Raw genomic sequence first — 111,977 nt, forward strand, 5'->3', positions numbered from 1 at the left:
AAAATTTACCGATGCCGATTTCGCTCCACTTCTGCCCGGCGAAGCCGAACAGCGGCGCACGCTCTACGCCGAAGGGGCGGTACGTCAGGTGTGGAACCGAGGCGACATCCCGGGCAGCGGCATGATGCTCGAGGCTGCTGATGATGCTGAGGTTCGCGGCCACCTCGCCACCTTGCCGTTGGTCAAGGCCGGCATGATGGACATTGCCGCAATCGTGCCCCTCAAGCCCTACCCCGGCTTCGGCCCGAAGCACTGACAGGGCACATCCGGGGGTGACGAAGGCGTCACCCCCGGATTGACACGGGGGATCGACAGACTGTGATCGGCTGTCAAGAAACCGTCACACGAAACCGGCTTCGCGCGTGCTAGGAATCAGTATCAGGCAGCCGCCGTGCGGCGCCATCTTCGGAACATGCATCTGGCACCGCCCATGGACATCACTCTCGCCCCGGAAGGCACCGATCTGTCGCCCTACCTGCCCGACGAGCACGGACTGTTCTTCATCTATCACTTCACCGCTGAGGGCGTGCGAACCAGGGACGCCGCCGCCGCGCACTGGACATGGCGCAGCTACCAGCTTTCCGACATGCGGGCCCGTCACGAAATCGGCGCCGATCGGGCTTTGCCGGCACCGGCGCGTGAAGCTTTCCTATCCGCCAGCCATGGCTGCCACATCGACCTTGAGGACGACTGGCTCTATGGCGATCTGCCGGACCTGCGCCATGACTATTCGGCGGAAGCGGGCGGGCTTGGCCATTTCCGCTTCGCGCTCAATGACACGATGCTGGTCGGCGCCCGCAAGCAACCGCTGCAATCGGTCGACAACATCCGCAAGGCGATCGAGAATGGATCGCGCAAGTTCCGCTCGCCAGCCGAGTTGATCGAGGCTGTCGTCGGCCAGTCGTTCGATGGCATGGTGGCGGAACTTGCGGCACTCGGCGACAGTCTCGACGGCATCGAAGACCGTATCGTCTGCGACGCATGGCACAATGAACGGCAATCCCTGGTCGACGCGCGCCGGCATCTGGTGGTGATCCACAGGCAGATGGCGACGCTGACCAATCTGTTCCGTCACCTTGATCATTCGCACCGCAACGACCTGCCAGACAGCATCAACGACATGGCCGCGCGCCTTTCACACCGGGCGCAGACGCTGCACTATGACGGCGAGCAGTTGCAGGCGCGCGCCCGGCTATTGCAGGACGAGCTTATGGCAAAGCTGACGACGCAGTCGAACCGGCTGCTGTACGTCCTGTCGGTAATGACGGCGGTGCTGTTGCCGATGACCATCATCTCAGGCCTGTTCGGCATGAACGTTGGGGGCCTGCCGCTGGTCGACACGCCAATGGGCTTTTGGGTGGTGACGGCTGTGTCGATGGTGATCGCGGGCGCGACCTATCTCTTTGTCAGGCGGCTCGGACAGATGTAGCACCCGCCGGCAGCTTTCACGCAGTGGCGCGAAGATCCTCGATGATGGTGCCGGCGGCGGCCACTTCCGCTTCGTGATCGGGCTCGCGCCAGGTCTCGGCAAGCCCAGCCGCATGCCATTCGCGCATCGCCGGCAGAGCAAGCAACTGCGCCGGATACGCTGCAGCCGCACCCTCGAAGGAGAGCCCATAAGACTGTGCGCGGAACGCCACCGGGGCAAAGAAAGCATCTACTGCGGTGAAATGAGCGCCCGCCAGAAATGGCCCGCCGAAACGAGCAAGACCATCATTCCAGAGGTCGTCGAGGCGAAAGAGGTCCTGCTTCAGCGCATCGGACATCGGAAACGGCTCTACCCGCACGCCGCAACTCATCGGACAGGCGCTGCGCAATGCGGTGAAGCTCGAATGCATCTCGGCGGCGGCCGAGCGCGCCCAGGCGCGCGCCTTGGCTTCGACGGGCCACACGCCATGGTGGCGTTCGGCCAGATATTCGACGATGGCCAGCGAATCCCAGACCGCCCAGCCGTCGTCGACCAGGCACGGCACGCGGCCGCTCGGTGAGAAGGAACGGTACAGATCCCAGCTCGATCCGGTCGGGAATGGCGTCAGCCGTTCCTCGAATGGGATATCCAGCGCGCGCATCAGCACCCAGGGCCGCAGCGACCATGAGGAATAATTTTTGTTGGCGATATGCAGCAGGTACATCGAACCCCCTTACCGTGCGGGCTGCGGCGCGGCGCGTCGCGCTGTCGTCAACATCGACCAGGAATAGACTGCCAAAGCCGCCCAGATCAGCGCAAAGGCGATGGCCTGGATGGTGCCGAAAGGCTCGTCGAAGATCAGAACGGCGATCAGGAACACCATGGTCGGCGCGATATATTGCATGATGCCGATGGTTGACAGCCGCAGCAGCTTGGCGCCGAAGGCGAACAGCAACAACGGCACCGATGTGACTGGACCGCAGCCGATCAGCAACGCCGTATCCGTGCCACTGCTGGATACGATGTGGTCCTGTCCGGTCGCGATGAGATAGACGATGTAGCCAAGTGCCGGCACCGACAGCAGAAGGACTTCGAGCAAAAATCCCTGGCTCGGGCCGATCGGCAGCGTCTTGCGGAAGAAGCCGTAGGCGGCGAAGGAAAACGCCAGTGCCAACGACACCCAGGGCAGCTTGCCGCCTTCGATGGTCAGCACGGCGACGGCGACGGCCGCCAGCACCACCGCCGCGATCTGCAGCCGGTCGAGCCGCTCGCCGAGCAGCAGCGCGCCGACAACGACGCTGACCAGGGGATTGATGTAGTAGCCGAGCGCGGTTTCGACGGTGCGGTCGACCGCGATCGCCCAGACATAGATGCCCCAGTTGACCGAGATCAGCGCCGCCGTCAGCGCGGCCATGGCGATGGTGCGCGGCGAACGAAGCGCCGCCTTGAAATCCGCCGTGCGGCCGGCCCAGATCAGAACGGCGGCGGCGATCGGCACCGACCAGACGATGCGATGGGCAATGACTTCCGCGAGCGGCAGATGAGCGACCGCCTTCATGTAGAAGGGCAGCAGCCCCCATAGCAGATAGGCGCCGAGCGCCAGCAGAAAGCCGCGCCGGGCCTTGGACTCTGCATCCAGGGTAATTGCTTCAGTGGCCATGGACCAACGCTATGGCCCAGTCACCTTGGCAAGACCATCGCAAAGTTCTGATGGATCAATGGACTTTCGCTGATGGTTCAACCCTATTCGGCGGCCACCAGTCCGGCCATCTCGCGGTTCTTCATCAGCTTGTAGACGATGGAATCCATCAGCGCCTGGAACGAGGCGTCTATGATGTTCTCGGAAACTCCCACCGTCCACCAGCGTGCGCCGGTGCCGTCATGCGATTCGATCAGAACGCGGGTGATCGCCTCGGTACCGCCATTGAGGATACGCACCTTGAAGTCGGCCAGCTCCATGTCGGCGATCTCGCCCTGGAATTTGCCGAGGTCCTTGCGCAGCGCGATGTCGAGCGCGTTGACCGGGCCATGCCCTTCGGCCACCGACATCTTCTCCTCGCCATCGACCACCACCTTGACGATCGCTTCGGAGACCGTCTTCAACTGGCCGTTGGCGTCGAAGCGGCGCTCGACCATGCAGCGGAACGAGGTGACGTTGAAGAATTCCGGCAGGCCGTGCAGCATCTTGCGGGCGAGGAGTTCGAAGCTGGCATCGGCGCCTTCATAGGCATAGCCCTCGGCCTCGCGCTCCTTGACCACGGATATCAGCGCGTCGAGCCGGTGATCGTCCTTCGGCACCTCGATGCCGCGTCGCCTCAGCTCGGCGAGGAAATTGGCCTTGCCGCCCTGGTCCGAGACCATGACACGGCGGCGGTTGCCGACGGTTTCGGGGGGGACGTGCTCATAGGTCGCCGGCTCCTTGGCCAGTGCGGATGCGTGGATACCCGCCTTGGTGGCGAAGGCGGAAGCGCCGACATAGGGCGCTTGCGCCTCTGGCGCTCGGTTCAGGAGTTCGTCAAATGCGCGCGACAACCTGGAAATGCCTGTCAACGCCTCAGCCGAAATGCCAGTTTCGAAACGATCGGCGAAGGCCGGCTTTAACGCCAGCGTCGGCACGATCGAGATCAAATTGGCGTTGCCGCAGCGCTCCCCGATGCCGTTGAGCGTGCCCTGGATCTGGCGCACGCCAGCCTCGACAGCGGCGAGGGAATTCGCCACGGCCTGGCCGGTGTCGTCATGGGCATGGATGCCGAGATGATCGCCTGAAATACCCGACGAAATAACCTTCTCGACGATGGCGCGGACTTCCGATGGCTGCGTGCCGCCATTGGTGTCGCACAGCACCACCCAGCGCGCCCCGGCATCATAGGCGGTCCTGGCGCAGGCCAGCGCGTAGTCGGGATTGGCCTTGATGCCATCGAAGAAATGCTCGCAGTCGACCAATGCCTCCTTGCCGGCGGCGATCGCCGCCTCGACGGAGGCCTTGATGGCATCGAGGTTCTCCTCATTGGTGCAGCCGAGCGCGACACGGACATGATAGTCCCAGCTCTTGGCGACGAAGCAGATGGCATCCGACTTCGATTGCACAAGTGACGCAAGGCCGGGATCGTTGGACGCCGACACCCCTGCCCGCTTGGTCATGCCGAAGGCGACGAATTTGGCGCGCTCCGTGCGCTTCTCCTGGAAGAAGGCGGTGTCGGTCGGGTTGGCGCCGGGATAGCCGCCTTCGACATAGTCGAGGCCAAAAGCGTCAAGCAGTTTTGCGATGGCGATCTTGTCCTCGACGGAAAAGTCGATGCCCGGCGTCTGCTGGCCATCGCGCAATGTGGTGTCGAAGAGATAGAGGCGCTCGCGGGTCATGGTCATTTGCCTGCAAACTTGTCCGTCGCGCGGATCAGCCGGTCGAGGATACCCGGCTCCGAATAAGCATGACCGGCGCCCTCGATCAGATGGAAATCCGCCTTTGGCCAGGCCTTGTGCAGCGCCCAGGCATAGCGCGCCGGGCATGGCATGTCGTAGCGGCCATGGACGATGGTGCCGGGGATGTCACTCAGCCTGTGCGCGTCGCGCAGCAATTGTCCCTCGTCCAGCCAGCCGGCATGGACGAAATAGTGGTTCTCGATGCGGGCGAACGCGACGGCATAGTCGTCCTGCCCAAACGGACCGCTTGTCTCCGGCTCGGGCAACAGCGTGATCGTTTCGCCTTCCCACAGGCTCCAGGCGCGGGCCGCCTCGATCTGCGCCTTGCGATCCGTGCCGACCAGCCGCTTGCGATAGGCGGCCATCATGTCGCCGCGCTCGGCCTCCGGGATCGGCGCCAGGAAGCGCTCCCATTTGTCCGGGAACATTTCCGAGACGCCGAACTGATAGTACCATTCCAGTTCCGCACGCGTCAGCGTGTAGATGCCGCGCACCACCAGTTCGCTGACGCGTTCTGGATGGGTCTCGGCGTAGGCGAGCGCAAGCGTCGACCCCCAGGAGCCGCCGAACACCAGCCATTTGTCGAAGCCGGCCATTTCGCGCAGCCGTTCGATGTCGGCGACCAGGTGCCATGTCGTGTTGGCTTCGAGCGAGGCGTTGGGCGTCGATTTTCCGCAGCCACGCTGGTCGAACAGGATGACATCGTAGAGCTTCGGGTCGAACAGCCGCCGGTGTTTTGGCGAAATGGTGCCGCCCGGCCCGCCATGCAGGAACACCGCCGGCTTGGCGCCTTTGGTGCCGGAACGCTCCCAGTAGACCTGGTGGCCGTCGCCGACATCGAGCATGCCGGAATCGAACGCCTCGATCTCGGGATAAAGCGTACGCAATTGACTGCTCATAGTTGTAAACCTTTGGTCGGCCAGTCCGGCGTTTCATGGTCTGGGTGCTGGAAGGAGATGATGGATTCCTGCCTGTTGTAATAATCAGGATCCTGGTGGACGGGCTGATCGAAGATCGTCTCCACCCAGGGCAACCGCGCGGCATAGTTGACCTGGATCTGCGGTGCCAGGTCCGAACGGTCGTCGAAGGCACCGATCGCGATTTCCAGCCCGCCGGGCTGCCGATATGTCAGCGGCGTGCCGCAGCGGGCGCAGAAACCACGATCGATGTTGACCGACGACTGGAAGTAACTCGGCTCTTCATGGGTCCATTCGACGCCATCTCTGGGCACCGTGACCAGCGCGCCGAAGAACGAGCCGAACTGCTTCTGGCACATGCGGCAATGGCAGATGGACGGACGGCCGAGCGCTCCATGAACGCGGAAGCGCACGGCGCCACACTGGCAGCCGCCGGTTCTTACCTGATCGGTCATGATCTTTCCTTTGGCGGCCATTGTTCGGTGTCGTGGTCGGGGTGCTGGTAGGAAACGAGATCGGCCAGATAGGAGGCCGACGACATGTCGGCCATGGTGTCCTCGCCCGGCAGTTGCGGGATCGAGTCGACATAGGGCAGCTTTGCCTCGATCCCCCATTGAATCAGCGGCACGATCTCCGCTGGATTGTCGAACGCACCGATGGCGAGGCCAACCCCGTCCGGCGCGGTGAAGGTCAGCGGCGTGCCGCAATCGGCGCAAAAACCGCGATCGACATGGTTGGACGAACGGAAGTATTTCGGCTCGCCGCGCGTCCAGTCGAGCCTGGCGCCACGCACCGAAACCAGCGGCGCGTAGAACGCGCCGAACGCCTTCTGGCACATGCGGCAATGGCAGACCGAAGCGTCGCCCAAAGCGCCTTCAACGCGAAAGCGCACCGCGCCGCACTGGCAGCCGCCGGTGTAGATCGGTCGGTTGTCGAGGCTCATCGCTGATCACTCCGGCGCATGGCAGACGGCCTCGACGTTGTTGCCGTCGGGATCGAGGACGAAGGCGCCATAGTAGTCCGGGTGATAGTGCGGGCGCAGGCCCGGCCCGCCATTGTCCTTGCCGCCGGCGGCAAGCGCCGCAGCATAGAAGGCTTCGACCTCGGCGCGGCTGCGCGCGGTGAAGGCGACGTGCTGATGGGCCTTCTGACCATCCTTGCCTTCCTGCAGCCAGAATACCGGCCGATCGCGACCGTAGCCACCGACCTTTTTACCGCCGGTGTACTCCAGCGGCACCATATACAACAGCGCGGCACCAAGCGGCGCCATCGCCTTGTCATAGAAAGCCTTCGAAGCGTCGAAATCGGCAACGTTGATGCCGAGATGATCGATCATCTTTTTACCTCCCAGGTGGTGATGCGTTCGCCTGTGACCGGATCCTTGCCGTCCTTCAACTGTATCCCTTGGGCCAGCAGGTCGTCGCGGATGCGGTCGGCTTCGGCCCAGTTCTTGGCGGCGATGAACGCGAGACGCTTGGCGATGGCCTTGCCGACGTGGCCTTCATCAACCTTCGCCGACGCGACGTCGAAGCCGAGGAACAGCAGCGACGCCTTCAGCGATGCAGCGGCATCGTTGCCGTCCACTGCCTCGCCGGCCAACTGGGTCAGGACCTGGAAGGCGGCATAGGTGGCGAGATCGTCCGACAAGGCGTCGATGATCTCCACGGGCACCTGTCCCGCCGCCGTCGGCGCGAGGTCGGCTCCCCGCTTCCATTTTCGCAGGGTGTTCTCGGCCTCTTCCAGCTTGCGCACGGAAAAGTCGATCGGCTCGCGATAATGCGTCATCAGCATCGCCAGCCGCAGCACCTCGCCCGGCCATTTGCGGCCGCCGAAGGTCTCGGTCTCCAGGAGTTCGTTGATCGAGTAGAAGTTGCCGAGGCTCTTCGACATTTTCTGCCCTTCGACCTGCAGGAAGCCGTTGTGCATCCAGATGTTGGCCATCATTTCGGTGCCATGGGCGCAACGCGACTGGGCGATCTCGTTTTCATGGTGCGGGAAGATCAGGTCGAGGCCGCCGCCATGAATATCGAAGACCTCGCCGAGATAGGCGGCCGACATCGCCGAGCACTCGATGTGCCAGCCCGGCCGACCCCTGCCCCATGGCGAATTCCAGCCCGGCTCCTCCGGTGACGACAACTTCCAGAGGACAAAATCGCCGGGATTTTTCTTATGCGCGTCGACGGCGACGCGAGCACCGGCCTGCTGCTCGTCGAGATTGCGCTTCGACAGCTGGCCGTAGTCGGGCATCGACGCCGTGTCGAACAGGACTTCGCCCGCAGCAACATAGGCATGGCCGCGTTCGATCAGGCTTTGAATCAAGGTGATCATGTCGACCTTGCCGTCGGCACGGGGCTCGACGAATTCGGTGGCGCGCGGCTCGACCGTCGGCGCCAGGCAGCCGAGAACCGCCACGTCGCTGTGGAACTGGCCGGCGGTCTTTTCGGTGACCCGCCTGATCGCCTCATTCAACGACAGCGTGCCGGAAGCGATCTCGCCGCCGAAATCGCGCAAAGCGCGCGCATTGATCTTGTCGTCTACGTCGGTGATGTTGCGCACATAGGTGACGTGCGTCTGCCCATAGAGATGGCGCAGCAAGCGGAACAGCACGTCGAAGACGATCACCGGCCTGGCATTGCCGATATGAGCAAAGTCGTAGACGGTCGGGCCGCAGACATACATGCGCACGTTCAGCGGATCGATCGGGACGAAATCCTCTTTCGTCCGCGTCAGCGTGTTGTAGAGGCGCAGGCCCTGCGATGCGTCGGACATTCGTGCCTTCCCGGTTCAGAACTCAATTCGACGAAGCCAGCCCTGCGCGAACGCAAATCAGGCTCCAGCCTGCTGGCCGGGGCGTTTGTCCAATCTGGGGAGAGATGAGGCGAAAACGTCCGGACCAGCGCGAGGCTAGCCAATAATGCAAATGCCACAAATGGCGAAAGACGTTTTCATGGGCGGCTTTATCGCCTTGGCTTGTGTTGCCGTCAAGTCGCAAGTTTCGGCAAAACCGTCGCTGGGTCACAGGTAATGATGCACTGAAACATTTTATTAAACATGTCGGCACAGTCATGAAACATTCGCCGGCTAGATCAGCAGGCGTCACGATTTGGTCAGAATCGGCCATCAAACGCAGACACGAAAATGTTACCAGGGAAGAGAGACATGCCCCGAACCAAGCAGGAAGCCAACCGCGCCAAGCAGCCGGCGCTGGCCAACCACTATCGCGCAATCGGCCCGGCCGCGATCGTCGCCGCCCTTCTCCATACCGCCAAGAAGAAAAAGCCGGCGCAGAAGATCGTTTCGCCCCGCGCTGCCTGAAGGGATGGGCGGCCGGCGCCAATGGCGCCAGAAATGAAGGCGCCGACGCGCGCGCCCTCTGCTAGAACAACGTCATCTGACTGTCGTCCGCGCCGGACTTCTGGCGCTTGACCTTCTCGGGCTCCGGCCCGATCTCGCCCCGCTCCTGAATCTCCGGTCCGGTGTTGGCGACCTTGTTGACGAGGTCGGAGACCGGAATTGCCTCGAAGAAATCGAGCTGTGCCGGTCGCAACAGATCGGCGACATCGCGCGGTTCGAGCGTGCGGCAATCCAGCCAGCGGGCGAAATCCCTGGGGTCGATCACCACCGGCATGCGGTCGTGGATATGCGCTATGTCGGCATTGGCGTTGATGGTCAGGATGGCGCCGGTGTCCATTTCCGAACCGCCCGGCTCGGCATAGGTCTCGATCAGCCCGGCGAAGGCAACCAACCCGCCATGCCTGGGGCGTATCCAGTAAGGCTGTCCCTTCTTGCCACCGGTTTGCCGCCATTCATAAAAGCCGGACGCCGGCACCAAAGCGCGGCGATGGCGCATGGCGGCCTTGAACGACGCCTTTTCGGCAGCCCCTTCGGAGCGCGCGTTGAACAGCAGCGGAAACTCGCGTGTATCCTTCACCCAGGTCGGGATCAGCCCCCAGCGCACCAGCATTGGCTGCCGGTCCGGCAGATTGGAGCCCGGCGCCTGCGGAGGGCCGGCGACCGCCATCAGGATCGGCTGCGTCGGGGCGATGTTGTAGCGCGCCGGGAAATCCTCAAGCCCCGCCACGTCCAGAAAGGCAGCGGTCTGATCCGGCGTCGCGGTCAAGGCGAAACGTCCGCACATGGTCGATTGATGCCCTTCGAAAGCTTCGGTTTCTGAAAGTGGCGATGGAACCGGCGTTGCGCAACCGCTAAAACTTGTCCACGCTGGCCGGTCCACAACTGACCGGCCTTCAGTCTGATTGGGAATCCATGAACGAAGCGCGCAAAATACTTCCGGCAGTCTCGGTCGCCGTCGTGCGGGCAGACACCGTGCTTCTGGTCAAGCGAGCCCGGCAACCGTCGCAAGGGCTCTATGCCTTTCCGGGCGGCAAGGTCGAACCTGGTGAGACGCTGGAGGCAGCGGCAGAGCGCGAACTTCAGGAAGAAACCGGTTTGCGTGCCACAAATTATCGCCCGCTGCGGGAAATCCGCATCGACGGCCGGGATGACAGCCACCCGGTCGATTATCTCCTCACAGTCTTCGGCGCCGCCTATGCCGGCGGCGAGGCCGTGGCCAGCGACGATGCGGAGACGGCGGCCTTTTATACGCTCAGCGAGATGGCGGCGCTGCCGCTGGCAGGCTCGGTATTCGCGGTCGCCGAAGACTTGTTGGCCCCCGGCGGAAACGCCGGACTGCTGTCCTGAAATCAACTTGCGGGCGACAAATTGTTTCGCCACAAAGACTTATGCTGTTTAGCAGAGCCACGCAGCTGGTAGAGAAGGCTTATGAATCGTCCATCCATGCTCGTCGCCCTGTGTCTTGCGGTCGGCGCGACCGTTTCGATACGGCCCGCGCTCAGCGCCGAGTCGCCGTTCGAGCCCGGGTTGATGCGGCTGGCGGAGGTTCTGGGCTCGCTGCATTTCCTGCGCAATCTGTGCGGCGAGAAGGGCGACCAGTGGCGTGTCGAGATGACAAAACTGCTCGATTCGGAAAATCCGGACGCCGAGCGGCGCGCCCGCTTCATTGCCAGCTTCAATCGCGGCTACCGCTCCTTCGGCGGCACCTATACGAGGTGCACGCCCTCGGCGACCGAAGCCATCAGCCGCTACATGAAGGAAGGCGAGACGCTGTCTCGCGATATCGCCTCGCGTTACGGCAACTAATGCATGTCGCCCAAAAGTGGCTGCGGTTTTGGGAGAACGACACATAAAAACGAAAACCTAAAGCGCCTCGCCTGAATCCGTTCAAACGCGGCGCGCTTTAGGCACTCGCTCATCGACAACTATCCGAACCATTGCTGGGTACAGCCGATATATCGGCTTGTGCCAGGCGATATCTTGGTGCAATCCTCATGTTGCGCTTCTGCAACAGTATTAACGAAACCTTACCGCGCGAAAGCGGAATTAACTCAAACTGAAGGTTTTCGCCCCGCAGGCCGCCCCAATCGGCTAAGTTTGACTCGAACTGAACGCAGCTTCGCACAAGGCAATCGGGCTTTGTAAAAGACGATCAGAAAAATGTCGTATTTACAAATACTTAATTGTCCCTGCGTGTGAAATGAACAGATCAGGCCTGATCCACATCAATGGATCGCAGCTTGAAAGGGTGGACATTCGCTTATGGAACATGGTGTCAACGACATCGACGCGCTGGTCAGGGAAGAAAAACGCTTGACCGCCGTGGAAAGCCACAGCGAGGCCTGGGCGGAAGGTCTCTCCGCCGGGATAGAGCCCGAGATCATTGCCGAAGCAGCGCTCGAAACAGCCTTCGGCGAGATGTTGCGTGCCAATGGCGAGACCTCGGCCCTTGCCCTGCTCGACCGTATGCGTGAAAAGGTGATTGCTGGCGCCTTCGAACCTGAACGGCTGCGGCACTGAACCGACGTCCGGTTCTTTGACGGCAATATGCCGCTCGGGCGTCATGCCCGTAAGCAGGGAGAAACGGGCAGTGAGTTTTTCGATGTCAGGCAAGCCGCGTGGCTTGGTCCTTCGCATCTCTTTCGCCGCTTGCTGTGCCGCGATTCCCCTGGTTGTGTGTCTCGCGAGCAGCCCCGCCTATGCGCTGAGCGAAATCAAGCGCGAAGAGCTCCCCCCGACGGTCACGCCGCCGGCCGACGACATGTCGCCCCCCGGAAGCACCGTGCCAATGCCCAACCCGGTCGGGACGCCGCCGCCGTCTAGCCAGCCGACTGCTCCTGCCGAAGCCGAGCCGGACAGTCCGGCGGATGGCGGCGTGACCAGGCCACGCGTCGATCCGGACACGCCGGTGCCCGAGGTCATCTACGATCTCGGCAAGCTGCCGGAACCAGTGCGGCGCATGCATGATTTGATCGTCGAAGCCTGCAAGGGCGGCGATATCGAAAAGTTGCGGCCGTTGATCGGCACGGGCGACAACACAACGCAATTGTCCCTAACCGACATTGATGGCGATGCCGTCGCTTTCCTCAAGGGCCTCTCGGGCGACCCGGACGGCCAGGAAATCCTGGCCATCATGGAGGAGGTGCTTGATGCCGGCTACGTCCACCTCGATGCCGGCACGCCACAAGAGCTCTACGTGTGGCCGTATTTCTTCGCCCTACCGCTGGACAAGCTGGACGCCAAGCAGCGGGTCGAACTGTTCAAGATCGTCACCGCTGGCGATTTCGACGACATGAAGCAGTTCGGCGCCTATATTTTCTATCGCGTCGGTATCACCCCTAGCGGACAATGGTCGTTCTTCGTCGCCGGGGATTGAGAGCGGCTCTTCCCACCCACGGGGGTAGGGAGCCTAGCGGGGCAATGCCTCAGAAAACTCCACCGCCCTACCCTGGCTTGGCGTGGCGATCTCGCCTTCCCACATCACGCGGCGGCCGCGAATGACGGTGCCGACCGGCCAGCCGACCACTTCTCTCCCGTCATAAGGCGTCCAGCCGGCTTTCGAGCCGGCCTGCGCATTGGTGATGGTCTGGCGCCGCTTCATATCGACGATGGTGAAGTCGGCCTCGTAGCCGGCAGCGATGCGGCCCTTTCTCGCCATGCCGAAGATCCGCTGCGGGCCGTGGCTAGACAGGTCGACAAAGCGCTGCAAGGTCAGCCGGCCGGCATTGACGTGGTCGAGCATGATCGGCACCAGCGTCTGCACGCCGGTCATCCCCGACGGTGAGGCCGGATAGGGCTTTGCCTTCTCGGCCAGCGTGTGCGGCGCGTGGTCGGAGCCGAGCACATCGACGATGCCTTGCGCAATGCCATGCCAGACGCCATCGCGATGGCGCGCGGCACGCACCGGCGGGTTCATCTGGATCAGCGTGCCAAGCCTGAGATAGTCGTCGGCGCTCAGCGTCAAATGATGTGGCGTCGCCTCGCAGGTCGCGACATCCTTGTGTTGTTCGAGGAACACAATCTCCTCGGCGGTCGAGATGTGTAGAACATGGATGCGGGCACGGGCGTTTCGCGCAATGCGTACCAGCCGTTCGGTACAGCGCAAGGCGGCGATCTCGTCGCGCCAGACAGGGTGCGATGCCGGGTCGCCTTCGATGCGTTCGCCAAGGCGCTCGCGCAGCCGGAATTCGTCTTCCGAATGAAAGGCGGCGCGCCGGCGCGTGTTTCTCAGGATCGACGCCACGCCCTCGTCATCCTCGACCAGCAGGTCGCCAGTGGACGAGCCCATGAAAACCTTGATCCCGGCCGCACCCGGCAGCCGCTCAAGCTCGCCGACATCCCCGGCATTCTCGCGGGTGCCGCCGACCCAGAAGGCGAAATCGCAATGCATGCGCCCCGTGCCGCGCCGGACCTTGTCGGCAAGCGCTGCCTCGCTGGTGGTCAGCGGATTGGTGTTGGGCATCTCGAACACGGCGGTGACGCCGCCAAGCACGGCAGCGCGCGAACCCGTTTCCAAATCTTCCTTGTGCTCCAGTCCCGGCTCGCGAAAATGCACCTGGCTGTCGACGACACCCGGCAGGATATGCAGGCCGCGGCAGTCGATCGTCTCGCCGGCCGAGGCCTGGCGGAGATCGCCGATGGCAGCGATGCGCCCGTCCCTCACGCCGATGTCGCGAGCCCCTTCGCCGTCATGGTTGACCACTGTGCCGCCTGTCAGGATGAGGTCGTAGATCATGGCCATGCTCTCTTGCGGGGGGAGTGCCAGCGGCTTACGTAAAGGCCGACCATTTTGCAAGATCAGGTTGCTTTTCCGCCCATGCCCTGTGCCCAGCTCAAAGACCGCGCCCTCATTTCCGTATCAGGTCCGGATGCCGAGCATTTTTTGCAGAACATCCTGACCACCGATCTCGACATCCTGGCTCCCGGCGAAGCCAAACCCGGTGCGCTGCTGACGCCGCAAGGCAAGATCCTGTTCGATTTCCTGATCTCCCGCACCGGCGAGAATGCATTCCGGCTCGAATGCCGTGCCGACATATCGGACGATTTCGTACGCCGGCTGACGCTCTACAAACTGCGCGCCAAGGTCGAGATTGCCAAATCCGATCAGGCGTTTGTCACCGTCGCGTGGGGACATGAATCAACACCCTCACAATCTGATTCAACGGCGGCCGCCGACACACGCTTTCCGAAGGGTGCCGTCACGCGTTCCTATGGCGAAACGGATGAGCCCGGCGATCTTGCCGCGTGGCAAGCCTTCCGCATTGTCGGCGGCATTGCCGAAAGCGGCAGCGACTACCAACTCGGAGACGCCTTCCCCCACGATGTGCTGCTGGACGAAACCGGCGGCATCGGCTTCAAGAAGGGCTGCTATGTCGGCCAGGAGGTCGTCTCGCGCATGCAGCATCGCGGCACGGCCAGGCGGCGCGTGCTGATTGCATCGGCCGACAGGCCCCTGCCCGCGCCCGGCACCGAGCTGACCGTCGCAGGCAGGCCGGTTGGCACGCTCGGCTCGACCGTAGACACGACCGGTCTGGCCATTGTGCGCATCGACCGGGTCAAGGCGGCGCTCGATGCCGGCCAGCCGATCATGGCCGGGGACGTTCCGGTAACGCCGGCCATTCCCGGTTGGGCAAAATTCGCCTTCCCGCAGGGAGCCGTCAGCGCGGAGGAGGCCTGATGGCGGCCGACCGCATCGGCGCGCCGGCACGCGCCTGGCAGCGCATGCTGTCGGGCCGCCGGCTCGATTTGCTCGACCCCTCGCCGCTCGACATCGAGATTTCGGACATTGCGCACGGGCTCGCCCGCGTTGCCCGCTGGAACGGCCAGACCAGCGGCGAGCATGCGTTTTCGGTGGCCCAGCACTCGCTGCTGGTCGAAGCGCTGTTCTGCGACCTGGTGCCCGAGGCTTCGGCCGACGCCCGGCTGGCGGCCCTGCTGCACGACGCCCCCGAATATGTCATCGGCGACATGATCTCGCCGTTCAAATCGGTGATGGGCGGCAGCTACAAGGATTGTGAGTTACGGCTGCAGCGCGCCATCCATCTGCGCTTCTCGCTGCCTCCGGAACCAAGTGCTGCGCTGCGCAAGGAGATCAAGCGCGCCGACCAGATCGCCGCCTATTTCGAGGCAACGCTGCTCGCCGGCTTTTCGACCGCCGAGGCGACCGAGTTCTTCGGCCGTCCGCGCGGCTTCAATGCCGACCGCTTCGATTTCACGCCACGTTCGGTGACCTGGGCGCAGAACGCGTTTCTGAAACGGTTTTCGGCGATCGAGACGTCGCGGCATCAGGTTTCGGCGACCGCAATCGGCTAAAGCGCGTCGCGCTGAAACGGATTCACGCGACGCGCTTTAGGTCTTTGTCTTTATGCATGTCATTCCCCCAAAACCGAGGTCACTTTTGGGCGACATGCATTAAAACGCTAAATTAACCAGCGGCGACCACAGTAGCTTGTTCGATCACGGTCCGCAGGCGCGCTCATGCCCGTCGCTGATGCCAAGGATGGTTCGGCCGTCCCGAAACGGGAGGCCGAAGGCATGGACCGCTCCCGCCACATGGAAGACGAACTGCGGGAGCAGAACCAACGCTTTTCGGCTGCGGTCGAGAACATGTCGCACGGCCTGTGCATGTTCGACGCCGACGAGCGGATGATCATCTGCAACGGCAACTACCTACACATCTTTTGCCTCGACGCCAGGGTGATAAGGCCCGGCATCCGGTTCCTCGACATTCTGCGCCACAGCGTCGATATCGGCGTCGCCTCGCAAACCGCCGACGAACTCTACGCCATCCGCAAGCCCTATATCGATCAGGCGAAGCCCTCGACCTACGAAGAAACACTGTCGGACGGCCGCATCGTCAGCATCTCGCACCGCCCTCTGGCTCTGGGCGGCTGGGTTTCGATCTATGAAGACATCACCGAGCAGCGCCGCGCGCAAGAGGATCTCAAGGAGCAGCACCGCCGCTTCGACGCAGCGCTCGCCAACATGTCGCAAGGCTTGCTGATGTATGACGCCGACGGCAAGATGATCGTGCGCAACCGGCGTTTTCTGGAGCTCTACAAGGTCACCCCGGCGGACTTTCCGCTTGGAACGACGCACCGCGACGCGCTCGAACGGTTGCTGGAACTCGGCATCTATACGAAGATCGATGTCGACAGCGAAGTCGCCAAGACCGAAGCCTGTCTGGCGGCGGCAAAAATGCATTCGGCCTATCGGCATCTTACCGACGGCAGGACGGTTTTGGTCACACGTCGGCCGATGGATGGCGGCGGCTGGGTGGTGACCTTCGACGACGTCACCGAACGTCGCCGCACCGAAGAGCGCATGACCCATCTTGCGCATCACGACACGCTGACGGGATTGCCCAACCGCTCGATGTTTCGCGAACGGCTCGACCTTGCGCTGGAGGACACGGCGGCCACGCCGCTGGCGATCTTCTCGCTCGATCTCGATCGCTTCAAGGCAGTCAACGACACCTGGGGACATCCGGCCGGCGACTGGCTGCTGAAGAGCGTGGCCGAGCGGCTGCAGCGCTGCCTGCATAATGAAAACGACGTCGTTGCCCGCTTCGGCGGCGACGAATTCGTCATGATCCAGTTCAATTTCAAGGGCATTGCCAATGCTGAAAAACTCGCGAAGCGCATCGTCGAGACAATCGGAAAACCGTTCCGCGACAAGAGCCGCGAGATGCATATCGGCATCAGCCTGGGCATCGCGGTTTTCCCCAACGACGGCGGAGACGCCGACACGCTGCTGAGGAACGCGGATACAGCGCTTTACCGGGCGAAGAGCGAAGGCCGCAATCTGTATCGGTTCTTCGAACCCGGAATGGACGCAATGGTACAGGCACGGCGTGCGCTGGAGGTCGACCTCGGGACCGCACTGTCGCGCCAGGAATTCGACCTCGATTTCCAACCCATCATGAACATCGCCTCCGGCGAGATCGTCGGCGCGGAAGCCTTGATGCGCTGGCATTCCCCAGAACGTGGCATGGTGGCGCCGGACAGCTTCATTCCGGTCGCCGAAGAAACCGGATTGATCGTGCCGCTTGGAGAATGGGCGCTGAGGAAAGCCTGCACGGCGGCGGCACGCTGGCCCGCCGGCCTGCGCGTCGCGGTCAATGTCTCGGCCGTGCAACTTAAAAGCGGCAGCTTCGCCCGCAGCGTCATCTCGGCGCTGGCTTTCTCCGGCGTGCCAGCCGGTCGGTTGGAACTGGAGATCACCGAAACCGTGCTGATGGACGAAAGCGAGGTGGTGCTAAGGACGCTGCGGCAGTTGCGCGAACTCGGCATCCGCATCGCGCTGGACGATTTCGGCACCGGCTATTCGTCGCTCGGCTACCTCAGGCGTTTTCCTGTCGACAAGATCAAGATCGACCGTTCGTTCATCCACGACCTCGGCAATCGCGACACCGCGGCGATCGTTCGCACCGTCATCGGGCTGGGTGCCGAGCTTGGCATCACTGTCACCGCCGAGGGGGTCGAGACCGAGGTGCAACTCGACATCCTGCGCAGCAATGGCTGCACCGAGGCGCAGGGCTTTCTGATCGGCGCGCCGTCAAAGGCGGCCGAGATCCAGCGCCTGTTGAGATCCCGGGGGCCGCACAGCCAGACCGGCTAGGCCGGCCATCGTCAATGCAGCGTCTCGATGTACTTTTCGTGGAAGCTGACATAGCCGGGCTCGACCACCTTGAGATGCCGCTCGATCAGCGCATGGAACCGCGGCAGTTGATGAAACGGCACGCCGGGATAGGCATGATGCTCGGCATGGAACGGCATGTTCCACGCCAGCTTGCGGACCAGCCAGTTGGTCAATGTGGTCCTGGTGTTCTCCAGCATGTTGGCGACGAACGGACAACGACCGTGCTCGGCCAAGAGATAGAGGCGCAGAAACGGCTGCCCCAACAGAGCGGGCAAAATCCAGACATAGACAAGCACCGAGAGCCGGAAATAGACGGCCAGCAGAAGGAGCACGGCATAAAAGGCAATCATGGCGCGTGCCTCGATGCGCACCTTGTCATAGCCCTTTGGCGGAACGTAGCTTTCGCGACCACGATCCGCGGCGTTGGCATAAAGCGTCTTGATGTGGCCCCACCATAACGGGATGCCGGATATGTGGACGAGGTATTGCCGCCATGTCTCCGGCTTGGGAAACGCCAGTTCCGGGTCATTGTCGGGATCTTGCGTGTATCGATGGTGGGCAAAGTGGAAGTAGCGGAACCAGTCCGCCGGCAGCGCGATCGCCAGGCTGCACACCCGCGCCACGACATCGTTCAGCCGCTGCGCCTCAAAGGCCGTGCGATGAACCGTCTCGTGCAGCAGCGTGAACAGAAACACGATGAGGAGACCTTGCGGCAGCATCAGCAGCGGCCAGAACGGCACTTTGGCGGCGATCAGCGATCCGAGGATCACGATCGCACCCCAATGAGCGGCAAGCTGAACGAGGCCCGCGGCATCAGACTTGGCGGTCAGCCGGTTGCGCTCCTCCTGCGTCAACGATGAAATTACGTCGCGATGATCCACGGGCTTCGATCCAGGCTGGGATTTGATAGAATCCACTGTAGCGCATGAAAAACCTTTCCAAAAATGACGATTTCTGCGATTTAGATAAGCTGAACTTATCTATTCGGTGATCATGGCCGTACTTCCCTCTCTCAAAGGACTTCAGGCTTTCGAGGCTGCGGCCCGTACAGGCAGCTTTGCGGGGGCGGCGGAAGAGCTTTCTGTATCCGCCGCCGCCGTCAGCCAGCTCATCCGCACCGTCGAGGAGCAGATGGACCGCAAGCTGTTCCATCGCGTCAACCGGCGCGCCGTCCTCACCGAGGCCGGCGTCGAGATGCTGCCCAGGCTGACCATGGCCTTCCAGGAGATCGGCAGCGTCGCGCGCCAGCTGGGCGGCGATGCGTTCCGCCCGCGCCTCGTGGTGTCGGTGCCGCCATCCATGGCCATGGGTTGGCTTTCGCAGCGCCTCACTGGTTTTGTCTCAAGCCATGGCGCCGTCGACATATCGCTCAGAGGCGAGGATGACCCGGTGCCGTTCGACCGTGAGTTGATCGACATCAGGCTCACTTATGGCCCGCACTATCGCGAGCACCCGACCGAGGACATCGTCCAGGACGCAGTCTATCCCGTGTGTGCACCCGGGCTGGCCGACACGATCAAACCCGAAGGCCTCGCCAGCCTGCCGCTTATCCATACCGGCTGGGGACCGACTGGTGCGTCCTTTCCGTCCTGGCACAACTGGTTCGAGGCGGCCGGCATCGAACCCGGCCGGGCAGCGCAGCGCGGCCTCTCGGCCAACTCGTCGCGCGCGGCACTCGACCTTGCCATTTCGGGATTGGGCGTGGCGCTGGCGCAAGGGATCTACTGTGCCGAGGCGCTGGAGGACGGCCGACTTGTCAGGCCCCTCGCCCAAATGGTCGAGCTGCGCCAGCCCTATTGCCTGACGATCCCGGAGCGCAGCGCCAGGCGCGATGTCGTGGACGCGTTTCGCCAATGGCTGATCGACGAGTGCCGGCGCGCAGTCGGCTCGCCGGCACTGCGTTGACGTGACACGCGGCAATGGTCAGAGGTGCCCGCTCAATGCCTCAGCCATGTCCTTGTTTGTCGCCACGGGGATGATCTCGAATTCCACCAGATCCGCCCATTCGATGACCCAGCGCTGCAGCAGCGTGACGTCATCGGCCTCCACCAGCAGGAAGCAGCGGCTCATGTCCGCCGCGATCCAGCTGTGGTGCACGAGCAGCTCGTCCGGTTTCAGGCGGCCGCGGTCGCGAAAGCGGCGATAGATCTCCTTGCGATCACAGCCGGTGAAGTCCTCGATCACGATAAACTGCATGTTCTACCCCCGATCAAATTACCGCCCCGGCCGGTCCAACCGCTCCAGGAACCACTGCGTCAGCCGCACCCAGACCTCGTCCTTCTCACCGGAATCCTCCCAGCCATGATCGAGGTTGGGATTGTCATTCACCTCGATGACGAAGACGCCGTCCTTGGTCTCCTTGAGGTCGACGCCATAGAGCCCGTCGCCGATGCAGCGCGCCGCCTTCACTGCCGTCTCGACGACATGCGCCGGCGTTTCCTTCAGCGTGAAGGTCTTGATGCCGCCCTGGTCGGGCTTGCCGTTGGCCTTGTGGTTTACGATCTGCCAGTGCTTCTTGGCCATCAGATAGTGCACGGCAAACAGCGGCTGGCCGCCGAGCACGCCGACACGCCAATCATATTCGGTCGGAATGAATTTCTGCGCGATCAGAAGGTCGGAATCCTCCAGCCATTCGGTAGCGAGCGTCTTCAGTTCCTCGAAATTGGCGCATTTCTTGACGCCGCGCGAGAACGACGAATCCGGGATCTTCAGCACCAGCGGAAAGCCCAGCGTCTGCGCCGCCAGTTCGAGATCCGAGGTGCCGGCGATCATCACCGTCGGCGGCACCGGCACCTTGTTGTAGGCCATCAGCTCGTTGAGATAGACCTTGTTGGTGCAGCGGATCATCGACAGTGGATCGTCGATCACCGGCATGCCTTCCTGCTGGGCGCGGCGGGCGAAACGATAGGTGTGGTTGGAGATCGAGGTGGTCTCGCGGATGAACAGCGCGTCGTAATTGGCGAGCTTGGCCAGGTCCCGCTTGGTGATCGGCTCGATTTCGACGCCCATCTTCTCGGCGATCTTGGCCCAATAGCGCAGCGACGAGATCTCCGAGGGCGGCAATTCCTCATGCGGGTCGACCAGCGTGGCGAAGGTATAGCGCGCCGGCGTGCGGCCCTTGGTGTCGCGCCACTCCCGGTTGGTGTAGGTTTCCAGGCACTGGATGAAGCTTTTTTCCTCGTCCTCGGTCATCCGCGCCAATGGATGAAAGCCGATCTTGCGGATCGAGGCCCATTCGGCGCTGTCCTTGATGTGGACTTCGAGCGCCGGTGCGCGGAACCAATCGAACAACAGCTTGGCGAAACGGTCCCAGATTTTCGACGGCCCGATGCCGAAGAAGATGCAGACCTTTTGCGGAAAGGCGCCACCAAGATCCTTGCGGCATTTGTTGAGCGCCAGTTCCAGTTCCGGCAGCGCGTGCTCATAGAGCTTGCGTTCCGACAGGTCGATCATCGTCTCGACGGTCGGGATCACCTTGTGGCCGCGCGAGCTTGCCAGCAGCGAGGCATAGTAGCCGCGGCTCTGGTAGGCGTAATTGTTCGACAGGTTGATGACCTTCGGCCGCTGGCCGCGAAACAATGACGGATGCGCGAGATAGTCGCGATTGGTGATGATCTTGTGCGGTGTCGCCACCTGGTCGAGATCGCTCTGCCTGCCGGTAAGGATGACCCAGGTCATTATCTGTCACGCTTTCCCAGAGTGATGGCGGCACGCAGTCCATCGCGACCGAACTGCGCCATGTTCATGAAGATGCCGTAAGGCACGGGAATGTTGGCTGCATCAAGGATGGTCTCCTGCCTTTCATCCTCGACCCAAGGGTCGTGGATCAGGATATGGTCGCCGTCATCGCCGATCGCCAGCACCCAGTGCGGCACCTTCTTGCCGAACATCAGGAAGCCGCTGATCAGCACCAGCACCAGCTTTCCCCCAGCGATCGCAGCGCGGATATCGTCGATTGTGAATGCACGGTAATTCACCGGGATGCCGTAAAGTTCCGCGCGTCGGCGAAAGTCGACCTGCGCCAGTTCCATTACCCTGCGCTTGTCCTCGCTGCGCACCGATTGCAGGAACAGCGCGCCATAGAAGGAGACGTAGATCTCCACCGCGAGCCCGCTCTCGTAGCCCGAGACAGCGAGGCCGAACGGCTCGCAACCGCCGGGACCCGACATCATGAAGACGGTCGTCGCTTCACGCCACAGGCGGATTTCCATGACCGGATCCGGCACGAAGCCGCGATCGAAATTGGCCATCGCCATCATCAGGCAGCACGGACCGCAGGTGAATTCGCAGGTCTGCGGGTAGAACGGCACCTTGGTGGCGATCGGAATGTCGCCACGCAAGGTTTTTTCGTAGCGAAGTGCCGTTTCGCCATCCTCATAGTAGCCGGGCTCACGCCCGATCTTGCGATAACCGGCCCGTTCGTAGATGCGGATCGCGCGGCTGTTGTCTTCGCGAACTTCGAGACGCAGCATCATGCGGTCGTGCTCGAAGGCGGCATCTTCGGCGGATCCGAGCAGGATGCGGCCGACACCCAGCCCGCCGAAAAACGGACTGGTCGCAATCGAGTAGAGGCGCGCCACGCCGCTGCCTTTGCGAAACAGCACGATCGCATAACCGGCCACGCGGCCGTCGACTTCGGCGACCAGCGTCTCGGCGGTTTCACGCTCGATGAACAGTCGGAAGGAGCGGCGGGAAATACGGTCGCTTGAGAAAACAGCTTTCTCGATGGCGGCGAGATCATCGACGTCAGACGCGCGGGCCGTGCGGATCTCGGCAGGCATGCGGCTTCAGAAAACCTCGATTGGTGGTGGAAATGGCCTACTCGAACACGTCCTTGACGCCAACCAGGGCGTTGGGAAAACCGGCGTCCACCTGGGCGCACGAAGTCCGCTCCACCACCTTGAATCTTCGCCTCGTTTTTCCAAAAACCGTTTCCGATTTTCGGGGCGATGCGACGGCATTCATCAAGCGCTATCGCACCTCGATTAGGGCCGAATTGTGACAAATCCGACGCCGATCCGACGGGCGCAAAAGGTCCTTCGGCCGGATCGGCATTCGCGGATCGACGGCACCGGCAAAAGCGGTGCCATTCAGCTTGCCAGCCCGTTTACAAGTTGCGTGTAGGCGTTCCTGGCGACCTCGTTCAGCCGCTCGCGCGGCAAGGAGCCGACGACGGCGCAGCCATAGCCCTTGTCCAGCCAGTAGACGGCCTCGGGTCCGTCTTGCGTGGCGGCGTAGGTGCCCTTGGCATTCTCCGCCGATTCCGTGGTGACGAACAGCGATATACGCTGCCCATTGCCGTCCTCGTAAAGCAGCATGGCGGCCTTGCTCTCGCCTGCCGGAAGCAACCGGCCGCCGACCAACTGGAAACCGTTCGCGGTCAAGTCGGGTGCCACCAGCTTCAACCCTACCCGGTTGGACAGCCAGGTCTGCAGATGGTCCTTGTCGCTGGCCGGAACCTCGACGGCATGCCGCTTTTCGGCGGCATAGATGACATGGGCCGCGATTGCCTGCTCGGCCAGCCGATCTTCCGCCGGGTCCTCCTGGCCGATGCCGTCGACGCCGGCAAGGTAGCCACCAAGCCCGCCGGCGACCAAAAGCACGGCGGCAGCAGCGGCAAGCCACCAGCGCGAGCGTGGCACAGCTGCCTTGACCGGCGCCTCGCCAAGCACGACCTTGCGCAACCGCGCAGGCACGGCTTCGTCCAGCACCCCGGCGAAGGCGGCACGCAGCGCCGCCCGGTCGGCGGTGAAACGGGCGCTCCTGGCTTTCATCTCGGGATTGGCGTCGAGCCAGGCGTCGTAAGCGGCGCGCTCGTCTGCAGGCAGCTCGCCATCGAGCGCCATGTGGATGTCCCGTTCGGAAAAGTCGCGGCGGATCATTTCTCGACGATCCTTATCGCGCGGCGACGCGCCGTATCGTCCAGCAACCCACGCAATTCCTCACGCCCGCGCGCAATGCGCGACATCAGCGTGCCAGCGGGGACGCCCAGAATGTTGGCGGCTTCGGCATAGGAAAAACCTTCGATGGCAACCATGACAAGAGCTGCGCGTCGATCGGGGCTGATCGCTTGCAACGCGTCGATGATCTCGCGCGAGGCGATACTCTCCACCTGCTCTGCCGGCTGGGCAACGGCCTCGCCCGCCTCCAGCGGCAACATCGCCGCCTCGCCGCGGCGGTTCACCTTGCGCATCTGGTCGATGAACAAATGATGCATGATCGTAAACAGCCACCTCCGGGGGCTTTCTCCTGTCTGCCAGTTGTCGAGCCGCACAAGCGCCCGCTCGAGGCAATCCTGGACAAGGTCGTCGGCAGCGTCGCGGTCGCGCAAAAGCGAGCATGCGTAACGGCGCAGGCGCGGTATTTCGCCAAGGATTGCTGCCTTCTTTTCGTCCATGACCGCTGGTTTCGAGGTCGCCCTTGTTGATCTGGATTGAACGCGCCTTCCGGGCGCGGCGCAAGCGGCCAGCGCGAAGCGGTCTCCCGCCCCGGTCACCCAAGCAATGAGATAACGCTGGCGAGTGCCGATTTATTCCCCAATTGCAAGGCAGGGGCAAATCGGCTGCCCGAACACGTAAATATGTACAATATGTAAAATACGTATTAGGATCACTCGATGAAACAATTCACCTTTTCGGATATGAATCGGGCCTCCGGCGAAATTCTCGAAACGGCAATGATCGAGCCTGTCGCTCTCACGAAACGCGGCAAAGAGAAGCTGATCATCCTATCAGCGGCCCAATACCGGCAGCTCGTCAGTTCGCCTCATGCCGTAGCCTATACGCTTGAGGACGCGCCGGACGAGGTTCACGATGAACTCATGTCCGGATTGGAGGCCATCACAACCGGCGACAAGCCGGATGCTTAGGCCCGGTAATTTGCTTCGATACTATTATTTATGGGCGCGACAGGCTGACGCTGGCGAGGAATCCGGCCGCAAGGCGCGGCCGGTCTGCATCGTGGTCAGAACGCCGGCAACGCCTGCCGCACTGTTCTTGTTCCCACTCACCTCGCAAAAACCCGACCATTCCCGCACGTATGTTGCCGTTAGCGAAATCGAGTGTCGCAGGGGTGGGCTCGATTGCCCGTCATGGCTGATCCTGGACGAGTACAACCGCGACGAAGCCAATCGGCTCCTTCAGCCCGGCGTTTGTTCGCAAGATCGCGGGCCTCATCAAAGAGGCAATCGCACAACGACGCGTGCGTGGCGTCGTCCGAAAATAGCGAACAAACCGGCACATGACGGGTAAGAGCTATTCACGGAAGCAAGCGCATCATCCCTCCTTCGCCGCCCGTGTCAAAAGCCGCTGATAGAACAGGCCGATACCGATCAGAACCGCGCCGAGGCCGATGAAGGATAGCGCCCGGAGTACGCCTTCCAACTCCGACATGTCGAATATGAAGACCTTCAGCACGGCGATCGCGATCAGCGCGGCGGAGGCAATGCGCAGCACCTGCGATTTAAGCCAGACGCCAGCTGAGAGCAGCGCAACGCCAATTACCAGCCAGAGCGCCGAATAGGTGTAGGTTTCCAACTGGCCGAGGCCGCTCCACAGGCCGATGAATTCGCCCTTGAACAGGCGCCTCACCGACAGCGTGGCATAGGCGAAGGCAAGCGCGGCAGCCACCACGGCCAGCATCTGCGCATACCATTTTGGCCGCTTGTCCCTGGCGTAGAGCGCCAGTCCCCCGGCGGCGACCGCCGGCAGGAGATAGGCGAGGAACAACAGGTTGAACACCGGGATACGGCCGGTCGATTCGTCTGTGAAAAGCGGGTTCAGCACCACGAAGTGCCGGATGACGATGAAGCCGACGGAGATTACGCCGACGGCCATCGAACCATAGCGCAGCACCGAGCTTGGCGAGCGCATGTCGATAGCGACCAGGATTGCGCCGGCACCGATGGCGATCAGGGTGTAGATCGACTGTTCGGCGAGCGTCATGGCACCCGTGTCGATGACGCCACCGTGCATGGCGTGGCGCACCAGTATGGCGAGCGTGAGCAGCGCAAACAGTGCCGCTGCCGCCTCCATGGCAAGGCGCGGCCGGCCATTCGTTGTGCGCGCAAGCTGCCAGGCGGCAAAGCCGAAGGCCAGCGCCGGCACGCCGTAGCCGGGCAACAGCCAGTTGAACACCGGCGTCGTCGACAGGAACCCGGCGCCGACAATGGTCGGGTCGAAGGCGACACGGCCAAGCACCGCGATCACCGCGCCGACCGAAATCCAGCCGAGCACCGGATAGACGCGCCAGCGCGTGGCCAGCGCCGGCACGATGGCCGCCGCACCGAGCAGGATGGTGGTCCAGCCGGAATCGAAAGCCATATGCATCAGCAGCAGCCCGGCGATGGCCGCGCCGCCCAGGGCAAACGACACGGCGATGCCGCCCTTGAGCGGCGGCTCCTCGGCCCGCGCGATCCACTCGCCGCCGGCGGCGAAAATGACGACCAGCAGTGCCGCTGCGGCGGCGTAGACAGGGTCACGGTCGAGATTGCCGAAAGTGAACCAGAGCGCCAGCAGGACGACCAGCGGGACGATGACGCCCCACGCCGCCCATGAGGCTGCACGTATCTGTGTCCCGGCGGCGAACCGGCGCGCGGCCCCGAAGCCGGCGCCGATGAAGACCAGGCCGAGTGCGATGCCGATGCGCAATGTCAGCGCATTGGACGTGGCTAGTGGCAGGCCATCGACGCCCAGGGCGCCGCCGGAAAAATCGGAAGCGATCGAGGTTGGCGGAATGATGCCTAGATAGATCAGCACCGTGACCAGTCCCGCGGCATAGAGGAGCGGCAGCGCCAGCGGACGATAAAGCGTGACCGCCACCATCACGGCGATCACCACCGCGCCCGGCAAGGCATAGCCGGCGGCAGCAAAGGCCGGGTCTACCGACAGGCCCAGTGCCGAGAATGCGACGAACAGGCCAGGCACGATGGACGGCCAGTCGAAAGCCCTGTCTGGCGTGGTTTCGTCGCCACGGCGAGCGAGCCAGACAAGGGCGAGCACGGCCAGCGTGACGGCGTCGATGAACAGGATGGCAGAGAGGTTCGCCCCCGGCGCATCGGTCATATAGAGAATGGTCCAGACACCGGTGCCGAAAAAGGCAGCCGCCATCAGCAACTTCCAGTCGCGCATGCGGGCGATGACGCCGGTGGCGGCAAGCACGATGGCGAGATAGCCGAACAGCGCCCAGGGACTGGGTGCCTGCGAGGCGACCAGCACCGGCGTCACCATGGCGCCGACAAGGCCGATGCCGGCCAGCGCCTGGCCATGGACAAGGGCTGCCGCGATCGTCGCCACGCCGATGACGCCGAGCAGCGTGAAGGCGAGTGCCGGGCCGATGAAGCCGTAGATGCCATGCGCGGCATAGACGGTGCCGAACAGGATGAAGGCACCGGCCGCTGTCAGGATCGCCGGAATATAGGCGCCCGCGGCGCCTTGTACGGGCATCTTGAAGCCGGTGCGGCGGATGAACTCGCCGCCGGCGACCAGCACAAGGCCGAGCGCGCCGGCCATGGTCAGCCGTACGCCGGGGCCGAAAATGCCGGCTTCGATGGTGTAGCGGATCAGGAACAGACCGCCCAGCGCCAGGGCGATGCCGCCGACCCAGACCGCCCAGCGGGTGCCGAGCGCGGTTTCGACATCGGATTGGCGGGCGGCTTTCGTCGCTCCGGGAAGCTCCGCGGGTTCCACCGTCTTCGGCGCCGGTTCTGGAGCGGTCCACGGCCCGGACACGATCTCGCCGGTCGAGTCTTCCGTTTCCGTGGCTGGCGCCGGTGCGGCGACCGGCTCGCTTGTCGCTGGAGAGGGAATGTCGGCCGCTGCCGCAACGGCTGGAATCACATCGGCGGGTGCGTTGTCGGCCACCGCCTGTTCGGACGGCTTGGCCGCCGGCGGCACGGCTCCCGAGAGCACAAGGCTGCGCAGCGCGCCAAGCTCACGCTCGACAAGGCCGATGCGGCTCTGCTGGCGCGAAATGATGACGAACAAGGCGATGATGGCGACAAGGCCGATCAGGCTCTCAAACATGGCGGTTCCCCCAAACCAGGCCAGTTTTCACTGACGTTTCGTCTCACTGACATGCAAATGCGGCGGCCAAACGGCCAGAAAACTCAGCGCGCCGCCAGATTGGCGGCCGGAAAGATCGAGCATGTTTCGGTGCCGAAAGCCAGCAGCTTGCCGCCGCCATCCTTCAGCGTCGCTTCCGACACCGCCAACGTGCGGCCCTTGTGAACAACCCTGCCCTCGCAGACCACTTCGCCGGTCTTCGGCGTGATGGGACGCGTCAAATTCACCTTGAACTCCGCCGTCGTATAGGCCTCGCCCTTTTCGAGCAGCGTCTGCACGGCACAGGCCAGTGCCGAATCGAGCAGCGTCGCCGCCCAGCCGCCATGCACGCTGCCCAGCGGGTTGAGATGGCGCTCGCTCGGCATGCCACGAAAGACAGCGCGCCCCTCCGAGACTTCGGTGAGAGTGAAATTCAGCTGGAAGGAAATCGGCGGCGCCGGATACTTGCCGTCGACGATGCGCTGCAGCAATTCCAAACCGGTGTATTTCAGGATGTCGGCGTGCGGAATGGTGCCGAGGCCGAGCGGTGAGACCCGGCCAGGATAAAGTTCGACTTCGCTCATGTGAGGATTTCTCTGGCTGCGTCCTCGCCAGCTATGGCCTTGCCGCGCGCGTGATGTTTGCGCAAGGCGGCGAGGAAGCCGGTACGAGCGTCCGGCGGCTCGATGCCGCGCGGCTCATAGACGTGCCGGGTGAAAAAGAAGCCGGTGAGCCGGAAGGCGTCCTCGACATCAGCCGCATCGGCGCGCAGGCCAGAGCCGCGCTGCAGGAAGGCCGGCAGAGCCAGCATCTTGTCGCGCCATGGCAAACCGGCTTCGCGCGATACCGCGCGTCCCGACTTCGGCGAGACATAGGCCAGGTCCTGCCGCGTGCCGGTGGCGGCGCATTGGCTGAGATCGAGGCCGAAGCCGAGTTCGTCCAGCACCAGAAGCTCGAAGCGCGCCACCAGTTCGCCGGCAACGTCGGCGTCGTCGAGATGGACGATCATCACGGCAAGCGTTTCGTAGAGACCTTCATGCGCGTCGCGCTCGGGCAGCAGGCGCAGATGCGCGGCCATGGTCTGCAAGCCGTAGACGGCGACGGCGCTGTCCATCAACCGGGCAGCATTCATCTCGATCGCTTCGGCCTGGAACGTGCCGAGATGTTCATCAAGGCGCGCACGCCACAACAGGTCGACGCGATTGCCGGGCTGGAGGACGGGCTGCTGTTTGCGCGAACGGCCGCCGCGAACAAGGCCGAGATGACGGCCATGCGCTCGCGTCAGCACCTCCAGAATGGCGCTGGTTTCGCCATGCTTGCGGGTGCCGAGAATGATTCCCTCGTCGCGCCATTCCATTTCAGGAGCTTTTCACCGATCGGGTGGCGAAATCAAGGTATGGGCTTGGCTCCTGGGTAACTCTCACACCAATGCATAAAAAACCGCCCGCAGCGATGTGCTGCGGGCGGGCTGGTGAGGTCAGTCGATCTGCTAGAAATTGCGCTGGAAGCGGACGATGCCGCCGACGCTGCTCTTCTTGTCGGCCTTGGTCCAGTTGTTGAAGTCGAAGTCGTCGAATTTTCCTGCATTGAGGTAATCGACTTCAGTCGTGACCGTAAAGCCGGGCACAATGGTATAGGCAACGTTGGCAGCGACGCCGAGGTTCTTCCAGTCGTCATAGGAAATCTGGGCGTTGAACGAGGTCTTCTCGTTGAACTTGTAGGTGCCGCCACCCCAGACTGCCCAGTTACCGCCCCACGGCTTGTATTGGGTACGGCCTGTGCCGAAGTCGTTGATGTTGTCGTTGGTGCCGTAGCCGCCCATGACGAACAGCGTCAGTTCCTTGCTGACGTTGACGTCCAAACGGACCTTGCCGGCCACTTCCTCATAGTTGCTGTCATAGGCCACGACGCCAGTGATCGCACCCCAGTCGCCCTTGTACTTCAAGCCGCCGACGACATGCGGAACATAGCTGTCGATGGTGTTGACGGCGGTGCCTTCCTCAAGCGAGACCACGCCCGTGAAGCCGCTGCCAGCGTCGAAGTAATAGCTGATGAGATTGGTATCCTTGACACCATACGGGATGAGCGTGTCCTGGATGACATTGCCGGCATAACCGATGAACTGGTCGTATACCGTTTCATCCTTACCGACGCGCAGACCACCGAGCTGGATCCAGGCGAAATTGAGGGTGGTGGTCTTGTTGCCGGCCTGCCAGCCGGTGCCGTCGCCTGTATAGTCGCCGGAAGAGTTGCCGAACTGGAAGCGAGTTTCGGTAAAGGTCTTCAACGTGCCGAGTTCGGTTTCCTGGCCGGTATAAGTCCTCAGCGTGAAGCGCATGTTCTTGTAATAGGTGTCGTGCCTATCGCCGTCCATGTGATCGGCAACGTTGTTGGCGCCATCGAGCGAGCCGGAATCGCCGACGCCCATGTCGTAGCGGAGATAACCGCCGATGCGCAGGCAGGTCTCGGTGCCCGGAATATAGAAGTAGCCGGCGCCGTAGACGTCGCAAATCTTGACGTATTCGGCCGGTTCCGGTTCGGCGACGACGACAGCGTCGGCGGCGCGCGCGCCGCTGACCGCGATCAGGGCCGCGGCTGAGCCGAGAAGGAGGCTCTTGATGTTCATTTTCTGACCTCTCCAGTCATAGTTATAAATGGCTTCGGATTTGTGGCTGGCGGCAATGTTTTCCCGCCTCACCCCCACAACGAAAAAGGCTCACACCGCTCGCCCTTTTCAGCGGCGAACATACCCATCGATCATCTGCCTTCAATGACGATTTCCGAAATAATGCCAATTCCGTGAACAGATTAATGCTGTGTTGCACAAATAACACTTTGCGTTGCGGCGAATGGCACAAGTGGCACAACGTCACATATTGAATATATATACGGGATACTTTCGCGGCTAAATATAATTCAACGTTTTATATTTCTAAAAATACCGCACAATGTGGAATATCTACCTGGTTTTCGCCGACATCGACCTGAATCTTGCCGACCCCTCTATCGCCAGGTGACGCCCATTCGCCAACCTCACTCTGATGCCGAGGCGAAAAGCGGGATGACGCTTCCAAGCCTGTCTGCTTCTTCCAAGACGATCGAAACCCTGGAGCGCTGTGGCGTCCCCGATTGTGACAGCAGCCAATCGTTCAAAAACGATTCCTCCGTGACGCCTCTCAGTCGACCTTGGCGACACGGGCGACGTGGTCGTCCGCCTCGATCAGGCGGATTGGCACTCCCGGGAAGCATGCGTCGGTCGGAATGTCCCTGGTCGCGCCATGCGACGGCGGATGTTTGGCGACGGGACTGGGTTTTGGTTGGCTAGAGCGGCTTATCGTTCGGCGCTTCACGCTCGCGCGCGCGGTCGGCAAGGACTTCATCGATTACGTGACAGGATTTCTCAACCTCAACAGGGTTGGCGTCGATCTGTCCAGCGACCGTGATCAGCGCCTTCCAAAGCGTCCAGCCACGACCGCGCGCCCACATCGCCCCGTCGGCCGGAAGGCCGGCACGAAACGCCTCCCGGCTTTTGCCTTCAAACAGCGTCCACGCAATCGCCAGATCGCAGGCGGGATCGCCGACGCCGGAGGTTCCGAAGTCGATCACCGCGCTCAATCGGCCTTGCCTGACCAACAGGTTTCCCCAACTGACGTCACCGTGGAACCAGACCGGCGCACCGTGCCATTGTGCGGCAAGTGCTGCCTCCCACACCGCACTGGCTGCGGCCGTGTCGATCTTGCCTTCGAGGGCGGCAATCGCTTGCCGGGCCTCGCCATCGTAGACGCTGAGTGCTCCGCCGCGAAAGAAATTGTGCTGTCCCGGCGCCGGTCCACCGGTGGCATCGATACGCTGAAGGGCGACCAGGAACGCGGCCAGGTCGGTCGCAAATTGCGGCAGGCTGGCAATCCGCTCGCGCTCTGCCGTCTCGCCTTCGATCCAGCGGTAGACGGACCAGTGCCAGGGATAGCTTTCGGCCGGAACTCCCATCGCCAGCGGCACCGGGATCGGCAGCGGCAGCAGAGGTGCGAGCCTCGGCAGCCAGCGATGCTCCTTTTCCACCTGCAGGGAATAGGCCGCGGCGCTTGGCAGTCGCACGGTCATCTCGCCGCCCAGATGAAAGGTCCTGTTGTCCCATCCGCCTGATGCAACCGGCCTGACCGGAAGATCCTTCCACTTGGGAAATTGCGTGGCGATCAATCGGCTGACAAGCGTTATGTCGATGTTCGGCTTGCTGACCATTGAGCCTAGCGCGGAAACTCGAGCCCCATTTCGCGGTAGCGCTCGGGGTCGTCGCCCCAGTTCTCGCGCACCTTGACGAACAGGAACAGGTGCACCTTCTGTTCGAGGATGCCTGCTATCTCCATGCGCGCCGCCTGGCCGATGGCGCGGATGGTCTCGCCCTTGTGGCCGAGAACGATCTTCTTCTGGCTGTCGCGCTCGACATAGATGGTCTGGTCGATGCGCACCGAGCCGTCCGGCTTCTCTTCCCATTTCTCGGTCTCGATATGCGAGGAATAGGGCAATTCCTGATGCAGCCTGAGATAAAGCTTCTCGCGCGTGATCTCGGCCGCGAGCTGGCGCATCGGCAGGTCCGAGATCTGGTCTTCCGGATAGTACCAGGGACCGACCGGCAGAGACTCGGCCAGATAATCGAGCACGTCCTTGCAGCCGGAACCGGTCAGCGCCGACACCATGAAGGTGCGCTTGAACGGCACCCTTTCGTTCGCTGCCGCCGACAGAGCCAGCAGCGCTTCGTGCTTGACGCGGTCGACCTTGTTGAGGATCAGCACCATCGGCTGGCGCACATCCTTCAGCCGTTCGAGGATGGCGTCGGCGTCGCCCCTGATGCCGCGCTCGGCGTCGATCAGAAGCAGTACGATATCGGCGTCCTTGGCCCCACCCCAGGCGGTGGTCACCATCGCCGTGTCGAGCCTCCGCTTCGGCTTGAAGATGCCGGGCGTATCGACGAAAACGATTTGCGCATTGTCATGCGTGGCGATGCCGCGCACGATGGCGCGGGTCGTCTGCACCTTGTGGGTGACAATCGACACCTTGGCGCCGACCAATTGGTTGACCAAGGTCGACTTGCCCGCATTGGGCGCGCCGATCAGCGCGACAAAGCCGGAATGCGTGGCGGCGGCTGTGGTCGCCGGCTCTTCGGTAGCGGTCATGCCGCGCTCCCTTCACTGGAGGGCCGCGAGCCCCCCGATTTTTGGGCCGATGCGGCGGCCCAAACGCCTTCGCGCACAAGAAATGCCGAAGCCGCCGCTTCTTCGGCCGCCCTGCGCGAGCCGCCGGTGCCGCTTATCGGCGCAAAGCCGCGGACCTGCAAGGATACAGTGAAGACCGGCTGATGGTCGGGTCCCTCGCGCTTGTCGATCACATACTCGGGTCTGATATCGCTGGTCTTGGCAATCCATTCCTGCAGATCGGATTTCGGATTGAGCGGCTTTGCGATCACCGTATGCGAGCGCGGTTCCCAATAGCGCAGGACGAACCGCCGCGCGGCCTCGATGCCACCGTCGACGTAAACCGCCGCAATCAGCGCTTCGACCGCATCCGCCAGATAGTTTCCGCCCGAGCCGCGCGACCGCATCTTCAAGGCAGAATCGGCGCGGACCAGATCCTCCAGCTGCATTTCGATGCCGATTTCGGAGCAGGTCCGCGCATCGACCAGCGCATTGAAGCGCGGCGCGATTTCACCTTCCGGCGCATCGGGAAATTTTTCGAAAAGCATATCGGCGACGACAAGCCCGAGCACGCGGTCGCCAAGAAATTCAAGACGCTGGTTGTTGGTGGCCGCCTTGACCGCACTGGAATGCGTCAAGGCGGTCTCAAGCAAACGGATATCCTTGAAGACGTAACCGGTCTTGGCCTTCACCAAACCGGCCAGTGTTTCGCCTGTCGGGCGCTTCAAAGCCATCAATTGACGAAGTGGAACAGGCGCGAAGCGCGCATCAGCGACGGCCATTTCCAGATTTCGAGAGGGCTCGCCTTGCCGGCGATCGAGAAGAAGACAAGATTGGCGCGGCCAACCAGATTTTCCGCGGGAACGTAGCCGACGGTGAAACGGCTGTCGGCGGAATTGTCCCGGTTGTCGCCCATCATGAAATAGTGGCCGGGCGGCACGTCGAATTCGCGGGTGTTGTCGCCGATCGAGTTCGAATTCAGGTCAAGCGTGTCGTAGCTGACGCCGTTGGGCAGGGTTTCGCGATAGACATCGATCGGGCGCGATTCCTCGGTGATGTCGGGATTGTCGATTTGGCCTGTTTTCACGCGCGGCACGCCGACACCGTTGATGAAAAGCTGGCCGTCCTTGACCTGGATCTTGTCACCCGGCAGGCCGACAACGCGCTTGATGTAGTCGACGGACGGATCAGGCGGGAATTTGAAAACCGCCACGTCGCCGCGCTTCGGCTCGGAGCCCCAGATGCGGCCCGAAAAAATATCGGGTCCGAAAGGCAGCGAATAGCGCGAATAGCCATAGGACCATTTGGTGACGAACAGATAGTCGCCTTCCAAAAGCGTCGGCCGCATCGATCCCGACGGGATCGAAAAAGGCTGGAACAGCAGCGTGCGGATGACCAGGGCGAGCAAAAGCGCCTGGACGATGACGCTGACGGTCTCGCCAAGCCCGCCGGATTTCTTCTCGGATTTTTCAGCCACGCTCATGTCGTCCTCGATTGTGCGTTGGATGGTATAGAGTCTCGGCGCGCGCTGGGCAACGTCAATGCCGGTCGTCAGAGGCAATCAATGTGGCGCTTCTTCGACGGGCAGCGCCTCGATGATCACAAAGGCTTGAGCGAGCGGGAAATCATCCGTGATGGTGAGGTGGATTGCCGCCCGATAGCCCTTTGGCAGGATTTTGGCCAGCCTGGCCTGCGCTCCTCCCGTCAACGCCATGGTCGGCGCGCCACTGGGCAGGTTGACGACACCCATGTCGCGCCAGAACACGCCCTGCGCCAGTCCGGTGCCCAGCGCCTTGGCGCAGGCCTCCTTGGCGGCGAAACGCTTGGCATAGGAGGCCGCGCGGGCGCGTCGATTGTCCGAACGCGCCTGTTCGATGTCGGTGTAGATTCTCTGGACGAAGCGCTGGCCGTGACGCTCCAGCGATTTCTCGATGCGTCTGATGTCGATCAGGTCGCTGCCGATGCCGATGATCATCGCGCAGTGGAACCGATGCTTGCGCCGGGATGGGACGATTGCGCATGCCGGCTTGCGCGCTCGGCCAGGCGTTTGCGCCGCTGTTCGCGGAAAGCGTTCATGCCCCAGCGCGTGATAGCGTAGAACAGCAGCCCGAAGATCAAGCCGAGCGGAACCGCACCGATCAGCATCGGTTCAAGGACCGGTTTCCACAATTGCGCGAAGGAGAGGTTGTGCAACATCTCGCCCAGATGCGCCGGCGGCCCATGTGTCGGCAACCGGTCATGCAGGATGAGCTTGCCCGTTTCCCACGACGCGCCCCATAGCAACGGGAAGGTCAGCGGGTTGCCGAAAAAAACCGCGCCAAGCGCCGCCGCCACCAGATTGCCGGCTATCACCCAGCACAGGATGGCAGCGATGATGAAATGGAAACCGACGGGGAAGAATGAAGCGAAGACACCGGCCGCAACGCCGGCCGCCACCGCATGCGGTGTGGCCTTCAGCCGCAGGATGCGCTTGGAAAAATACTGAAGCGAGCGCGAAAACGAGCGGCGCGGCCAAAGATAGGTACGCACCCGCTCATAAAGGCCATCAGGCTTGCGGCGTCGAAATAGCACTCTGTTCCCGTTCCACAGCGCCCGCAACGGCACCTTCAGCCGGGCGTGGCAGCCACATCTTGCGCTTGACGATCACCCTATGGCAATCGCCAGCTTATATAACAACGCGCTGGCGCAAGAACAACCAAACACCTTTTGTGCGCCGCGCTTGTCGCCGCCCTTCGGGGCGGCAGGTCTTGCTTCGAACATTGGACAATCGCGGCAAATTTAAGGAACGGCAGTCGCATCGCCGAAAGGCACAGCGCCGCCAGCGGCTACGGCAGGTATTCGCTGACCTCGACCAGATTGCCGTCCGGGTCGCGGAAATAGACCGACATCATTGGACCTCGGGCCCCGACACGTTCAACCGGGCCGAGTTCCACCACCACACCATTGGCCGCGAGCCGCGCACGGACCTCATCCAGTGGCCGCTCGGTGATCAGGCAGAAATCACCTGATCCTGATGTCGGCGACTTCGCCTTTGGCTCGAAAGTCCGGCCGACCTCATGCACATTGATCTTATGGCTACCGAAAGCCAGCGCCGTCGGTCGATCCGCCGCGTCGATGCGCTCAAAACCCAGCACGCGCTGGTAAAACTCACAGGTCACTTCCAGCGAAGCGACCGTCAGCACGAAATGATCGATGCCGGCGATCATTTCCAATTCGTCTTCACGCATGTCGGCATGCCCCGTCAGATGTTGCGGCTGCCGGGCTTGATCGCCGGGATGGCGGCAAGCTCCGGCGGCAGCCGGTCGGCCGGATAGGCCGGGACCTCATACTCGGCAAGCGCGATGAGCGGCACGCCGACATCAGTCTTGCCGGCCGAACGGTCGATGATGCAGGCCGCGGCAACCACCTCGGCGCCAAGCTCGCGCAGGCACTCGATGGTCTCTCGGATCGACAGGCCGGTGGTGACGATGTCCTCGACGATGACGACACGCGACCCCCTGGCGATCTCGAAGCGGCGCAAGCGGAACTCGCCCCCCTCCCGCTCGACCCAGATCGCCGGCACGCCGAGATGACGTGAGGTCTCATAGGCCGGGATCAGCCCGCCGATCGCCGGGCCGACGACATAGTCGATCTTGCCGGGCACGCCTGCGCGGATCTTCTCCGCCAGCGCCTTGCACAGAAGCTCGGTCTTGTCGGCATGCATGAACACGCGCGCCTTCTGCAGGAAGACCGGACTGCGCAGGCCCGAGGTCAAAATGAAATGCCCTTCCAGAACAGCACCCGCCTCGCGGAAAATGCCCAGCACTTCATCGGTGTTCATGTCTGCCTCTTTTTGATTGACCATGATGTTGTCCGAAACCGGAGCATGGTCTAGCCATTGACGCGTCTTGCGTCGCTGACGCTCGAATTGTCCTTGAGCTGCGATAGCAGCCGGTTGAGGTGCTTGAGATCCCAGACTTCGAGATCGATCAGCATTTCGGTGAAGTCGGGCGCAGTGCGCACCATCGACAGCGTATGGATGTTGGCGTCGTTCGAGGCAACCACCTGCGCTATATCGGCGAGTGACCCCGGCGCGTTGATGGCGGTGACCGATACGCGCGCCGGAAAGCGTTCCTTGGTGCGCTCATCGATGTCCCAGCGCACGTCGATCCAGCGCTCGGGCTGGTCATCGAACGCCTGCAGCGCTGGCGACTGGATCGGATAGATAGTGATGCCGGTGCCCGGCTGGACGATGCCGACGATGCGATCGCCAGGGACTGCCCCTTCCGGCGCGAAGCGCACCGGCAGATCGCCGCGCACGCCGCGGATCGGCACGGCTCCATCGCGCGGCTGGTCCTTGTCCTTGCGCGCGGCACGACCCGGAATCTGGAACAGCATGCCGGCGGCATTGCGGATCTTCGACCAGCCCTCCTCTCGCGGCTTGGGGACGGCCGTGGTGACGCGCTCATCCTTGTAGTCGGGGAATACCGCCTTCATGACATCAGTGGAGGCGAGCTCGCCACGCCCGACAGAGGCCAGCACATCCTCGATGTCCTTGCGCGCCAACCTGTGCAGCACCTGCTTCAGGCTCTCCTTGGTGAAGGTCTTGCCGGCACGCTCGAAGGCGCGTTCCAGGATGCGGATGCCAAGACCCGAATATTGCTTGCGGATGGCGTTCTTGGTGGCACGGCGGATGGCCGAGCGCGCCTTGCCGGTGACGACGACCGATTCCCACGCCGCCGGCGGCACCTGCGCCTTGGAGCGGATGATCTCGACCTCGTCGCCGTTCTTCAGTTCCGTCATCAGCGGCATGATGCGGCCGTTGACCTTGGCACCGACGCAGGTGTCGCCGACATCGGTGTGCACCGCATAGGCGAAGTCGATCGGTGTCGCGCCGCGCGGCAGCGCAATCAACATGCCTTTCGGGGTGAAGCAGAACACCTGGTCCTGGAACAGTTCCAGCTTGGTATTTTCGAGGAAATCCTCAGGGTTGTCGCCTTCGGCAAGCTGCTCGATGGTGCGGCGCAGCCAGGCGTAGGCGTTGGTTTCCTTTGAAATCGCGTGGGCGGCGCCATTCGTCTTGCCGCCGGTATCCTTGTAGATCGAATGGGCGGCGACGCCGTATTCGGCGATCTTGTTCATCTCTCGGGTACGGATCTGCAGCTCGACACGCTGGCGCGACGGGCCGACAATGGTGGTGTGGATCGAGCGGTAGTCGTTCTGTTTCGGCGTCGAGATGTAGTCCTTGAAGCGACCCGGCACCATCGACCACGCGGTGTGGATGGCGCCAAGCGCCCGGTAGCAGTCCTCGACCGTGTCGACGACGACGCGAAAGCCGAAGATGTCAGAGAGCTGCTCGAAGGACAGCGCCTTGGCCTCCATCTTGCGGAACACCGACCACGGCTTCTTCTGCCGGCTCTTTACGCTGGCGTTGATCGCATGCTTCTCGAACAACGTGGACAGTGCCTTTTCGATGTCCGTCAGCACGCCCTTGTTGCGTTCGAAGATTTCGGCAAGCCGTGCGGTGACGGCGCGATAGGCTTCAGGATTAATGAAGCGGAAGGCGATCTCCTCCAGCTCTTCACGCATGCCTTGCATGCCCATGCGCCCGGCCAGCGGTGCGTAGATATCCATCGTCTCCTCGGCGATGCGCAGGCGCTTGGCCTCCGGCATGTGGTCGAGGGTGCGCATATTGTGCAAACGATCGGCGAGCTTGACCAGCAGCACGCGGACATCTTCCGAAATCGCCAGCAGAAGCTTTCTCAGGTTTTCCGCCTGCTCGGCCTTCTTCGAGACCAGATCGAGCTTCTTCAACTTGGTCAGGCCCTCGACCAGCTTGCCCATTTCGGGGCCGAACAGATCGTCGATCTCGGCCCGCGTGGCGGTCGTGTCCTCGATGGTGTCGTGCAGCAGGGCGACCGCGATCGTCGCCTCGTCCATATGCATTTCGGTGAGGATGGCGGCGACTTCGAGCGGATGCGAGAAATACGGATCGCCGGAAGCGCGCTTCTGGTGGCCATGCTTCTGCATGGCATAGACATAGGCCTTGTTGAGCAACGCCTCGTTGACGTCAGGCTTGTAGCGCTGGACGCGCTCGACAAGCTCATACTGACGCATCATGGGCGGAATCTCGCGGTGCTGAAATGATTGATGCGCCGCACTAGCGTACGGCGCATCCCATAGATAGCCACGAAACTGACTGGACGGAAGTGCCGGAAACGTATTCCAGGCAGGTCCAGAACGCTGGCTTAGTAGTCGTCGCTCTTTTCCGGCGGCACCAGGCCCTCGATGCCGGCCAGGAGGTCTTCCTCGGTCATCCGGTCGAAGGTGATGTTCTCCTCGGCGTCGTCGGCGTCGGTGGCGGCAACGGCGGTGCCGGTCTGATCGGCAATCGCCTCGCCATCGGCCTCGGGCTCGTCGACCTCGACATGCTTCTGCAGCGAATGGATCAGATCTTCCTTGAGGTCGTCGGGCGACAGCGTCTCATCGGCGATCTCGCGCAGCGCCACAACCGGATTCTTGTCGTTGTCACGCGGCACTGTGATCGGCGCGCCCTGGCTGATCTGCCGGGCACGATGGCCGGCAAGGAGCACCAGCTCGAAGCGGTTGTCGACCTTGTCGATGCAATCTTCAACGGTTACGCGGGCCATGGATTGCCCCTTTCATGCGATGGATTTGATGGAAAACAGGCTCGGTCCATAACCCGAACGCCGCCAAAATACAAGCATCATGGCAATGGCTGGGTTGCATGGCGCCCAAACCTTGGTTCAAACACCCGATTTGGCAAAACCAGTCTGTGCTATGTGTTCGGTGTCCCGATCACAATTGCTTGCAGTGCCGCACGCGCCCTTGGATTGCCGCGAAACTGGCGCTATCTCGGATGGCATAGAGGTCAGCCGGTTTATTATGAGCCTGACCGAACGCTATCGCATTTGGTTTAGACGGGTGTTTATTTCGAGAAGGAATATTTTCCATGTTCGACCCTCGTGAAAAAATCGCCCTATTCATCGACGGCGCCAATCTCTACGCGACGTCGCGCGCGCTCGGCTTCGACATCGACTACCGCAAGCTTCTGTCGAGCTTCCAGAAGCGCGGCTATCTGCTGCGCGCCTATTATTACACGGCGCTGGTCGAGGATCAGGAATACTCCTCGATCCGTCCGCTGATCGACTGGCTCGACTATAATGGCTTCAAGGTGGTCACCAAGCCGGCCAAGGAATTCACCGACTCGACCGGCCGCCGCAAGATCAAGGGCAATATGGACATCGAGCTCACCGTCGATGCGCTGGAACTCGCCGATGTCGTCGACCACTACGTCATCTTTTCCGGCGACGGCGATTTCCGCACATTGGTCGAGGCATTGCAGCGGCGTGGCCGCAAGGTATCGATCGTCTCGACCATGGCCTCGCAGCCGCCGATGATCTCCGACGATCTGCGCCGCCAGGCCGACCATTTCATCGACCTGACGACGCTGAAGAACGAGGTTGGCCGTGACCCGTCCGAGCGCCCGGTGCGCAGGCCCGAGCCGGCCGAAGTCGACGAGGACGATTATTGAGGCCGGTCGCCTTGACCGTGCTTTCCGCCTCCGAACCCGGCCGCGATTGCCCGCTCTGCCCAAGGCTGCATGACTTCATCGCCGAGTGGCGGCAGCGCGAGCCGTCCTGGTTCAATGCGCCGGTGCCGACTTTTTTACCACCCGAGGGTGACGCGGCGGTTCAGTTGCTGATCGTCGGGCTGGCGCCTGGCCTGCGCGGTGCCAATCGAACGGGCCGCCCGTTCACCGGCGACTATGCCGGCGACATGCTCTACTCGACGATGATTTCGCACGGTTTTGCGCGCGGAGAGTTCAAGGCGCGGCCAGATGACGGATTGGAGCTGGTCGGCACCGCGATCACCAACGCGGTGCGCTGCGTGCCGCCGGAGAACAAGCCGGTGGGCGCTGAGATTGCCACCTGCCGGACATTCCTGGTGCCGACGATCGCCAGGTTCCCGAACCTGCGCGCCGTGCTGGCACTGGGATCGATCGCGCACCAGTCGACGGTGCGGGCATTGGGCGGGCGTGTCGCCGCCTATCCGTTCAAGCATGGCGGGCAGCTGCCGGCCGGCAGCATCACGCTGTTTTCGAGCTATCATTGCTCGCGCTACAACACCAACACCGGTGTGCTGACCGAAGCGATGTTCGTTAGCGTTTTCAGCCAGATAGCGGCGTTCCTGCAGAAATAGAGTCGGGCGCCAGCGGATCAGCTTGATGGCGCAAACAGTGCAGCCAGCACCGCCGGCCCACCCTTCAGCACATTCATATCGACATCGCCATTGATGCCGTCGACGCGACCCCTGTTGTGGTACTGCCAGTAGACCCAGTCGTCGCGGTCCGGCTCCAGGAGCAACGAGCGGAGCCAGAGCGGACGGGCAGCAATGCGCCCTGCATAGGTCTGCGCTGCCTCATCGGTCAGATAGACGATCGCAGGCTTGCCGAACGTCGCCTCGACTGGAGCGAGGAACGCGGCCAGTTCGGCGTTCAATTGTTCGGGCGTCGGCCGCTGCGGGCAGTTGCCGCCGAATTCGATGTCGACGACCGGCGGCAGCAGCGGCTGGTCGTGCGGCACAACCGAGATGAAATTCTTCGCCTGGTCGGCGCCAGGTCGGCAAAAGGTGAAAAAGTGATAGGCGCCGACGGCGAGACCGGCGGCGCGGGCCTCTTCCAGATTCTTCGCGAAGGCATCGTCGACATGATCGCCGCCTTCGGTCGCCTTGATGACTGCGAAGGCGACATCGTCGGCGGCGACACGCGGCCAGTCGATCCGGCCCTGATGATGGGAAACGTCGATGCCCCTGAGCGGATATTTGTCGCGGTCCGGCGAGAATGCCTTGAAATAGATGTAGCCGCCTGCTGCGACGAAACATACCAAGACCAGACTGGCCAGACCAAAGAGAACAATTCGGTTCTTCAAGCGAATGGCCCCAGCCTACCCACGCTCTTTTAACAGCCGGCCCTTCTCGCGCGACCAATCGCGCTGCTTCTCGCTCTCGCGCTTGTCGTGCAGTTTCTTGCCGCGGCCGACAGCGAGCAGCAGCTTGGCGCGGCCCTGGTCGTTGAAATAGATTTTCAGCGGCACAAGCGTCATGCCTTCGCGGTCGACGCTTTGCGACAGTTTCGCCATTTCGCGCTTGTTGAGCAGCAGCTTGCGGCGCCGCCTGGGCTCGTGGTTGAAGCGGTTGGCCTGCAGATATTCCGGCAGATAGGAATTGATCAGCCAGATCTCGCCGCCTTCGACCGAGGCGTAGCTGTCCTGGATGTTGGCCTGGCCCTGGCGCAGCGACTTGACCTCGGTGCCGGTCAGCACCAGACCGGCCTCGACCGTGTCGAGCACCTCATAGGAAAACCGCGCCTTGCGGTTTTCCGAAACGGTCTTGTTGTTGGGATCGGCTTTTCTGACTTGATTCATGATGCGGAGAGGTGGCGCCTCATCCCTAATTAATCAAGCCGGCGTGCTTCATAGCCGCATCGATCTTGTCGGCAGTCGACTGTTCGATCGTCACCAACGGCGAGCGCAGCACGTTTTCGACCTTGCCTAGCTTCGACAGCGCGTATTTGGCGCCGGAAACGCCAGGCTCGATGAAGATCGCCTTGTGCAGCGGCAGCAGGCGATCCTGCAGATCCAGCGCCTTGGCGCTGTCGCCGGCAAGCGTTGCCTCCTGGAATTCGGCGCACAGCCGCGGCGCGACGTTCGACGTCACCGAAATACAGCCGACGCCGCCATGCGCGTTGAATCCAAGCGCCGAAGCATCTTCGCCCGAAAGCTGGATGAAATCCTTGCCGCACGTGGCACGCTGCTCGGAAACCCGTTCGACCTTGCCGGTGGCATCCTTGACACCGACGATGTTCTTGAAGTCGTGCACGAGCCGGCCCATCGTGTCCGGCATCATGTCGATGACCGAGCGCGGCGGGATGTTGTAGATGATGATCGGCAGCTTGGTCGCCCTGGCGACCGCCGCGAAGTGCTCATACAGGCCGCGCTGCGTCGGCCTGTTATAATAAGGCGTGACGACCAGGGCGGCATCGGCGCCGGCCTTCTCGGCATACTGCACGAGCCCGACGGCTTCCTCGGTGTTGTTGGAACCAGCGCCGGCGACGACCGGAACTCGTCCCTTGGCCACCTCGATGCATACCTTGACGACCTGGCGGTGCTCGTCATGCGACAGTGTCGGCGACTCGCCGGTGGTGCCGACCGGCACCAGGCCCGTCGTGCCCTCCGCGAGTTGCCATTCGACGAATGCGCGAAAGGCTTTCTCGTCGAAACGCCCGCTCTTTTCGAACGGTGTCACGAGCGCAGTAAGCGAGCCTCTCAGCATATCGTCCAACTCCTTGGCACTTCTGGTGTTTTGTGTCGGTGTTTGTGGTCGCGCCTTCTAACCGAAAGCGAAGCGGCGCACCATAGTCTCGACATGGTTGCGCGGCAAGCATTGCCATGGTGCCAGCAAGCGCAATTCGAACGGCCTCGCTAACTCTTTGTTTACGGGCTCTTCACGACCTAAGTTTAGGCTTCGAGGCATCTTCGCCAGCTTGTGGAATGCCAGGACAAGGAAAGATTTAGGGATCATGCCGGGCGGTCGGCCTCACCTTCTCGCGCTGCTTGGCGCCGCGCTCGCGCTGATGCCGGGCATGGCGATCAGCGGCAGCGTGGACGCACGGGTCACCTCAGCCATTCCGATTCCAGGCGCGGCAATTGCGCTGCCAGACCTGCAGGACAGAACGCGACAGGCGCCCTTGCCCGACGTCGCCCCTCTGAAAAGCGGACTGGATGCGTTGGCGCGGGGTGATAGTCTCCGCGCTCGTGGCGTGCGCGATGCCCTTCCGGCGCAGTCGCTCGACCAGCATATCCTTGCCTGGGCGATCGCGCTTTATGGCGGCGACAAGGTTCCGAGCGACGATATCACTGCTGCGGCCAAGATGCTGCCCAACTGGCCGGGGACCGTAGCCCTGCGCAAGAACAGCGAGCGCGCGCTCTATCGAGAGAACCCTGCCCCCGACATCGTCATCAGGGCGTTCGATGGCAGCCAGCCGCAGACATTCGAAGGCGTGATGGTTCTCGCCCGCGCCTATGTGGCGTCCAGCAATACCAAGGCGGCGCGTTCCGTGCTGTCGCCCTTCTGGCGCACCGCGATCCTGGAGGCCAAGGACGAGGCGGCGCTGATCAAGGAATTCGGCAGCCTGATCCCGGCCGCGGACCACCGCTTTCGCATGGAGCGCATGTTCTATGCCGACCGCGCGAATTCCGCGCTGCGCGTCGCCGGCCTCGCCGGCGCCCAGCAGCTCGCCGATGCATGGGCGGCGGCCGACAAAGGCGACAAGAACGCGCCCAAGCTGCTGAAGGCCGTGCCGGCAATGCAACGTTCGGCCGGCTACTTCTTCGCGCAGGCCGAATATTTGCGCAAGCAGGAGGATTTTGCCGGCGCTGCAGCCATTGTGATGCAGGCACCGACCGATCGCGAAGCTCTGGTCGATCCGGATGCCTGGTGGGTCGAGCGCCGGGTGCTGTCGCGTGAACTGGTCGACCAGGGCGACATGAAGGCCGCGTACAAGATCGTCGCTACACACGCTGCCGAAAGTGCCACCAATGCGGCCGACGCCGAATTCCATGCCGGCTGGTACGCGTTGCGCGGCCTGAACGACCCCAAGCTTGCCGCAACGCATTTCGCTCGCATCGCCGACCTTGCCCAAGGGCCGATGACGCTGTCGCGCGCGTATTACTGGCTCGGCCGTGCCGCCGAAGTCGGCGGCCCGGGCAACGCCAAGGATTATTTTGCGCGCGCCGCTGCCTACGGCACGACATTCTACGGCCAGCTTGCCGCCGAACGTGTCGGCCGGCAGGCGCTCAACATCGTCTATCCCTCGCCAAGCGCAGCCGACCGGCAGAACTTTGCCGGCCGCGAGGCCGTCAGCGCCATCAAGCGGCTGCAGGAGGCGGGCTACGACCGCTATGCCGAGACGCTCTATCGCGACCTTGCCGGGCAGTTGACCAGTCCAGGCGAACTGGCGCTGCTCGCTGTCCTTGCCGAAAAGCAAGGGAACCATTTCATGGCGCTGAAAATCGGCAAGATCGCCGGGGCGCGCGGCATTGATGTCGGCGCATTGTCGCATCCGCTCGGCGTCATTCCCGATTCGGCCGACATTTCCGGCTCAGGCAAGGCGCTGGCCTATGCGATCGCCCGCCAGGAAAGCGAATTCAACATCGGCGCCGTGTCGAGCGCCGGCGCGCGCGGGCTGCTGCAGCTGATGCCGGGAACCGCAAGGCAATTGGCGAAGAAGGCCGGGCTGCAGTTTTCGCAAACACGGCTGACCACCGATGCCGGCTACAACGCGACGCTTGGTTCGGCCTTCCTCGGCGAACAGCTCGACCGCTTCAACGGCTCCTACGTGCTGACCTTCGCCGGCTACAATGCCGGCCCCAACCGGGCCAGGCAGTGGGTGGGCAGATATGGCGACCCGCGCGGCAAGGACATCGACGCGGTCGTCGACTGGATCGAGCGGATTCCCTACACGGAAACAAGAAGTTACGTTCAGCGAGTGATGGAGAATTACGAGGTCTACAAGATGCGTATTTCCGGCGAATACGACATTGTCGGGGATCTGGTGAACGGGCGGAGTTGAGCCTTTCTGTCCTTCTCCACTTGTGGGAGAAGGCAAGAGCGCCTTTTATTGACCATCCCTGCCCTCGCCTGTAGCTGTCCAGATTGATACAGCGAGGTCGCACATTCCGATGGCAAGCGAGCAGCTTTTTTCCGACTTCTTCTACAGCGCACCGGACGGGTTAAAACTCCATGCGCGCGTCTATGGCGAGGCCAATTCCGGACCCTGGCCGGTTGTCTGCCTGCCTGGCCTGACCCGCAATGCCAGGGATTTTCACGAGCTGGCGCTCTATCTGTCGACGCATGCGGCAACTCCACGAAAGGTCATCGCCTTCGACTACCGCGGGCGCGGGCAGTCAGCTTATGATCCCGACGTCAAAAATTACAATGTCGGCGTGGAGGCCGGCGACATTCTCGCCGGGCTGGCGGCGCTGAACATCGGAGAAGCGGCCTTCATCGGCACCTCGCGCGGGGGATTGATCATCCATGTGCTCGGGACGATGCGGCCATCCGTCCTGAAAGCCATTGTTTTCAACGACATCGGACCGATGATCGAGACGGCCGGACTTGCCCATATCCAGTCTTATCTCGAGCGCGACCCGGCACCGAAAACCCGCACACAGGCGGCGGCCGCCCAGCGCAGCGTGCATGGCGAAGACTTCTCCGCTCTTGCCGGCGCCGATTGGGATCGGATGGTATGGGCTCTCTACCGCGAAACGGATGGTGGGCTGGTGCCGGATTTCGATCCGAAGCTGGTGGATACCGTTGCCAGTCTCGATCTGACGCAGAAGCTGCCTGACCTATGGCCGCAATTCGAGGCGTTGGCCGCGATTCCTCTGCTCACCATACGGGGCGTTAATTCGAGATTGCTGTCCACAGACACGCTCAAGCAGATGAGAGAGCGCCATTCCATGATGGAGACGATCACCGTCGAGGGTCAGGGCCATGCGCCGTTCCTCGAGACCGGCAGCCTACCGGGCGACATAGGCGCTTTTCTCGATCAGGCCGAGCGGAAGAATATCCTGAAGTAAATCCCATGACCGAACAAGGTCACGGGATAGCTATGATAGTATAGGCAAGTTTCTTCAGCCTACTTGGCTTTTGAACTTTTCCGAGTCGCTTTCGGCGACTCCTTAGCGGCGGCGGCTGCCCCGTCCCTCTTTTTCCGCTCTGCCGTCGGCGACGAAGGCGTCGTCACGGGCGAAGAAAACATGGGGCCTTCAGCGCAATTGCCGCCCGGCTGAGTCGATCGAGGCGTTTCCAGCACGATGACACAGCCATCGAGATCGTTGGTGGCCAGATGCGCGTAGCGCATCGTCATCGACAGCGTTTGGTGGCCGAGCCACATCTGCACGCGCCTGATGTCGATGCCGCCCTGGACAAGACGCGAGGCGCAGGTATGGCGCAATATGTGCGGCACCACCTGATCGTCGGCGCCGAGGCCGACTTCGGCCTTCGCGTCGTTCCAGATGGCACGGAACTGTGCCTGGCTGAGCTTGGTGAACGGTCCTTTGGGCCGACGACCCTCGGTGGGAGGCAGCTTGATGACCTCCTTGACCCGCTCGGTCATCGGAATGGTGCGGCTGCGGCCGGATTTGGTGATCCAGAAGGAGACGCGATGCTCCTGGATATCGTTCCAGATCAGCCCAAGCGCCTCGCCGAGACGGCATCCGGTGTCGACCAGGAAAACGGAAAGCCTGTAGGCATCCTCGCTGCGGCTCTTGATGGCGGCGAACAGGCGCGCCTCTTCGTCCCTTTCGAGGAAGCGAATCCGACCCGCCCGCTCCTTCTGGCGGCGGAACTCGGGCAGGCTGTGGATATCTCCCATCTTGTGAGCCTTGCGCAGCAGTTTGCTGAGGGCAGCCATCTTTCGATTGATGGTTGCGTTGCTGTTGCCGCGCTGGCGCAGGGTGCCGATAAGGTTGTCCAGGGTACTTTGGTCAAAGGCGCTGAAACGCTCACCAAGGAGAATCTCGTCTATTTCGCCGATGAACGAGCTGACATTATACTTATGCCGCCCATCATCCCATAATATGTCCCGATATGCTGAAAAAAGATCTCCGACCCGATGCGATTTTACTTCTCTAATCTTGTTGTAGGTGTATCGAATCTTCGGACTTTGAGAAGAAAACATCGAAAAATGATCAGAGGACTCGCCCTCTTGAATCGCTTCGTTCGTCATCATTTGCCACACCCCCGAGTGGGATAGGTCAGCCCTACCCGCTTGGAAGCGTCCTTTCAAGAGATTTTAATCACGCAGTTGTGATTTCATCCGCCCATCAGCGGATCCCACGAAACCACCCCACGGATTTATTCAGCTACCGTTACCCCCATCCTTCCGTTTGCCTTGATCCAGTCACGAAACAAAAACAGCCCGGGCGTTTGCGCGCCCGGGCTGGATTTCACCTGTAAGGAACCAGCCCTTAGAACGAGCGCTGGAAGCGGAGGATACCGCCGATGTTGCTCTTCTTGTCGGCATGGGTCCAGTTGGACACGGTGTCGTTGCCGACATTAAGGTAATCGACTTCGGCCGTAACCGTGAAGCCAGGAACCACGTCGTAGGCGATGTTCGCCGCGATGCCGAGGTTCTTGCCCTCGTCATATGACACCTGAGCGTTGAACGAGGTCTTCTCGTTGAACTTGTAGGTGCCACCGCCCCACAGTGCCCAATTGCCGCTCCACTGCTTGTACATGCCGCGACCACCAGCAGGGAAATTCAAGCTTGCGTCGGTGTAGTTGTCGTCGGTGCCGTAACCGCCCATGATGAACAGCGTCAGCTCGTTCGTCGCGTTCACGTCCAAGCGAACCTTGGTGGCGACTTCTTCGTAGTTGCTGTCATACGAAACAACGCCGGTGATTGCACCCCAGCCCTGCGTCCACTTCACACCGCCGACGACATGCGGAACATAGCTGTCGATCGTGTAGGCGCCATAGCCTTCTTCGAGTGAAACCACAGCCGAGAAGCCGTTGCCAGCATCGAAGTAATACTGGATGACGTTGGTGTCGAAGCCGCCATAGGGAACCAGCGTATCCTGGATGACGTTGCCGGCGTAGCCGACGAACGTATCGAAGGCCGATTCGTCCTTACCGACGCGCAGGCCACCGAGCTGGATCCAGGCGAAGTTCAGCGAAACAGGCTCGTTGCCAGCAGCATTGATGAACGGGCTCGTATCGCGTTGGGTGTTGCTGAAATTGAAGCGGGTCTCGGTGTAGGTCTTCAAGGTGCCGAGTTCGGTTTCCTGACCGGTCCAGGTCTTCAGCGTGAAGCGGGCTCTCTTGCGCCAGGTGTCGTTGCTCTCACCGATGTCCTGATGATCTGCGCTTCTTGCACCATCGAACGAGCCGACGTCGCCGCCACCGATGTCATAACGGATATAGCCGCCGATGCGCAGGCAGGTCTCGGTGCCGGGGATGTAGAAGTAGCCAGCGCCGTAGACGTCGCAAATCTTGACGTATTCAGCGGGTTCCGGCTCGGCGACGACGACGGCGTCGGCGGCGCGCGCACCGGAAACTGCGATCAGGGCCGCAGCGGAGCCGAGGAGAAGGCTCTTAATGTTCATTTTCTGACCTCCAGTCAAAAGTTAAAAAACGGGTCTGGGTATTCTTTGCTGAAGGACAGCGTTCCCTGCCCCATCCCCACTACCGAAAAAGATGCGCACCGCGCCGCTCCTTCGAAATCGACATTACCCATGAGGCGGCGAGGTTCAACCACGATCGTACCGGTGAAAGGGCTGCCTGGCTGCTATCCCCCGGCGTTGTTGCACAAATGACACGATTTGGCCTCACTCAGAAAGCTCTCGTTAACCATCAGGCCGCCGCACTCCCTTGTTTGCCGGCGAATCCGGCGATGGGCCGACGGAATCATGGCGAATTCCCGAGTCGCTAGCCAGGAAACAACCGCAGAACCGCCACATCCATGGGGGTCGCGGTTCGGCGCCTTCTTATTTTTGCATATAATGATGCGGGCTTGTTGATTGTGCCGGCGCTTTTCTTTATCCAGCGGCGCAACGGAGAGGTGGCCGAGTGGTCGAAGGCGCTCCCCTGCTAAGGGAGTAGAGGTCAAAAGCTTCTCGTGGGTTCGAATCCCATCCTCTCCGCCACCCTACGCCCTGCGGGCTTCGGGTGGCAGGCCACCCGGAACCGCATCGGCGTGGGAGTGTCGCCCGAAGCTACGAAGTAGCGTACGGGGACCATGTGGTACGTGTATTTCCTGCAGCTTCATAATGGCGATGTCTATGTCGGGTCGACAAACGACCTTCGACGCCGGTTCGAATCGCATCAATCAGGCTATGTGACTTCGACCAGAGCCTATCTGCCTGTAGCCCTGAAGACCTATATCGCGGTCGAAACCGAGACCAACGCACGGCAGTTCGAGCGATATTTCAAGACCGGATCGGGCAAGGCTTTCGCCAGTAAACGGCTTTGGCGGACAGAGCCCCGCTGAAGGCCTTTTTATCTATCCATCTGAAATATAAAGAAAAAAATACATGAGAGCTGGGTTTTACCGACCTCCGTTCTCGATTCTGACTGGAGGTCAGAAAATGAACATTAAGAGCCTTCTCCTCGGCTCCGCTGCGGCCCTGATCGCAGTTTCCGGTGCGCGCGCCGCCGACGCCGTCGTCGTCGCCGAGCCGGAACCCGCTGAATACGTCAAGATTTGCGACGTCTACGGCGCTGGCTACTTCTACATCCCCGGCACCGAGACCTGCCTGCGCGTCGGCGGCTATGTCCGTTATGACATCGGCGGTGGCGACCTCGGTTCGTTCGATGGTGCAAAAGCCGCGGATCACCAGGATGGTGATGACCACAATACCTGGCTGAAGAATACCCGCTTCACGCTGAAGACCTGGACAGGCCAGGAAACCGAACTCGGCACCTTGAAGACCTACACCGAGACCCGCTTCAACTTCGGCGACGACAACGCCTTCGAGGACGTCAACGCCGCCCACAACCGGGACGTCTCGCTGAACTTCGCCTGGATCCAGCTCGGCGGCCTGCGCGTCGGTAAGGACGAATCGGCCTTCGATACGTTCGTCGGCTACGCCGGCAACGTCATCAACGACACGCTCGTTCCCTACGGCGATTTCGACACCAACGTCGTCCAGTACTACTTCGACGCCGGCAACGGCTTCTCGGCAGTGGTCTCGCTGGAAGAAGGTAACGCCAATGACACGATCGACAGCTATGTTCCGCATGTCGTCGGCGGCGTGAAGTACACGCAGGGCTGGGGCGCCATCACCGGTGTCGTCGCCTATGACAGCAATTACGAAGAAGTGGCCGGCAAGGTTCGCCTGGATGTGAACGTCTCCAACGAACTCTCGCTGTTCATCATGGGCGGCTACGGTTCGGACGACAATCTCAACGATAACCTCAGCAATCATGTCGACGCCAACGGTCGCGGCTTCTACAAGATGTGGGGTGGCAATTGGGCAGTGTGGGGCGGTGGCACCTACAAGTTCAACGAAAAAACCTCGTTCAACGCTCAGGTGTCTGCTGACGATTGGAAGAACGTCGGCGTTGCCGCGAACATCGCTTACGACGTTGTGCCGGGCTTCACGGTCACGGCCGAAGTCGACTACCTCCATGCAGGCCGATTTGGCGATGTCAACTATGTTAACCCATCGTTCACACCGGCCGACAAGAAGAACAGCATCGGCGGCCTCCTCCGCTTCCAGCGCTCGTTCTAATATATTTCGACTTGTCGAAATCGAAAACCCGGCGGGCAACCGCCGGGTTTTTTACGCCGGGTTCCGAGAGACTCGTCAAATGCAGTTGAGCCGCCCCGAGACCGAGCCCCTGCACTTCTTGAAGGTTTGCGAGCGACAATAGCCAGCCGACGAAGCCGAGCCCCGGCAGCTCCGGCAGTCCGGCAGTGCGTGAGTTTTCGCGCCAAGCACTTCGAGCGTGTCGACCAGCAGAATCAATTGACCAACCGAGCGATTGTGTTGGGATCATCGGGTGCGGAATCACGCGCATCCGTAAGCTTCTTCAGCTCTATTTCTCAGCAGTGCCAACCAAATCGAGGAGACGTGCGCGCATGAGCGGAACGCAGGACTGGTCTGAGTTACGTGTCCGCCAAGTCGCCCAAAGCATCGATGAGTGGCTGGATCTCGCCTTCATAATTCTTCCAGCGCTTGACCGACGATTTGTAGATCGGTTGGCGAACCTGCCAGCGACTGGGTGTGTTGACCGAACCATCCCTGTCGAAAAAGCGCAGGCAGGCGTCATCCCAGGGCAGCCCAAGGTAATCGATGAGGCGGCGTGACTGCGCTTCCTGATCGTCGACCAGCGTCTCGTACTGATTTTCGAAGATCAGGTTCGGGAAAACCTCGTTCCAATGCTGCATCAGGCGGTCATATTCTCGATAGTACAGGCCGAGTGTCTTCAGGTCGGTGTTGTAGCTGTGCCCCTCGCCGAATTTCTGGACAAAACAAGAGACGCAATTGTCGATGGCGTCACGACGGCAATGAATGATTCGCGCGTTGGGAAAGAGAACGGCGATAAGACCGATCAGCTCAAAATTATGAGGCATCTTATCCACGATCCGAAGCGCGGCAGGCGCTCGCTCCCTCAGATAGGTCAGGTGCTCTTCGGCCAGTGTTCCGGACAGGTGTTCTGTGATCGACGCCATCGCATGGTTTAGCCTCCCGGCCGATGACTTTCTGAGGTCGATCGCATTCGCGACTCTTCTGAGTTTGCTTAGTTCCCCTGCGCCATGGACATCGGGATGACTTGCGCAAATTTGTTCCGTGAGTGTCGTTCCCGAGCGCGGCATGCCGACCACGAACACAGGAACTTCCGAAGGATTTCCGTAACCCGACCTGGCAGCCAGCATCTCAGGCGTGAAGGTCTCAATCAGTGAATCTACCCACCGACGGTATTGGTCGATATCGAAGTAGCGGCCCGAGGCCTGTTTGGCCTTGTTGAAATGGCCGAATGCATCCTTATAGCGCTTGAGGTCGTTCAGCACCTTGCCGGCCGCCAGATGGAGCTTCTCTACGCCGTCCAGATCAAGCTTGGGATTGCCGAGTTCACCAACGATGGATTGTAGTTCCTTTGGCTCTTCGGTGAACTTTTGCGTCTGTACAAGGTCGTTGTAGGCAGTCGGCATTGCGATGCGACGTTCGATTGCTTCTTTAAGAAAGGCGGCGGCCTCGTCCATGCGCCCCAGGCTGCTGAGCGCGCTGGCCAGTCCTATCCGCACTTTGGGATGATCGCGGTTGATCTTCAGCGCCTTCTCATAGAGCGGCAAAGCCATGTCGGGTTTATCAAACTGGATATAAGCGTCCCCCAATGCACAAAGCGCTTCGATGAGACCTGGCTGCAACTCCAAGGCATACTGCATATGCTCGATTGCCGGTGAATATTCACTGACCTTCACATAGGCCGAAGCCAAACCAAGGTGGTAGTAGGGGTTTTTTGGTTCCTCGCCGATCGCTCGTGCGAAATATCGCAAGGCCGCCTCATCGTCGTAGCCCAGGCACACGGTCCCCAAAATATACAGGGCGAGCGGATGGTTAGGCGTGCGCGCCAGCACCCGAAGGCATAGGTCCTGAGCCTCGTTAAGCCGCTTGGCCTGCTGAAACTGATACGCCTGCTCCAGCAACGCATCGTCTGCCTGCGCAGGCGAAAGCGAATTTGCGTTGCGCAGATTTGGCTGCGGGAATTTGGGTTTCGGCCCGGTTTGGACCTTGAGGTGCTTTGACCAGGCAGGCGGCAGACGGTTGTTCATCACGTCTCGCTAGCAAAAGCGGCCGAAAGAATCCAGCGTTACGGATCTGCCCAGCGGCAACTTGCACCGACCCATCCGGCGCGCTAGCAAGAAGGCCCTTTCAAGCGAGCTTCCACCATGCATCAGCGCCCTCCCCTCATGCCGCTCATCGCAGCGCTTCCCTCGACGGTGCCGTTTGTCGGCCCCGAAGCGCAGGAGCGCGAGCGTGGCCGCGCTTTTCGCGCCCGCATCGGCGCCAATGAGAGCAGCTTTGGTCCCTCGCCGCGCGTCATCGCCCGCATGGCCGAGATCGCCGGCGACATGTGGATGTATTGCGATCCCGACAATCACGATCTGAAGGTGGCGGTAGCCGCGCATCACGGCGTAAAAGCAGAGAACGTCGTTGTCGGCGAAGGCATAGATGGCCTGCTCGCCCTGGTGGCACGCATGTATGTGGCGCCCGGCGATGCTGTGGTCACCTCGCTCGGCGCTTATCCGACCTTCAACTTCCACATCGCCGGTGTCGGCGGACGACTGGTGACGGTCCCTTACGAGAACGACCGGGAAAGCCTGGATGGCCTGCTGGCGGCGGTGCACAGGGACAAGGCCCCGCTGGTCTATCTCTCCAACCCCGACAATCCGATGGGCAGTTGGTGGGAGGCGAGCGAGATCATCCGCTTCATCGAGGCGCTGCCGGAAACCACCATGCTGGTGCTCGACGAGGCCTATGGCGAACTCGGGCCGGCCTCGGCGCTGCCGCCGATCGATATCTCCAGGCCAAACGTCATCCGCATGCGCACCTTCTCGAAGGCGTACGGGCTGGCGGGCATACGCTGCGGCTATGCGATCGCTGAGGCCCAGGTGATCCGCGACTTCGAGAAGATCCGCAACCATTACGGCGTCAGCCGCATGGCGCAGATCGCCGGCGTCGAGGCGCTCGCCGATCAGCACTATCTGCAAAGCGTGGTGGCGCGGGTCGCGGCCGGCCGCCGACGCATCGCCGGCATTGCCGAGGCGAACGGGCTGAAGCCACTGGCGTCGGCGACCAATTTCGTCACCATCGATTGCTGCGGCGATGGCGCCTTCGCGCTGAAAGTTCTGCAAGCCCTGCTGTCACGCGACGTCTTCATCCGCAAGCCGATGGTGCCACGGCTCGACCGCTGCATCCGCGTCAGCGTCGGCCTCGATCACGAGCTCGACATTTTTGCCGAGGAACTTCCCGGTGCTTTGGCGGCAGCGCGGGGTAATTAGGATACCGCTGGCGCGCAACCGGCAGCAAAAGCCGCCTACAAATCCATTTCCCAGGTCTGGCCGGTCAGATCCTTGCCGAAGCTGCGGTGGTGCTCCTGCGAGACCAGCCTGAAGCCGGCACGTTCGTAGATCGCGCGCGCCGCAACGAGGATGTCGTTGGTCCACAGAACTAGCTTGGCGTAGCCGCAAGCCCGGGCCTGGTTCACGCATTCCGCCACCAGTCGTTTGCCGATGCCGAAGCCGCGCGCCGACGCCTCGACATGCAGCATTCTCAGCTTGGCCACCTTATCATCCTGATGAACCAGGAACACCGCGCCGACCGGCTGACCACCGCGCTCGGCGATCCAGCAGAAATCGCGGCCGGGCACGAAATTGCGAATGAAATCGGCGCCGATCTCGGCGAGCATGGCCTCGAACTCGATCGTCCAGCCATATTCCTCGGCATAAAGTTGGGCCTGGCGCTGCACGACCCAGCCGACATCGCCGACGCGGTGCGGCCGCAACGTCACCTCGCCGCTTTCACGGGTGGGATCACCCAGCAATTCCCCCGCCTTGCGCAAGGCGCTGCGCAGTTCATGCAACCTGTCGTCGGGTACGCTTTCGATCAGCCGCGCCGTATCCCGATCGGCCGCCGCCTGCAGCCTGGCAAGCGCTGCCTCGCCCCTTGCGGTCAGCGAGAGGACCCTTCGGCGCCGGTCAGCCGGGTCCGTTCTGGCCTCGGTCAGCCCCTGGCCCGCGAACTTGCGCAGGATCCGCGTCAGATAGGCGGCATCGACACGCAATTGTCTCGATATTTCGGAGGCCGCCGGGCCATTCTCGAGCCGAAAAGCCCCAACCAGGAAACCTCGCTCGCCGGCGATTTCGGCGGAAGCCGGGTTGCTGCGGTGACCCAGTTCGAACAGCACGCGCGCCTCGGTCAAAGTGAATGCACTTTGTGTCAGCGTCTCGTCGAGAAGGCCGACAGTGCGCGTGTAGAAGCGATTGAAGCGCCGGACATCGGCCACCAATGCGTTGCGTTCGTCCAACATTTGCGGCCAGCTCCTAATAAAGCAGTTCCATTTTCCTAAATTAGTGGACTGAGTCAATTAAATTCAAGGCCAGAAGGCCAGCTAAAGCCGGAAGGCCCAGCTATTGCGTCCGCGCGCAGGTTGCATTCCTCAGGCCGTGCGCCAGATTCAAAACGAGACAGGCTTGGAGAGATTCATGGCTGGTCATCGCAGGAAAGTGCACGCACGCGTCTACGGTAACGTGCAAGGCGTCGGCTTCAGAGCCTGGGCCCGGGATGAGGCCACGGGCCTTGGTCTTGCGGGCTGGGTTTGCAATGAAGCGGACGGGTCCGTAACGGCCGAGATCGCAGGCCTCGATGAGGAGGTCTCGACAATGATCGAGCGCCTCTGGAAAGGGCCGGCCGGGGCTTTGGTTTCCAAGGTCGACGTCGAGGAGTTGGAGGCAGACAACGCCTCTGTTGGGTTCAGAATCGTGGCATGAAGGCGGATTTGGATTGAGCGCCTTGAATTAATTAAACGTTCGTTTTATTATTGCTCCGCGGAGGAGCTGACATGGCACGCACCGCCGGGTCTGATGGCGAAAAGACCGAAGCGACCATTCGTGAGGCGGCGGTCAATCTGATCGCGCGTTTTGGCTACGAGGCGATGTCGATGCGACAGCTCGCCGCCGAGGTCGGCGTACAGGCGGCCGCACTCTACCGCTACTTTCCGACCAAGGAAGAGCTTCTGTTCACGCTGATGCGCGAGCACATGGAAGGTTTGACCGAAGCGTGGGAAACAGCTCGCCCGGTTAATGCGGATCCCGTGCAGCGGCTTTCGGCCTATGTCGAAAACCACATCACTTTCCACATCGAGCGACGGCACGCCACGCATGTGTCGAACATGGAATTGCGCAGCCTGTCGCCGGAAAGGCTGACGCAGATCCTGCGCATGCGCACTGCCTACGAGAAGGAGCTGCGCACCATCCTGCGCGACGGCGCCGAGACGGGCACCTTCAGCATCGACGACACCGGGCTGACCGCCATGGCGCTGATCCAGATGATGACCGGCGTCATCGTCTGGTTTCGGCCGGGCGAACGGCTGTCGATCGCTGAAGTGACCACAACATATCTTTCAATGACAATGCGGCTCGTCGGCGCGAAGATCGACGCCTACGGCGCCGCGCGTCCCTTCGGACGCGCAAAGGACGCTGCAGCATTTTGATTCGCGCATGATCCCTTTCCGAAATCAAAGTCGATTTTCGAGGTCATGCGCAGGGAGGAGAAAAATGTACACCAACACGCTCAGCTTCGGGCATGACGAAGAGATCGAGGCGCTGCGCGACATGGTGCGGCGCTTTGCCCAGGACCGGATCGCGCCGATCGCCGCCGACATCGATCGCTCGAACGAATTCCCGGCGCATCTGTGGGGCGAATTCGGTGCGCTCGGCCTGCTCGGCATCACCGCCGACCCCGATTTCGGCGGCAGCGGCATGGGCTATCTCGCCCATGTGATCGCCGTCGAGGAGATTTCGCGCGCTTCGGCCTCGGTCGGCCTCTCCTACGGTGCCCATTCCAACCTCTGCGTCAACCAGATCAACCGCTGGGCGACGCAGGCGCAGAAGGAAAAATACCTGCCGCCGCTGTGCTCGGGCGAGCGAGTCGGCGCGCTGGCGATGTCGGAATCCGGCGCCGGCTCGGACGTCGTCTCGCTGAAGCTGCGCGCCGAAAAGCGCAATGACCGCTACGTGCTCAACGGCACCAAGATGTGGATCACCAACGGGCCGGACGCCGAGACGCTGGTGGTCTATGCCAAGACGGATCCGGACCAGAAATCGCGCGGCATCACCGCCTTCATCGTCGAGAAGGCTTTTGCCGGATTTTCCGTGGCGCAAAAGCTCGACAAGCTCGGCATGCGCGGCTCCAACACCGGCGAGCTGGTGTTTAGGGATGTCGAGGTGCCCTTCGACAACGTGCTGCATGAGGAAGGGCGCGGCGTCGAAGTGCTGATGTCTGGCCTAGACTATGAGCGCACGGTGCTTGCCGGCGGCCCGATCGGCCTGATGGCGGCGTGCCTCGACGTGGCAATCCCCTATGTGCATGAGCGCAAGCAGTTCGGACAGGCGATCGGCGAGTTCCAACTGGTGCAGGGCAAGCTGGCCGACATGTACACGACGCTGAATGCCGCGCGCGCCTATGTCTATGCCGTCGCCGCCGCCTGCGATCGTGGCCAGACGACGCGCAAGGATGCCGCCGGCTGCGTGCTGTTTGCCGCCGAGAAGGCGACGCTGATGGCGCTCGACGCCATCCAGCTGCTTGGCGGCAACGGCTACATCAACGACTATCCAACCGGCCGCCTGTTGCGCGATGCCAAGCTCTACGAGATCGGCGCCGGCACCAGCGAAATCCGCCGCTGGCTGATCGGCCGCGAGATCATGGCGGAGGGGGTGTAGGTATGGCCACGTTGCAAACCCAGATCTCCCCCTCCTCCGAAACCTTCCGTGCCAACGCCGAGCGCATGCGGGCGCTGGTCGCCGACATTGCGGAAAAGGCCGCCACCGTCGAGCTCGGCGGTTCGGAGGAAGCGCGTGAGCGCCATGTCTCGCGCGGCAAGCTTCTGCCGCGCGAGCGCCTTGCGCAATTGCTGGATGTCGGCTCACCCTTCCTCGAGATCGGCCAGTTCGCGGCATGGTCGATGTATGGCGAGGAGATCTCTTCGGCCGGCATGATCGCCGGCATCGGCCGCGTCGAAGGCACCGAGGTGATGGTCGTCGTCAACGACGCCACCGTGAAGGGCGGCACCTATTATCCGCTGACCGTGAAGAAGCATTTGCGGGCGCAGGAGATCGCACTGCAGAACAATCTTCCCTGCATCTACCTCGTCGACAGCGGCGGCGCCAATCTGCCCAACCAGGAGGAGGTGTTTCCCGACCGCGAGCATTTCGGCCGCATCTTCTACAACCAGGCCAACATGTCGGCATCAGGCATTCCGCAGATCGCCTGCGTCATGGGTTCGTGCACGGCGGGCGGCGCCTATGTGCCGGCAATGTCCGACGAGACGATCATGGTGCGCAATCAGGCAACCATCTTCCTCGGCGGCCCGCCGCTGGTGAAGGCGGCGACGGGCGAGGATGTCAGTGCCGAGGATCTCGGCGGTGCGGATGTGCACACCAGGCTTTCCGGTGTTGCCGACCACTATGCGCTGGACGACGACCATGCCCTCGCCATCTGCCGGCGCATCGTCAAGAACCTGAATCGGAACAAGACTGTAAGCCTGAACTCTAGGAGAGCGATTCCGCCGCTTCATCCGGCGGATGAACTTTATGGCATCGTGCCGACCGACCTGCGCCAGCCCTATGACGCGCGCGAGGTCATCGCGCGCGTCGTCGACGGTTCCGAATTCGACGAGTTCAAGCAGAATTACGGCACCACGCTGATCACCGGCTTTGCCCATCTCCATGGCGTGCCGGTCGGCATCATCGCCAACAACGGCGTGCTGTTTTCCGAAAGCGCGCTGAAGGGCGCGCACTTCATCGAACTGTGCTGCCAGCGCAAAATTCCATTGGTCTTCCTGCAGAACATCACCGGCTTCATGGTCGGTCGAAAATATGAAGCAGGCGGCATCGCCAAGGATGGCGCCAAGCTGGTGATGGCGGTTGCCACCGCCAGGGTGCCGAAGGTGACTGTCATCATCGGCGGTTCGTTCGGCGCCGGCAATTACGGCATGTGCGGCCGCGCCTATTCACCGCGCTTCCTGTGGATGTGGCCGAACGCCCGCATCTCGGTGATGGGCGGCGAACAGGCGGCAACGGTGCTTGCCATGGTCAAACGCGAAGGCATCGAGCGCAAGGGCGGAGAATGGAGCGCCGAGGAAGAGGCGAAATTCAAGAAGCCTATCCTGATGAAATACGAGCATGAGGGCCATCCGCTCTATTCGTCCGCACGCCTCTGGGACGACGGTATCATCGATCCTGCAAAGACGCGCGACGTGCTGGCGCTCAGCCTGTCGGCCGCGCTCAACGCCGAAATCGAGGACACGCGCTTTGGCGTGTTTCGGATGTGAGAATGGACGGTCAACTTCGACAGCCAAACGGCGGAACTATACCGGCAGGCCGTTGCTGCCGTGTGAAAAGGCTGAACTGTATGGACCAAGCGATTGGTCAGTATAGGCGGCTTCGAATCTCAAACAGTGAACTGGCGGGGGGACAAAATATTCGCTACTGTTTATCCAGCATGGGGCAATGGGGACGGGCTGGAAATGAAACTGAAATATTGCCAGGGAACGGCTGCTTCGATACTTTCCGCATTTCTAATATTAACGGCGACCGGCATCAGCTCGGCGGAATCGCTCGCAGGACGCAAGGGAGACGTGCGTTTTCCGCCGACCTTGGGTTCGGGCGAATGCAACGTTGCCTACAAGGGTTACGTCGCGGCGAGCGGCCATTCGGCCTACGCCACAACCTTTTATTCGCGCGTTGTCGACCTCTACATCATCTGCGGGACGAAGCTCAACGCGCCGTCCCAGAAGGCGGCGGAAGAGACGGCGCTGCGCAATTGCCAGGCCGGGTTGACACGGTGGAAGCTCAAGACCGCGAGTGGCGGCTGCGCAATCTCGTCATCGAAATAAGCAACCGGCCGAGACTTTTTTGCGAATGGGGGAAGCAGAATGAAATCCGGGACCTGCAAACGAGCAGCCACCCCCATAGTGGCAGGCTTGCTGATGGTGGCGGCCTCCACCGCTGCCATGGCCGGATCGCTGGCAGGCAGCAAGGGCGACGTGCGCTACCCGGTGACCATTCCTATAGGAACCACCGGGGGCTGCGGGAAGGCCTATGCAGCGTATCTCGCAGCCGCAGGCCATTCGGCTTTCGCGGCGACGCCAATCGTTCCGGCGACCGAGTACTTCGTTTGCGGCGTGAAGCTGAATGCATCGTCACAAAAGGCGGCGGCGGAACTGGCACTGAAATCCTGTCAGGCCAGCAAAAGCAAATACAAGGTTACCGTCGCCGGCGCCTGCAGCATCGCCGCGTCCAAATAGACCGGAAAGCGCCCGGTTTTTCTCCTTGGGGAAGACAAAATGAAATCCACGAATTCCAAGCGAACAGCCATGGCGATATTGGCTGTATTGCTGGTGTTCGCAGCATCCGGAGCGGGCATGGCCGGCTCACTGGCGGGAAGCGAGGGAGACAAGCGTTTCCCGCCGTACCTGCCGCGAAATCCCAAGGATCCCTGCACCAAGGCCTACAAGGCCTATGTCGCGGCCGGTGGCCATTCAGCGTACGCAACCACTCCCTACGCACGGATAATGTCGTCGTACATAGTTTGCGGCGGCCACCTCAACGCACCATCTCAAAAGACGGCCGAAGAGTTGGCGATGAAATCCTGTCAGTCCACCCGCGGCCACTACAAAGTCACGACCGGCGGCAGTTGCGAGATCGCGGCCTCGAAGTAGGTACAGCCGACCGCAAGGTAGAGCACTTCCCTGGTAAGGGAGAGGTTTACTCCGAGGGCTTAAAAGGCTCGCGAGACAGCACCCCCCTCTGTCCTGCCGGTCAGAGGGGGGTGTTCAAGCGCCATGCTTCCCATGGACTTCGAACCTTACATGCGGAGGCTCCATGTTCGCCAAGATCCTGATCGCCAACCGCGGCGAGATCGCTTGCCGTGTCATCCGTACGGCTCGGAAGCTGGGCGTGCGTACCGTCGCCATCTATTCGGATGCCGACGCAAAATCCCTGCATGTCGAGATGGCCGACGAGGCGGTGCATATCGGCGCCTCGCCCGTCGGCGAAAGCTATCTGCGCGGCGACAAGATCATCGCGGCGGCCCTGGCAACGGGTGCGCAAGCCATTCATCCCGGCTACGGCTTCCTGTCGGAAAATCCCGATTTCGTCGACCAGGTGACAGCGGCGGGGCTTATTTTCATCGGCCCATCCGCGGCCTCTATCCGTGCCATGGGGCTGAAGGACGCCGCCAAGCGGCTGATGGAAAAGGCCGGCGTGCCGGTCGTGCCGGGCTATCATGGCGAGGCGCAGGAGATCGTGCTGCTTGCCTCCAAGGCGCGCGAGATCGGCTATCCAGTGCTGATCAAGGCGCGCGCCGGCGGCGGCGGCAAGGGCATGCGCCGGGTCGAGCATTCCGATGAGTTTTCCGAGGCGTTGTCCAGCGCACGGCGCGAGGCGAAAGCCGCGTTCGGCGACGACCGTGTGCTGGTCGAAAAATATGTCGACAAGCCGCGCCATGTCGAAGTGCAGGTCTTCGGCGACAATTTGGGCAATGTCGTGCATCTCTACGAGCGCGATTGCTCGGCGCAGCGCCGCCACCAGAAGGTGATCGAGGAATCGCCGGCGCCCGGCATGACGCCCGCTTTGCGCAAGGCGATGACGGAGGCGGCAGTGAAGGCCGCCAAGGCGATCAATTATTCAGGCGCCGGCACCATCGAGTTCATCGTCGATGCCTCGCAGGGCCTGAAGGCCGACCGCTTCTGGTTCATGGAGATGAACACCCGTCTGCAGGTCGAGCACCCGGTCACCGAAATGGTCACCGGCACCGACCTGGTCGAGTGGCAGTTGCGGGTCGCGTCAGGCGAAAAGCTGCCCAAGACGCAAAGCGAGATCGCGCTCGTCGGCCATGCCTTCGAGGCGCGCATCTATGCCGAGGACGCGGCAAAAGGGTTCCTGCCGGCGACCGGTACGCTGCATCATCTGAAATTTCCGGATGCGGCCCCGCAAGGCGCCACGATTCGCATCGAGACTGGCGTGCGAGCGGGTGACGCCATCTCGCCCTATTACGACCCGATGATTGCCAAGCTGGTCGTCCACGCAACGGACAGGCAGGCGGCTCTGGAGGCGCTTGGCGCGGCGCTATCCCGGACCGAGATCGCCGGCTCGACCGTCAACACCGCCTTTCTTGCCGCTCTCGCCGCCGATCCGGATTTCGCCGCAGGCGATGTTGACACCAGCCTGATCGCCAGGCACCAGACGGCGCTGACCGAGGTCGCGCCGCCGACCGGCGAAACCATCGCTGCCGCGGCCGTTGCGGCCTCCGGCGCCGGAGCATCGCCGTCACCCAACGATCCGTGGTCGTCGCTTGCCGGTTATGCGCATTTCCACAGCGTGGCGCGACGCACACGTTTGAAGTTTGGCGAAGACGAAATCGTGGCGAAAGTTTCGGTGCGGCATGACGGGCGGTTCCAGGTGACGCTGGACAAGCCCTATGACGACACCAATTCGCATGATTTTCGCTCAACACCACGCCTCGCCCGCTGGCCAGGCCACATCACCCTGTTCGAAGGCGCCGTCGGCTACACCTTTACGGTGCCGGACCCGCTCGCACGAGCCGACGAGGCAGCGGCGGGTTCAGGCAGCCTGCGCGCGCCGATGCCGGGACTGGTCAAGCTGGTGCGCGTGGGAAAGGGCGATGCCGTGATCAAGGGTCAACCGCTGCTGATCCTGGAGGCGATGAAGATGGAACACACCATCGCCGCGCCGCATGACGGCGTGATCGCCGAGATCGCCACCGAGGGCGTGCAGGTGACCGACGGGACGGTGCTGGTACGGTTCGTCGAGGAACAAGCCGCTTCGGCCGCTGTAGCCAGCTGACGGTTCGAAAGGCAGACTACAGGGCAAACAAGAAAATGGCCGGGGACGACCCCGGCCATTTCCCTATGCTATTCAGTCGCCGGGCCGGCGATTACTGCGCGATCGGCGCATATTTTCCGTCATGCCACTGGTTGATGTCGTAGCTGGCATTCTTGAGATCGCCCTTCTCGTCGAAGGTGACATTACCGACGACGGTGCTGATCGGCGTGCCGTTCTTCAGCGCCTCGGCAACCTTGGCCGGATCGTCGCTGCCGGCACGCTTGATGCCTTCGGCGAATGCCTGGATGGTGGCGTATGAGAACAGCGTGAAGCCCTCCGGCACGAAACCGCCGGCCTTGATCTTCTCGACGGCTGCCTTGGCTTCCGGCTTTGCCTGCGGATCCGACGGGAAGACGAACATGGTGCCCTCGCCGGCCGGGCCAGCGACCTGCCAGAATTCCGGCGAGGCGATGGAGTCCGGCATGATCAGCTGGAACTTCAGGTTCTGTTCCGCCGACTGACGCAGGATCAGGCCAGCTTCAGGATGGTAGCCGCCGAAATAGACGACGTCGGCTTTCAAGTCCTTGAGCTTGGTAACGAGAGCCGAATAGTCCTTCTCGCCAGCGTTGATGCCGTCATAGTAGACCTCCTTGAGGCCGCCGGCATTCATCGTTGCCCTGACGGCGTCAGCCACGCCCTGTCCGTAGGCGCTCTTGTCGTGCAGGACGACGACATTCTTGCCGGCGAACTTCTTGGCGATCCATGGGCCGATGAAGGCGCCCTGCGCATCGTCACGCGTATAAAGGCGCATGATCGTCGGCCAGCCGGCCTTGGCGGCCGCGTCGGTCAGCACCGGGTTGGAAGAAGCCGGGCTCATCATCAGCGCGCCGGCTTCGGCATAGACGGCCGAGGCCGGAATGCTCGAACCCGAGCAGGCATGGCCGTCGATGAACTTGACGCCATCGGCGACGACGCGGTTGGCAACCGACACCGCCTGCTTGGGATCGCACTGGTCGTCTTCGATATCAAGCTTGATCATCGACCCGTTGACGCCGCCAGCGGCGTTGATCGCATCGGCAGCGGCCTGTGCGCCCTGCTTGAACTGATCGCCGATGGTGGCGAGCTGTCCGGTCATCGGGCCGATCACCGCAAAGGTGATATCGTCGGCGAATGCGACCGGCGTGCTCATCATCAGGCCGAATATGGCCGCGTTCAAAATACTCAATTTTTTCATGATGGTAGAACTCCTCCACTCACGCGCGGCCGCCCCGGCCACGCTTCTTCCAGAGAGGCGGGACAATTTCATCCTTCATTCGGCCTGTCTAGGCGCATTGGCGCCGCTCGATTGGGCCTGCAAGACGTCATCCACGCAAAAACCCACGCCAGCCTTGTTCCGGCTGGTCGTGGCTTTTTTGCCCGTCGAGCAATCTCCAGGCGCCCCGCCCCTAAAAATCCCGCTCAGCTTCCCTGTGTCGCGCACGACTGGGCCTTGCGGCCTGCCGCGTTCTTTCTCTTGCCCTCGTGACCGTCTTGCGCGGCCTTCAATTTCGCCGGGTCCGGCCGTCTGTGCGGCCTTGATCCCGGAGCTTCCCTGTCTTCGATAGGCCTGTCTGCGATTGGCAGATTTCAGTGCATGGTCATCCATTCGCGGGCTTCGCGAAGCGCCGTGGCGATCTCGACCTTCGACATGGCCGCCGACAGTTCCGAGCGCAGTTCCGCGGCGCGGGCCGAGCCCTTGATGGCGGCGATGTTGAACCATTTGTGGGCGGCAACGACATCGGTCTCGCAATCGCGGCCGGTCGCATACATCATGCCCAGTTCGAAAAGGATGTCGGCCTGGGCAGTTGCCCCCATGGCGCCGAAACCTGCTTCAAGCATTTCAAAACGTGCCATTTCAATCCCCTGTTTCCGGCCCCTGTCAGGCTCCCGAGAGCTGCCTTCTTTCGTCCTTGGCGGCTGCTCTTCCGATGCTTTCGAGAATGCCGTGCAGGCTTGAATCCGTCGTTAAATGGCGTGCTTAATTTGAGGAAAACAAAGCTAAAACAAGAGGTAAACGCGGAAATTCGTTAAGGATACAAAGCCAGCAATTCAGCCTGCTTGCGTCAAATTTGACGAAAATTTCCCGATGCCAATTCAAGACTTCGCTAACCACAGGAGACAAAGGCGATGCGCCGATCGTTTCATTTCCTTGGCCAGGAGGCGCATTCGGGGCCCTTCAAAATCCGAAAGTCTTCCGTTGCGGCACCGCTTTTGTTTTGCCGGGAGCTGGATTAGCTTACGTTTGCGTAAGCGGCAGACCGAGGCGGAGCATCCGGCCGGACATCTAAAGGGAGGAAGACATGTTTCGAAGAGTGAGCCTGGCCCTTGCGGCCACATTGATCATGGCCGGTGCGGCCTGGGCCGATCCGATCGAGGGCAATTGGAAGACGCAGGCCGGCGACACCGCAGCCATCGCTGGCGGCGGCTCGTTTTCCATCACGCTCAAGTCCGGCAAATATGCCGGCAAGACCATCGGCTCGCTCAAGGCGACGGGCGACAACAAATATGCCGGCAACATCACCGATCCGGCAAACGACAAGACCTATTCGGGCAAGGCGACATTGTCGGGCACCTCTCTCAAGATGAGCGGCTGCGTGCTCGGCGGGCTGATCTGCAAGAGCCAGACCTGGCACAAGCTCTGATCGAGCGCATCTTTCCGACCTGATGACGGGGCCCCGACGGGCCCCGTTTTCGTTTTGTCGACACATCCTGCGCCGGTGATGCTCGATGGAGGCCGGCGGCTATCCAACCGACGCCGGCGCCGTCGAAACCCCGTCAATCATCTTGAACCGCAGATGAACGCCGCCATCAGAGCCGGTTCAGTTGCATCAGGGCATTCTCCGGCGTGTTGAAGGAGACCGACCCAATGCTTGCTCGCCGCTTCACCATCGTCTGCCTGCTGGTGAGCCTGTTTGGAATGTTCTTCGCCATCCTCGTCGCTGAAGCGGGCCGTCCGGCCCGCGCCTGGGACGAAGCCAGTTCCAGAACCTGCCGCCTCGCCTGCCCCACCCATCTTCGCAACTGAACAAAGAAACCAAGACCTCGAAAAGAAAAGCTGAACGCCATGAACCGCATCGCCGCCAACGTTCTCAAGACCCTTCGGCTTCTGCCGCGGGCGGCGCTTATCCTGACGGTTCTGGCCGCTCCGGTCCTGGCCGTGCCGATGATGCGCGCTGACGCCGGCTCGACGATCGACGCACCGGCCCTGAAGAAGTCCGGCGTCGGCTTTGTGCTTCTGGTCAGCCTGCAGCGCGGTTGAAGAAAAACGGCGCTTTGGCCGCCTTCGGTCGCGACACCCCTCCCAAGTGCCGATCCAAGTCTCTATATTGAGCCATGGAAAAGCGAATCTACCCACAAGCCATCGAATCTGTCGTCATGCCGGAGCCTTTTGGCCGGCAAAGCTTTGATAGCGCTGAAAAGGCCGTCAAGGCACTGCAGGCGCTTTACGATCGCAACACCAGGTTCCTGCGCGACTCCTTCGCAGAATTGGCGGCAGCAGGCGGTGATAATGGCAAGCGCTACCGGGCCTTCTATCCGGAGATCGGCGTCACCACCAACTCATTCACCCAGATCGACTCGCGCCAGGCCTATGGGCATATGCCGACGCCTGGGCATTTTTCCACCACCATCACCCAGCCGGGCCTGTTCGAAAGCTACCTCGTCGAGCAGTTGCGCCTGATCATGCGCAATCATGGGGTTGCGGTCACGGTGTCGGAATCGACCACACCCATCCCGCTGCATTTCGCCTTCCTTGAAGGCACCCATGTCGACGGCGCGACGGCAGAGCGCATCAAGCGGCCGATCCGCGACCTGTTCGACGTGCCCGATCTCGACGGCACCGACGACCAGATCGCCAACGGCACCTTCGAAGTCGCCTTCGGCGAGCCGAGGCCTCTGGCGCCCTTCACGGCGCAGCGCATCGACTATTCGCTGCACCGGCTGTCGCACTATACGGCAACCACGCCGCAGCATTTCCAGAACTTCGTGCTGTTCACCAACTATCAGTTCTACATCGACGAATTCGTCGCCCGCGCCCGCGACCTGATGGCCAATGGCGGCGGCGGATACACGGAGTTCGTCGAGCCGGGAAATGTCATCACCAAGGGCGGGCAGAGCGCGCCCAGCGAAGGCGTTGCACCGCCGCGCCTGCCGCAGATGCCGGCCTATCACCTGAAGAAATCGGGACATGGCGGCATCACCATGGTCAATATCGGCGTCGGGCCTTCCAACGCCAAGACCATCACCGACCATATTGCGGTGCTGAGGCCGCATGCCTGGGTGATGCTCGGTCACTGCGCCGGCCTGCGCAACACCCAGGCGCTTGGCGACTATGTGCTGGCGCATGCCTATGTGCGCGAGGACCACGTGCTGGACGACGATCTTCCGGTCTGGGTGCCGATCCCGCCGCTGGCCGAGATCCAGGTGGCGTTGCAGGAAGCCGTCGCCGAAGTCACCGGCCTTTCCGGCTACGACCTGAAGCGCATCATGCGCACCGGCACCGTTGCCACCATCGACAATCGCAACTGGGAACTGCGCGACCAGCGTGGGCCGGTACAGCGTCTGTCGCAATCTCGCGCCATCGCACTCGACATGGAATCGGCGACCATCGCCGCCAATGGCTTCCGCTTCCGTGTTCCCTACGGCACGCTGCTGTGCGTTTCGGACAAACCGCTGCATGGCGAGTTGAAGCTGCCCGGCATGGCGACCGAATTCTACAAGCGCCAGGTGGCGCAGCACCTGACCATCGGCATCAGGGCTATGGAGAAGCTCGCGGAAATGCCGATGGAGCGGTTGCATTCGCGCAAGCTCAGAAGTTTTTCGGAAACGGCGTTCCAGTAGGCCGGTTCCACGCATCGCATGGGCATTTCGTCATCTTGATTGAGCCGCATTACTGCCGATAAGCAGGCGGCATGGAGAGAGCGGGCTTCGGGACATTGCTGATTTCGGTTGCATTCCTGGCAATGCTGGCCTGTTCGATCGCGCTGGTGGCCGGGTTTTTCGGAACGCTGCATCCCGCCTTGGATTCCTTCTCGCATTTCCGCGTCCATCTTGCCGTGCTGATGGCGCTTTGCGCGTTGCCGCTGCTGGCCACGACATTTCGACTGCAAGCGGCCGTGGCACTGCTTTTTGCCGTGGCGGCCTTCGCCACCACTTCCGGCTCGCTGTCCTTCTCCCGCTTGTGGCCGGTTCAGGCCGCCTATGAAGCCAAGAACGAAGACCGCGCGATCTACAAGCTGCTGCAGATGAACCTGCGCTACGACAATCCAACCCCGAAGAAGGTGCTGTCGCTGATCGGCCGGACCAATCCCGACGTGATCACCCTGGACGAGGTGTCGGCGATGTGGGCGACCGAGCTTGGCTATATCAGCAGCGCATATCCATACCGGATCCTCTGTCCTTACCCTAACAAGATATTCGGCGTCGCGCTGCTCTCGCGGCGGCCCTTTGCCGCCGGCACCGAGGCGCGTTGCGAAAGGCGTGGTGCCATGGCGACAGCGACCGTCGACTTCGGCGGCATCGACGTCGATGTCGCCGCGATCCATCTCAGCTGGCCCTGGCCACGCGAGCAGTACTGGCAGATCGGCGAGTTGACGGAGCCGCTTTCCGCGCTCGGCGAGACGGCCATCATGGCGGGCGACTGCAATGCCGCCCCATGGAGTGCCGCCGTGCGGCGGGTCGCGGCGCTTGGCGGGCTGACCGTCATGCCTTCCGCCGGCCCGACCTGGATCCACATCAGGCTGCCGGATTTCCTGCGGCGCTTCGCCGGCCTGCCGATCGACCAGGTTTTCAGCAAGGGCGGCGTGACTATCCATTCGGCGACACGGCTGGAAGACACCGGCTCGGATCACCTCCCGGTCATGGTGGAGTTCTCGCTCAGGCTGAACCAGCAAAAGCCGCTCGACGAACATGAAACCGCGACCGCGGCCATTGTCCAGGCCGGCAAGACGCCAGGCTGAAGGATCAGGGCCTGACCAAAGCGATGACGAGATGCTGGACATGGCCGCCGTCGCGATGCTCGCGCGCATCGAAAGCGAGCTGCTTGGCCTCATATGCGGCATTGGTGGCCTTGATGCGTCGCTGTGCCTCGCGACGTGTCTTGTAGCAGGACCGGTCGTCGGCAATCCTGAGGCCGGAGATGGATCGTTCCGTGGCCCGCATCATCTCCCTGGCGATGCGGCCATGGGTTTCCTCATGGGCGCGGACGCCGGCGAAGAACCGCGTCCAGCGCTTCCGGAGCGTCGGGGTGGTGGCCGAGGCGACACGCGGAAATGTGTAGAAGAGATTGAGCGTGCCGTTGGCACGCCGCAAGCGGCAGACGCCATTGTCCTGGCTGGTGTCGAGGTCCCAATCCACAGCGTAGCCGGTCAGCGCGATGGCATGCGTCATGAAGCCGTGCTTCGGCCCCTTGCGGTCCATAGCTTGGACTAGCGCCAGCCCCGTGTTCCCGGTGATGTCGTAGGTCCGCGTCTTGACCACCACCCTGGTGCCGGCCGAGGCCGCCGAAGCCAGACCGAACAGCGCACCGATCGCCACTAGGCATGCCAGAACCGTCAGGCGCATGGCCATCTCCTTATCGTCAAGGAATGGAACCATAAGCGCGCGGCAGTTTCAACAGTTCTAATGTTCCACATGCCACGGGAGACCCCGAGCCATCGTCGGGACCTTTGCACGCTGCGGCCGGCGCGGGCCTACATGCCCTGATAGACCGGGCCTTCTCCGCCTTGCGGCGGCACCCAGTTGATGTTCTGGTTCGGGTCCTTGATGTCGCATGTCTTGCAGTGGACGCAGTTCTGCGCGTTGATGACGAAGCGCACATCCTTGGCCGTGGGATCGGCGGCGGCGTTGCCGTCCTTATCGACCCACTCGTAAACGCCGGCCGGACAATAGCGCGTCGAGGGGCCCGCAAAGACATCGTGCTCGGAACGCTTCTGCAGCTCCATGTCGCCGACAAGCAGGTGGACCGGCTCGTTTTCCTCGTGATTGGTGTTGGACAGGAACACCGAGGACAGCCTGTCGAAGGTCAGCACGCCATCGGGCTTCGGATAGGCGATCTTCTTGTGCCGGGCGGCAGGCTCGAGCGTTGCGTAGTCGGCCTTGCCATGCTTCAGCGTGCCGAAGGGCGAGACACCGAACAGCGTGTTCAGCCACATGTCGAGGCCGCCAAGGCCGACACCGACGATGGTGCCGAAGCGCGACCACAGCGGCTTGACGTTGCGCACCTTCTTCAGATCCTTGCCGATGTCGGTCGCGCGCCAGGCTTCCTCGTAGGACGCGAGTTCGTCGTTGGCGCGCCCGGCGCCGATCGCCTCGGCGACATGCTCGGCCGCCAGCATGCCGGACAGCACGGCATTGTGCGAACCCTTGATGCGCGGCACGTTGACGAAGCCCGCGGCACAGCCCATCAGCGCACCGCCGGGGAAGGACAATTTCGGCACCGACTGCCAGCCGCCCTCGGTGATGGCGCGCGCGCCATAGCCCAGCCGCTTGCCGCCTTCGAACGTAGCCGCGATCGCCGGATGGGTCTTGAAGCGCTGGAATTCCTCGAACGGCGACAGCCAGGGATTCTTGTAATTGAGGTGGAGGACGAAGCCGACCGCCACCTGGTTGTCCTCGAGATGGTAGAGGAACGAGCCGCCGCCGGTCTTCAAGTCAAGCGGCCAGCCGAAGGAATGCTGGACCAGCCCCGGCCGGTGGTTCTCCGGCTTGACCTGCCAGAGTTCCTTCAGGCCGATGCCGTATTTGCCCGGTTCGCGGCCATCGGAAAGCTTGTATCTGGCGATCAGTTGCTTGGCGAGCGAGCCGCGAGCGCCCTCCCCGATCAGCACATATTTGCCCATCAGCGCCATGCCGGGTGCGAAACCCGGGCCGTGCGTTCCGTCCTTCTCGACGCCCATGTCGCCGGTAACGACACCGGTGACGGCGCCTTGCTCATTGTAGAGCAGGCCGGCAGCGGCAAAGCCCGGATAGATCTCGACGCCGAGCGCTTCGGCCTTGGTCGCCAGCCAGCGGCAGACATTGCCCAGCGAAACGATGTAGTTGCCGTGATTGTTCATCAGCGGCGGCATGAAAATGTTGGGCAGACGGAACGAGCCGGCAGGACCAAGGACCAGGAAATGATCCGCGGTGACCGGCGTCTTGAAGGGATGGCCGTCCTCGTCGCGCCAGCCCGGCAAGAGCCGGTCGATGCCGATCGGATCGACGACGGCGCCGGAGAGAATATGGGCGCCGACCTCACCGCCCTTCTCCAGGACGACGACCGAAAGCTCGGGATTGACCTGCTTGAGGCGGATGGCGGCGGCGAGGCCCGCCGGACCGGCACCGACGATAACCACGTCGAATTCCATGCTTTCGCGTTCGATGTCGCTCATCAACCCCTCCGCACTGGCTTATCCCATTCGGGTATCTTGCTGGCTCCCGCGCTGCATAGCGCATCAATTGACGACAGGAAACCGGCGCATACGTGACAATGCCGTTTTGGCCAAAAAGTCGCGCATTGCGAGGCTGGAAGACTGCTTTTCGCCTGGCATTGCCTGCGGGGCGCGCGTTTTTAATTGTTCGACGGCTTGCTTATCGGCCATACTTCACGCCATGCGCTTTCCTGGGCCAGCCGGCTTTTCATCGACGCGCTTTCTTTTCCCGCCCGGCCGGATCCGCCGGGCGCTCCTTTTGGCCCTTCTGATGCTGGCGCCGCATCACGCTGCCGCCGACGAAGTGAAGGTCTGGGCGGCGGGCGCCTACTCCTTCTCCGACGAGCTTGGCGGCTTCCACATCACCGGCGCCTCGGGCATCGGCACGAAGGACGATCCGTTCGTCATCACCGAAGAGCTGACTTCGTCAACGCCGGTGACGCTGACGATCCGCACGACAAAGCCGATCCAGGCCTTCGGCAAGGCCGGCGAATTCGCCAACGGCATGATGTATATGCGCATCGAGGTGCTCAACAATAGCGGCCAGGCCTGGGTCGAATTCCAGTTCGAATTGCAGGAGATCCTGAACCAGCCGAGCGTGTTCGGCGACGGGCTTTCCTTCGACCAGCGCAACAAGACGCCGGACAACATCCGGTCGAGCAATTTCGCCGATTTCGATCGCGATTTCGAACCCTATGACCGGCTGCTGTTCAGGAATGGCAAGGTCGACCCGCTGAAAACCGCCAGCTTCGAATTCCTGATGACCGACTACACGCCCAGATGGACCTTCTACCTGGTGCAGGATCCGCGCATACCAACGGGCTGACACGATAGGAATTTTTTCTTGACTCGGTGAGCTCAGCTATGGTACATTTTTGCCTATGGTGCTGAGTTGCGCCAGTGACCCGCCGCACAGGCGGGTTTTTCGTTTGATGCTCCGTCAGCCAACGCGCCGGCGAGAGGCTCCGAAGGAACCCAAGCTGCCAGCCTTGCAAATTGCCGCCACGCGGACGAATGTGGAATCGATGACTGCCGCTTCCCCAACCAACAGACCTGATATCGCCGACCTGCTGGCGTTTTACGCCAGCGTGGGCGTCGACGAGGCGCTCGAAGAGCAGCCGGTGAACCGGTTCGCCGAGGTTGCGCCAAAGCCGATGGAGCGCGCGCCGATCGCAGCGCCTTCGGGTGGCACCGCCGCACCGCTGCGCTCGACGACCGTGTCCCGCGGCGAAGCCGGGGACAGAGCAAATGCACCACCCGTCGCGCGGTCGCCGTCTGCGACGACTGCGGTTCCCGACGAAGCGCAGGCGGCACTTGCCCGCCAATTGGCGACCACAGCAACGACGCTGGACGAGCTTCGCCAGCATATGGCGGCGTTCGAGGGCTGCAATCTCAAGGCCACCGCCAAGAACCTGGTGTTTGCCGACGGCAACCCGGAAGCCGCCGTCATGCTGGTCGGCGAGGCGCCCGGCCGCGACGAGGACATCGAGGGCCTGCCCTTCGTCGGCCGCTCGGGCCGGCTGCTCGACCGCATGCTGGCCGCGATCGGGCTCGACCGCACTTCAGCCTATATCGCCAATGTCATTCCCTGGCGGCCGCCGGGCAATCGCACGCCGACGCCGCACGAAACCGAGATCTGCCGGCCGTTCATCGAACGGCAGATCGAGCTGGTCAATCCCAAGGTGCTGATCAACCTTGGCGGCCCGTCGGCCAAGACCTTGCTCAACACCTCGGAAGGCATATTGCGGCTGCGCGGCAATTGGCGCGTTCACACGACGGCATCCGGCATCGCCATCCCGGCCATGCCGACGCTGCATCCGGCCTATCTCCTGCGAACCCCGTCGCACAAGAAGCTGGCGTGGCGGGATTTCCTCGAAGTGAAGGCAAAGCTGCGAGCGCTCACCTAGCGATAACCTCGCAGGTAATTGAAATGCCGTCCTCACCAGCCTAACCATTCACTCATGACAACAGCCCAAACCTCCGCCGGCAGCCTTATTCGCGAATGGCGCACGCGCCGGCGCATGTCGCAGCTCGACCTCGCCATGGAGGCCGAAATCTCGCAGCGGCATCTGAGCTTCGTCGAAAGCGGCCGCGCCGCGCCCTCGCGCGACATGGTGCTGCATCTGGCCGAGCAATTGTCGATCCCGCTGAGGCAACGCAACCAGTTGCTGCTCGCCGCCGGCTTTGCCCCCAGTTTCGGCGAACGCTCGCTGACCGACACGACAATGGCGCCGGCGATGGCGGCGGTCGAAATCGTGCTCAAAGGCCACGAGCCGTTCCCGGCACTCGCTGTCGACCGCCACTGGAACCTGGTTTCGGCCAACGCCGCCATCGCTCCCTTCCTTGCCGATGTCAGCGAGGCTTCGCTGCTGACGCCGCCGGTCAACGTGCTTCGCCTCAGCCTGCATCCCGGCGGCATCGCGCCACGCATCGTCAACCTCCAGGAATGGCGCACGCATCTGCTCGAGCGCCTGAAACACCAGAATGACGCGAGCGGCGACGCGGTGCTGATCGAACTCGAGCGTGAGCTGAGGACTTATCCGTCAGGCTTGAGAGGCAGCCGGCCGTCGCCGGTCGAGGCGAACGCCATCGTGCATCCGCTCAGGCTGGCGCATGGCGATCAGGTGCTGTCGTTCATCAGCACCATCACCGTGTTCGGCACGCCGCTCGACGTGACGCTTTCGGAACTGGCGATCGAATCGTTTTTCCCCGCCGATGAACAGACGAGGACGGTGCTGGTTCGGTTGGCGAAGGAACGGGCCGAACGTTCGTAATCACCCTTCAGGCAAAGATGCCTTGCGCGTGCGGGTGCGCTCCAGGCCGAGCTGGCGTTCGCGCCAGATGATGAAGATGCCGGCGGCGACGACGATCAGGCCGCCGACAAGCATATGGAGCGTGGCGACGTCGCCGAAGACGAGATAGCCGACGACGAGGCCTAGGATCATCGAGGTGTATTCGAACGGCGCCACGACCGAGGCTTCGGCATGGCGATAGGCCGCCGTCATCAGGATCTGGCCAAGGCCGCCGCAGAAGCCGGCGGCAACAAGAAGGGCCGCCTGGAGCGGCGTCAGCGCCTGCCAGCCGAATGGCAGCGAGAGCAGCGACATGACGCTCGCCGTCACCGAAAACCACAGCACGATGGTCGCCGTACGCTCGCTTTGCACGAGATTGCGCACCAAGAGCATGGCGACGGCCGAGATCGCCGCCGCGACAAGAGCGGCCATGACGCCAAGCACTTCCTGGTCGTCGAGCGCCTGGTCGGAACTCAGCAGCGTCAGTTCCGGCCAGGAGATGATCAGCACGCCGACCAGGCCGACCGCGACCGCACTCCAGCGATACACGCGGATAGCCTCGCCGAGGAAGATGGAGCTGAACACCACCACCAGCAGCGGCTGCGCGTAGTTCAGCGTGATCGCTTCCGGCAGCGGCAGCCGGGTCAACGCGAAAAAGCCGAGCCCCATGGCGCAGACGCCGACCAGGCCGCGGGCGATGTGGTTGAACGGACGCTTGGTGGTGAAGGCAGTGCCGAGCTCTTTCCTGAAGGCCAGGAAGGCGATGATCGGGAAGATGGCGAAGAAAGAGCGGAAGAAGACAATCTGGCCGGCCGGAACCGTGCCTGCGGCTTTGATGCAGGTCTGCATGCCGACGAAGACCGCCACCGACACGATCTTGAGCATGATGCCGGTAAGCGTGTCGTGCCCGCCGGCATCATCGCTGGCTGTGGCCGAGGGGCTGCCGGGGCCCGCTGTCACGCTCCCGACGCTTCTCGGATCGTCGCCCAGATACGCGCCGGCGTTGCCGGCATGTCGATGTGCTTGACGCCATAAGCGCGCCAGAGCGCGTCGGTCACCGCATTGAGTGCCGCCGGGGTCGAACCGATGGTGCCGGCCTCGCCCGCGCCCTTGATGCCGAGTGCATTGGTCGTCGACGGCACGTTGCGGGTCTCGAAATGGAAGAACGGGAAATTGTCGGCGCGCGGCATGGCGTAATCCATGAAGCTCGCCGTCAAAAGCTGTCCGTCCTCGCCGTAGATAGTGTCCTCGGTCAGTGCCTGGCCGATGCCTTGCACGACGCCGCCATGCACCTGGCCGGCGAGCAGGATCGGGTTCACGGTCACGCCGAAATCGTCGACGATGGTGTAGCGGACAATCTCGGTCGCGCCGGTGTCGGGATCGATCTCGACCTCGCAGATATGAGTGCCGTTGGGATAGGTGCATTCGTCCTGCACGAACTCGCCAAAGCCCTTGAGATCGTCAGGCGTCTTGGCGGCCTTGGCGATGCTGGAAAAATCGAGCGAGCGATCGGTGCCGACGATGCGGGCAACACCATCGGACAACTCGATGTCGCCGGCAGAAGCCTCCAGCTCGTCGGCGGCGATGCGCTTGATCTTGTTGGCCAGATCCTCGCCCGCGCGGGAAGCCGACACACCCCCCAGCGGAATGGAGCGCGAGCCGCCGGTGCCGCCGCCGGCCTTCAATTCATCGGTATCGCCCTGGCGGACATGGATTTTGTCGATGTCGAGATTGAGCTTTTCCGACAGGAACTGCGCATAGGCGGTGGCGTGTCCCTGTCCGTTGGTCTGGGTGCCGATCTTCAGCGTCACCGTGCCGTCGCCATTGAGTTCGACGAAGGCCGGCTCCGAGCCCGGAAAGGCACAGGCCTCGATATAGGTCGCCATGCCGAGACCGCGGATTTTTCCGCCGGCCTTCGACTGCGCCAGCCGCTCCGGAAACGCTTTCCATTCGGATTGCTCAATGGCGCGCTCCATATGGCCTTCGAATTCACCGGTGTCGTAGAGGCGGCCGGTTTGCGTCCGGTAGGGAAATTGCTCCGGCCGGATGAAATTGCGGCGGCGGATCTCCTCGACGGGCAGGCCGAGATCGTGGGCGCAGGCATCGACCAGTTTTTCCAGCAGGAAGGCTGCTTCCGGCCGGCCGGCACCGCGATAGGCATCGACCGGGCAGGTGTTGGTGTAGAGGCCGGTCACCGAGACGTCGAGCGCCTGGATATCGTAGACACCGGTCGACATGGTGACGCCGATATAGGGGATGAACGGACCATATTGCGAGATATAGGCGCCGATGTTGGCGAGCAGGTCCACCTTCATGCCGAGAAAGCGGCGGTCCTTGTCCAGTGCCATCTCGGCCGTGACGAAATTGTCGCGGCCTTGCGCGTCGGTCAGAAAGTGTTCCGTGCGGTCGCCGGCCCACTTCACCGGGCGGCCAAGCCGCTTCGCCGCTTCCAGCACCAGCGGATATTCGCGGTAGACGAAGCTCTTGGGCCCGAAACCACCGCCGACATCAGGTGTGATGACGCGCAACTGGCCCTTCTTGATCTTGAACACGCTGGCCAGGATGTACTGCATGGAGTGCACGCCTTGCGACCCGGTGGTCAGCACGAAGCGCTTCTCCTCGACGTTCCATTCGCCGATCGCGGAGCGCGGCTCCATGTAGTTGCAGACCAGCCGGTTGTTGACGAACTCGATGCGGGTGACGTGTGCGGCCTTGGCGAAAGCCGCTTCGGTCTTTTTCCTGTCGCCCATGTGGTAGCTGAAGGCGCGGTTGGAACCGAGCTCCGGCCAGACCAGCGGCGTGCCTTCGGCAAGTGCATTTGCGGTCCCGGAAGCCGCGTCTTCGCCGTCATAGTCGACATCGATCAATTCAGCGGCATCCTGCGCCAAGGCACGGCTGTCGGCGACGACGAAGGCAACGGCATCGCCGACATAGTTGACGCGGTCGCGGCACAGGATCGGGATGTCGCGCGTCGGCGCCTTGGTGCCGTCCGGCTGTTCCTGCATGACGCCGGATTTCAGATCGCCGAGATGGGCAAGGTCCTTGCCGGTCAGTACCAGATGGACGCCAGGTGCGGCCTTCGCCGCCTCGGTCGAACCGATGGTGAAGCTGGCCTTGGCGACCGGCGAACGCAGGAGATAGCCATGCAGGACGCCAGCCGGCTGGATGTCGTCGGTATAACGGCCCTGGCCCTGGATGAAGGCGGCATCCTCGCGCCGCAGCACGGATGCGCCCATGCCGAATTTCGGTGTGACGACGGTCATGGATGCCTCGTGATGATGACAGGAGAACGAACGCCTGAAATAGGCATTGCCTCAGTTTTGTCGAGGGGCCGTTTCGTGTAAAGAGCGCGGACTTCAAATTTCTTGGACCAGCGGACACAATCCGCCGCCAACGCAATCGACAGGAAAACCCACGGAATGCGCACGGACACCGGCCAGGTCTTCAAGCTCGAAGACTATCGCCCCAACGACTACCTCATTCCGCAAACCGACCTCACCTTCCGCCTTTCGCCAGACGCAACGCGTGTCACCGCCGTGCTCACGATAGAGCGCCGTGACGGCGTCTCCGCATCGGCTCCGTTGGTGCTCGACGGCGACGGGCTTACGCTCAAGCACATCGAGATCGACGGCAAGAAGGTAAAACCGGCGGATCTGCTGGCGACGCCCGACCAGTTGACCATCCTCAAGCCACCGGTGGCGCGGCGCTTCCAGTTGCTCATCGAGACCGAGGTGGCGCCGGCGGGCAACGAAGCCCTGATGGGCCTCTACCGCTCGAGCCACGTCTACTGCACGCAATGCGAAGCCGAGGGCTTTCGCCGCATCACCTATTTCCTCGACCGTCCCGATATCCTGTCCGTCTACACGGTGCGCATGGAGGCAATGCGCGACGAGGCGCCGCTGCTCCTGTCCAACGGCAACCCGCTCGAAAAGGGCGACCTCGGCGACGGCTGGCATTATGCAGTGTGGCACGACCCTTTCCCCAAGCCGTCCTATCTGTTCGCATTGGTGGCCGGCAATCTCGGCCGGCTCGCGGACAGTTTCGTCACCCTGTCCGGCCGCACGGTCGAGCTCGGCATCTATGTCGAGCCCGGCAAGGAGACGCTGGCCGGCTATGCGATGGACGCCCTGAAGCGGTCGATGAAATGGGACGAGGAGGCGTTCGGCCGCGAATACGATCTCGACGTCTTCAACATCGTCGCCGTGTCGGACTTCAACATGGGCGCGATGGAGAACAAGGGCCTCAACATCTTCAACGACAAATATGTGCTGGCCGACCGGGAGACCGCGACGGACGCCGATTTCGCCAATATCGAGGCGATCATAGCGCATGAGTATTTCCACAATTGGACAGGCAACAGAATCACTTGCCGCGACTGGTTCCAGCTCTGCCTGAAGGAAGGCCTGACGGTTTTCCGCGACCACGAATTCTCCGCCGACCAGCGCTCGCGCGCGGTCAAGCGTATTGCCGAGGTGCGGACCTTGCGCGCCCACCAGTTTCCAGAGGACCAGGGCCCACTGGCGCATCCGGTGCGGCCGCGCCGCTACCGCGAGATCAACAATTTCTACACCGCGACGGTCTACGAGAAGGGCTCCGAAGTGGTGCGCATGATCCGCACAATTCTCGGTGCCGACGTGTTTCGCGCCGGCATGGACCTCTATTTCGAGCGGCACGACGGTGACGCGGCGACGATCGAGGATTTCATCAAGGTGTTCGAGGATGCGTCCGGCCGCGACCTGTCGCAGTTCGCGCTCTGGTATCATCAGGCGGGAACGCCGAACCTGACGATCAGTTCGACGCACAATCCGGCCGCGCAGGAGTTCACGCTCGAAATCGAGCAGTCGGTGCCGCCGACACCCTCCGAAAGCCGCAAGCGGCTGATGCACATCCCGCTCGCTTTCGGGCTGATCGGCGCCGGCGGCAAGCCTGTGCCGTATAGTAGCGTCGAGGGCGCCAGCGTCGAGGACGGCGTCATCCATATCCGCAAGCGTCGCCACATGGTGCGGTTTTCAGGCGTCACCGAGCGCCCGGCCGTGTCGCTCAACCGCGGCTTTTCGGCGCCGGTGACATTGTCCGTCGAGCAGAAAGCCGACGACCAGTTCTTCCTCGCCCGCCACGACGGCGACGCCTTCTCGCGCTGGCAGGCTTTCAACACATTGTTGACCGATGCGCTGATATCAGCGTTCCGCGAGATCCTCGGCGGCAAGCAGCCGGCCTTTGCGCCGCGGCTGATCGAACTCGCCGGCAGCATTGCCGGCGACGAGACGCTGGAGCCGGCCTATCGGGCATTGGCGCTGGCCCTGCCCGGCGAAGCCGACATTGCCCGCGACATCGGCAGGAACATCGACCCCGATGCCATCTATGCGGCTCGCGAGGCACTGGCGCTGGCGATCGGCACTGCGAACCGGGACGTTTTTTCGGGCCTCTACCTCAGCCTTGCCGACAGAGAAGCGTTCAGCCCCGACGCGGCAAGCGCCGGGCGACGCGCCTTGCGCAACACCCTGCTGGATTATCTGTCGCTGCAGCCGGGCGGAGCGGAACTCGCTGCCGGGCATTTCCAGTCCGCGACCAACATGACCGACCGCGCGGCAGCACTTGCCGTGCTCGCGCATCGTCACCACGGTTCGCCCGAGGCGGTCGAGGCGCTGGCGGCTTTCGAGACGACCTACGGGTCCGACCCGCTGATCATGGACAAATGGTTCCAGATCCAGGCCAGCGTACCGGGGCCGCAAACCGTCGACACCGTGAAGGCCTTGACCAACCACCCGGCCTTCTCGATGGGCAATCCGAACCGGGTGCGCTCGCTGATCGGCACCTTCTCCAGCGCCAATCAGACCGGCTTCCACCGGGCCGACGGCGAAGGCTACTGGTTCTTTGCTCAAACCGTCCTCGAGGTTGAAAAGCGCAACCCGCAAGTGGCGGCAAGGCTGGCGACGGCGCTCAGATCCTGGCGTTCGCTCGAACCCTTGCGGCAGGCGAAGGCCAGGGAAGCGCTGCTCTCGATCGCCGGCGCCGAAAACCTGTCGGCGGATCTGCGGGATATTGTCGAGCGCACGCTGGCTTAGCCGCTCTCTTCCTTCTCCCCTTGTGGCAGAAGGGAGATCCGTGCACGCCGCCAAGCTGGTGAATTTCAACCAGGACCTGCCAGCAGCGGCTTCCGTTAGGCGCTGCGCCAGCGAAAGCCCATTATTTTAGTCGATTTTTAATCTTTTTTCGCCGGACCACTGGACAAGGCGAATCACCTTTGATTCTTTACTGACGATTCGGAAGTGCGGCGTTTGCCGGATCACCAAGCAGCATAGGCAAATTCGGGGAGTGCCATTTATGGCGAAGGCGGACGCGTGGGGCGCGCCCGGAGGGACGGTTTTTGCGCATCGTGAGACGCGCGGCGACGGTCTTGCCGGGAATACGCGACTCATCGCCGAACCGGCCTACCGGCGGCTTCTGGCCGCCGAGCCGCTGCTGCGCCGATCAATACCCGTCCTCATCATCACCTTCCTGATCGTCATCGCGGCGCTGCGCGTGCTGTCGCTGATGAACGAGCGCGACGATGTCGAGCGCAATGCCAAGGCGATCCTGACGCTGGCGGCGGGCCAGCTGGCCAGTTCGCTCGCCACCACCTCGGAAACGGTGCCCGGCGCCATACAGGATCTGCTGGAGACCACCAGCCGTCAGGGCGCGATGGGCCGCAGCCATGTGCTTGTCATCACCGACAGCGCTTTCAAGATCGTCGCGGTGACGCCACGCTCGATGCCATGGCAGGGCCATTCTCTGGACGGCCTCGTCGAGGGCGGCCAGCCCTTGTTCATGTTCGGCGATCGTGCGGGCGTCATGGACGTCAACATCGACGGACGGGATTGGTACGCCGCGGTCAGCCTGGCGAATGGCGGAAAGGGTGCATCGGCGGCCCTGGTGCCACAGGACGCGGTTTTCGATGCCTGGCGCAAGACCGTTTCGCTGAACGTCACCCTGTTCGTGCTGACGGCCGGTGTGCTGATCGTCATCCTCTATGCCTATTTCGGCCAGGCGGCACGTGCGCAGGCGGCCGACCGCATCTACCTCGAAGCGCATCAGCGCATCGACATGGCGCTGGTTCGCGGCCGCTGCGGCCTGTGGGACTGGGACATGGTGCGCGGCAAGATGTACTGGTCGCGCTCGATGTACGACATGCTCGGCTACAAGCCTTGCGAAACGATGCTGTCCTTCGGCGAGGTCGATCAGATCATCCATCCCGAGGACGGCGACCTGTTCGAGCTCGCCAACAGAATCGTCGCTCGCGAGATCGATCACATCGATCAGGTGTTCCGCATGCGCCATGCCGATGGCCAATGGGTCTGGATGCGCGCGCGGGCACAGGTCATCGATCCGGAAGCGCCGGAGATCCAGCTGATCGGCATCGCCGTCGACGTCACCGAACAGCGTCATCTGGCGCTGCGTTCCGAGGCTGCCGACCTTCGCCTCAGAACGGCGATCGAGAACATCAACGAATCCTTCGTGCTGTGGGATTCGACGCAGCACCTGATCATGTGCAATTCCAAATACCAGCAGGACAACGGGCTTTCGGACCGCGACGTGATGCCGGGCACCGCGCGCGCGGCTCTGGAAGAACGCATGCTGGCCTTTGCTTCCGAAAGGCGGCTTGCCCACACCAGCGGCCTGCAGGGCGGCGCCACTTTCGAGCGGCAGTTGGCCGATGGCCGCTGGCTGCAGGTCAACGAACTGAAGACCCGGGACGGCGGCATCGTCTCGGTCGGTTCCGACATCACCCAGATCAAGCTGCACCAGGAGAAGCTGGTCGACAGTGAGCGACGGCTGATGGCAACGATCCATGATCTCAGCCTCGCGCGGCGGGCCGAAGAGGAGCGTTCGCGCGAACTGGTCGACCTCAACCGCAAATACATGAAGGAAACCGAACGGGCCGAAGCGGCGAACCGGGCCAAATCCGAATTCCTGGCCAACATGTCGCATGAGTTGCGCACGCCGCTGAACGCCATCATCGGCTTCTCCGAACTGATGGAACAAGGGCTGTTCGGCCCGCTCGGATCGGAGCGCTACGAGGAATATGCCACCGACATCAACAGCAGCGGCAAGTACCTGCTGGGCGTCATCAACGATATTCTCGACATGTCCAAGATCGAGGCCGGCCAGTTCTCTCTGGACCGGGAAGAGATCGACCTCGGCCCGCTGATCAGCGAAACCGTACGCGTCGTTTCGCTGCAGGCGGCGCAAAAGGCCATCTCCGTGGAAACGCGCATTGCCGATGCGCTGACGCTGGTCGCCGATCGCCGTGCGATCAAGCAGATCGTCATCAACCTTTTGTCCAATGCGGTGAAGTTCACCGGCCACGGCGGCCACATATCGGTCAGGGCCCGCAACACATCCGGCGCGCTGGTGCTGACGATCGAGGACAATGGCTGCGGCATCCCCAAGGAGGCGCTCGGAAAGCTCGGACGGCCGTTCGAACAGGTGCAGAACCAGTTCTCCAAGAGCCATGCCGGGTCCGGCCTTGGCCTTGCCATCTCACGTTCGCTGGCCGAGCTTCAGGGCGGCGCGCTGAAGATCCGGTCGAGCGAAGGTGTCGGCACTATCGTGTCGGTGCGCATTCCGGTGAAGAAGAGCGTGCTGGCCGTCAAGGTTGCAGCGTGAAGTTTTTATCACCATCCCAGGCCTGATCCACCTCGTGGACGCGAGGTGAAACGCTTTGACAAAGTTATCTATTTTATCTATTTTGGATAAAAAAGAAAGGCCTTGTCATGCGAGTGACTTCAACGGAATTCCAGCAGAATGTCGGGCGTTTTCAGGATGCTGCCCAGCGTGCGCCGGTCGCAATCACAAAGAATGGCCGGACCCACACGGTACTCCTGTCGGCGGCGATGTTCGAGGTCTTGGTCAAGGGACGGGTCGCCCGTCCTGTGGAAGAGCTGGACGACGAGACGCTTAACGCCATCGCCGAAAGCGCCGTATCGAGCGAATATGCCGGGCTTGATGCAATGCTCAAAGACTGGACACCGTGAGCCTGCCCAAACCTATCCCGGGTCTGGTGATTTCCTATTCTTACCTCTGGGTGAGAGAACACGAAAAGGGTGCCGAAGAAGGTCGCAAAAACCGATCATGCGCCATTGTCGCCGCGCGGTCGTGGAGGGCCGTGAAGTCATAACGGTCGTTCCGGTCACACACTCGCCACCAGCTGATCCTGCCGATGCAGTAGAAATACCTGCGCCCCTCAAAGCCTATCTCGGCCTCGATGACACGCCATCATGGATCGTCGTCACCGAAACCAATCATTTCCTCTGGCCGGGTCCCGATCTCAGGCCTATCGCGGGGAGCAAACCGTCCCGATTCGACTATGGCATGCTGCCGCCGCGTTTCTATGCCTATCTGCGCGACCGGATTTTGCAGTCTCACGCAAGCCGGGCGCTGCAGCAGATTCGGCGAACAGAGTAGCTGCATGAGACTGGAGGACCACGAAACGTCCCCGATTCCAAGGGACGATCGCTTCCCGGTCATCCCGCACGAAGCAAAAGGTCGAAATCCTTCCTGACCTTCTGCGACGTCTCCTTGAGGTGTGCTTCGAGCACACCGAAATCCGGCAGGTCGGTCACCGCCAGAAGCAGATCCGAAAGCCCCGGCGGAACGTCGTCGCGCTCGAAGGCTCCGGTAAGGCACAGCCGCGTCATCTGGGTCAGCGCCAGATAGAGCGCATAGGCGTCGAAAAGCTCCTGCCTCGCCCCGGCATTGGCGAAGCCCGGTGACAGGCGCGAAAGGATTTCGGCGGTACCGGTAACGCGCGGCCCGGCGCCTACCTGCCCGGTGATGACAGCGACTTGGGCGATGAATTCGAGATCGATCAGGCCGCCGGGGATCAGCTTGATGTCCCACAGGTCGCGCGGCGGCTTTTCCTTCTCGATCATAGCCCGCATCTCCGAGGCCTCGGCCATCACCTTTGCGGCGTCGCGCGGCTGACCAAGCACCGCCGCCACTTCCGCTTCAACCTCACTGCACAGGCTGGCGTCGCCAGCTATGGCGCGCGCGCGTGCCAACGCCATGTGCTCCCAGGTCCAGGCTTCCTGGCGCTGGTATTTCTTGAAGGCATCGATATGGGTCGCCACAGGACCCTTGTTGCCTGATGGCCGCAGGCGCAGGTCGAGTTCGTAGAGCACGCCCTCCGCCGTCGGCGCCGACACAGCTGCGATCAGCCGCTGCGTCATGCGGGTGTAGTAATGCGAAGGCGCCAGCGGCTTGTCGCCATCGGACTCCTCGGCGTCCGGCGCGTGGTCGTAAAGCAGGATCAGGTCGACATCCGATCCGGCGGTCAGCTCGCGGCTGCCGAGCTTGCCCATGCCGAGCAGCGCAACCACGCCGCCGGCAATGGTGCCGTGGCGCGCCGCGAATTCGGCCGTCACCGCCTGCAACGCAGCCTCGATGGTGAGATCCGCCAGATCGGAGAAGGCGCGGCCGGCGCGCGCCGGATCGATCGAGCCGGCGAGCAGCCGGACGCCGATCAGGAATTTCTGCTCGGAAGCAAAAATGCGCAGCCGGTCGAGCACGTCCTCATAAAGCCGGTCGCCCTCGACAAAGGCGGAAAGCCGTGCCGACAGATAGGCGCGGTCCGGTAGCTCCGTCAGCAAGGCCGGGTCGAGCAGACCATCGAAGACATGCGGCCGGCGGGTGATGATCGCCGCCAGCCGGGGCGCCGCACCCATGATCGTTGCCAGGAGCTTGAGCAGGGCCGGATTGGACTGCAGCAGGGAAAACAGCTGGATGCCGGCCGGCAGGCCGGCGAGAAATTCGTCGAAGCGCATCAGCGCTTCGTCGGCCCGGCGCGTCTGGCCGAAGGAGCGCAGCAGCGCCGGCGTCAATTCCGTCAGCCGCTCGCGCGCCTCCGCCGACTGGGTGACGCGATAGCGACCGAAATGCCAGCCTCGGATGACGCGGCAGATGTCGCTTGGCCGCTGGAAGCCGAGGCCGTGCAAGGTCTGCAGCGTATCGGGATCGTCGACATCGCCGGTGAAGACGAGATTGCCGATGCCTGTCGACAGTTCGGGTGCTGTTTCGAACAGTGCCGCGTAGTGGCGTTCGACCTGCTGCAACGAGGCGCGAAACGCCTGGGAAAAGGCAGAAGCATCGGCAAAGGCGAGCATGCGGGCGATGCGCTCCAAGCCTTCATCATCTTCCGGCAGCGTGTGGGTCTGCTCGTCGGCAACCATCTGCACGGCATGTTCGACGCGGCGCAGGAACCAGTACTGGCGGGCGAGCGCATCGCGCGCCTCGGTGGTGATCCAGCCGCGTGTCGCAAGCTCGCCGAGCATCGGCACGGTCTCGCGGCCACGCAGTTCAGGGAAGCGTCCGCCGGCGATAAGCTGCTGGGTCTGGACGAAGAACTCGATCTCGCGAATGCCGCCGCGGCCGAGCTTGACGTTGTGGCCCTTGACCGCGATCTCACCATGGCCCTTGTGGGCGTGGATCTGACGCTTGATCGAATGGACGTCGGCAATCGCCGCGTAATCCATGTATTTGCGCCAGATATAGGGCTGAAGCTCCTTGAGGAAGGTAGCGCCCGCGGCCAGATCGCCAGCCACCGGACGTGCCTTGATCATGGCGGCGCGCTCCCAGTTCTGGCCGCGCGCCTCATAGTAGCGCAGTGCCGCCTCAACCGGGATCGCCAGCGGTGTCGAACCGGGGTCGGGGCGCAGCCTCAGATCGGTGCGGAAGACATATCCGTGCTCGGTGCGGTCCTGCAGGATGCGAACCAGGCGGCGCGTCAGCCGCGAAAACAATTCGGTGGCGTCGAGCGGGTCGACGACCGCCGGTGCTTCCGGATCGAAGAAAACCACCAGATCGATGTCCGAGGAAAAATTCAGCTCATGTGCCCCGAGCTTGCCCATGCCGAGCAGGATCCAACCCGACTGTTTCGACGGGTTGTCGACATCCGGCAGTTTGAGTTTGCCCTGGCCGTGCGCGTCGCGCAGCAGGAAGTCGACGGCGGCACGGGTACAGGCGTCAGCGAGGTCGCTCAACCGCCGGACCGTCAGCGCCGTTTCGGCCTCGCCGGCAAGATCGGCCAGCGCGATGAGGAAATGCGCCTCCGCCTTCCACTGGCGCAGCTCCATCATCAGGCCGGATTCCGAAAGGGTCTCCGCCAAATGCGCCAGGTCTATGGCGGCGCCGATCGCTTTCAGCCGAGCCTCGATTGTCTGCTCGAACAGCCCGTCCAGGATTTGCGGCCGGCGACGTGCCGTATCGCGCAGGAACGGCGACAGATCGAAGACGGCGGCGAGGAAATCCTGGCCCTCCCCTTTGCCGGCCAGAAACTTGGCCAGCCGCGTCAGCCCTTCTTCGCGTGCGGCGGACGCGATCTCGGCCAGTTCCAGCCGCGCACGGTCCTCGTCCAGCGGAACAAGCCTGGCCGCCGGCTTCAGCAGCCAATCTTTCGCTCTCGCAGTCGTGCTCATCAGTGATCCTCCCGAACCGGGAAACTCATGACCACGGATAGTCCAGGATTGCCAGGCAAGAGTTCAAGCCGGCCATTGTGGAATGTCATGACCGCCTTGGCGAGGCTGAGGCCAAGACCGGAACCCGGTTGCGAACGGCTCTTCTCCAGCCGCACGAAACGTTCCGTGGCACGCGCGCGGTCGCCATCGTCGGGAATGCCGTGGCCATTGTCGGCAACCGACAGGCGAACGTCCGCACCGGTTCGCTCGAGCGTGACGCGCACCGCCGGCTGGGCATTGGCGCCGGTGGAATATTTGATGGCGTTGTCGACGATGTTCGACAGCGCCTGACCGATCAGTTCGCGGTTGCCGTTGACGGACACCGCCTCGTGCGCGTCTGCTTCCAGCGACACGCCCGCCTCTTCCGCCACCGGCTCATAGAGCTCGACGACATCGCGTACGGCTTCCGCAAGATCGACGCGGTTCGTATTTTCAGACGAGTAGCCAGCCTCCAGCCGGGAGATCATCAGGATGGCGTTGAAGGTTTTTATCAACTGGTCCGACTCGGCGATGGTGCCTTCCAGCGCCTGCCGGTAGTCGGTGGGCTTTTGCTTGCCCGAAAGCGTCGCTTCGGCCCGGTTGCGCAGCCGGGTCAGCGGCGTCTTCAGATCATGCGCGATGTTGTCGGAAACCTGCTTCAAGCCTTCGTTCAGCGTGGCGATCCTGGCCAGCATGGCATTGAGATTTTCGGAGAGCCGGTCGAACTCGTCGCCAACCCCCGTCACCGGCAGCCTGCCCGACAGATCGCCGCCCATGATGCGACGGCTGGCTTCCGACACGCTGTCGATGCGCTTCAGCGCAGCGCGGCCGACAAAAAACCAGATCAGCAATCCGCCCAGCCCCATCATGCCGAGCGCCAGCATCAGCGCACGGCGGATGACGGCACGAAACCGTTCCGGCTCGCCAAGGTCGCGGCCGACCAGCATGATCATCTGGTTCGGCAGCCGCAGCACCAGCGCAATGGCGTTGTGGCCTTTTTCGCCCTGCGCCTGCGCATCGTTCTGCTCGGATTGGGTGGTGGTACCCTGCTCGGCGGGAAGGTTGCGCAGGCGCTCGAGCTCTCCCTCGCCAAAGCGCTGATAAGAGAACGGACTGCTGGTCCAGCCTTCGGTTTCGAGAACGCCAGGTTCGAGGCTCTGCACGTTGCCGGTCAGGATCTGGCCGTTGGCGTCGGCGATCAGGTAAAGGTTTGCGCCGGGCTGGCGCGAGCGCGCTTCGACCACGCGGACCAGTACCGGCAGGCCACCGCGCTGATAGGCGCGGGCAAGGCCGAGCACTTCGTCATTGATGGTCTCCTGCGTCTGCGCGGTCAGCATTCGCGCCGACAGCGAGGTCATGTAGAAGACGAGCGCCACCGCGCAGAGCGCGAAGAGCAGGAAGTAGAGCGCCGAAAGCCGCGCTGCCGTCGTCTTCATGATGGCGGGCACGGAAAGAGCCATGCCGCAGCTAACCACTCTTCAGCATATAGCCGGCGCCGCGAACCGTATGCAGGATGGGCTTGTCGAAGCCCTTCTCTATCTTGCCGCGCAGCCGGGAGACATGGACGTCGATGACATTGGTCTGCGGATCGAAATGGTAGTCCCAGACATTTTCCAGCAGCATGGTGCGCGTCACCACCTGGCCGGCATGCCGCATCAGATATTCGAGCAAGCGGAACTCACGCGGCTGCAGCGTTATCTCGCGTGACGCACGGCGGACCGAATGCGACAGCCTGTCGAGTTCGAGATCGCCGACGCGGTAGACGGTTTCCGCTTCCTTGGCACTGGCGCGCCGGTTCAGCACCTCGACGCGGGCGAGAAGCTCGGAGAAGGCATAGGGCTTTGTCAGGTAATCGTCGCCGCCGGCGCGCAAACCCGTGACCCGGTCATCGACCTCGCCGAGCGCCGACAGGATCAGCACCGGCGTCGTGTTGCCCCTGGACCTGAGACCGGCAATGACCGACAGGCCGTCGCGACGCGGCATCATCCGGTCGATCACCATCACGTCGTAGTCGCCGGCGTCGGCGAGCGCAAAGCCGGTTTCGCCGTCACCGGCGACATGCGCGGTGTGACCGGCCTCGGCAAAGGCTTTCTGCAAGTAATCCGCAGCCTCGCGATCGTCTTCTATGACGAGAATCTTCATAGGGCTGTTATACGCGATTTCGCCGGAAGGTTGAGTGGCAGACATCTGCATTGTGGCCTTTGCCAAAGCGCATCGCGACCGAGATCGCTCGAAGCAGTGCGCGATAAAGCTGCTCGCTGCCGATGTCGTTGGCATCGGATCGTTGAAGCGCTTTTGAAATTGTGCGGCAGCGGGCGATGGGAAGCCCGCTGCCGCCGGGGGAAGGCGCGATGACTGACTAACGCGCGCTCCTCCATGCTTTCCCGTACGGCGGCTCGGGGGTGTTGAACCGGCGCACTGGAAAAGTCCAACTTGCCGCCGGAACGCCCTCACCCGTCTCGGAAGGCCGAGAGAACGCTCCGGAGCCGACCTCAGCCCTTGGCGACGGGCAGCGCGACGAAACGATTGGTGTCGTCGCGGGTGATCTGCATCAGCACTGCCTTGCGGCCGGATTTGACCGCTTCGGTCATCGCCTTGGTGACGTCGTCGGTGCCGTTCACTTCGGTCGAATTGACCGATGTGATGACGTCGCCCGGCTGGATGCCGCGATCGGCAGCATCGCTGTCGGGATCGACGTCGGTCACCACCAGCCCCTTGCCGTTTTCGGACTTGGTGACGGTCAGGCCGAGATCGGCCAGCGTGTCGGGCTTTGCCGGAGCGGCAGGCTGCGACTGGTCGACAGAGGCCTGCTTGTCGCTCGAGGGCAGTTTGCCGAGATCGACCTTGACCGTCTGGCTCTTGCCGTCGCGCCACACGGTGACGTCAACCGATTTGCCAGGCGAGTAGGCGCCGATCAGCCGTGCCAGTTCCTTCGGCGAAGCGACGTCCTTGCCGTTGACCTGGGTGATCACGTCACCGGCCGTGATGCCCGCCTTCTTGCCGGGACCATCGTCCTGGGCACTGGAAACCAGTGCGCCGTTGTTGGACTTCAGACCAAGCGACTCAGCGATGTCGGAGGTGACCGGCTGGATTTCGACACCGAGCCAGCCGCGCTGAACGGAACCGCTCTTCATCAGGTCCTGAACGACCTGCTTGGCGGTCGAAGCGGGAATGTCGAAGGCGATGCCGACGCTGCCGCCGGACGGCGAGAAGATCGCGGTGTTGATGCCGACGACCTGGCCGTTGAGGTTGAAGGTCGGGCCGCCAGAATTGCCGCGGTTGACCGATGCGTCGATCTGGATGAAGTCGTCATAAGGGCCAGCGCCGATGTCGCGGCCGCGGGCGGAGACGATGCCGGCGGTGACGGTGCCACCAAGGCCGAACGGATTGCCGACGGCCACCACCCAGTCGCCGACGCGAACCTTGGAGTCATCGGCGAAGTCGACATAGGTAAACTTGCCGACGCCATCGACCTTGAGCACGGCGAGATCGGTGCGCGGGTCGGTGCCGATCAGCTTGGCGTCGAGTTCCTTGCCGTCATTCATCACCACGGTGAAGGCCGAGCCTTCCGAAACGACGTGGTTGTTGGTGACGAGATAGCCGTCATCCGAGATGAAGAAGCCGGAACCTTGTGCAACCGGCCGCGGCTGGTCGTTGTTGCGGTCGCGATGGCTGAAGCGCCTGTTGCCGCCACCCTGGCCGTCCTGATCACCAAATCCACGGAATTCCTTGAAGAAGCGGCGCAGTTGCGGATTGTTGGGCAGGTTGTTCATGCCATCCTGATCGTCGGACGGGTCCGAGCCGTCATCGGCGGCCGGGCTGATCTTGGCCTTGACCTTGACGCTGACAACAGCGGGAGAAACCCGCTCGACGACATCGGCGAAGCCCGGTACCTGCGGCGCCTCGACGCGCACGGCATCGGCCAGAACAGGGCTGGTTCCGCTGGTCAGCGCACCGACGCCGATCGCACCGGCCACGGCTACAGACGCGACGGCAGCCATGAGACGCTTGCGGGTGACGGAATATGAACGGGGGGCAATATTCATGGATCTCGTATCCTCTTTCCAAATGGACGCTGCTGATGGGCATCCTCAAGCAAGAGAATTAGAGTGGCGCACATTACAGCGCCATTTCCGACACATGAAACTTTGGTAATGTTTTGGGGTCGGGAGACGCACAAACCCGTTGGCCGCGATGCCCTATGCGCTATCTTGTACACAACTCAGCACAAGGCTTTCATAAATGACAGCAAGCACGCCTGGCGGATCGACCCCGCAATGTGGAACACGTCGAGCACGAAGGGTTGTCCGAGAGAAGTATCATTCGTGAAATGGGCCGAGGCCTTGGTGATATGGCGACGGGCCGGCCAGGCCGGGTAACAGGCACATATGAGACGTTCATCGGCCGCCCGCCGTACATCATTGCTTATGAGTTGCGCCCGATCGCTGGCCGTCAGTGCGTCGTTATCCTGCGCGTCATTCACACGTCGCGGGACTGGCCCTCGGAGGAATGGCCGAGCTAATTGCCTAGTATCTTGTCCAGCGCCGCCTGTTCCTCAGTGGTCAGCGCATTGGTTGCCGTCGAGCGACGCGACCGCGCGGTCAGCACGATGAAAACGCCTCCCACCAGCAACAGCAGGACAGGCGTGCCCCACAGCAATGCATTGCGCAGGTCGAAACGCGGCTTGAGCAGCACGAACTCGCCATAGCGCGAAACCACGTAGTCCATGACCTGCTGGTCAGTGTCGCCGGCGACGAGGCGCTGACGCACGAGGACGCGCAGGTCGCGGGCAAGGTCGGCATCGGATTCGTCGATCGACTGGTTCTGGCAGACCATGCAGCGCAAGCCTTCCGAAAGCGCCCGAGCCCGCGCCTCAAGTGCAGGATCAGGCAGCATCTCGTCAGGCTTCACCGCCAAGGCCGTGCCGGCAAAAAACAGCGCCAGCAGCAGGATAATGGAGGTCAGCGAAAGCCGTGCGTTCATGGCAGGGTCGCGGATGGCACCACGCTCGCCTGCTTGCGCCGTCGCGACGGCGCGCCGACGCGCAGGCGCCGGTCCATCAGCGACATCGCCGCGCCCGCCATCATCATCAGGCCACCGCCCCAGATCAACGTCACCAGCGGCTTCCACCACAAACGCACGACGACCGAACCGTCTTTGCCCTCGTCGCCGAGCGAGATGTAGAGCTGCGAGAAACCGATCGTCCTGATGCCGGATTCCGTCGTCGTCATCTGCCGCACCGGATAAAACCGCTTGGCGGAGCTGATTTCGCCAACAGGGCTGCCGCTGACGCCGATCAGCTCGAAGCGGCCGCGATCCTCGCTGTAATTCGGTCCCTGGGCCGGATAAAGCCCGACGAAACGCAGCGTATGGCCGGACAGTTCGACGGTCTCGCCGGCATGCATCGACAGGATCTTCTCGGTGCCGAAGCAAAGTGTGCCGACGATGCCGAGCGTGGTCAGGCCGAGGCCGAGGTGAGCGAAGGCTGTGCCGAAGACCGAGCGCGGCAAGCCGAGCAAGCGCCGGACCATGATCCCCGTTGCGACGGTCCGAAAGCCGGATTTGACGGCGAGATCGGTGAGCGCGCCAAGGATCAGCCAGACGGCAAGGCCTACGCCCAGGGCTGCGAACACCGAGCCGCCGTCGATGAACAGAGCGGTGACCAGCGTCGCCAGCAGTGCCGCAGCAAAGGCCACCATCAGGCGCTGCGCGACGGCGAAGACATCGCCGCGCTTCCAGGCCAGCAACGGCCCGAACGGAACCACGAGCAGCAGCGGCACCATCAGCGGCCCGAAGGTGAGATTGAAGAACGGCGCGCCGACCGAGATCTTGTCGGCTGAAAAGGCTTCGACAGCGAGCGGATAGAGTGTGCCGACAAGCACGGTCGCCGTCGCCGTGGTCAGGAACAGATTGTTGAGGACGAGTGCCCCTTCTCGGGAAATCGGGTGGAACAGGCCGCCGGTCGTCAACCGGGAAGCGCGCAGCGCAAACAGCGCCAGCGAGCCGCCGATAAACAACGTCAGGATGCACAGGATAAACACGCCCCGGGTCGGATCGGTTGCAAAGGCATGCACCGAGGTCAGCACGCCCGAACGCACGAGGAAGGTGCCGAGCAGCGACAGCGAAAAGGTCAGGATGGCGAGCAGCAGCGTCCAGATCTTCAGCGCCGAGCGCTTTTCCATGACAATGGCCGAATGGAGCAGCGCGGTGCCCGCCAGCCACGGCATGAAAGACGCGTTCTCGACTGGATCCCAGAACCAGAAACCGCCCCAGCCAAGTTCATAATAGGCCCAGTACGATCCCATGGCGATGCCGCCGGTCAGGAACATCCAGGCGACCAGCGTCCACGGCCGCACCCAGCGCGCCCAGGACGCGTCGATGCGGCCTTCGATGAGAGCGGCGACCGAGAAGGAAAAACAGATCGAGAAGCCGACATAGCCGAGATAGAGGAACGGCGGGTGGATGGCGAGGCCGAGATCCTGCAGGATCGGGTTGAGATCGCGGCCTTCGATCGGCGCCGGGTTGAGCCGGATGAACGGATTGGACGTCGCCAGGATGAACAGGAAGAAGGCGGCGCCGATGGCGCCTTGCACCGCAAGCACATTGGCGCGCAGCGTCGCCGGCAGGTTGGAGCCGAAAGCGGCGACGAGTGCGCCGAAGAAGGTCAGGATCAACACCCAAAGCAGCATCGAGCCTTCATGATTGCCCCAGGTTCCGGTGATCTTGTAGATCAACGGCTGCAAGGAATGCGAGTTTTCCCACACGCTTGCCACCGAGAAATCGGAGCTCGCATAGGCACTCGCCAGCGCTGCGAAAGACAGCGCCGTCAAGGCGAAGCCGGTCACCGCGACCGGACCCCCGACGGCCATCAGGCGCTGGTTGTTCAGGCGTGCGCCAAACAGCGGCACGAGCGTCTGCACCAGCGAAAGCGCAAACGCCAGGACGAGGGCGAAATGTCCGGTTTCAACCATGCCCGTGATCCACTGTCGCTCTCCTGCCGGAGCTATTCACTCTTGCTCTCCTGCCACACGCCCTTGGCCTTGAGGCCGTCCGCAACCTCCTTGGGCATATAGCGCTCATCATGCTTGGCCAGCACGCTATCGGCAACAAAAACCCCGTCCGGGCCGAAACTACCCTCGGTGATGACGCCCTGCTCTTCGCGGAAAAGGTCGGGCAGGATGCCGGTATAGGTGACCTTGACCGATTTGTGCGTGTCGGTGACCGAAAAGCCGACCGTGGCCCCCTGCCCGCGCTGGATCGTGCCTTTTTCGACCAATCCACCCAACCGGATGCGCTGGCCAGGCTGGACGCTTGCCGTGGTGAGATCGGCCGGCATGTAGAAATAGGAGGCCTTCTGGCCAAGCGCGTAGAAAGTCAGCCCGGTCGCGGCACCCAGGAAGACCAGGCCGCCCGCGATCACCGACAATCGTTTCTGCTTGCGCGTCATGTCTTGTTCTACTCCGTCGCCGCAAGCCCAAGCGAAGCGGCAAAGGCGGTGAACTTCTTCGCCTGGTCACTGTCGGCCCCAAAGACGGCAATGGCGCGACCGAGCGCCTCACGCGCCTGATCGGCCTTGCCAAGCACGACATAGGAACGAACGAGCCGCATCCATCCTTCCGGGTCGTGCGGATTTTGCCGCAGTTTGTCGTCAAGGCCGGCAACCATGGTGTTGATCATGGCTTCCCGATCCTGCGGCGACATCGAGGATGCGGCGTCGATATCGCCGGCATCGGGGCCGTTGGCGGCGTCGCCAGAAGCCACTTCGGGGTTGCCGGACTTGGCCAGCGCCTGCTCGACGGCACCGCGCCATGGCGAGTCCGGCGGCAATCTGCCCAGCATCGCCTGCCATGCCGTGGTCGCTTCCTTGGCGCGACCCTCCTGCGCCAACGCCATGGCCAGGTAGAAACTGGCCTTCGCATTGGCCGGATCGAGCTTCAGGGCTGCCTCGAAAGCATCCTGGGCATCGGCCGAGACAATGCCGCCTGCCGCGCCGGCGATCGCCTCTCCGAGACCGGCCTGGCGAACGGCGCTGTCGCCATCAAGCCGAATGGCGTTGCGATAGGCATCCGCCGCGTCGGAAAAGCGCTGCATGCGCAGATAGACCGGGGCAAGCACGTCCCAGCCCCTGCCATCGGTGGGATTGGCGGCCAGATGGGCTTCGGCCCGCGCCACCAGTTCGTCGACCGAACTGTCGGCGGGATTCTTGGCCAACCGCTCGCTGAGCGGTTGTGACGGCAGGTCGGGAGAGCCAAGCTTGACATAGAGCCCCCAACTGACCAGCGGCACCGCCAGCACGGCTACGGTTGCCACCAGCCTTGCGGTGGCCGGCGCTCGGCCCGCGTTTGCGCCACCGGCGGTACCCGCATTGTCAAGGCGAAGGATGCGGCGAGCGATCTCGGCGCGGGCTTCGGCCGCTTCGGCCGGCTGGATCAAGCCACGCGCGGCGTCGCGGTCAAGCTCGGACAGTTGGTCGCGATAGACTTCGAGATCATGTTCGCCGCTCGACGACGCGCCCTTCGCGCTGGCGGCCAGCGGCAACAGCACCGCCAGGCTTGCACCCAGCGTGAGAATGGCGGCTATGACCCAGAACAGCATGGTTCTTCCAATAACGGCAGAGCTCTGCCGTGCCAACAGATGCATGCTGCGACGCTTTGACGACGCCAGCCGCCAATCGTCGGCAGACGGTCGTCAGGTCAGCGGCGTCCAGCTGCCATCGGCGTTGCGGCAAGCGGTTCCGCGCGCCGTGACTCCGGCGCCGCCGGAAAACACCGTCTGCGTGTACTGGCGGCAGTCCTGCGAACCGACGCGGTAGGGCTGGGCCGGAACCACCTCGCCGTAGCGCGAAGCCTGGGCGCCTTTCCACGTCACCTTCTGGCCGCTGGTCGTGTATTCCAGCGCTTTGTACTCAGCCTCGAGCGCGCTGCGCTTCTCGGTCTCGCTGAGGCCGTTGCCGATCGCCCCGCTGATGAGGCCGCCGCCCATCGCCGAAATGATCGTCGTGGTCACCTTGCCGCTGGAAGGAGGTGTCGAGGCCGGTGTCGCTGCCACGGTTGGACCCTTGCCGCTCAAGGTGGTGCAGCCGGAAACAGCCAGCAATGCGGAAACAAGCGCGACGCGAATCTTCATGCCAACAACCGGTTTTCTTGAGTTGGAGCCTGCCATGGATGCGCCGGGGGCCGCGTCATCGAGAAGTCGGCGTGGCCATAATATTGATATTTGTCGGAAATTTGGCCGCTGGCCGCTGCGGGACCAATGGACATGCCGCCAACAACATCTCCCGCCCCTCTATGTCGATCGGCTCTGGTGAACATCACTGAAGGCTCCGCAATCGCACCACCGCCTTCAATCCGCCCATACCGGACCGTTCGAGCGCCAGAACGCCTCCATACTCGTTGACGAGGTCTGCGACAATGGCCAGGCCCAGACCTGTTCCGGGCTTTGTCTCGTCCAGACGCCGTCCGCGCTTCAGCGCCTCGCGCGCCTTGTCCTCGGGAATGCCCGGACCGTCATCCTCTATGCCGATCTCGAACAGGCCGGCCGGGTCGTCCTTGCCGGTCAAGGGCACGATCGAGACCTGCACCGCGCTCTTTGCCCATTTCATCGCGTTTTCAAGGAGATTGCCCAGCAGTTCCTCAAGGTCCTCGCGCTCGCCGGCGAAGACGATCTCGCCCGCCGGCAGCGACAGCGACAGATTTGTCTGCGGATTGAGCTTCCGCAGAACCCGCACCATGCGCTGCACCAGCGGCGTCACCGGCGTGCGGTAGACGACGCTGTCGCGTTGTGCCGCGACGCGGGCGCGCTGGAGATAGTGTTCGACCTGCTTCTGCATGGAAGCCGCCTGTTCGGCGATCAACTGCCCCTTGGCGCCGCCGAGCGCGCGGCCCTCGTTGAGCAGTACCGCCAGCGGCGTCTTCAGCGAATGGGCGAGATTGCCGACCTGTGTTCGCGACCGCTCGACGATGCGCCTGTTGTTTTCGATCAGCGCATTGGTTTCGTTGGCAAGCGGTTCGATCTCGGCCGGGAAGCGGCCGTCGAGCCTCTGGGCGGTGCCTTCGCGCACCATGGCGAGCGCGTTCCTGACCCGGCGCAGCGGCTGCAGGCCGAGCAGGATTGCGATCGCGTTGATGGCGATCATGCCGACGCCGAACAGGCTGAGATAGGTCAGCAGGCGGCGCTGAAAGGTGGCGATTTCCTGTTCGAGTTCGCTCTGGTTGCCCATGACGCGGAAACGCGCGGCGCGGTTCTTGGCGTCGAGGACGAATTCGCTCTCGAACACTTCGAGTTGCTCGCCGTCGATGCCTTCGGCTGCGTAGCTGCGCTGGAAGCTCGCGTTGAACGGCACCTCGGCAACGCTCGGTGACGGGATCGTCGTGGTCATCGACGACGAATGGAGATCGCCATGCACGCCTTCCGAAGCGGGCTCAACCGACCAGTACCAGCCCGAATTCGGCTCCGAGAACCGGAGGTCGCCGAGATCTGGCGCGCCGGTCAGCGCACCGCTGTCGGAGATGCCGATCGAACCGATCAGGTTGAACAGATGCGCCGAAAGCAGGCTGTCGAAGCCGCGCTCGCTGGCTTGGCGGTATAGGGTGGTGATCAAGGTGAAGATGACAACGAGCGTCACGATCGCCCAGACCGTGGAAAAGGCGATGACGCGGAACGTCAGCGAACGCGGCCACAAACGCAGCGAAAGCGGCGTCCTTGCGGTTGGTTTGAGCGGTTCCGAGTTACGCCTCCGGCTCACGCATGCGGTAGCCCATGCCGCGCACGGTTTCGATCATGTCGATGCCCATCTTCTTGCGCAGCCGCCCGACAAACACCTCGATGGTGTTGGAATCGCGGTCGAAATCCTGATCGTAGAGATGCTCGACCAGTTCGGTCCGCGAGACGACCTCGCCCATATGGTGCATCAGATAGGCAAGCAGGCGGAATTCGTGCGACGTCAGCTTCAGCGGCACGCCGCCGACATCGGCCTTGGAGGCCTTGGTGTCGAGGCGCAGCGGTCCGCAGGTCAGCTCGGACGAGGCATGGCCGGCAGCGCGCCGGATCAGAGCCCGTAGCCTCGCCAGCACCTCCTCGATGTGGAACGGCTTGGTGACGTAGTCGTCGGCGCCGGCATCGATGCCGGAAACCTTGTCGCTCCAGCGGTCGCGCGCCGTCAGGATCAGCACCGGCATCTTGCGGCCGCCGCGTCGCCAGCGCTCGACCACGCTGATGCCGTCCATCTGCGGCAGGCCGATATCGAGCACGACCGCGTCATAGGGCTCGGTGTCGCCGAGGAAATGGCCTTCCTCGCCGTCGAAGGCGCGGTCGACGACATAGCCGGCATCGACCAGCGCATCCGATATCTGCCGATTGAGATCCTTGTCATCTTCGACGACCAGTACACGCATGCGGAGTTCGATACCTGTTGAAGAGCTTTGTCGGATGGAAGAGCTTTGTAGGATTGAAAACTGGGGCAGATATAGGCCGATTCCGGCGGCCTGGGAAACGTAGCCTAAGATTGATTGGATCAGTTCAGCGGAACGACGATCTCGGAACGGCGCGGACGTTGTCCGTCCTTGCCCGGAACGAGCACGACGATGACACAGACAGGCTGACCGCCGCGCGTCGATTGCGAGGCCTTGGCCAGCGTTCCGCCATTCTGCTCAGCCACCTGTTGGCCGATGGCGTAGCAATCGGAGGCCGCCAGTACGATCGGACTGGCAAGGTCGGGCGGCGCGATGACCGGCATCGCCATCGCCTGCGACGCAAACAGCCCGGCAGCACAAAGCGCCAGTGTCGCGGTTCGGAAGTGGGAGCGAAGCGTTTTCATGACCGGCGTTGTAACGCATCGGTGCTGAACGTGAAATGAACGGTGAACGCCGCTGAAAACATCCTCGCCACACCCCTGCAACGCGAGACAGTCAACCTGGGATTTCACCGCCTCGAACAGGCGAAATCCCGCGAAAGTCCAGTCTAGACTCCGTTTTGACCATATTGAAAGCGCATCAGGCATTTTCCTGCGTCATCGCGCGAAAACGCAGCAGCCCGTGATGCACGAGCAGATCCTCGTCATGGCGGGCTTCGGCAAATTCCAGCGACAGTCGTGTCTGGCCGCGAGGGCCGATCACCAATGCTGCGTCGGCAAGGCGCACCTGGATGGCGGCCATGATGGCTAGCGTTTCGGCATCACCATGGGCTTTCGACCAGACATGCAGCGTAATCAACTGATCGTCAGTGTTCTCGATGCCCGTATCCCAGTCGAAAGCGGAGGTATGGCCGCAGGTCACGTACGGAAAAGCGGCGTTGTCGGTTGGCCGTTCGAGCAGTCCGGCGCCGCCCAACAAGGCCGACAGCGATGCGTCGCTTCTCAGCCTGAGAAACACTGCCTGCTGCAAATCGCCTGGCGCGGTCATCGTCTTTTCCTCCGGTTCCTGCGCTGCCGACTGTTGCTTTTCGGAAGCTGTCCGCGTTCTGCGTGTTCTGACAGATATAGCCATTCGACGCGCAGAGGCGATGGCGATTCGTCATCGGAATGATGGATGCCGATGATCTCGAAAGGGCGGCTTTGCCAAGACCACCGTCGCGGGCACCACGCCGTGAACATGGACTCTCGATTCCTGGTCACATATTCTCGCTCCATACAGCGTCGCATGACGCAATGTTTCCTTGCCGTTTTTGATCCAGGAAGCAATTTCGGAAGCTGATGATGCTCGATGCAGAAAAGACCAGGGCTGCGTCGCGGTTGTTGGTAGGCCACTGGGACAAGGGCACCCGTCTCGACGCCATACCCGAGGCGTTGCGCCCACAAACACGGCTCGAAGGTTACGCTGTCCAGTCGCATGTCATGGATCGCTCGGCGGCTCCGCTTTTCGGCTGGAAGATTGCCGCGACCAGTCTGGCGGGACAAAGGCACATCAACGTCGACGGCCCCATGGCCGGACGTCTCCTGGCCGAGAAAGCGGTGGAGATCGGCGGGACCGTTTCCCTGGCGACGAGCAAGATGCGCGTGGCCGAGATCGAGTTCGCTTTCCGTTTCGGCCGCGAGCTGCCGCCTCGTGCGGCACCCTATGAAATCGCCGAGGCGATGGAAGCCGTGGCGAGCTTGCACCCGGCGATCGAAATCCCGGACTCACGGTATGACGATTTCTGCGCCGTCGGGGCGCCGCAGCTCATTGCGGACAATGCCTGCGCCAATCTGTTTGTCATCGGCGAGGCGGCGGAAGACGACTGGCACGACGTGGATCTTGCAAAGCACCCCGTGATCGCGTCCGTTTCCGGAAGGTCGCAACATAGCGGATCGGGAGCAGCCGTATTGGGCGATCCTCGCATCGCGCTTACCTGGATCGTCAATGAACTGTCGGGCCTGGGCATAGCGCTTCAGCCGGGACAGGTGGTGATTACCGGCACCTGCGTGACACCGATAAGCGTCGAGGCAGGCGACGAAGTCATCGGCGATCTAGGCAGGTTTGGCCGCGTCTCGGTGCGGTTTGTCTAGGCTCCGCGCTGCCTGGCCACGAAACTGCGCACCGCCAGCACCAGCACGGTGATGATGATCAGGATCACCGACAATGCCGCGATCGCCGGGTCGATGTTGTCGCGCAAGCCCATCCACATGAGCCGCGGCAGCGTGATGGCGTTGACAGAGGTGATGAACAGGGTGACGCCGATTTCTTCCCAGGACAGCACGAAGGAGAGAAGTGCGGCGGTGACGATGCCGAACTTGATGTTGGGCATGATGACGCGGGTGGCGCGCTCCCACACAGTGGCCCCTAAGCCCCGCGCGGCAAGGTCGATGCGGCGGTCGAGCTGGCTGAGAGAGACCAGCATCAGCACCGTGGCGAAGGGCACGGTCATCACCGAATGGGCCATGGCGACGCCAAGCCAGGTGTCGTAGCCGAAGAACGCGCTGAAACCCGAGATCGAGGTGAGCAAGAAGTAGAGCGTGATCGCCGAGACCACCGGCGGCACCACCATCGGCAGTAGCACGAAGCCGACCAGGGCCGCGGTGAAGCGCGGCTGGAACATCCAGACGCCAAGGCTGAAGCACAGCGCCAGCACAGTTGAAAAGGCGCTGCTGACGACACCGATGCGGATCGAGAGCAGAATCGATTGGAGCCAGCGCGGGTCTTCGATCAGCGCCCGGTAATGGCGCAGCGACAGTTCGCCCGACGGCATGGCCAGCATGCGGCTCGGCGTCAGCGACACCGGGATGACGGCGAGCAGCGGCATCAGCAGGAACAGCGCCACGAAGGCGGCGATGATCAGCGAGACGGGACCGGGGCGGTAGGTCGGCATCAGATCAACTGCTTCGGTCTGACATATCGGAACAAGAGCGCCATCAGCGCGCCGACGAACAGCACCAGCACGACGCTGATCGCTGCACCCAAGCCCCAGTCCGGGCTCTGGAATATCCTGAGATAGATCAGCTCGGCAATCATGACGCTGCGGCCGCCGCCAAGGATCGCTGGCGTGACGAAGAAGCCGAGCGAGAAGACGAAAACGATCATCGCCGCGCCTATGATGCCGGAGCGCGTCATCGGCACGAACACCGTCCAGAAGGTGCGCATGCGGCTGGAGCCGAGCCCGCGCGCCGCCAGGAGCACGCGGTCGTCGAGGCTGCGCATGGCCGATGCCAGCGGAAAAACGGCGAAAGGAATGAGGAAGTGCGTCATGCCGACGATGACGCCGAATTCGTTGCGCACCAACGCCAGCGGTTCGGAGATGAAGCCGATCGCCTGCAGCCACGTGTTGATCAGGCCGCGATTGGAGAGCAGCGCCACCCAGCCGAAGGCACGGGTCAGCACGGAAATCCAGAAGGGAACGAGAATGCAGAACTCGGCGATCAGGCGCTGTGCCGGGGTTCCACGCACCCAGACGACGGTGATGGCGTAGGCAGCGGCCACCGAGACCACGGTGACGACCGCCGCGATGCGCAGCGTGCGGATGAACACCGACTGCACCAGATCGTCGGTGAGCAGCGCCTCATATTGGCCGAGGCCGGGCGTCGGCAGCGTAAAACTCCATTTGACGACGCCGAGGAACGGCCAGGCATAGGCCAGGACAAGAAACAGGAGCAGCGGCGCCATCAACAGCGCCGCGCCCATCCTGTCGGAGAGATAGGATCTCATGTCCACCCGATTATCCCGGCCCTGATCAGGCCGAGATGATCTTGGTGTATTCGTCGAGCGCCGGCCCGTAATTTTTGGCGTACCAGTCCATGTCGAGCGCGATCTGCTTCTTCATGTTCTCGGGATCGACCGGGTTGATGCGCTTCTTGTCGGCCGTGATCAGCGCGTCTGCCGCCGGGTTTGCAGGACCTTGGCCGAGCTTGTCGAACATGACCAGCTGCTTTTCAGGGTCCTGGGCACTGGCGATGAACTTCATCGCAGCGTCCTTGCCGCCGGGGTTGTTCTTGAGCACGGCCAGCGCACCGGGCGAGATCAGTCCCTGATCCCAGATGAACTTGATCTTGCCGCCCGAATCCTGCTCGATCAGCGAAGCGCGCGTCGACCAGACGATCGCCATCGAGGCCTCGCCATTGAGCAGCACGCTCTGGCTTTCGGCGCCGCCACCCCAATAGGCAACGACGTTTTCCTTGAACGCGGCGATCTTGTCATGGGCGCGCTTGAGGTCGAGCGGGTAGAGCGACGCCGGCGCGATGCCGTCGGCCAGAAGTGCTGCTTCCCAGCTCGATACGCCCCATTTGTAGAGCGAGCGCTTGCCGGGGAATTTCTTCACGTCGAAGAAATCGGCCATGCCGGTCGGCGCGTCCTTGCCGTACTTCTCGGAATCATAGGCGATGACATAGGAGAAGAAATAGGTCGAGGCGGCGTATTCCCAACCAAAGCCGGGCCGCATCTTCTTCTTGTCGACGATGTTGTAATCGATCGGCTCGAGAGCCCCTTGGGCGCCGAGCGTGATGGCCGAGAAGGGGTCTACGTCGACGAGATCCCAGGTCGGCGCGCCGCTCTTGAACTGCGCGGCGATGGCGCCTTCGGTCGGACCCGAACCGTCCATCTTGACGGCGATGCCGGTGTCCTTGGTGAAGGCCTGGCCATAGGCGGCATCATAGGCGGTGATGGCATCGCCACCCCAGTTGACCAGCACCAGTTCCTTGGCCTGCGCAAAGGCACCTGTCGAGCGCAGCAGCATCGGCGTGCCGGCCAGCACGAGTGCCGCCAGCTGTGTGAACTGCCGGCGCGAGATCTCGCCGCGACCTGCCCTGGCGGACAGGCTCTCGACGGCTTGTTTTTTGTTGTCATGTGTCATGTCAGTTCCCCTTTTTTGTTGTTGATAGTGCCGGAAAGCGGTGGAGCGACATCTCGCCACACCGTCGTCATTGCCCTCCATGCGGAAGGAGGAAACCCTTTTCCGCCGGCCAGGTGAGCCAGACGGAATTGCCCTTGCTGAGCGCTGCGGCCGCCACCTCGTTCGGCACCGAGACGGTAACCTTGGCGCCTTGCCGTGTCGTCAGGTCGAGCCGCGTCGCAGCACCGAGATAGGTGGAGTTGGTGGCGGTAGCGGCGATGCCATTCTCGCCATCCGCCGCCTCGCCCGATATCGACATGTATTCGGGCCGGATCGCCAGGATGGCATCGCCGCGCACGAGTTCGGCCTTGCAGCCCATGCTGACCGCGCGGTCTTCGCAAAGGCCGGTCGAGCCATTGCCGGCAGGCTTGACGCCCTTCAGCGGCAGCATGTTGATTTCGCCGAGGAACTCGGCGACGAAGCGGTTGTCCGGCCGGTCGTAGACTTCGTCGGGCGCTCCGACCTGCAGCAGTTTGCCGTGGTTGAAGATGGCAACGCGCGACGACAGCGCCAGCGCCTCGCTCTGGTCGTGGGTGACGAAGACGAAAGTGGTTCCGGTTTCCTGGTGCAGCCGCTTCATCTCGGCCTGCATCTGGCCGCGCAGGCTCTTGTCGAGCGCCGAGAACGGCTCATCGAGCAACAGCACGCCAGGTTCGAACACCAGCGCACGGGCCAGCGCCACGCGCTGCTGCTGGCCGCCCGACAGTTGCGCCGGCAGTTTCTTCTCGTGGCCCTTGAGACCGACGCGCTCGATCATCTCGCCGACACGGCGCTTGATGTCGGCGGCCGGTTTCTTGCGCACCTTGAGTGGGAAGGCGATGTTGGCTTCGACGCTCATATGCGGGAACAGCGCGTAGCCCTGGAACACCATGCCGGCGGCACGTTGCTCTGCCGGTCGGTCGGTGATGTCGACGCCGTCGCTGAACAGCTTGCCCTCGGTCGGCTGCACGAAGCCCGCAAGGATCATCAGGAAGGTGGTCTTGCCCGAACCCGACGGCCCGAGCAGGGTCAGGAACTCGCCACGGCCGATATCGAGCGACAGATTGTCCAGCGCACGGAACGAGCCGAAGCTCTTGCCGATCCCGATTGCCTTGATCTCTGCGGCACGGCCGGGTTGCTGCATACTGCCCTTTCCCTAACGCTTGTCGAAATCGTAGGCAGGGTGCCGGCTCACCGCAACCGAATAGTTTTCGCGTGATCGGCAAATTCCATTCATCTATGGCGAGATGGCGCCGCCTTGCCCTCAATACGGCAGAATGCGGTTCTCCTGGAGTTTCGACCGCAGCCATCCCGCGAACGCTTCCAGCACCGGATGCGAAGCCTTGGCGTGTTCGGAGACCAGGAAATAAGAGCGTGGCGACTTGATCGCGATGTCGAACGGCCTGACCAGCCGGCCCTCGCTCAGCGCCCGCCGGCTGGTCAGTTCGTCGCCCATGGCGATGCCCTGGCCGGCAATCGCCGCCGAAAAGACCAGGTTCATGTCGGAAAAGAAGATGCCACCCTCGATGTCGGGGTTTTCCACCTTGGACAGCGCCAGCCAGCGCGCCCAATCCTCGGTGTCGTCGAGATGCAGCAGGTTGGCGCGCAGCACGTCCGACGGTCGGGAAAAACCGCCGACCTTGTTGAGCAGCGTCGGGCTGCAGAGCGGCGTGAACGAGATTTCGCAGAGCGGCTCGACCGCCCGGTTCGGCCAATTGCCGACACCAAACGCAATGAAGGCATCGGCATCTGCGTTGCTGACATCGTCGAGCCGGCGCGGCGTCAGGATGCGCAGCGCCACGTCAGGATACATCTGCCGGAACTCGCCGATATGGGTGCACAAGAACAGCGAGGCGAAGCCGGGCGTGCAACTGACGGCGAACGAGCCGCCGACGCCGGTGCCGGCGTCCCGCGTCACCGCATCGCCCAAAACGGTGAGCGCCTTGCGCACGTCGCTGGCATAGCGCTGGCCGCGCGGCGTCAGCGCCACGCCCTTGCCGATGCGTTCGAGCAGGTCGAAGCCGAGATCGCGCTCCAGCAGACGAAGCTGATGGCTCACGGCGCTGCGGGTCAGGTGCAACTCGTCGGCGGCGCGCCAGACGCTGCCATGGCGGGCGAAGCTGTCGAGCGCACGCAGCGCTTGTGTGGATGGTATACGCAAGGAACCTCAGGTGAACCGAATTTGCACGAACCGGGAAAACATATCACTTTTTAGCGAACCGCTTCACTGCTTTCTTCTCATGCCATGGAGAAACCGGTGGCCACCTCGGCGCAAGCAACCGCCCTTGCCTGTCTCGACGGCATCCAGCCGTTGTTGTCCGCGTGGACACGCATCATCTTCGATTACGGCGAGACCGCGTGGCGGGAATATCAATCCGCCGCCTGGTATGTCGAGCGACTGAAACTCGAAGGCTTTTCTGTCGAAGAAGGCTCCGGCGGCATGCCGACCGCCTTCTGCGCACATTGGACCAACGGCCCCGGCCCGACCATCGGCATGTACGCCGAATACGACGCGGTGCCGGGCAATTGCCAGGATGCCGCTACGGTCGAGCGTCCGCGCCGGGGACTTGGCAACCAGGCCGGCGGCCACACCGACCCGCATTCCGGGCTGGGTATTTCGAGCCTCGGCGGGCTGCTGGCGACCAAGGCCGCGATGCAGCGCCACGGCATATCAGGCACGCTGCGCTTCACCGGCGAGCCGGCGGAAAAGGTGCGTGGGTCAAAGCCGATCCATGCCGCCAAGGGCTATTATGACGGCCTTGCCGGCATGATCTCCTTTCATCCGTTCTACATGCTGCCGCTCTGCAACACGGCGCGCTGGGACACGCATTGCGGCGCGGCCTACGCGATGATCTATCGCTTCATCTGCGACCAACCGGAGCGCTGGGCGCTGGCTGCGGGTGCTGCACCCATTCCGCAAGCACATTCGGCGGCGCGCGCGCCCGGCGCCAACGACGCATTGATGATGATGTACATGGCCTCCAAGGCTCTGCGCGATTCCATGCTGCCTCACCAGGGCGGCTGGTCGATCAGCGAGGCGATCCTGACGGCGGGGCAAGCGACCGCCGACAATTTGCCGGCGGGGCTGGCCGAGATTCAGTACATGATCCGCGTGCCGACGCTTGCCATGGCCGAGCAGGTCACCGCGGTGCTCGACCGCAATGCCGAGGCGGCGGCAGCGATGAGTGATTGCCGCACCGAGCGGCATTGGGTGTCGAAGTCACGACCGGGACTTGCCAATCATGCCATGGCCGAGATCGCCTATGAAGCGCTGTCGGCGGTCGGGCCGCCGCGCTGGGACGAAGACGCCAAGGCAGTCGCGCGCGAAATGCAGGTCAATGCCGGGCGCATGGCGAGCGACGAGCCGTTCATCGAAGAGCTGGAGCGCCTGATCGAGCCGCAGGCGGCGGAAGCGATCCTGCGCCGCGACCTGCCGCCCTCGCAGGTCAATTCGACCTCCGACGATTACACCGACATGAGCTGGCATACGCCGACGGCGCGCTTCTATGTCGCCCGCCCGGCGCTGCGTTCGGAGACCGGCTATCCCTATCCAGCCTGGGTGATGAATGCGCTGGGCGGTATTTCGGCCACGATCGACCCGATGGTGGCCTGCGCCTCCCGCACGATTGCGCTTGCCGCCCTTCGCCTGCTGGAAGACCAGACTGCCCGCGAGGCGGCGATGGACGAGTTCGTTACCCGCACCGGCGGCGGCATCGGCGGTTCGAACTGGATCGCACCGCTTTGCGACTACGAGCCGCCGATCGGGTTTCGCTGGCCAGAATATGTCACCACCCCGCGTGGACGCGACTGGTGGATACCGAGCAATCAGACACCCCCAAGTCACCTCACGAGGAGCATCCCATGACCGTTCATGACCGCATTGTCGCCGAGCCGTTTTCGCTGCAGCGCCGCAACCCCGCCGGCGGCACCAAGCCGCTGACCGCCTGGGGTTTTGCCAACGAGACCGACGTGCTGACCGACGTCCTGCTCGGCTCGCCCAATTTCCTGCGTCATCTGTCGACCAGCTCGCTGTCGCGCAAGCACCTGCGCGAGGCGCCCTGCAACGTGCAGATCGCACAAGCACAGCACAAGGACCTGGTCGCCGCCTACGAGCATTTCGGCGTCAACATCCACTGGCACGAGCCGACGCCCGAGCTGCCGATGCAGGTCTATTCCCGCGATTCCAGCGTCATGACGCCCTACGGCGCCTTCATCACCGCCATGGCCAACTGGTGGCGGCGCGGCGAGAACTATGCCGCGATCCGCACCTATGAAAAACTCGGCATCCCGATCTACGACATGGTCACGGCTGGTACGTTCGAGGGCGGCGACTTCAACGTCATCGAGGATGGCGTCGTGCTGATAGGCTGCGGCGGCGCGCGCACGCAGGAGGAAGGTGCGCGCCAGGTGCAGGCCTGGTTCGACAAGGAAGGCTGGGAAACCCGCATCGCCTTCATCGACGAATATTACGTCCATATCGACCTGATGGTGGTGCCGATCGCCGAAAAACTGACCGCCGTCTGCCTTGCCTGCACCGAGCCCGGCATTGTCGACTGGCTGAAGGGCAAAGGCCACGAGATCATCGACGTGCCGTTCCAGGACACGATGGCGCTCGGCTGCAACTTCATGTCGCTGGGCAAGGACCGGGTGATCGCGCCGACCTCCAGCCAGTCGCTGATCGGCCAGCTCAAGGCCCGCGGTTTCGAGGTCGCGGCCGTCGACATGAGCGAGATTTCGAAGACCGGCGGCGGCATCCACTGCATGGCGCAGGCGCTGAAGCGCGAACCGGCCTGAGCCGGCTCGCCCCTCAGCAACAAACCCGATACTGTGTCTTCGCTGCCCTTGTGAGTGCTGGAAAAATGGAGGAATAGTCTTGCGGAATGCATCGCCCTGAAATTGCCGGTTTGCGGTACTCAGGTCGTGCAATTGCTAGCCGGATTCCGAATGGCCAGTCCCGAACCGCGCAAGAGAAGAGGTCCGATCGCCGCCCGGCTGCTGGCGCTCGACGCGTGGATCGATTCCTCGCTCTACGAGATCGGCTTCAAGGCGCGCCAGTTCTGGGAATCGGCGACGATCTTCTCGCGGCGCTTCCGCGTCAACGGCTGGCGCCGTGGCATCATCGAAGTGTTGAGCGAAGGTTTTACGCTCGGCGCCGGCGGCATCGTGGTGATGCTGGCGCTGGCCATTCCGGCTTTCCAGGATACGGCCGGCGACTGGCGCGCCCAGGGCGACTTCGCCGTCACCTTCCTCGACCGCTATGGCAACGAGATCGGCCAGCGCGGCATCATCCAGCGCGATTCCGTGCCGGTCGACGAGATGCCCGATCACGTCATCAAGGCGGTGCTTGCTACCGAGGATCGCCGCTTCTTCGATCACTACGGCATCGATGTGCTCGGCCTTTCCCGCGCCATCTTCGAGAATGTGCGGGCCAATTCCGTCGTTCAGGGCGGCTCGAGCATAACCCAGCAGCTGGCCAAGAACCTGTTCCTCACCAATGAGCGCACGCTAGAGCGCAAGATCAAGGAAGCCTTCCTGTCGCTGTGGCTCGAGGCCAATCTGTCGAAGAAGGAAATCCTGCAGCTCTATCTCGATCGAGCCTACATGGGGGGCGGTACGTTCGGCATCGAGGCGGCCGCCGATTTCTATTTCGGCAAGAGCGTCAAGGATCTGAACCTCGCCGAGGCGGCGATGCTGGCCGGGCTGTTCAAGGCGCCGACCAAATATGCGCCGCACATCAACCTGCCGGCAGCGCGCGCACGCGCCAATGTGGTGCTGTCCAACCTTGTCGATTCCGGCTTCATGACCGAGGGGCAGGTTCTGCAGGCAAGGCTGCATCCGGCCGATGTCGTCGACCGCGGCGAGCAGAAAAGTCCGGACTATTACCTCGACTGGGCATTCGACGAGGTCAAGAAGATCGCCAAACCGGGCCAGCACTCGCTTGTTGCCCACACCACCTTCGACGCGAACATCCAGAAGGCAGCGGAAGAATCGGTGGAGTTCCACCTGCGCCAGTTCGGCAAGGAGTACAACGTCACCGAAGGTGCCGTCGTCGTCATCGAGACCAACGGCGCCGTGCGCGCCATCGTCGGCGGCCGCGACTATGGCGCCAGCCAGTTCAACCGCGCCACCAAGGCGCTGCGCCAGACCGGCTCGTCATTCAAACCCTATGTCTATGCAACGGCGATGGAACACGGCTTCACGCCCAACTCCATCATCTCCGGCGGCCCGATCAGCTGGGGGTCCTGGTCGCCGCACAATTACAGCGGCGGATCGGCGGGCAATGTAACTCTGATCATGGCTATGGCCAAATCGATCAACACCGTGCCGGTTCGGCTGGCCAAGGATCACCTTGGCATCGGGCCGATCAAGGCCATGGCCGAGGCGATGGGCGTGGAATCGCCGCTCGAAGCGCACAAGACGATGGTGCTGGGCACCTCGGGCATGACGGTGATGGACCAGGCGACGGGCTACAGCGTGTTCGCCGACAACGGTTTCGTCGGCTTCCGGCACGGCATCAGCCAACTCGTCACCCGCACCGGCGAGGTGGTTTATGATTTCGCCAAGGATGCGCCGCCGCCACACCGGGTGTTGTCGGAGCAGGCGCTGAAATCGATGAACACCATGCTGGCGGCAGTACCGGTGATGGGCACGGCGCGGCGGGCCCAACTTCCCAACATCGTCGTCGCCGGCAAGACGGGCACGACGCAATCCTACCGCGACGCCTGGTTTGTCGGCTTCACCGGCAACTACACGGCGGCGGTATGGATGGGCAATGACGATTTCACGCCGACCAAGAACATGACCGGCGGCTCGCTGCCTGCGATGGTATGGCAGCGCCTGATGGTCTATGCGCACCAGAACATCGACCTCAAGCCGATCCCGGGCATCGACAAGCCCTTCGTCGACGAGGAGATCGCTGCCAAAGCCGAGGAAGCACAGAAGAAGAGCGACGCGCAGGCGGTGGCCGATGCAGCCGCCGAACGGCCGCCGGTGCTGTCCAGCCGCACGACGCAGACGCTGCGGGACATGACCAGCCTGTTCCAGTCGGCGCCCGTCCTCAATACGCCTCAACCGCCGGAGACGCTGTCGGCGCTGTGATGGCGCGCCTCTTCCTTCTCCACCTGTGGGAGAAGGTGGATCGGCGCGCAGCGCCGAGACGGTTGAGGGGTGCTGGCCGGATCACCGTCCTTGCGAAGCTGGAACACCCCTCATCCGACCGAGCTTCGCTCGGCCACCGTCTCCCGCAGGTGGAGAAGGAAGAGGCGGCTGCAATTCTACATCGGCCCGCTTGCCACAAGGCCCTGCGCCGCGATATCCCCGAGCGGCAACTCTTCGGTGTCCCCGGCCCTTCATGCTCAAAACTGCCTTCCTGACGTTGCTTTCGCTTGCCATAGCCATCATCGGCGGTGGCGGCAGCGTCTGGTATGCGCTGAAAGTCCAGGATGGCGTCGGCGCCATCCGGATCGGTCAATGGACAGCCTTTCCCGATATCGGCACGCCGTCCGCCGATCCTTATTCCAAGGCTCGCGTGGCGCGCGAGGGCGTGCTTGCACTCGGCCGTGCCGAGGGGCTGTCCTTCGTCGCCGAGCGAGACACGGGCGGCGCCGAGCTCAAGCGCGAATGCACCTACACCATCGAGGGCGGATTTCCGACGGCGCGGTTCTGGACGCTCTACGCCGCCGACCAGTCGCTCAGCGTGGTCGAGACCGGCAAATCCCGGCTGGCGGCGCTGCAATCCTACGGGGTGGTGCGCCAGCCCGACAATTCGGTGATCATTTCCGCCGGCCATCACCCGATGCCCGGCAATTGGCTGCTGACAGACGGCTTCGGCAGGATGTATTTCGTGCTGACCTTCTACGACACGCCAATCGCCAGCAGCACGGGCCTGTCGGACGTCTCGCTGCCGCGGATCGTCAAGGTCGGCTGCGATGCGTAGTTTTTATGCGGCGATGCGCAGACTTTTGCATGCCGTCCTGCTCGGCCTGCTCGGCGCCGGCATTGTGCACATCGCCGTGCTGCTTCTGGTGCCTGAATTTTCCGAACGCGACGCCTGGTCGCGGCTGTCCATGGCTTCGGATCTCTACAAGATGACGCGGCTCGATGCCGAGGCCGGTGGGGCGCCCGTGGTGAAATCCGTCGACCCGCTGTTTTATGCAACGGCGTGCCGGTTCGACCTGGGCGAAGGTTTGGTCCGCGTCAAGGCACCTGGACATGTCCCGTTCTGGTCGGTGTCGGTCTATGACCGCAGCGGCCACAACATCTATTCCTTCAACGACCACACAGCGACCGGCGGCGTTCTGGATGCCGTGGTGCTGACGCCGGCGCAGATGATCGACGTGCGCAAGGACCTTCCAGAGGATCTTCAGGGGGCGATCTTCGTCGAAGCGCCGATCGAGGAAGGCATCTTCGTCATCCGTGCCTTCGTCCCCGACAGCAGCTGGAAGCCGATCGTGTCGCGCTTCTTCGAACAGAGTTCCTGTGAGTTGCAGGACTTCTAGAGCGTGTCGCGTCTGAACGGATTCAGACGACCCGCTTTAGGTCTTTGTTTTCATGCATGTCGTTCTCCAAAACCGAGGTCACTTTTGGGCGACATGCACTAGACATGATCCCGGACCAAAGGTCCGTGGCCGCCGAAACTCAGTGGTGCGGGACCGGCTTCGTCCCTGGCGATCCCGTCTTGTCGGGATCGACCGGCCGCACTTCGCCGGCATGCGACCGCTCATAGCGGATGCCGGGAAAGATGATCACCGCCGCCGGCATTTCGGCGGTTTGCTTTGCTCTGGTGTTTGGTGCCGTACGCGGCACGAAAGACAGTACCATGCCCATGGTTCGCGCATTCCTCTCGGTTTCCCCGGAGCACAACGCAACGCCTCCAAATGTCATTAAGGCGGCAGA

At 62.5% G+C, this 111,977-nt stretch carries 108 protein-coding genes, 1 tRNA gene and 1 pseudogene (1 of these 110 cut by a window edge); 47 read left to right on the plus strand and 63 right to left on the minus strand.

Going from position 1 to position 111,977, the window contains the following annotated elements; translation table 11 throughout:
* Positions 1-256: the 3' portion of a muconolactone Delta-isomerase family protein gene (locus tag RPF88_RS13450; RefSeq protein WP_013532552.1), read on the plus strand. Its footprint begins 35 nt before the window's first position; 256 of the gene's 291 nt are visible here — the last part of the coding sequence; its start codon lies off the left edge, out of view; its stop codon occupies positions 254-256.
* 174 nt (positions 257-430) lie between these two features.
* Positions 431-1,429 carry a transporter gene (locus tag RPF88_RS13455; protein WP_064993161.1) on the plus strand — a complete coding sequence of 333 codons (999 nt, stop codon included), beginning with the start codon at positions 431-433 and terminating at the stop codon, positions 1,427-1,429.
* 16 nt (positions 1,430-1,445) lie between these two features.
* Here RPF88_RS13455 and RPF88_RS13460 read toward each other — a convergent pair whose 3' ends face one another.
* The 8 genes from RPF88_RS13460 to cysS form a co-directional block, all read right to left on the minus strand.
* On the minus strand, positions 1,446-2,132 hold the full coding sequence (locus RPF88_RS13460; protein ID WP_063171780.1) for a glutathione S-transferase family protein: 687 nt from the start codon (positions 2,130-2,132) through the stop codon (positions 1,446-1,448).
* 9 nt (positions 2,133-2,141) lie between these two features.
* The gene (gene rarD, locus RPF88_RS13465) at positions 2,142-3,068 is read right to left on the minus strand and encodes an EamA family transporter RarD (protein WP_013532555.1); all 927 of its coding nucleotides are present in this window, start codon (positions 3,066-3,068) and stop codon (positions 2,142-2,144) included.
* Positions 3,069-3,151: 83 nt separating this feature from the next.
* Entirely contained in the window at positions 3,152-4,774 is a 1,623-nt protein-coding gene (cimA, locus tag RPF88_RS13470; protein WP_196815395.1) for a citramalate synthase, read from the minus strand.
* Complete coding sequence (pip, locus tag RPF88_RS13475; protein ID WP_337122567.1) at positions 4,771-5,727, minus strand: prolyl aminopeptidase; 957 nt, start codon at positions 5,725-5,727, stop codon at positions 4,771-4,773. The genes cimA and pip overlap by 4 nt, the downstream gene beginning before the upstream one ends.
* A complete protein-coding gene (locus tag RPF88_RS13480) occupies positions 5,724-6,200 on the minus strand; it encodes a GFA family protein (RefSeq protein WP_013532558.1) in 477 nt (158 codons plus the stop codon). The genes pip and RPF88_RS13480 overlap by 4 nt, the downstream gene beginning before the upstream one ends.
* Entirely contained in the window at positions 6,197-6,688 is a 492-nt protein-coding gene (locus RPF88_RS13485) for a GFA family protein (RefSeq protein WP_013532559.1), read from the minus strand. Before RPF88_RS13485 ends, RPF88_RS13480 begins: the two co-directional genes overlap by 4 nt.
* 6 nt (positions 6,689-6,694) lie before the next feature.
* Complete coding sequence (locus RPF88_RS13490; protein ID WP_013532560.1) at positions 6,695-7,081, minus strand: VOC family protein; 387 nt, start codon at positions 7,079-7,081, stop codon at positions 6,695-6,697.
* Positions 7,078-8,514 (minus strand): cysteine--tRNA ligase, encoded by a 1,437-nt coding sequence (gene cysS, locus RPF88_RS13495; protein WP_064993124.1) that lies wholly within the window; start codon positions 8,512-8,514, stop codon positions 7,078-7,080. The genes RPF88_RS13490 and cysS overlap by 4 nt, the downstream gene beginning before the upstream one ends.
* A gap of 390 nt (positions 8,515-8,904) precedes the next feature.
* On the opposite strand from cysS, the gene RPF88_RS13500 reads away from it, so the two are divergent.
* On the plus strand, positions 8,905-9,060 hold the full coding sequence (locus RPF88_RS13500) for a hypothetical protein (RefSeq protein ID WP_013532562.1): 156 nt from the start codon (positions 8,905-8,907) through the stop codon (positions 9,058-9,060).
* 61 nt (positions 9,061-9,121) lie between these two features.
* On the opposite strand, the gene RPF88_RS13505 is transcribed toward RPF88_RS13500, so the two are convergent.
* Positions 9,122-9,883, minus strand: a complete 762-nt coding sequence (locus RPF88_RS13505) for an SOS response-associated peptidase (RefSeq protein ID WP_013532563.1) — start codon at positions 9,881-9,883, stop codon at positions 9,122-9,124.
* 128 nt (positions 9,884-10,011) lie between these two features.
* Here RPF88_RS13505 and RPF88_RS13510 point away from each other — a divergent pair, with 128 nt between their 5' ends.
* The 4 genes from RPF88_RS13510 to RPF88_RS13525 all read left to right on the plus strand — a co-directional run bounded on the left by RPF88_RS13510 (position 10,012) and on the right by RPF88_RS13525 (position 12,475).
* Positions 10,012-10,446 carry an NUDIX hydrolase gene (locus tag RPF88_RS13510; protein ID WP_013532564.1) on the plus strand — a complete coding sequence of 145 codons (435 nt, stop codon included), beginning with the start codon at positions 10,012-10,014 and terminating at the stop codon, positions 10,444-10,446.
* An 81-nt stretch (positions 10,447-10,527) separates the two neighbouring features.
* On the plus strand, positions 10,528-10,905 hold the full coding sequence (locus RPF88_RS13515; RefSeq protein ID WP_063171776.1) for a TIGR02301 family protein: 378 nt from the start codon (positions 10,528-10,530) through the stop codon (positions 10,903-10,905).
* 456 nt (positions 10,906-11,361) lie between these two features.
* On the plus strand, positions 11,362-11,619 hold the full coding sequence (locus RPF88_RS13520) for a hypothetical protein (RefSeq protein WP_008874920.1): 258 nt from the start codon (positions 11,362-11,364) through the stop codon (positions 11,617-11,619).
* A gap of 82 nt (positions 11,620-11,701) precedes the next feature.
* Complete coding sequence (locus RPF88_RS13525; protein ID WP_442921302.1) at positions 11,702-12,475, plus strand: hypothetical protein; 774 nt, start codon at positions 11,702-11,704, stop codon at positions 12,473-12,475.
* Between the two features lie 33 nt (positions 12,476-12,508).
* Here RPF88_RS13525 and RPF88_RS13530 read toward each other — a convergent pair whose 3' ends face one another.
* Complete coding sequence (locus RPF88_RS13530; protein WP_337122576.1) at positions 12,509-13,840, minus strand: dihydroorotase; 1,332 nt, start codon at positions 13,838-13,840, stop codon at positions 12,509-12,511.
* A 75-nt stretch (positions 13,841-13,915) separates the two neighbouring features.
* Here RPF88_RS13530 and ygfZ point away from each other — a divergent pair, with 75 nt between their 5' ends.
* The 3 genes from ygfZ to RPF88_RS13545 all read left to right on the plus strand — a co-directional run bounded on the left by ygfZ (position 13,916) and on the right by RPF88_RS13545 (position 17,718).
* The gene (gene ygfZ, locus RPF88_RS13535) at positions 13,916-14,776 is read left to right on the plus strand and encodes a CAF17-like 4Fe-4S cluster assembly/insertion protein YgfZ (protein WP_064993122.1); all 861 of its coding nucleotides are present in this window, start codon (positions 13,916-13,918) and stop codon (positions 14,774-14,776) included.
* Positions 14,776-15,411: an HD family hydrolase gene (locus RPF88_RS13540; RefSeq protein ID WP_064993121.1), complete on the plus strand. Its 636-nt coding sequence runs from the start codon at positions 14,776-14,778 to the stop codon at positions 15,409-15,411. The genes ygfZ and RPF88_RS13540 overlap by 1 nt, the downstream gene beginning before the upstream one ends.
* 165 nt (positions 15,412-15,576) lie before the next feature.
* Entirely contained in the window at positions 15,577-17,718 is a 2,142-nt protein-coding gene (locus RPF88_RS13545; protein WP_337122578.1) for a putative bifunctional diguanylate cyclase/phosphodiesterase, read from the plus strand.
* Between the two features lie 11 nt (positions 17,719-17,729).
* Here RPF88_RS13545 and RPF88_RS13550 read toward each other — a convergent pair whose 3' ends face one another.
* Positions 17,730-18,620, minus strand: coding sequence for a fatty acid desaturase family protein (locus RPF88_RS13550; RefSeq protein WP_027162671.1), 891 nt, complete (start codon positions 18,618-18,620; stop codon positions 17,730-17,732).
* A gap of 112 nt (positions 18,621-18,732) precedes the next feature.
* Here RPF88_RS13550 and RPF88_RS13555 point away from each other — a divergent pair, with 112 nt between their 5' ends.
* On the plus strand, positions 18,733-19,644 hold the full coding sequence (locus RPF88_RS13555; protein ID WP_064993160.1) for a LysR substrate-binding domain-containing protein: 912 nt from the start codon (positions 18,733-18,735) through the stop codon (positions 19,642-19,644).
* Positions 19,645-19,662: 18 nt separating this feature from the next.
* Here RPF88_RS13555 and RPF88_RS13560 read toward each other — a convergent pair whose 3' ends face one another.
* The 5 genes from RPF88_RS13560 to RPF88_RS13580 form a co-directional block, all read right to left on the minus strand.
* Positions 19,663-19,935: a DUF3303 domain-containing protein gene (locus RPF88_RS13560; RefSeq protein ID WP_013532573.1), complete on the minus strand. Its 273-nt coding sequence runs from the start codon at positions 19,933-19,935 to the stop codon at positions 19,663-19,665.
* An 18-nt stretch (positions 19,936-19,953) separates the two neighbouring features.
* Complete coding sequence (locus tag RPF88_RS13565; protein ID WP_013532574.1) at positions 19,954-21,417, minus strand: RimK family alpha-L-glutamate ligase; 1,464 nt, start codon at positions 21,415-21,417, stop codon at positions 19,954-19,956.
* On the minus strand, positions 21,417-22,520 hold the full coding sequence (locus tag RPF88_RS13570; protein ID WP_337122581.1) for a peptidase C39 family protein: 1,104 nt from the start codon (positions 22,518-22,520) through the stop codon (positions 21,417-21,419). The genes RPF88_RS13565 and RPF88_RS13570 overlap by 1 nt, the downstream gene beginning before the upstream one ends.
* Before the next feature lie 309 nt (positions 22,521-22,829).
* Positions 22,830-23,621, minus strand: coding sequence for an anti-sigma factor family protein (locus tag RPF88_RS13575; protein ID WP_337122583.1), 792 nt, complete (start codon positions 23,619-23,621; stop codon positions 22,830-22,832).
* Positions 23,618-24,136, minus strand: a complete 519-nt coding sequence (locus tag RPF88_RS13580; RefSeq protein WP_337122584.1) for an RNA polymerase sigma factor — start codon at positions 24,134-24,136, stop codon at positions 23,618-23,620. The genes RPF88_RS13575 and RPF88_RS13580 overlap by 4 nt, the downstream gene beginning before the upstream one ends.
* A gap of 219 nt (positions 24,137-24,355) precedes the next feature.
* Here RPF88_RS13580 and RPF88_RS13585 point away from each other — a divergent pair, with 219 nt between their 5' ends.
* On the plus strand, positions 24,356-24,607 hold the full coding sequence (locus tag RPF88_RS13585) for a prevent-host-death protein (protein ID WP_027045294.1): 252 nt from the start codon (positions 24,356-24,358) through the stop codon (positions 24,605-24,607).
* 406 nt (positions 24,608-25,013) lie between these two features.
* On the opposite strand, the gene RPF88_RS13590 is transcribed toward RPF88_RS13585, so the two are convergent.
* From RPF88_RS13590 to rpoZ, 14 genes are all read right to left on the minus strand, one after another.
* Positions 25,014-27,761 carry a DUF2339 domain-containing protein gene (locus tag RPF88_RS13590; protein ID WP_337122587.1) on the minus strand — a complete coding sequence of 916 codons (2,748 nt, stop codon included), beginning with the start codon at positions 27,759-27,761 and terminating at the stop codon, positions 25,014-25,016.
* Between the two features lie 83 nt (positions 27,762-27,844).
* Positions 27,845-28,363: a PaaI family thioesterase gene (locus RPF88_RS13595; RefSeq protein WP_013532579.1), complete on the minus strand. Its 519-nt coding sequence runs from the start codon at positions 28,361-28,363 to the stop codon at positions 27,845-27,847.
* A complete protein-coding gene (recO, locus tag RPF88_RS13600; protein WP_337122590.1) occupies positions 28,360-29,136 on the minus strand; it encodes a DNA repair protein RecO in 777 nt (258 codons plus the stop codon). Before recO ends, RPF88_RS13595 begins: the two co-directional genes overlap by 4 nt.
* Before the next feature lie 132 nt (positions 29,137-29,268).
* The gene (locus RPF88_RS13605; RefSeq protein WP_024503065.1) at positions 29,269-30,405 is read right to left on the minus strand and encodes a porin; all 1,137 of its coding nucleotides are present in this window, start codon (positions 30,403-30,405) and stop codon (positions 29,269-29,271) included.
* A gap of 695 nt (positions 30,406-31,100) precedes the next feature.
* Complete coding sequence (locus RPF88_RS13610) at positions 31,101-32,018, minus strand: aminoglycoside phosphotransferase family protein (protein WP_127385413.1); 918 nt, start codon at positions 32,016-32,018, stop codon at positions 31,101-31,103.
* Positions 32,019-32,023: 5 nt separating this feature from the next.
* Positions 32,024-32,950 carry a GTPase Era gene (era, locus tag RPF88_RS13615; protein ID WP_024503067.1) on the minus strand — a complete coding sequence of 309 codons (927 nt, stop codon included), beginning with the start codon at positions 32,948-32,950 and terminating at the stop codon, positions 32,024-32,026.
* The gene (gene rnc / locus RPF88_RS13620) at positions 32,947-33,702 is read right to left on the minus strand and encodes a ribonuclease III (protein WP_013532584.1); all 756 of its coding nucleotides are present in this window, start codon (positions 33,700-33,702) and stop codon (positions 32,947-32,949) included. The genes era and rnc overlap by 4 nt, the downstream gene beginning before the upstream one ends.
* Positions 33,702-34,451, minus strand: a complete 750-nt coding sequence (lepB, locus tag RPF88_RS13625) for a signal peptidase I (protein WP_013532585.1) — start codon at positions 34,449-34,451, stop codon at positions 33,702-33,704. The genes rnc and lepB overlap by 1 nt, the downstream gene beginning before the upstream one ends.
* Positions 34,452-34,529: 78 nt before the next feature.
* Positions 34,530-34,943 carry a holo-ACP synthase gene (gene acpS / locus RPF88_RS13630; protein ID WP_013532586.1) on the minus strand — a complete coding sequence of 138 codons (414 nt, stop codon included), beginning with the start codon at positions 34,941-34,943 and terminating at the stop codon, positions 34,530-34,532.
* Entirely contained in the window at positions 34,940-35,539 is a 600-nt protein-coding gene (locus RPF88_RS13635) for a DUF2062 domain-containing protein (RefSeq protein ID WP_013532587.1), read from the minus strand. The genes acpS and RPF88_RS13635 overlap by 4 nt, the downstream gene beginning before the upstream one ends.
* 254 nt (positions 35,540-35,793) lie before the next feature.
* Positions 35,794-36,174: a VOC family protein gene (locus RPF88_RS13640; protein ID WP_024503070.1), complete on the minus strand. Its 381-nt coding sequence runs from the start codon at positions 36,172-36,174 to the stop codon at positions 35,794-35,796.
* A 35-nt stretch (positions 36,175-36,209) separates the two neighbouring features.
* On the minus strand, positions 36,210-36,788 hold the full coding sequence (gene pyrE / locus RPF88_RS13645) for an orotate phosphoribosyltransferase (protein ID WP_013532589.1): 579 nt from the start codon (positions 36,786-36,788) through the stop codon (positions 36,210-36,212).
* Between the two features lie 50 nt (positions 36,789-36,838).
* The gene (locus RPF88_RS13650; RefSeq protein WP_013532590.1) at positions 36,839-39,067 is read right to left on the minus strand and encodes a RelA/SpoT family protein; all 2,229 of its coding nucleotides are present in this window, start codon (positions 39,065-39,067) and stop codon (positions 36,839-36,841) included.
* Positions 39,068-39,195: 128 nt separating this feature from the next.
* Positions 39,196-39,597, minus strand: coding sequence for a DNA-directed RNA polymerase subunit omega (gene rpoZ, locus RPF88_RS13655; protein ID WP_013532591.1), 402 nt, complete (start codon positions 39,595-39,597; stop codon positions 39,196-39,198).
* 323 nt (positions 39,598-39,920) lie between these two features.
* Between rpoZ and RPF88_RS13660 the strand changes: the two genes are divergently transcribed.
* The gene (locus RPF88_RS13660) at positions 39,921-40,502 is read left to right on the plus strand and encodes a LabA-like NYN domain-containing protein (RefSeq protein WP_010915096.1); all 582 of its coding nucleotides are present in this window, start codon (positions 39,921-39,923) and stop codon (positions 40,500-40,502) included.
* Between the two features lie 11 nt (positions 40,503-40,513).
* Complete coding sequence (locus RPF88_RS13665; protein WP_013532592.1) at positions 40,514-41,170, plus strand: uracil-DNA glycosylase; 657 nt, start codon at positions 40,514-40,516, stop codon at positions 41,168-41,170.
* Positions 41,171-41,187: 17 nt separating this feature from the next.
* On the opposite strand, the gene RPF88_RS13670 is transcribed toward RPF88_RS13665, so the two are convergent.
* From RPF88_RS13670 to dapA, 3 genes are read right to left on the minus strand one after another with little or no spacing between them, the layout of a single operon-like run.
* Positions 41,188-41,898, minus strand: coding sequence for a glycoside hydrolase family 25 protein (locus RPF88_RS13670; protein WP_013532593.1), 711 nt, complete (start codon positions 41,896-41,898; stop codon positions 41,188-41,190).
* 15 nt (positions 41,899-41,913) lie between these two features.
* Entirely contained in the window at positions 41,914-42,393 is a 480-nt protein-coding gene (gene smpB / locus RPF88_RS13675) for an SsrA-binding protein SmpB (RefSeq protein WP_013532594.1), read from the minus strand.
* A gap of 25 nt (positions 42,394-42,418) precedes the next feature.
* Positions 42,419-43,300, minus strand: a complete 882-nt coding sequence (dapA, locus tag RPF88_RS13680) for a 4-hydroxy-tetrahydrodipicolinate synthase (protein ID WP_013532595.1) — start codon at positions 43,298-43,300, stop codon at positions 42,419-42,421.
* A gap of 247 nt (positions 43,301-43,547) precedes the next feature.
* On the opposite strand from dapA, the gene RPF88_RS13685 reads away from it, so the two are divergent.
* Together RPF88_RS13685 and RPF88_RS13690 are read left to right on the plus strand one after the other, a co-directional pair.
* Positions 43,548-45,599, plus strand: coding sequence for a lytic transglycosylase domain-containing protein (locus tag RPF88_RS13685; protein WP_013532596.1), 2,052 nt, complete (start codon positions 43,548-43,550; stop codon positions 45,597-45,599).
* Positions 45,600-45,708: 109 nt separating this feature from the next.
* Complete coding sequence (locus tag RPF88_RS13690; protein WP_013532597.1) at positions 45,709-46,608, plus strand: alpha/beta fold hydrolase; 900 nt, start codon at positions 45,709-45,711, stop codon at positions 46,606-46,608.
* A 59-nt stretch (positions 46,609-46,667) separates the two neighbouring features.
* Here RPF88_RS13690 and RPF88_RS13695 read toward each other — a convergent pair whose 3' ends face one another.
* Positions 46,668-47,762, minus strand: a complete 1,095-nt coding sequence (locus RPF88_RS13695; RefSeq protein ID WP_013532598.1) for a tyrosine-type recombinase/integrase — start codon at positions 47,760-47,762, stop codon at positions 46,668-46,670.
* Between the two features lie 238 nt (positions 47,763-48,000).
* Positions 48,001-49,137, minus strand: coding sequence for a porin (locus tag RPF88_RS13700; protein ID WP_013532599.1), 1,137 nt, complete (start codon positions 49,135-49,137; stop codon positions 48,001-48,003).
* Between the two features lie 449 nt (positions 49,138-49,586).
* Here RPF88_RS13700 and RPF88_RS13705 point away from each other — a divergent pair.
* The 3 genes from RPF88_RS13705 to RPF88_RS13715 all read left to right on the plus strand — a co-directional run bounded on the left by RPF88_RS13705 (position 49,587) and on the right by RPF88_RS13715 (position 51,264).
* A tRNA-Ser gene (locus tag RPF88_RS13705) sits at positions 49,587-49,677 on the plus strand.
* A gap of 92 nt (positions 49,678-49,769) precedes the next feature.
* Positions 49,770-50,021 (plus strand): GIY-YIG nuclease family protein, encoded by a 252-nt coding sequence (locus RPF88_RS13710; protein WP_013532600.1) that lies wholly within the window; start codon positions 49,770-49,772, stop codon positions 50,019-50,021.
* Between the two features lie 97 nt (positions 50,022-50,118).
* Positions 50,119-51,264: a porin gene (locus RPF88_RS13715; protein WP_013532601.1), complete on the plus strand. Its 1,146-nt coding sequence runs from the start codon at positions 50,119-50,121 to the stop codon at positions 51,262-51,264.
* Between the two features lie 377 nt (positions 51,265-51,641).
* Here the strand turns inward: RPF88_RS13715 and RPF88_RS13720 are convergent, their stop codons facing one another.
* Positions 51,642-53,309 (minus strand): tetratricopeptide repeat-containing sulfotransferase family protein, encoded by a 1,668-nt coding sequence (locus RPF88_RS13720; protein WP_013532602.1) that lies wholly within the window; start codon positions 53,307-53,309, stop codon positions 51,642-51,644.
* 117 nt (positions 53,310-53,426) lie between these two features.
* Here RPF88_RS13720 and RPF88_RS13725 point away from each other — a divergent pair, with 117 nt between their 5' ends.
* Positions 53,427-54,539 carry a pyridoxal phosphate-dependent aminotransferase gene (locus RPF88_RS13725; RefSeq protein ID WP_013532603.1) on the plus strand — a complete coding sequence of 371 codons (1,113 nt, stop codon included), beginning with the start codon at positions 53,427-53,429 and terminating at the stop codon, positions 54,537-54,539.
* A 35-nt stretch (positions 54,540-54,574) separates the two neighbouring features.
* On the opposite strand, the gene RPF88_RS13730 is transcribed toward RPF88_RS13725, so the two are convergent.
* The gene (locus RPF88_RS13730) at positions 54,575-55,567 is read right to left on the minus strand and encodes a bifunctional helix-turn-helix transcriptional regulator/GNAT family N-acetyltransferase (RefSeq protein ID WP_013532604.1); all 993 of its coding nucleotides are present in this window, start codon (positions 55,565-55,567) and stop codon (positions 54,575-54,577) included.
* A 175-nt stretch (positions 55,568-55,742) separates the two neighbouring features.
* Between RPF88_RS13730 and RPF88_RS13735 the strand changes: the two genes are divergently transcribed.
* From RPF88_RS13735 to RPF88_RS13770, 8 genes are all read left to right on the plus strand, one after another.
* Positions 55,743-56,027, plus strand: a complete 285-nt coding sequence (locus tag RPF88_RS13735; protein ID WP_013532605.1) for an acylphosphatase — start codon at positions 55,743-55,745, stop codon at positions 56,025-56,027.
* A gap of 71 nt (positions 56,028-56,098) precedes the next feature.
* Complete coding sequence (locus RPF88_RS13740; RefSeq protein WP_013532606.1) at positions 56,099-56,749, plus strand: TetR/AcrR family transcriptional regulator; 651 nt, start codon at positions 56,099-56,101, stop codon at positions 56,747-56,749.
* A gap of 64 nt (positions 56,750-56,813) precedes the next feature.
* Positions 56,814-57,977 (plus strand): isovaleryl-CoA dehydrogenase, encoded by a 1,164-nt coding sequence (locus tag RPF88_RS13745; RefSeq protein ID WP_013532607.1) that lies wholly within the window; start codon positions 56,814-56,816, stop codon positions 57,975-57,977.
* A 2-nt stretch (positions 57,978-57,979) separates the two neighbouring features.
* Positions 57,980-59,587, plus strand: a complete 1,608-nt coding sequence (locus RPF88_RS13750; RefSeq protein WP_013532608.1) for a carboxyl transferase domain-containing protein — start codon at positions 57,980-57,982, stop codon at positions 59,585-59,587.
* A 93-nt stretch (positions 59,588-59,680) separates the two neighbouring features.
* Complete coding sequence (locus RPF88_RS13755) at positions 59,681-60,151, plus strand: hypothetical protein (RefSeq protein WP_318011939.1); 471 nt, start codon at positions 59,681-59,683, stop codon at positions 60,149-60,151.
* Positions 60,152-60,190: 39 nt separating this feature from the next.
* Positions 60,191-60,562 (plus strand): hypothetical protein, encoded by a 372-nt coding sequence (locus RPF88_RS13760; RefSeq protein ID WP_013532610.1) that lies wholly within the window; start codon positions 60,191-60,193, stop codon positions 60,560-60,562.
* A 39-nt stretch (positions 60,563-60,601) separates the two neighbouring features.
* Positions 60,602-60,976, plus strand: a complete 375-nt coding sequence (locus RPF88_RS13765; RefSeq protein ID WP_024505729.1) for a hypothetical protein — start codon at positions 60,602-60,604, stop codon at positions 60,974-60,976.
* A gap of 163 nt (positions 60,977-61,139) precedes the next feature.
* Entirely contained in the window at positions 61,140-63,122 is a 1,983-nt protein-coding gene (locus RPF88_RS13770; protein ID WP_337122606.1) for an acetyl/propionyl/methylcrotonyl-CoA carboxylase subunit alpha, read from the plus strand.
* 91 nt (positions 63,123-63,213) lie between these two features.
* Here RPF88_RS13770 and RPF88_RS13775 read toward each other — a convergent pair whose 3' ends face one another.
* Both RPF88_RS13775 and RPF88_RS13780 read right to left on the minus strand, forming a co-directional pair.
* Positions 63,214-64,335 carry an ABC transporter substrate-binding protein gene (locus tag RPF88_RS13775; protein WP_013532613.1) on the minus strand — a complete coding sequence of 374 codons (1,122 nt, stop codon included), beginning with the start codon at positions 64,333-64,335 and terminating at the stop codon, positions 63,214-63,216.
* 392 nt (positions 64,336-64,727) lie between these two features.
* Complete coding sequence (locus tag RPF88_RS13780) at positions 64,728-64,994, minus strand: SEL1-like repeat protein (protein WP_013532614.1); 267 nt, start codon at positions 64,992-64,994, stop codon at positions 64,728-64,730.
* A 446-nt stretch (positions 64,995-65,440) separates the two neighbouring features.
* Here RPF88_RS13780 and RPF88_RS13785 point away from each other — a divergent pair, with 446 nt between their 5' ends.
* The 5 genes from RPF88_RS13785 to RPF88_RS13805 all read left to right on the plus strand — a co-directional run bounded on the left by RPF88_RS13785 (position 65,441) and on the right by RPF88_RS13805 (position 69,097).
* The gene (locus tag RPF88_RS13785; RefSeq protein ID WP_013532615.1) at positions 65,441-65,782 is read left to right on the plus strand and encodes a DUF2147 domain-containing protein; all 342 of its coding nucleotides are present in this window, start codon (positions 65,441-65,443) and stop codon (positions 65,780-65,782) included.
* A 224-nt stretch (positions 65,783-66,006) separates the two neighbouring features.
* Positions 66,007-66,165, plus strand: a complete 159-nt coding sequence (locus RPF88_RS13790) for a hypothetical protein (RefSeq protein WP_023812838.1) — start codon at positions 66,007-66,009, stop codon at positions 66,163-66,165.
* Between the two features lie 39 nt (positions 66,166-66,204).
* The gene (locus tag RPF88_RS13795) at positions 66,205-66,399 is read left to right on the plus strand and encodes a hypothetical protein (protein ID WP_013532616.1); all 195 of its coding nucleotides are present in this window, start codon (positions 66,205-66,207) and stop codon (positions 66,397-66,399) included.
* 116 nt (positions 66,400-66,515) lie between these two features.
* Positions 66,516-67,979, plus strand: a complete 1,464-nt coding sequence (locus tag RPF88_RS13800) for an AMP nucleosidase (protein WP_128278158.1) — start codon at positions 66,516-66,518, stop codon at positions 67,977-67,979.
* Between the two features lie 71 nt (positions 67,980-68,050).
* Complete coding sequence (locus RPF88_RS13805) at positions 68,051-69,097, plus strand: endonuclease/exonuclease/phosphatase family protein (RefSeq protein WP_337122611.1); 1,047 nt, start codon at positions 68,051-68,053, stop codon at positions 69,095-69,097.
* 4 nt (positions 69,098-69,101) lie between these two features.
* On the opposite strand, the gene RPF88_RS13810 is transcribed toward RPF88_RS13805, so the two are convergent.
* The 3 genes from RPF88_RS13810 to RPF88_RS13820 form a co-directional block, all read right to left on the minus strand.
* Positions 69,102-69,701 carry a DUF922 domain-containing Zn-dependent protease gene (locus tag RPF88_RS13810; protein WP_013532619.1) on the minus strand — a complete coding sequence of 200 codons (600 nt, stop codon included), beginning with the start codon at positions 69,699-69,701 and terminating at the stop codon, positions 69,102-69,104.
* A gap of 128 nt (positions 69,702-69,829) precedes the next feature.
* Positions 69,830-71,509, minus strand: coding sequence for an electron transfer flavoprotein-ubiquinone oxidoreductase (locus tag RPF88_RS13815; protein ID WP_013532620.1), 1,680 nt, complete (start codon positions 71,507-71,509; stop codon positions 69,830-69,832).
* Positions 71,510-71,572: 63 nt separating this feature from the next.
* A complete protein-coding gene (locus tag RPF88_RS13820; protein WP_155924989.1) occupies positions 71,573-71,719 on the minus strand; it encodes a hypothetical protein in 147 nt (48 codons plus the stop codon).
* A 10-nt stretch (positions 71,720-71,729) separates the two neighbouring features.
* On the opposite strand from RPF88_RS13820, the gene RPF88_RS13825 reads away from it, so the two are divergent.
* From RPF88_RS13825 to RPF88_RS13835, 3 genes are all read left to right on the plus strand, one after another.
* Positions 71,730-72,374, plus strand: coding sequence for a hypothetical protein (locus RPF88_RS13825; RefSeq protein WP_013532621.1), 645 nt, complete (start codon positions 71,730-71,732; stop codon positions 72,372-72,374).
* A gap of 199 nt (positions 72,375-72,573) precedes the next feature.
* Complete coding sequence (locus tag RPF88_RS13830) at positions 72,574-73,455, plus strand: uracil-DNA glycosylase (protein WP_024505277.1); 882 nt, start codon at positions 72,574-72,576, stop codon at positions 73,453-73,455.
* A 54-nt stretch (positions 73,456-73,509) separates the two neighbouring features.
* The gene (locus RPF88_RS13835) at positions 73,510-74,322 is read left to right on the plus strand and encodes a helix-turn-helix domain-containing protein (RefSeq protein ID WP_013532623.1); all 813 of its coding nucleotides are present in this window, start codon (positions 73,510-73,512) and stop codon (positions 74,320-74,322) included.
* Here the strand turns inward: RPF88_RS13835 and RPF88_RS13840 are convergent, their stop codons facing one another.
* Positions 74,323-75,225, minus strand: a complete 903-nt coding sequence (locus tag RPF88_RS13840; protein ID WP_244506971.1) for a DMT family transporter — start codon at positions 75,223-75,225, stop codon at positions 74,323-74,325.
* Between the two features lie 71 nt (positions 75,226-75,296).
* Positions 75,297-77,603, minus strand: a complete 2,307-nt coding sequence (locus tag RPF88_RS13845) for a xanthine dehydrogenase family protein molybdopterin-binding subunit (protein WP_337122613.1) — start codon at positions 77,601-77,603, stop codon at positions 75,297-75,299.
* A 156-nt stretch (positions 77,604-77,759) separates the two neighbouring features.
* Here RPF88_RS13845 and pepN point away from each other — a divergent pair, with 156 nt between their 5' ends.
* The 4 genes from pepN (at position 77,760) to RPF88_RS13865 (ending at position 83,784) form a co-directional block, all read left to right on the plus strand.
* A complete protein-coding gene (gene pepN / locus RPF88_RS13850; protein WP_063167698.1) occupies positions 77,760-80,405 on the plus strand; it encodes an aminopeptidase N in 2,646 nt (881 codons plus the stop codon).
* 259 nt (positions 80,406-80,664) lie between these two features.
* On the plus strand, positions 80,665-82,986 hold the full coding sequence (locus RPF88_RS13855) for a PAS domain-containing sensor histidine kinase (RefSeq protein ID WP_013532627.1): 2,322 nt from the start codon (positions 80,665-80,667) through the stop codon (positions 82,984-82,986).
* Between the two features lie 107 nt (positions 82,987-83,093).
* Positions 83,094-83,354, plus strand: a complete 261-nt coding sequence (locus RPF88_RS13860; RefSeq protein ID WP_013532628.1) for a type II toxin-antitoxin system prevent-host-death family antitoxin — start codon at positions 83,094-83,096, stop codon at positions 83,352-83,354.
* Positions 83,355-83,451: 97 nt separating this feature from the next.
* Entirely contained in the window at positions 83,452-83,784 is a 333-nt protein-coding gene (locus RPF88_RS13865) for a hypothetical protein (RefSeq protein ID WP_244514280.1), read from the plus strand.
* A 59-nt stretch (positions 83,785-83,843) separates the two neighbouring features.
* On the opposite strand, the gene RPF88_RS13870 is transcribed toward RPF88_RS13865, so the two are convergent.
* From RPF88_RS13870 to RPF88_RS13885, 4 genes are all read right to left on the minus strand, one after another.
* Positions 83,844-86,792 carry a bifunctional [glutamine synthetase] adenylyltransferase/[glutamine synthetase]-adenylyl-L-tyrosine phosphorylase gene (locus RPF88_RS13870; protein WP_013532629.1) on the minus strand — a complete coding sequence of 983 codons (2,949 nt, stop codon included), beginning with the start codon at positions 86,790-86,792 and terminating at the stop codon, positions 83,844-83,846.
* Positions 86,792-88,270, minus strand: a complete 1,479-nt coding sequence (locus tag RPF88_RS13875; protein ID WP_013532630.1) for a sensor histidine kinase — start codon at positions 88,268-88,270, stop codon at positions 86,792-86,794. Before RPF88_RS13875 ends, RPF88_RS13870 begins: the two co-directional genes overlap by 1 nt.
* Before the next feature lie 7 nt (positions 88,271-88,277).
* Positions 88,278-88,952 carry a response regulator transcription factor gene (locus tag RPF88_RS13880; protein ID WP_023812818.1) on the minus strand — a complete coding sequence of 225 codons (675 nt, stop codon included), beginning with the start codon at positions 88,950-88,952 and terminating at the stop codon, positions 88,278-88,280.
* 350 nt (positions 88,953-89,302) lie between these two features.
* On the minus strand, positions 89,303-90,856 hold the full coding sequence (locus RPF88_RS13885) for a Do family serine endopeptidase (protein ID WP_013532632.1): 1,554 nt from the start codon (positions 90,854-90,856) through the stop codon (positions 89,303-89,305).
* Between the two features lie 296 nt (positions 90,857-91,152).
* Here RPF88_RS13885 and RPF88_RS13890 point away from each other — a divergent pair.
* Positions 91,153-91,332: pseudogene (locus tag RPF88_RS13890) on the plus strand (type II toxin-antitoxin system RelE/ParE family toxin); the annotation flags it as partial.
* On the opposite strand, the gene RPF88_RS13895 reads toward RPF88_RS13890, so the two are convergent.
* From RPF88_RS13895 to RPF88_RS13935, 9 genes are all read right to left on the minus strand, one after another.
* Positions 91,329-91,793: a cytochrome c-type biogenesis protein gene (locus RPF88_RS13895; RefSeq protein WP_013532633.1), complete on the minus strand. Its 465-nt coding sequence runs from the start codon at positions 91,791-91,793 to the stop codon at positions 91,329-91,331. The pseudogene RPF88_RS13890 and the gene RPF88_RS13895 overlap by 4 nt on opposite strands.
* Positions 91,790-93,781, minus strand: coding sequence for a heme lyase CcmF/NrfE family subunit (locus RPF88_RS13900; RefSeq protein WP_013532634.1), 1,992 nt, complete (start codon positions 93,779-93,781; stop codon positions 91,790-91,792). Before RPF88_RS13900 ends, RPF88_RS13895 begins: the two co-directional genes overlap by 4 nt.
* 32 nt (positions 93,782-93,813) lie before the next feature.
* The gene (gene ccmE, locus RPF88_RS13905; protein ID WP_013532635.1) at positions 93,814-94,257 is read right to left on the minus strand and encodes a cytochrome c maturation protein CcmE; all 444 of its coding nucleotides are present in this window, start codon (positions 94,255-94,257) and stop codon (positions 93,814-93,816) included.
* An 8-nt stretch (positions 94,258-94,265) separates the two neighbouring features.
* Positions 94,266-95,405, minus strand: a complete 1,140-nt coding sequence (gene ccmI, locus RPF88_RS13910; RefSeq protein WP_013532636.1) for a c-type cytochrome biogenesis protein CcmI — start codon at positions 95,403-95,405, stop codon at positions 94,266-94,268.
* Between the two features lie 93 nt (positions 95,406-95,498).
* Positions 95,499-95,936, minus strand: coding sequence for a hypothetical protein (locus RPF88_RS13915; RefSeq protein WP_013532637.1), 438 nt, complete (start codon positions 95,934-95,936; stop codon positions 95,499-95,501).
* Between the two features lie 184 nt (positions 95,937-96,120).
* Positions 96,121-97,554 carry an ATP-binding protein gene (locus RPF88_RS13920; protein ID WP_013532638.1) on the minus strand — a complete coding sequence of 478 codons (1,434 nt, stop codon included), beginning with the start codon at positions 97,552-97,554 and terminating at the stop codon, positions 96,121-96,123.
* On the minus strand, positions 97,538-98,203 hold the full coding sequence (locus tag RPF88_RS13925; RefSeq protein WP_013532639.1) for a response regulator transcription factor: 666 nt from the start codon (positions 98,201-98,203) through the stop codon (positions 97,538-97,540). The genes RPF88_RS13920 and RPF88_RS13925 overlap by 17 nt, the downstream gene beginning before the upstream one ends.
* 119 nt (positions 98,204-98,322) lie before the next feature.
* Positions 98,323-98,625 (minus strand): hypothetical protein, encoded by a 303-nt coding sequence (locus tag RPF88_RS13930; protein ID WP_013532640.1) that lies wholly within the window; start codon positions 98,623-98,625, stop codon positions 98,323-98,325.
* 175 nt (positions 98,626-98,800) lie between these two features.
* Complete coding sequence (locus RPF88_RS13935) at positions 98,801-99,208, minus strand: DUF3168 domain-containing protein (RefSeq protein ID WP_013532641.1); 408 nt, start codon at positions 99,206-99,208, stop codon at positions 98,801-98,803.
* 293 nt (positions 99,209-99,501) lie between these two features.
* Here RPF88_RS13935 and RPF88_RS13940 point away from each other — a divergent pair, with 293 nt between their 5' ends.
* A complete protein-coding gene (locus RPF88_RS13940; protein ID WP_013532642.1) occupies positions 99,502-100,290 on the plus strand; it encodes a 2-keto-4-pentenoate hydratase in 789 nt (262 codons plus the stop codon).
* On the opposite strand, the gene RPF88_RS13945 is transcribed toward RPF88_RS13940, so the two are convergent.
* The 5 genes from RPF88_RS13945 to RPF88_RS13965 all read right to left on the minus strand — a co-directional run bounded on the left by RPF88_RS13945 (position 100,287) and on the right by RPF88_RS13965 (position 105,243).
* Entirely contained in the window at positions 100,287-101,090 is an 804-nt protein-coding gene (locus RPF88_RS13945) for an ABC transporter permease (protein ID WP_013532643.1), read from the minus strand. The two genes, RPF88_RS13940 and RPF88_RS13945, sit on opposite strands and share 4 nt — an antisense overlap.
* Positions 101,090-101,923 (minus strand): ABC transporter permease, encoded by an 834-nt coding sequence (locus RPF88_RS13950; RefSeq protein ID WP_013532644.1) that lies wholly within the window; start codon positions 101,921-101,923, stop codon positions 101,090-101,092. The genes RPF88_RS13945 and RPF88_RS13950 overlap by 1 nt, the downstream gene beginning before the upstream one ends.
* 25 nt (positions 101,924-101,948) lie before the next feature.
* Positions 101,949-103,064, minus strand: a complete 1,116-nt coding sequence (locus RPF88_RS13955) for an ABC transporter substrate-binding protein (protein ID WP_013532645.1) — start codon at positions 103,062-103,064, stop codon at positions 101,949-101,951.
* A gap of 67 nt (positions 103,065-103,131) precedes the next feature.
* Positions 103,132-104,226: an ABC transporter ATP-binding protein gene (locus RPF88_RS13960; protein WP_013532646.1), complete on the minus strand. Its 1,095-nt coding sequence runs from the start codon at positions 104,224-104,226 to the stop codon at positions 103,132-103,134.
* Between the two features lie 120 nt (positions 104,227-104,346).
* A complete protein-coding gene (locus RPF88_RS13965) occupies positions 104,347-105,243 on the minus strand; it encodes a LysR substrate-binding domain-containing protein (RefSeq protein ID WP_013532647.1) in 897 nt (298 codons plus the stop codon).
* A gap of 84 nt (positions 105,244-105,327) precedes the next feature.
* Here RPF88_RS13965 and RPF88_RS13970 point away from each other — a divergent pair, with 84 nt between their 5' ends.
* The 5 genes from RPF88_RS13970 (at position 105,328) to RPF88_RS13990 (ending at position 111,580) form a co-directional block, all read left to right on the plus strand.
* Positions 105,328-106,947 carry a hypothetical protein gene (locus RPF88_RS13970; RefSeq protein WP_063167697.1) on the plus strand — a complete coding sequence of 540 codons (1,620 nt, stop codon included), beginning with the start codon at positions 105,328-105,330 and terminating at the stop codon, positions 106,945-106,947.
* Entirely contained in the window at positions 106,944-107,876 is a 933-nt protein-coding gene (locus RPF88_RS13975; RefSeq protein ID WP_013532649.1) for a dimethylarginine dimethylaminohydrolase family protein, read from the plus strand. The genes RPF88_RS13970 and RPF88_RS13975 overlap by 4 nt, the downstream gene beginning before the upstream one ends.
* A 150-nt stretch (positions 107,877-108,026) precedes the next feature.
* The gene (locus RPF88_RS13980; protein WP_013532650.1) at positions 108,027-110,180 is read left to right on the plus strand and encodes a transglycosylase domain-containing protein; all 2,154 of its coding nucleotides are present in this window, start codon (positions 108,027-108,029) and stop codon (positions 110,178-110,180) included.
* Between the two features lie 253 nt (positions 110,181-110,433).
* Positions 110,434-111,018, plus strand: a complete 585-nt coding sequence (locus tag RPF88_RS13985) for a DUF1214 domain-containing protein (protein ID WP_013532651.1) — start codon at positions 110,434-110,436, stop codon at positions 111,016-111,018.
* Entirely contained in the window at positions 111,011-111,580 is a 570-nt protein-coding gene (locus tag RPF88_RS13990; protein ID WP_013532652.1) for a DUF1254 domain-containing protein, read from the plus strand. The genes RPF88_RS13985 and RPF88_RS13990 overlap by 8 nt, the downstream gene beginning before the upstream one ends.
* Positions 111,581-111,719: 139 nt before the next feature.
* Here the strand turns inward: RPF88_RS13990 and RPF88_RS13995 are convergent, their stop codons facing one another.
* The gene (locus RPF88_RS13995; protein WP_013532653.1) at positions 111,720-111,908 is read right to left on the minus strand and encodes a hypothetical protein; all 189 of its coding nucleotides are present in this window, start codon (positions 111,906-111,908) and stop codon (positions 111,720-111,722) included.
* Between the last annotated feature and the right edge of the window lie 69 nt (positions 111,909-111,977).

This window comes from Mesorhizobium sp. ISC11, from assembly GCF_037162595.1.
In the GTDB taxonomy this organism is placed as follows: domain Bacteria; phylum Pseudomonadota; class Alphaproteobacteria; order Rhizobiales; family Rhizobiaceae; genus Mesorhizobium; species Mesorhizobium ciceri.

Bases quoted from the DNA above. Each gene is read 5' to 3' on its own strand.
- RPF88_RS13515 (WP_063171776.1), top strand. From the start codon at position 10,528: ATGAATCGTCCATCCATGCTCGTCGCCCTGTGTCTTGCGGTCGGCGCG.
- RPF88_RS13975 (WP_013532649.1), top strand. From the start codon at position 106,944: ATGACCGTTCATGACCGCATTGTCGCCGAGCCGTTTTCGCTGCAGCGC.
- cimA (WP_196815395.1), bottom strand. From the start codon at position 4,774: ATGACCATGACCCGCGAGCGCCTCTATCTCTTCGACACCACATTGCGC.
- RPF88_RS13840 (WP_244506971.1), bottom strand. From the start codon at position 75,225: ATGCTCAAGATCGTGTCGGTGGCGGTCTTCGTCGGCATGCAGACCTGC.
- RPF88_RS13805 (WP_337122611.1), top strand. From the start codon at position 68,051: ATGGAGAGAGCGGGCTTCGGGACATTGCTGATTTCGGTTGCATTCCTG.
- pyrE (WP_013532589.1), bottom strand. From the start codon at position 36,788: ATGAACACCGATGAAGTGCTGGGCATTTTCCGCGAGGCGGGTGCTGTT.
- RPF88_RS13900 (WP_013532634.1), bottom strand. From the start codon at position 93,781: ATGGTTGAAACCGGACATTTCGCCCTCGTCCTGGCGTTTGCGCTTTCG.
- RPF88_RS13795 (WP_013532616.1), top strand. From the start codon at position 66,205: ATGAACCGCATCGCCGCCAACGTTCTCAAGACCCTTCGGCTTCTGCCG.
- RPF88_RS13740 (WP_013532606.1), top strand. From the start codon at position 56,099: ATGGCACGCACCGCCGGGTCTGATGGCGAAAAGACCGAAGCGACCATT.
- RPF88_RS13585 (WP_027045294.1), top strand. From the start codon at position 24,356: ATGAAACAATTCACCTTTTCGGATATGAATCGGGCCTCCGGCGAAATT.
- RPF88_RS13790 (WP_023812838.1), top strand. From the start codon at position 66,007: ATGCTTGCTCGCCGCTTCACCATCGTCTGCCTGCTGGTGAGCCTGTTT.
- RPF88_RS13540 (WP_064993121.1), top strand. From the start codon at position 14,776: ATGGCGGCCGACCGCATCGGCGCGCCGGCACGCGCCTGGCAGCGCATG.
- RPF88_RS13650 (WP_013532590.1), bottom strand. From the start codon at position 39,067: ATGATGCGTCAGTATGAGCTTGTCGAGCGCGTCCAGCGCTACAAGCCT.
- RPF88_RS13815 (WP_013532620.1), bottom strand. From the start codon at position 71,509: ATGAGCGACATCGAACGCGAAAGCATGGAATTCGACGTGGTTATCGTC.
- RPF88_RS13455 (WP_064993161.1), top strand. From the start codon at position 431: ATGGACATCACTCTCGCCCCGGAAGGCACCGATCTGTCGCCCTACCTG.
- RPF88_RS13575 (WP_337122583.1), bottom strand. From the start codon at position 23,621: ATGATCCGCCGCGACTTTTCCGAACGGGACATCCACATGGCGCTCGAT.
- RPF88_RS13860 (WP_013532628.1), top strand. From the start codon at position 83,094: ATGCGAGTGACTTCAACGGAATTCCAGCAGAATGTCGGGCGTTTTCAG.
- RPF88_RS13775 (WP_013532613.1), bottom strand. From the start codon at position 64,335: ATGAAAAAATTGAGTATTTTGAACGCGGCCATATTCGGCCTGATGATG.
- RPF88_RS13945 (WP_013532643.1), bottom strand. From the start codon at position 101,090: ATGCCGACCTACCGCCCCGGTCCCGTCTCGCTGATCATCGCCGCCTTC.
- RPF88_RS13520 (WP_008874920.1), top strand. From the start codon at position 11,362: ATGGAACATGGTGTCAACGACATCGACGCGCTGGTCAGGGAAGAAAAA.
- RPF88_RS13960 (WP_013532646.1), bottom strand. From the start codon at position 104,226: ATGCAGCAACCCGGCCGTGCCGCAGAGATCAAGGCAATCGGGATCGGC.
- RPF88_RS13845 (WP_337122613.1), bottom strand. From the start codon at position 77,603: ATGACCGTCGTCACACCGAAATTCGGCATGGGCGCATCCGTGCTGCGG.
- RPF88_RS13990 (WP_013532652.1), top strand. From the start codon at position 111,011: ATGCGTAGTTTTTATGCGGCGATGCGCAGACTTTTGCATGCCGTCCTG.
- RPF88_RS13950 (WP_013532644.1), bottom strand. From the start codon at position 101,923: ATGAGATCCTATCTCTCCGACAGGATGGGCGCGGCGCTGTTGATGGCG.
- RPF88_RS13560 (WP_013532573.1), bottom strand. From the start codon at position 19,935: ATGCAGTTTATCGTGATCGAGGACTTCACCGGCTGTGATCGCAAGGAG.
- RPF88_RS13525 (WP_442921302.1), top strand. From the start codon at position 11,702: ATGTCAGGCAAGCCGCGTGGCTTGGTCCTTCGCATCTCTTTCGCCGCT.
- RPF88_RS13510 (WP_013532564.1), top strand. From the start codon at position 10,012: ATGAACGAAGCGCGCAAAATACTTCCGGCAGTCTCGGTCGCCGTCGTG.
- RPF88_RS13995 (WP_013532653.1), bottom strand. From the start codon at position 111,908: ATGGGCATGGTACTGTCTTTCGTGCCGCGTACGGCACCAAACACCAGA.
- RPF88_RS13970 (WP_063167697.1), top strand. From the start codon at position 105,328: ATGGAGAAACCGGTGGCCACCTCGGCGCAAGCAACCGCCCTTGCCTGT.
- pepN (WP_063167698.1), top strand. From the start codon at position 77,760: ATGCGCACGGACACCGGCCAGGTCTTCAAGCTCGAAGACTATCGCCCC.
- dapA (WP_013532595.1), bottom strand. From the start codon at position 43,300: ATGCTGAGAGGCTCGCTTACTGCGCTCGTGACACCGTTCGAAAAGAGC.
- lepB (WP_013532585.1), bottom strand. From the start codon at position 34,451: ATGAGCGTGGCTGAAAAATCCGAGAAGAAATCCGGCGGGCTTGGCGAG.
- RPF88_RS13570 (WP_337122581.1), bottom strand. From the start codon at position 22,520: ATGCCTGCCGAGATCCGCACGGCCCGCGCGTCTGACGTCGATGATCTC.
- RPF88_RS13685 (WP_013532596.1), top strand. From the start codon at position 43,548: ATGCCGGGCGGTCGGCCTCACCTTCTCGCGCTGCTTGGCGCCGCGCTC.
- RPF88_RS13830 (WP_024505277.1), top strand. From the start codon at position 72,574: ATGACTGCCGCTTCCCCAACCAACAGACCTGATATCGCCGACCTGCTG.
- RPF88_RS13895 (WP_013532633.1), bottom strand. From the start codon at position 91,793: ATGAACGCACGGCTTTCGCTGACCTCCATTATCCTGCTGCTGGCGCTG.
- RPF88_RS13610 (WP_127385413.1), bottom strand. From the start codon at position 32,018: ATGGTCAGCAAGCCGAACATCGACATAACGCTTGTCAGCCGATTGATC.
- RPF88_RS13930 (WP_013532640.1), bottom strand. From the start codon at position 98,625: ATGAAAACGCTTCGCTCCCACTTCCGAACCGCGACACTGGCGCTTTGT.
- RPF88_RS13955 (WP_013532645.1), bottom strand. From the start codon at position 103,064: ATGACACATGACAACAAAAAACAAGCCGTCGAGAGCCTGTCCGCCAGG.
- smpB (WP_013532594.1), bottom strand. From the start codon at position 42,393: ATGAATCAAGTCAGAAAAGCCGATCCCAACAACAAGACCGTTTCGGAA.
- RPF88_RS13925 (WP_013532639.1), bottom strand. From the start codon at position 98,203: ATGCGTGTACTGGTCGTCGAAGATGACAAGGATCTCAATCGGCAGATA.
- RPF88_RS13770 (WP_337122606.1), top strand. From the start codon at position 61,140: ATGTTCGCCAAGATCCTGATCGCCAACCGCGGCGAGATCGCTTGCCGT.
- RPF88_RS13720 (WP_013532602.1), bottom strand. From the start codon at position 53,309: ATGAACAACCGTCTGCCGCCTGCCTGGTCAAAGCACCTCAAGGTCCAA.
- RPF88_RS13660 (WP_010915096.1), top strand. From the start codon at position 39,921: ATGTTCGACCCTCGTGAAAAAATCGCCCTATTCATCGACGGCGCCAAT.
- RPF88_RS13490 (WP_013532560.1), bottom strand. From the start codon at position 7,081: ATGATCGATCATCTCGGCATCAACGTTGCCGATTTCGACGCTTCGAAG.
- RPF88_RS13715 (WP_013532601.1), top strand. From the start codon at position 50,119: ATGAACATTAAGAGCCTTCTCCTCGGCTCCGCTGCGGCCCTGATCGCA.
- RPF88_RS13530 (WP_337122576.1), bottom strand. From the start codon at position 13,840: ATGGCCATGATCTACGACCTCATCCTGACAGGCGGCACAGTGGTCAAC.
- RPF88_RS13865 (WP_244514280.1), top strand. From the start codon at position 83,452: ATGCGCCATTGTCGCCGCGCGGTCGTGGAGGGCCGTGAAGTCATAACG.
- cysS (WP_064993124.1), bottom strand. From the start codon at position 8,514: ATGTCCGACGCATCGCAGGGCCTGCGCCTCTACAACACGCTGACGCGG.
- recO (WP_337122590.1), bottom strand. From the start codon at position 29,136: ATGGAATGGCGCGACGAGGGAATCATTCTCGGCACCCGCAAGCATGGC.
- RPF88_RS13460 (WP_063171780.1), bottom strand. From the start codon at position 2,132: ATGTACCTGCTGCATATCGCCAACAAAAATTATTCCTCATGGTCGCTG.
- RPF88_RS13810 (WP_013532619.1), bottom strand. From the start codon at position 69,701: ATGCGCCTGACGGTTCTGGCATGCCTAGTGGCGATCGGTGCGCTGTTC.
- RPF88_RS13780 (WP_013532614.1), bottom strand. From the start codon at position 64,994: ATGGCACGTTTTGAAATGCTTGAAGCAGGTTTCGGCGCCATGGGGGCA.
- rnc (WP_013532584.1), bottom strand. From the start codon at position 33,702: ATGGCTTTGAAGCGCCCGACAGGCGAAACACTGGCCGGTTTGGTGAAG.
- RPF88_RS13500 (WP_013532562.1), top strand. From the start codon at position 8,905: ATGCCCCGAACCAAGCAGGAAGCCAACCGCGCCAAGCAGCCGGCGCTG.
- RPF88_RS13730 (WP_013532604.1), bottom strand. From the start codon at position 55,567: ATGTTGGACGAACGCAACGCATTGGTGGCCGATGTCCGGCGCTTCAAT.
- RPF88_RS13750 (WP_013532608.1), top strand. From the start codon at position 57,980: ATGGCCACGTTGCAAACCCAGATCTCCCCCTCCTCCGAAACCTTCCGT.
- RPF88_RS13485 (WP_013532559.1), bottom strand. From the start codon at position 6,688: ATGAGCCTCGACAACCGACCGATCTACACCGGCGGCTGCCAGTGCGGC.
- RPF88_RS13605 (WP_024503065.1), bottom strand. From the start codon at position 30,405: ATGAACATCAAGAGCCTCCTTCTCGGCTCAGCCGCGGCCCTGATCGCG.
- RPF88_RS13480 (WP_013532558.1), bottom strand. From the start codon at position 6,200: ATGACCGATCAGGTAAGAACCGGCGGCTGCCAGTGTGGCGCCGTGCGC.
- RPF88_RS13700 (WP_013532599.1), bottom strand. From the start codon at position 49,137: ATGAACATTAAGAGCCTTCTCCTCGGCTCCGCTGCGGCCCTGATCGCA.
- RPF88_RS13935 (WP_013532641.1), bottom strand. From the start codon at position 99,208: ATGACCGCGCCAGGCGATTTGCAGCAGGCAGTGTTTCTCAGGCTGAGA.
- ygfZ (WP_064993122.1), top strand. From the start codon at position 13,916: ATGCCCTGTGCCCAGCTCAAAGACCGCGCCCTCATTTCCGTATCAGGT.
- ccmE (WP_013532635.1), bottom strand. From the start codon at position 94,257: ATGACGCGCAAGCAGAAACGATTGTCGGTGATCGCGGGCGGCCTGGTC.
- RPF88_RS13825 (WP_013532621.1), top strand. From the start codon at position 71,730: ATGCGCTTTCCTGGGCCAGCCGGCTTTTCATCGACGCGCTTTCTTTTC.
- RPF88_RS13760 (WP_013532610.1), top strand. From the start codon at position 60,191: ATGAAATCCGGGACCTGCAAACGAGCAGCCACCCCCATAGTGGCAGGC.
- rarD (WP_013532555.1), bottom strand. From the start codon at position 3,068: ATGGCCACTGAAGCAATTACCCTGGATGCAGAGTCCAAGGCCCGGCGC.
- era (WP_024503067.1), bottom strand. From the start codon at position 32,950: ATGACCGCTACCGAAGAGCCGGCGACCACAGCCGCCGCCACGCATTCC.
- RPF88_RS13565 (WP_013532574.1), bottom strand. From the start codon at position 21,417: ATGACCTGGGTCATCCTTACCGGCAGGCAGAGCGATCTCGACCAGGTG.
- RPF88_RS13640 (WP_024503070.1), bottom strand. From the start codon at position 36,174: ATGATCGCCGGCATCGATCATTTCGTGCTGACGGTCGCTTCGCTGGAA.
- RPF88_RS13875 (WP_013532630.1), bottom strand. From the start codon at position 88,270: ATGGCTCTTTCCGTGCCCGCCATCATGAAGACGACGGCAGCGCGGCTT.
- RPF88_RS13695 (WP_013532598.1), bottom strand. From the start codon at position 47,762: ATGATGACGAACGAAGCGATTCAAGAGGGCGAGTCCTCTGATCATTTT.
- pip (WP_337122567.1), bottom strand. From the start codon at position 5,727: ATGAGCAGTCAATTGCGTACGCTTTATCCCGAGATCGAGGCGTTCGAT.
- RPF88_RS13580 (WP_337122584.1), bottom strand. From the start codon at position 24,136: ATGGACGAAAAGAAGGCAGCAATCCTTGGCGAAATACCGCGCCTGCGC.
- RPF88_RS13980 (WP_013532650.1), top strand. From the start codon at position 108,027: ATGGCCAGTCCCGAACCGCGCAAGAGAAGAGGTCCGATCGCCGCCCGG.
- RPF88_RS13855 (WP_013532627.1), top strand. From the start codon at position 80,665: ATGGCGAAGGCGGACGCGTGGGGCGCGCCCGGAGGGACGGTTTTTGCG.
- RPF88_RS13590 (WP_337122587.1), bottom strand. From the start codon at position 27,761: ATGTTTGAGAGCCTGATCGGCCTTGTCGCCATCATCGCCTTGTTCGTC.
- RPF88_RS13710 (WP_013532600.1), top strand. From the start codon at position 49,770: ATGTGGTACGTGTATTTCCTGCAGCTTCATAATGGCGATGTCTATGTC.
- RPF88_RS13915 (WP_013532637.1), bottom strand. From the start codon at position 95,936: ATGAAGATTCGCGTCGCGCTTGTTTCCGCATTGCTGGCTGTTTCCGGC.
- ccmI (WP_013532636.1), bottom strand. From the start codon at position 95,405: ATGCTGTTCTGGGTCATAGCCGCCATTCTCACGCTGGGTGCAAGCCTG.
- RPF88_RS13690 (WP_013532597.1), top strand. From the start codon at position 45,709: ATGGCAAGCGAGCAGCTTTTTTCCGACTTCTTCTACAGCGCACCGGAC.
- RPF88_RS13595 (WP_013532579.1), bottom strand. From the start codon at position 28,363: ATGAGCGAAGTCGAACTTTATCCTGGCCGGGTCTCACCGCTCGGCCTC.
- RPF88_RS13545 (WP_337122578.1), top strand. From the start codon at position 15,577: ATGCCCGTCGCTGATGCCAAGGATGGTTCGGCCGTCCCGAAACGGGAG.
- RPF88_RS13785 (WP_013532615.1), top strand. From the start codon at position 65,441: ATGTTTCGAAGAGTGAGCCTGGCCCTTGCGGCCACATTGATCATGGCC.
- RPF88_RS13870 (WP_013532629.1), bottom strand. From the start codon at position 86,792: ATGAGCACGACTGCGAGAGCGAAAGATTGGCTGCTGAAGCCGGCGGCC.
- RPF88_RS13765 (WP_024505729.1), top strand. From the start codon at position 60,602: ATGAAATCCACGAATTCCAAGCGAACAGCCATGGCGATATTGGCTGTA.
- RPF88_RS13725 (WP_013532603.1), top strand. From the start codon at position 53,427: ATGCATCAGCGCCCTCCCCTCATGCCGCTCATCGCAGCGCTTCCCTCG.
- RPF88_RS13940 (WP_013532642.1), top strand. From the start codon at position 99,502: ATGCTCGATGCAGAAAAGACCAGGGCTGCGTCGCGGTTGTTGGTAGGC.
- RPF88_RS13555 (WP_064993160.1), top strand. From the start codon at position 18,733: ATGGCCGTACTTCCCTCTCTCAAAGGACTTCAGGCTTTCGAGGCTGCG.
- RPF88_RS13745 (WP_013532607.1), top strand. From the start codon at position 56,814: ATGTACACCAACACGCTCAGCTTCGGGCATGACGAAGAGATCGAGGCG.
- RPF88_RS13880 (WP_023812818.1), bottom strand. From the start codon at position 88,952: ATGAAGATTCTCGTCATAGAAGACGATCGCGAGGCTGCGGATTACTTG.
- RPF88_RS13505 (WP_013532563.1), bottom strand. From the start codon at position 9,883: ATGTGCGGACGTTTCGCCTTGACCGCGACGCCGGATCAGACCGCTGCC.
- RPF88_RS13835 (WP_013532623.1), top strand. From the start codon at position 73,510: ATGACAACAGCCCAAACCTCCGCCGGCAGCCTTATTCGCGAATGGCGC.
- rpoZ (WP_013532591.1), bottom strand. From the start codon at position 39,597: ATGGCCCGCGTAACCGTTGAAGATTGCATCGACAAGGTCGACAACCGC.
- RPF88_RS13800 (WP_128278158.1), top strand. From the start codon at position 66,516: ATGCCGGAGCCTTTTGGCCGGCAAAGCTTTGATAGCGCTGAAAAGGCC.
- RPF88_RS13885 (WP_013532632.1), bottom strand. From the start codon at position 90,856: ATGAATATTGCCCCCCGTTCATATTCCGTCACCCGCAAGCGTCTCATG.
- RPF88_RS13820 (WP_155924989.1), bottom strand. From the start codon at position 71,719: ATGGCCGATAAGCAAGCCGTCGAACAATTAAAAACGCGCGCCCCGCAG.
- RPF88_RS13985 (WP_013532651.1), top strand. From the start codon at position 110,434: ATGCTCAAAACTGCCTTCCTGACGTTGCTTTCGCTTGCCATAGCCATC.
- RPF88_RS13735 (WP_013532605.1), top strand. From the start codon at position 55,743: ATGGCTGGTCATCGCAGGAAAGTGCACGCACGCGTCTACGGTAACGTG.
- acpS (WP_013532586.1), bottom strand. From the start codon at position 34,943: ATGATCATCGGCATCGGCAGCGACCTGATCGACATCAGACGCATCGAG.